A 95,055-nucleotide genomic window follows, 5' to 3' on the forward strand; every position below is an offset into this window, starting at 1 on the left:
AAAGACATTTTCTTATTTACTCTGGGTAGGGGTTTGGACAAGTACGGAGAAGGACTCTCAAAGCAGCAGGAGATACTAGGCCGACTGGCTGATATTGCTATAGGGGCGTTTGCCATGGAGAGTGCCTGGCTGAGAGCTGAAAAAGCAGCGGCTAAAGATGGAGAAGCTGGGGCCAAGCTCAAAACAATGATGGCCAAAACCTATATCTATGCTAATATCAGCAGGCTTAAGACTGCAGCCCAGGAGGTTCTGGCTGCCCTGGCAGAGGGTCAGGAGTTAGAGGGTCTGCTGGCTAAGCTGGATAAGCTGACGCGCTACACACCCGTAAACACCGTGGCCTTAAGGCAGGAGATTGCGGCTGCTGTGTCCGATGCCGGCAAGTATGTCGTATGACAAACCAGCCCCTTTCGGAGAGCTGTAATCCTAAAACCAGATGATAGAGCTGAAAATCTATAATCTCAACCCCCTTGGAATATGCGTACTTTGAAGGAAGTACGAGTTTCCAAGAGGGTTCTTTTTCTGCTATAATTTTCAATATCGAGGTGCCGAATCAGGAAAGTTCCTATCGCGTTATTTTCGAGCACAACTTCAGAAATAATAATGAACGAGGGGAAGGATTGAATCGCGTGGCAGACATCAAAGAAATCGAAGCAAATCCTTACTGGCAGAACCACGGTCAGCGCCTGGGGGAAGGGGAGCCGCCGGAGGTCATCATGGAAGTGCCCCCTACAGTGCTGCAAATATACGGAACTGCTCACGGCGGAGCCATTGCCGGGCTTATGGACTCAGCAATTGCGGTGGCTGTTAATTACGAGTTGCCGCCGGACAAAGGGGCAGCCACCATTGAATTAAAATTGAATTATCTGCGTCCGGTTAAAGGAGGAACGCTAAGGGCACAAGGCCAAGTCATCAGCCGCGGCAAAATGATTGTGGTCGGAGAAGGGCGGATATGGGACGGAGACGGGGAATTAGCGGCCATCGGTACGGCAACGTTCAGAGTGTTTGAGAGAAAGAAATAGAAAAAAGGCAAAAGCATCTCTCTTGTTTGGTAACAGGAGAGATGCTTTTAATTTTTGTTCGAAATTAAAAATAACCTACTCAAATTAGACTAAACATATTAATGCTAAATGCAAATAAATAAAACTAGAACATCCTAAACAAATCAAAACCCAAAATTATTGTGAAAAATTATATTTTTTTATTAAATCAGAATATGAAGGAATAACTGAAAATTTGTAGAATATAATTTAACATTAAAATTGGTTAGACCAGTCAATACCACAGAATATACCATGGACGCAATAAGTAATACCGAACTGGCTTTCCAAACTAGGCATCTCTTGCAACTCAATCATCAACATCAACAACATCAACATCATTCATCAACACTATCACCAAGACCGACGAACGTGCAAAATGACAAAGGGGGGCGTGCCCAGAAAAGAGTAAATTTTTGCTAAAAGATATCAGAAAAGTGGAAAATGGCAGAAGAGTGAATTAGGAAGAGATGCTGAAAAACCTAAAATCAGGAGGGGGAAGATCCATGAAGAAAAAAATTGCTTTAATTACTTCAGTCGTATTAAGTCTTTCTTTAGCACTGACGGGTTGTGGCAGCAGCACAGCCAATTCCGGAAAATCCGGCGGGGCCGGCGGGGACAAGATTAAAATCGGTGTTGCGATTCCGCTAACCGGTGCGATTGCGGAAACGGGCGGTACAATTAAAAAGGCCGTTGAGCTTGGCGCTGAACAAATCAACCAAAAAGGCGGAATCAACGGCAAGCAAGTTGAATTAGTTGAACTGGACGACAAAGCCGATCCCAAGGAAGCCGCCATTGTGGCCAATAAATTTGCTTCCGATTCTTCCATTATCGGAGTGGTCGGACACTATACCAGTTCCACCACGTTAGCGGGAGCACCAATCTATAACAAAGCAGGCCTCTCTCATATCGCCATCGGTTCAACTTCCCCGGCGGTCACCAATGCCGGACCTTTTACCTACCGGGATATCACTACGGACGCCTATGACGGTGAAATCGTAGCTAAATGGACAGTAGACGAAGGTGCCAAGAAAATCGCCATTCTTTATGAAAATGATGACTACGGTAAAGGGTTAGCCGATGTTTATAACAAAAAAGTCACTTCACTAGGCTCCCAAATTGTATTCCAAGAGCCTTATAACCTCGGGGAAACTAAAGACTTCAGCGCCATTCTGACCAAGCTGAAAGCCGCCGGTCCGGATACTATCTTTATTGCCGGACAATACAACGAAGCAGCCATGATTCTGAAGCAAGGCAAGAGACTGGGAATCAGCCTCCCGGTTTTCGGTTCCAATGGACTCTATTCTGATGCCCTGATTCAACTTGGTGGTCAAGAAGTAGAAGGATTGCGCGCGGTGGGTTCGTTCCACCGTTCGGCGGATTATCCGGAAGCCAAAGCGTTTATCGATGCTTACAAAGCAAAATGGGGTCAAGAGCCTGACACTTGGGCCGCTTATGCTTATGATGCGCTCAATATCCTGTTCGAAGCCGTGAAAAACGGCGGCGAAGACCGTAAAAAAGTCAATGACTACTTAACCACCCTTAAAGACTTCAAAGGTGCTACCGGTACTACGACATTTGATGCCAACGGAGACTGCCTGAAAGAACCTTTGAAACTTATCGTTAAAAACGGAAAATTCGAGATCTATAAAAAGTAGTTAGCGCCGGAGGGGAGGGGGTTTTTCCTCCTCCCCCAAATGCCATCCGAGGAAGGTGAGAAGATGTTTTGGCAACAGCTGGTTAACGGATTAACGGCCGGAAGCATGTATGCGCTAATTGCTCTGGGGTACACCATGGTTTACGGGATTTTGAAAATCATCAACTTTGCCCATGGTGACATCTTCATGGTCGGAGCGTTTCTAGGCTTAATCATTATCAAACAATTTCATCTGGGATTTGTCCCGGCATTTCTTTTATCCATGGTCATTGTGGCCATCATCGGGATCATCATCGAAAAAATCGCGTACCGTCCGCTGCGTAAATCCACGAAACTAGCCCCGCTCTTAAGTGCGTTGGGCGTGTCCATTTTCTTAGTAAATTTTGCCCAGCTAGTCTGGGGTACGGAAGTCCGCTCGTTTCCCCCCAGCCTGCAAATCGATACCTTTCAGGTGGGCAGTGTCACTTTAAGCAACATCCAGATTTATGCCCTGCTTATTTCCTTTGCGCTCATGCTTGCCCTTCATTTCTTCGTGCATAAAACCAAAATGGGAGTCGCCATGCGGGCCACTTCCCACAGCATCAACCATGCACGCCTGATGGGCATTAATGTCGATAATATTATCTCCCTTACCTTTGGTATCGGGTCTGCCCTGGCTGCAGCCGCCGGTATCTTAATCGGACTGTATTATGACGCAGTGTACCCGGTCATGGGGTATACCGCAGGGCTAAAAGCCTTCACTGCCGCCGTCCTGGGCGGAATCGGCAGCATTCCCGGCGCCATGCTCGGGGGGTTGCTTCTGGGGGTCGTTGAAAACCTCGGAGCGGCCTATATCTCCATGGGTTACCGTGATGCCATTGCCTTCGGCTTGTTGATCATCATCCTCTTGCTTAAGCCTACGGGACTCCTTGGAAAAAACATACAGCAGAAAGTGTAGGTGAAGGGCGTGAACTTCAAACCAAACCGTTTCCTGCCGAACCGTTTCCTAAACGGAAAGTTAAGCCTAATCGGCGCCTTGCTTCTCATCCTTATCCTGCCGCAGGTGGTCGCCAGTGAATACGTCATGCACGTCCTGATCACGGTTGGGCTCTATATTATCTTAAGCCTTAGCCTTAACCTCGTTTCCGGCTATACCGGCCAGCTCTCCATCGGGCATGCCGCTTTTTACGGCATCGGAGCCTATGTGGCGGCCCTCTTAATGCTCCGTCTCAACTTGTCCTATTGGGCTGTGTTGCCGCTTGCCGGCTTAGTAACCGCCGCCTTTGGTTTTATTCTCGGCCTGCCCACCCTCAGGCTCCAGGGAGATTACCTGGCAATCGTCACCTTGGGCTTTGGCGAAATCGTGCGGCTGGTATTCCTAAACTGGGACAAGGTCACCCGCGGCCCCATGGGTCTTCCGGGCATTCCTTCCCCTCAGATCGGAGATCTTGTCTTCATGAGCAAAGTCCCCTACTTCTACCTGGTCATGGGCATGATGCTCATCACCTTAGTCTTCATGATCAGAGTATCCGAATCGGAAATGGGCCTCAGCCTCATGGCGGTAAGCCATGACGAAGTCGCAGCCGAAGCCGTAGGCGTGAACACCCTCAAAGCTAAACTCCTGGCTTTCACCTTAAGCGCCTTTTTCGCAGGAATTGCCGGCAGCTTCTATGCCACCTACATCTCTTTCATCAGCCCGGATTCCTTTACCTTTATGGACTCCATCACCATCCTAGCCATGGTCGTCCTTGGAGGCCTCGCCAGCATCCCGGGCGTCGTCATCGGCGCTATTGTCCTGGGGGTCGCACCCGAAGTTCTAAGATTTATGGCCGATTACCGCATGCTTTTGTACGGAGCCCTCATGGTCGTCATGATGATCTTCAAACCGGACGGTTTCTGGGGCGCGAAAAAGCGCGTGTACAATGTCATCCGCAAAAACCTGGAACAAAAACAGCTCCTGCATAAGCGAGGTGAGAGCGTATGAGCGGGATGCACCTAATCGAAGTCAAAGAGGTATCCATCCATTTCGGAGGCATCGTCGCCATCGACAAACTCTCCATGCATGCAGATAAAGGGGAAATCCTCGCTATCATCGGACCGAACGGAGCCGGAAAAACCACGCTCTTTAACCTCTTATCCGGGGTGTACCAGCCGACCTATGGGGAAGTTGTGTTCAAAGGCCATTCCGTCAAAGGATTCAAGCCCCACACCTTAGTCGAAAAAGGAATCGCCCGCACCTTCCAAAATATCCGGCTTTTTCCCAATTTAACCGTCTTAGAAAACGTCATGGTCGGGCACCAGTGCCGCAGCCGGGAAGGACTTTTAGGAACCCTTATCCACAGCAAGAAAATCATGAAGCAACGGGTCAACATGATCGAACGCTGTGAAGAACTCCTGGAACTGGTTAAACTCAAGGATTCCATGGAAGAACTGGCTACCAGCCTTCCCTATGGGAAACAGCGCTTGTTGGAAATCGCCCGTGCCCTGGCCACCGAGTGCGAAGTCTTGCTTTTAGACGAACCGGCGGCTGGGATGAACAGCCACGAACGCACCGAGCTAATCGCGCTCATTCGCAAGATCAGCAAAGACTTGCACAAAACCATCATCTTAATTGAGCACGACCTTGAGTTGGTCATGGACATTTCCGACCGGATCATGGTCCTGGACTATGGCCGGAAAATTGCCGAAGGGCTGCCGCAAGAGATACAGAACAATCCCAAAGTCATTGAAGCCTATATCGGAAGCGATGAGGATGAATTAGAGGAGGGCGGCTATGCTGCAGTTGGAGAATATTAGCGTTCATTACGGCGTCATCCCTGCTCTTAAAGGTCTCAGCCTCGAAGTCAAAGAAGGAGAAATTGTGGCTTTAATCGGGGCTAACGGCGCCGGCAAAAGCACTACCTTAAAAACAATTTCCGGCCTGAAGCGTCCAACCAGCGGCAGCATCAAATTTAAGGGCCAGGATATCAGCCGGATGAACGCAGATGGGATTGTGCGTTTAGGCATCAGCCAAGTCCCGGAAGGCAGAGGGGTATTTCCCAATCTGACCGTGATTGAGAACCTCATGCTTGGAACCTATGTCCGCAAAGATAAACAAAACTTTGAAAAAGACTTAGAGAATGTCTATAATAAATTTCCGCGCCTAAAAGAACGCAAACACCAATATGGCGGAACTTTAAGCGGAGGAGAACAGCAAATGCTGGCCATAGGCCGGTCCCTGATGGCCGCGCCCAAACTCTTGCTTCTGGATGAGCCTTCCATGGGGCTTGCTCCTATAGTCGTGAAAGAAATCTTCCGTACGATTAAAGAAATTAACCGCACCAGCGGTACCACCATTCTCTTGGTGGAACAAAATGCGCGCATGGCCTTGGCCGCCGCTGACCGGGCCTATGTCTTAGAAACCGGGAAAATTGTGCTCGAAGGAACGTCTGCCAGCCTGCGGGCCAATCCCCAAGTGCAGGGAGCTTATCTCGGAGGCAAACGCGACAGGCATCCGGCGGGGACGGTAGAAACCAGCGCCTAGAGCAGATGTAAGAATGTAGTTGTTTGTAGGGGAGCACGTGAAGGAAGAAGTTGGTGTAACAGCAAGTAACATACGTTATACCTGTAAGGAAAGTGGAAAAGATCGGAGGTATAGAGCAACAAGTGACTAAGAAATATGATCTGATTATCGCTGGCGGCGGGATTATGGCCTCCAGCTTGGCCTACAATTTACGGAGAGATGGATATACCGGCAGCATTGCTGTTTTTGAAAAGGACCGGATGTATGAATTTTCTTCTACCCCACGCAGCTATGGCGGGGTGCGCCATACCTTCAGCATTGAAGGAAATATCCGGCTATCCCAACTGAGTGTTAAGCTGTATGAGCGGTTTGAACAGGATATGGCCATGGATGGGGAAGCGGCCGTCATTGATTTTAACCAGCACGGCTATCTGTATTTGGCTGATCAGGACGGGCTGGCCATGCTTAAGGAAAATATGAAATTGCAGCATAGCCTGGGGTGTGAGATTCAGCTCATGACTCCGGAAGAAGTCAAAGCGTTTGTGCCCGAGCTGGTTGTGGATGACCTGGCCGGAGGCATCTTCGATGTCAAAGGCGGAAACATCGACCCGAATACGGTGCTTCAATGGTATGTAAGACACGCCAAACGACTGGGAGTAGAGTATATCTATGAGAAGGTTCAAGCCATCCTGACCGACGGCCAGGCCATGACCGGGGTTAAATTAGAAAGCGGAGAAGAGTATCACGCTCCGATCGTGGTCAATGCTGCCGGAGCCTGGTCCGGAGAATTAAGCAAAACCGCCGGACTGGATATACCGGTGGTGCCGCTTAAGAAGCAGGTGTATTGTGTGGACTTGGCGGAACCGTTTGACCGGGATATTCCCTTTGTCTTTGATACCATCAAAGCCACTTATTTTCAATCAGAAGGGCAAAAAATTATTACCAGCTCACGGGAAGGATCCAACCTTTTCGACAGAGACGGTCAGCTTAGCTATCATTATAATTTCCACTTAGATAAATCATTTTTTACCAATGAAGTCTGGCCCTTGCTGGCGGAGCGTTCTCCCAAGTTTGAGCGCTTGAAGCTGGAACAGGGGTGGGCCGGCCTCTATGAATACAACTATATCGACCATAATGGGATTATTGGGGCCTACCCGGGAGTGAAAGGGTATTATGTGCTCACCGGATTTAGCGGGCATGGTTTCCAGCAAGCCCCGGCGGCGGGGAAAGGCTTGTCCGAACTGATTCGCTTGGGCCGGTACGAAACCCTTGATTTAACCCCGTTTTCAATTGAACGCTTTGCCAAAAATGAGCTGCTCCTGGAGAAAGAAGTTTATTAGAAGAAGATAAAGTTAGACGGATTACAAGGAATATAGGGTAATAACGAAGAAAGTATTTTTTGAGGAACACTTTTTTCAAGGGGTGAGCGCTAATGGATCTAACGCGTAAAAAACGCACCAAGCTTTACGAAGATGTGGTTGAACAAATCCGAAAGCTAATCATAGAAGGCACTTTAGCCCCTGGGGATCAACTGCTTCCGGAAAGGCAGCTTGCGGAAAAATTAGGAGTTAGCCGGTCTGCGGTGCGGGAAGCGTTAACATCCTTGGTATCCCTAGGGCTTCTGGAAATCATCCCTGGGAGCGGGGCCTATGTCAAAGAAGTCAAAATGGATGATTTAATTAATCCTTTAGCTTCAGTGATGCTTAAAGAAATTGACAATATTTTCGATTTGCTTGAAGCCCGGCTGGTTTTAGAAACCGGTGCTGCCCGCCTGGCCGCGGAACGGGCCGAGCGCACGGATCTCTATGAAATGCATGAGTTTTTAAGAGATATGGAAAATGACGTAAACGAAGGCCGGAACACGGATGAATCAGACAGTCTGTTCCATTTCAGCACTGTTCGTGCCAGCCATAACCCGGTGCTTTTAAATCTCATGACCGTGCTCATGGGCCTGATGAAGGAATACTATGGACCCAGCCGCAAGAAATTGGTGGAGCTCTGTGAAGACCGGGATATGTGGACGCGCCAGCATCGGGAAACTTATGAAGCCATTAAAGCCGGTGACCCTGAAACGGCGGCGGCAGCTGTCGCCCGCCATCTGGAGACAACCATTGAAAGATTAAAAAAGCTTCAGGGCATGGAGGAGTAAAGGAGGAGAAGGCTTGTGAACATGGGCAAAGAGTTGCTCTATTTGTCAAGGGAGGATGTTGCATCGCTTAATATCGGAATGGCCGAGACCATCCGCCTGTTGGAAGAGGCATTTCTGGAAAAAGCTAACGGAAAAGTAGACGCGCTGCACAAGACGGAGCTGCATCCCAAACGGGATGACGACTTTATCAATGCCATGCCGTGCAGCTTCCCTAACAAGGCTGCCGGAATCAAGTGGATCAGCGCTTATCCGGGCAACAAAGAGAAAGGCTTGCCCTACCTGTCCGGGCTGATTGTTCTGAATGACCCTCAGACCGGTATTCCAATAGCGATCATGGAGGCGGGAATCATAACCGCAATCCGAACGGGTGCGGTGACCGGGTTGTCTGCCAAGTATCTGGCCCGCAAGGATAGCCAGACTGTGGCCATTCTTGGGTGCGGGGTTCAGGCCCGGACGCAATTGGAGGCGGTGCTGGCCGTCTATCCGGGGATTCAACTGGTCAAAGCCTATGATGTGATTTCTGAGGCAGCAGCCCGATATGCCGCTGAAATGGGAGAGAAGTTTAAGGTTAGGGTAGAGACCACAGCTTCTCCGGAAGCCGCCGTCAGGGACAGCGATATTATCGTGACCGCCGGCCCCATCCTTTCCAACCCGAATCCGGTGATTGAAGGCTCCTGGTTAAAGGAAGGGTGTTTTGGGGCTCCCATAGATTATGATTCTTATTGGAAGAAGAGTGCTTTCGAAGCGGCCGCGAGAATTTATGTGGATGATGTGGCCCAATTTGACAGCCACCGCCCCTTGGGTTATTTCAGCGCCGTTCCGCCGGTTTACGGGGAGTTGGCCGATTTGGTGGCCGGCAAGATTTCCGCCCGCCTCAATGATACGGAACGCCTTATCGCCGTCAATTTAGGGCTGTCTCTGGAAGATATTGCCGCCGCGTCCCAGGTTTATGAGCAAGCCTTAAAGAAAGGTTTGGGCCGGGTTTTACCGGTGTAATCTCGTGTGAATGGAGATGTAACACTGAACTAACCCGCCCTAAGTCCCCCGCCCCTATAGGCGGCGGGTGCCAAAGGGCGGTTAAGTCCAGTATGGACTCGACTAACATTCAGTGGGGGTTGAATCCCCCTCTGAATGAAGTCTCGTTCAATCTGCTCCCTGCCTGGAGGTGGTTAAGTTGCAGCAGGGAAAAAGGGCGGGGGTTATGGCAATCATCATCTCCACCTTGGGCTTTTGTGTCTATCCGATCTTTGGCAAAGTCGTGTTTGCAGGCGGAGCCAGTGTTTTCACCGTCTTGTTTATTCGCTTCACCCTGGCGGCCGTCGTGTTCTGGAGCTTGACCTGGTGGAAAAGCGGCAGGCCCAGACTCGGCCTGAAAATTTGGCTCGTACTTCTGGGGATGGGCGGAATGGGATATGCGAGCATGGCAGCGCTTTTATTAGGGTCTGTTCATTATATTCCGGCTTCCATCGCTTCTCTCATTTTCTATACCTTTCCCCTGATGGTCACAGTGATTGCGATCGCCACCCGCCAGGAAATTGCTTCCGGATTAAAGCTCCTGGGGCTTGGCAGTTCCAGTTTGGGTTTAATTCTGGTGATCGGGCTGAACTTTGGCGGGGTCAATCTCATGGGTGCTTTGATTGCCTTCAGTTCAGCAGTGGTTCATGCTTTGAACGTGATGATCGGCAATCGGGTGCTTCGGGTCTCTGATCCTTTGCTCAGTACAGCCGGGATGACAACGGGGGCCGCTGTGAGTATGGGAATTGCGTCCTTGGCCACCGGGCTTACGTGGCAGCTTTCAGCAACCACCTGGCTGGGGATTGCCGGAATCACCTTCTTTTCTACGATTATTGCGATGTTTAGTTTTTATAAAGGGTTGCAGCTTGTAGGGGCTTCGACCGCTTCGATTTTAAGCATGCTGGAACCTGTAATGACCGGGATACTGGCGTATTTGTTTCTGGGAGAGCGCCTTACTCTTACCCAGCTGGTGGGAGGAGCTTTGGTTCTTTTAGGTAGTATGATCGTGGCCTGGGTGCCGGTTCCAGTGCCTGTATCTGAGAAACCTATACCGTAATAGTAAGAGGCAGAAAAAATCAAAAGGGCATAAAAATGTCCGGACTGGAGGGAATGGAAAGATGAATGTAGCAGAACTGAAGAATTCGCACAAAGTGCTGGGAACCTTCAACTATCAACTTGGAGTGCTGGAAAAGGGATACGCGAACCGCACCCTCTATGTCAATCTCTCGACCAAAACCTTTGCCGAAAAACCGGTGAGCGCGGAGATGAAACAAAAGTTTATCGGGGGCCGGGGCTTTGGCCTTAAACTCCTGTGGGACGCTATTAAGGATAATTCCAAGTGGGATGATCCTGAAAATGAACTCATCATCGCACCAGGGCCGATTGGCGGAATTACCCAGTACCCCGGTGCCGGCAAATCCTATGTCGTCGGACTCTCTCCCTTAACCCAGTCCGCCATGGACAGCAACGTCGGCGGCTATTTCGGCCCTTTCTTGAAATTCTCCGGCTGGGACGCCCTTGAAATCCAAGGGAAAGCCGAGCGGGATGTCATCGTCTATATCGAGGGTACCAAAGGAATCGTCACCATTGAAGAAGCTCCCTTAGAGGAATTAAACGCCGACATCTTGTCCGAACAATTAACGGAAATGTATGCCGAAAATGAAGCGGACAAAGTGAATATCTCGGTGGTCGCCGCTGGGGAAGCCGCGGATCACACCTTAATCGGGCTCTTAAACTTCTCCTTTTGGGATCCCCGCCGGAAAGCCATTCGCCTGAAGCAAGCCGGGCGCGGGGGCTTAGGCACCGTCTTTAGGGATAAAAAGATCAAAGCATTGGTCATCCGCAGTCCCAAAGTAAAAGGGGATTTGAACAACCCGGCCGACATCTCAACCCTGCACAAAGTCGGCCGGAAAATGCACAAAGAAATCATGGCCTTGGACAGTTCCCAGTGCGGCATGCGTACTGTCGGCACCACCCACATCGCCAAGATCATGAACGACTATGACCTGCTCCCGGTGCGCAATTACCGTTTTGGCTCCGACCCGGAAGCCAAAAATATCACGCATGAAGTGCTCTTAGCCAAATACTTTAACCTAAACGGGCATGACGAATGCTGGTATGGGTGCAGTCTCTCCTGTGCCAAAGTGATCAATTCCTTCAAACTCAAAACCGGACCCCACAAAGGGAAAGAAGTATTGGTTGACGGGCCGGAATATGAGACCATTTCCGCCGCCGGCAGTGTCATCGGAGTTTTTGATCCCGAGTACGTCATTGAAGCCAATTACTACTGCGATGCCTACGGCGTGGACACCATTTCCTTCGGCACCCTGACCGCCTTTGTCATGGAGTGCTATGAAAGCGGCGTCTTAAACAAAGAGATAACCGGTGGTTTAGAACTGAACTTCGGCAATGCCGAAGCTGCCCTGGAACTCTTACACCAGATGGCCAGGGGAGAAGGCTTCGGGACCATTGCCGGGCTCGGCATTCGCCGCATGAAACAGTACTTTGCCGAAAAATACGGGGCAGATCCCAAATTCCTGCAAGACATCGGCATGGAAGTCAAAGGCCTCGAATTCTCGGAATATGTCACCAAAGAGTCCTTGGCCCAGCAAGGGGGTTACGGGCTTACCAACAAAGGCCCGCAACACGATGAGGCCTGGCTCATCTTCATGGACATGGTCAACAACCAAATCCCCACCTTTGAAGACAAAGCCGAAGCACTTTTCTATTTTCCGATGCTTCGGACCTGGTTCAGCCTCAACGGCTTATGCAAACTTCCCTGGAATGACATCGTCCCGGCCGACAATCATCTCACCGCCGAACCTAATAAAGTGCCGGAACACGTACAAAACTATGTAGACATCTATAATGCGGTCACCGGCTCGAATATTAATGAAGACGGACTCATTGGGCAGTCGGAAATCGTGTATAACTTCCACCGGGTGTTCAACTTAAGGATGGGCTTTGGCACCCGGGAATACGATCAACTCCCTTACCGGGCAGTTGGGCCAGTCACCGTGGAAGAATACGAATCCCGGCAAGAGCGCTATGACGGGCAGCTGAAGAACATCTTAAATATTGATCCTGAGGGCAAAAGCACGGAAGAAAAAATGCGGCTTCTGCGGGAGTACAGGGAAGAGCAGTACCAGAAGCTCTGTGACGCAGTCTATAAGCGCAGAGGCTGGAATGAGAACGGCATTCCTACGGTAGATACCCTGAAACGCTTGGGGATAGATTTCCCGGATGTGGTGGAGCTGGTACAGAAGCACGCGTAAAGAACATTGTTGGGCCGGGAGGAAGATATGATTAAGGTCAATGGCAAGGAATATCCATTGGATAAAGAGTTAACCGTTCAAGAGCTTCTGGATCAGATGAGATTTACTTTTCCGTTAATGGCTGTTGCCATTAACGGAAAAGCTGTTTCCCGGGAAGAGTATGGAACAACGGTTGTGAGAGACGGGGACGATGTCAAGGCGATCCATCTTATCAGCGGAGGGTGAGATTCTCGGAAGATATGTGCATGTTTCCTAATTGGGGGACATGCATTTTTGTGTCTGCGGGATTAGGTTATTCTAGGATCTGAATTTAAATGCGTTTGGGTAATTATGTGGTATAATTAGGTATAAGAATTATCAGAAACGAAGTGTCTTATAAATGGGGATGGTTAAAGATGAAGCAAGAAAAATAATTGATAACCTGCCAGAACAGGCAACCTGGGATGATTTAATGTATCAATTCTATATAAAGAAAAAAATTGCGGCATCACTAACAGCAGCTGAAGATGGAAATCTCATTTCCCATGAAGAGGTAAAAAAGAGGTTAATGATGGAATGAGACCCCAATGAGAATTGGCTGTGTTAGAATGGGTTCTAAAGAGGTTTAGGGGTGGTGGTGTCCATTGAGAATCTATATGGACGTATGTTGTCTTAATAGGCCGTTTGACGATCAGACACAGGATAAAATCCGAATTGAAACAGACGCAATATTAGCCATCTTAAAAAGATGTATTACAGGTGAATGGAAATTAGTATCAAGTGAAGTGCTTGATATTGAGATAGAAAAAACGCCAGATTTATGGAAAAAGAGTAAGGTCTATGAACTTTATAAATTAGCATGCGAAAAGATAATCCTAAATGATAAAATAATTAGCGAGCGATGGAAATCCAAAAAGTTGGCATTAAACCGTTTGATAGTTTACATCTAGCGTCAGCAGAATTTTCAAACACAGACATATTCCTCACTACTGATAAAATTTTGCTACATTTAGCTCAACGTTTAGACTTGAAAGTGAAAACGGCAAATCCCTTAAATTGGTTTATGGAGGCAGATGAAAATGGATAAAGTAAATAGTGCTATTAGAGATTTAGGAACAATACGTCGAATGGGCATTGAGGCTTTAATTGAAAAACTTGGTCCGATAGGAATGGTAGAATTCATAAGACAATTTGACTCGGGCTACGGCGACTATACCAGAGAACGGCAAGAATGGCTAGATGGATTAGATATTGAGACAATTGTTAAGCAAGCAGAGGCAAAAAGAAACTAGTTTTACTTTACGAAGGGGAACATTTACATTCCACACACCCTTGGGAAGTCACATGATTCTGAGGGTGTTTTTGTTTTTGTGCCGGTAGCAAGATATACATACTTTCCTTGCTTGTCCTGGTTATCCGCGCTATTATGAGGATGTACCTGAAATGATAGGATGCAAAATTAGTGTAGTGAATATTATTGAATATTGCCGAAAGGATGATTAGGATATGAATCCCATCAGCTTGAAAGAAATTGCCGACAGGCTGGATTGTCTCATGGATGATTGGCGCTATTATTTGAACATAAAGACGGGCGAGATCGTCGAAATTCAAACGGAGTATTTAAGTATCGCTGAGGATTCAGAAGACGATGATGATTTTAGTGAGTATAAGGACTGGGAGCAGGATTCCATTCGCGATGCGGTCATGGTCTTAGAAAATTGGGACGACTTTGTTGAACTTCCTGATAAAAGAGAAGTTAATGAATATGAGATTATGGAGAACTTCTGTTACTCCCAGGAAGATGACAAACTAAGAAATAAATTGTGCAATGCCATCGCCGGCAGAGGAGCGTTCCGCCGATTCAAAGATTTAGTTGATCAGTTTGGCCTAGAGAATCAATGGTATGCTTATAAAGATGAGGCATTATGCGAAATTGCTCGTGACTGGTGTGAATTCAATAACATTCAGTATAAGTAATTGTTCGAGGTGAGAGCTTCGCTCTTTTTATACTAATGAATCTTTAGGGGGTACCACTCCGTGACAGAGGTGAAATCGCCCTATGTAAGCCTTTCAGACAGCGTTCGCTTTAGAAAGGAATATTTTGGAGGCATCCTTTTTGATACTCGGACAGGAACCATGCTGGATGTTGATAAGGGCGCCTATTTGTTGCTAGAATTGATCAAGACCATGGGCGTAGTAAACATTAACGATCTCGACCGGCTTTGGCTTGACGTGTATGCTAAGCACATCAACCAAAGAACGGTTGTCCGGATAATCGAAAAATTACTGGCGTTGCAAATCCTGGTCGTGATGCCGAACGGCCTTCTTCATCAAAATTTCAACGCTGGCTTTAGCCTTAAGGATCAGACCAAAATGATGTGGCCTACAACCCAGTTTCTCAGTGCACCGGAAACAGTGCATTGGGCAGTTACCTTTCAGTGCGATTTGGATTGTCCGGACTGCTACATACGACGACATCAAGCTGATTTTACGTCTGAACTTGATACCAAAGAGGCTTTCACCATCATCGACAGAATTGCTGACGCCGGAGTTTTTCAACTGGCCATAGGCGGAGGAGAACCCTTGCTGAGGGAGGATATTATTCCCCTTGTGGCCAGGGCTCATGAAAGGAAGCTGGTTGTTCATATAACAACAGGCAGGTATCAGCCTGAGCCCGGTGCCCTGAGAGAACTGGCACAATATATTCAGAACCTGCAGGTCGGAATTAAGCAGGATGAATTATTAAAGCATCCGGAGTATGAAAAGGAAAAGTTGCTCCATCTCATAGACATGACCGGTAACTTTGGTCTTGATCTTGGTGCCAATTTAATTTTTTCTAACTCTACTCTTGACGAATTTGAACACATCATTGAATCGTTAGCAAGTGCAGGATTTAAGAGGATAACCTTGCTGCGGTATAAACCGCCTGGGAATCTGAAACGGTGGGGGAAGGAAAAACCAGAGGGGTACACTCTTTTGGAATTTGAACGGAAGCTGTTAAAAACTGCAAATGATTATGCGGATATCCAATTTAGGTTGGACTGCGGGCTGGCTTTTCTGGAAAGAAATCTGCCTTCCGAAACAGCCCTGTCTCATGGGATCAGGGGATGCACTGCTGCAGATAGAATCTTGTCCATAGCTCCGGACGGCTCAATTTATCCCTGTTCTCAATTGGTTGGTCAAGATTTCTCAGGGGGCAATATATTGAATGATAACTTCCAAAGCGTTTGGCTGAACAGTGAGGTTTTGCATAGGTATCGGAGATTTCGAACTCAAAAGCGTTTCAAATCCGGCCAATGTGGGCAATGTACGGCCAAAACCCATTGCGGAGGGTGCAGGGTGTTTGCTGAAGATGCCCTGGGACCTGATCCGGGCTGCCCAGAACCAATCCTGGCACCTGGGAAGCAAAGAAAATATGATCAGTATGAGCTTTCTGACATCATTCTGGATATTCAGGAGAGCATCGGCTTTACGGACGGGGGATTTCCGTATGCCTCCTATGATCAAATTAAGGAATGGCTGGATGAAGAAAACGGCTATGGCTATCCTAAATGGCTGCTTAAAAAAAGTGATGCAAGGAGGGAACAATTTTGAAAATTATCAGCGTCAAGAAAGGTTTCACCTCAGACCATAGTTCCACTTCTTATGAATTTCTCGCAGTGGATAAAGCACTCGGCAAAAAGGAAAGGCAAGCGGTCGCTTCCTTATCCAGCCGAGCCAATCCGACTGCCAGAGAAGTAAGCTTTATTTATCATGCGGATGGCTATGATATTCCAGGCGGCTGGGAGGCGCTCATGGAGAAGTATTATGATGTGATGTACAGTGAGTCTTATGATTGGTGGACGCTGGCCATGGCCTTCAATTGTTCGCAAGAACAGGTATCTGAGTTAATGGATTATGAACTGGACGGAGGGGAAGATTGTGGGATAGAAGTACTTAAACGGGGTGGACGGGCAATTGTTGTGATTAATTGCCGCTTAGATGCTTCTTATTTTAATGGTCCGTATGCCGATTATGATGACTATGGTTATTACCAAGAGGATGATGAAGAGGATGAGGAAACCGGGGGTTCTTTCACATCAGACGATGGATTGCTTAACCTGTTAGTTCAACTAAGGGAACAATTAATGCAGGGTGATTACCGGTCTTTATATGCGGTGTGGGAAAAATACGGTTTTGTATTTGAAGACGATGAAGAAAACGAGGATATGCCACCTATTCCGCCTGAAAGGCCTCACGGAAAGAAAATCATAGAGCAATTCTCAAATCTGCTTGAAATAATTTAGGGAACATCTTTGGAGATGATCCAAGTTTCCATTCACCCGCCAAACTCAGCCATTCAAGTGGAAAATACTGACACTTAACCCTTGGGCGAGTACAATAATATGACAAGATACTTGCTTAATATTAAGGGGGGTGTGTACAGGGTGCCTTTGTTGGTTGAACTGGGTGAAGCTTTTGATGCTGTACACAACGGGATTCTGGCCATTGATGAACAGGAAAGGGTGATAATCTGCAACAAACCGGCGGAGCGGATGCTGGGTGTAGCGGCCGCTGAGGTCATGGGGCGCAATATACGGGAAGTGCTTCCGACTTCAGGCCTGCCTGCAATCCTGCAGAGCGGGAAAGCCGAGTTTGGACAAAAGAAACGCCTGGATAATGATTTGACCATTGTCACGAACCGCACTCCTATCATCCGCGATGGCCGAATTGTAGGTGCCATTGCGGTGTTTCAGGATGTATCCGAGCTGGAATCTTTGGCTTCGGAGCTGGGGCAAATAAAAGAGTTGAACCATGAGCTTGAAGCCATTCTAGAATCGTTTTATGACGGTATTGGCATTATTGCCGGGGACGGGACTCTGCTGCGGGTCAATACCAGTTACGAGCGCATCACCGGCTTGTCCAAGGATGACAACGGAGTCGGGCGGAATGTGCGGGAGCTTCAGGAAGACGGAACTGTCTCCCAGGCGGTGGCCTTGCTCGTAATCAATCAGAAAAAGACAGTAACGATCAAGCAGCGGATTAAAACCGGAAAGGAGATTCTCATTACCGGGAGTCCGGTATTCGATGAACAGGGAGAAGTGATCCGGGTGGTCTGCAACATCCGGGACATGACCGAGCTGAATCTGTTGAAAGAACAGGTCGACAACGCCCAAAAGCAGAACCAGCGTTATGCCAATGAGCTTCAGGAGTTACGGGCGCAGCTTTTGGATCACGAAGAATTTGTCTTCCGCAGCGCGGCCATGGACAAGGTCTTTAAGCTTATCGGCAGAGTGGCGGGGGTTAACTCTCACGTCCTCATTACCGGGGAATCGGGTGTGGGTAAAGAGAATGCGGCCAGGTTGATTCATAAGCTCAGTTCGCGGGTCCAGGGACCCTTTCTCCAGATAAACTGCGGTGCGATTCCGGAAAATCTCCTGGAATCAGAACTCTTCGGGTATGAAGACGGGGCTTTTACCGGTGCGCGCAGCGGCGGCAAAAAAGGAATCTTCGAGATGTGTGAGGGGGGCACCCTCCTTTTGGATGAGATCGGAGAGCTTCCGATGAATATGCAGGTCAAGCTATTGCGCGTGCTGCAGCAGCAGGAAGTGTTCCGCATCGGGGCTGCCAAACCGGTGAAGTTTAATGTACGGGTGATCGCAGCCACCAATCGCAATCTCGAAGAAATGATCGCTAAGCAAACGTTCCGCGCGGATCTGTTTTACCGCTTGAATGTCGTGCCGGTGAACATACCGCCATTGCGTGAACGTACGGAGGATATTGTTCCGTTGGCTTTGCACTTTTTGGAACGGTTCAACCAAAAATACAGCAGCAACAAACGCCTGGATTCCGAGATTCTCTTGGCATTCGAACGGCATAGCTGGCCCGGGAATGTACGGGAACTTGAGAATCTGATTGAGCGTCTGGTTGTTGTGAATGAAGAGAATATCCTGACTGCCAAGCACCTGCCTTTCCAAGTGAGCCAACCCCTGGATTCTTTGAGCATCCAGGTGAATGAGCCGATTTCCTTGGAACGGGCGATCGAAATGCTGGAACGGGAACTCTTGCGCAAAACGATGCAGTCCTATCCGACTACGAGACAGGCGGCCCGGATTCTGGGAGTTTCCCATCCGACGGTAATCCGCAAGATGCAGAAGTATAAGCTGGCCCAAACAGGAAGACAATCATCGTAGGTCGGTATTCGATGTTGGTACAAAACGATATATCTTGGTCAGTGCATGTACCTTATTTGCCCATTGGGTGCAAGGGCTTAGCCAACGCCACTACAGAAAATGGCATACAAACATAAGTGTGAATTTCGGAATTTTCCGGCAGCTGTTTCGGTTTAGTTTGGTAACTTTATGAACCTTATACCAAAAAATATCATCATGTATATGTTCAGAAAACCTGCTTGGGCTTTACGGCTTAAGCAGGTTTTTCGTCTTTACAGCCCGTAAAACATGCAGTTAAGTTTTGAGATTCCCGTATGCATCTTTTCTTGGTATTTAACTTGCAGAGCAAAGAGCATTACACGGAAAGCCCGGCAAGAAAGGAGCTGATTCTAACAGGAACTATAAATATGGATGGAAGATAGTGGTGTTAGCCTAGTCTAATGAAGACTGTGAAGTGGGGAGGGGACTTTTTGCAAAGCTTTAATTATTACGAACCGGCAACTGTCTGGGAGGCGATAGGGCTCCTGGAAAGCCTTAAGGGCAACGTATTCTCCTTAGCCGGCGGGACGGATTTAATGCGTACGCTCAAAAAAACAGGGTTCACTGACTATGGAGTCTTGAACCTTAAACGAATTCCGGAATTAGGTGGGATTGAGTTCGATGGCCAGGTGATGTCGGTGGGCGCCTTAACGACCGTGAGCACCTTGGCAGCACATCCGGAAGTGAACCGGCATTTCCCGGCCCTAGCGCAAGCGGCCCGGGCGTTAGGCACTCCCCAAATCCGGAATTTAGCGACCATCGGCGGAAATTTGGGGACAGCTTCTCCGGCATCGGATTTGGCACCGGCCCTCTTAGTGTACCAAGCCAGGTTAAATCTGCTGGGGCCGGATGGGGCACGGGTCATGGCAATCAATGAATTCTTCAAGGGACCGGGTCAGACCGGGCTTGCTCCCGGAGAAATAATCACTCGAATTGACTTAACCGTACCGGCAGCCGGAACCGTTGGGGCTTTTCTAAAACATGGAGTGCGTAAGAGTCATGAAATTGCATTGGTAAATACTGCGGTACTCCTGGTGCCGCTCAGAGCTTCTGCTGCTATCGCCGAAGCCAGGATTGCCCTTGGTGCGGTCGGGCCAACGGTGTTCAGGGCCACGCAGGCTGAGGAACAACTGGCAGGAGCGGAAGGGGGACCGGTGTCGTTCGAACGCGCAGCCAGGGCTGCCCAAGAGATGACTAGTCCAATCAGTGATGTCCGGGCCGGTAACGACTACCGTAAACATATGGCCGGGGTCTTGGTTAAACGGGCCTTGCTTCAGGCTTGGGGAGGGACGATATGAAAAGAGCAATTGAGCTGAAAGTGAATGGGGAAATGTATCCGGTATCTGTCTCCGCGGACAGGACGCTGCTCGATGTGATTCGGGAAGACTTGCTCCTAACCGGGACCAAAAAAGGGTGTGAAGCCGGGGAATGCGGTGCTTGCACGGTGCTTATGGACGGTAAGCCGGTGAATTCCTGTATGGTCTTAGTTATGGACGCTGTGGGACGGGAGATAGTGACGATTGAAGGTGTAGGAGGGCTGGAGGGGCTTCATCCGATTCAGGAAGCTCTGGTTGAGCATGGGGCCGTCCAGTGCGGGTACTGCACCCCGGGTATTGTGATGACGGCGAAAGCGCTGTTAGACAACCAACCAAATCCGACAGAGAGGGAAATAAGAGAGGCTTTGGCAGGGAACCTTTGCCGCTGCACAGGGTATGTCAAAATCGTGGAGGCTGTCCTGGCAGTGAGCCAGGCCTTGAGCCAAGGAAGGAGGGGGTGAGAGAATGGCTTATACAATAGTGGGACAGCGTGTCCCCCGAGTGGATGCCAGGGAGAAAGTCAGCGGAAGGGCTGTTTACACCGGAGATATGACCTTGCCCCATATGCTCGTGGGCAAAGTCTTGCGGAGCCCGTACGCGCACGCGCGGGTTGTCAGAATTGACACGGCAAAGGCACGGAGTCTTCCCGGGGTAAAAGCCGTTATTACTTTCGAGGATGTTCCGAAGATTTTTTGGAATAGTGCCGGATTTCCTCCGTCTCCCGGTGCCATCCTCATGGAAGACCAGTATATTCTGACAGACAAGGCTCGCTATGTCGGGGACGGAATTGCCGCAGTGGCCGCAGTCGATGAAAAGACCGCAGAGCAGGCGCTGGGAATGATTGAGGTTGAGTATGAGGTGCTGCCGGCGCTGATGAATGTGGAAGCAGCCATGGCTGATGAAGCACCTCTAATCCATGATGTTCCGAACAATATCATGGCCCATATGCCGATAGTAATCGGGGACGTGGATCAAGGCTTTGCCGAAGCGGATATGGTCTTTGAAGATAAGTATTATGTACCTAAAGTTTATCAAGTGAGCATGGAGCCGTGCGGTGTGGCGATGGCTGCTCCGGATATGGACGGGCGCATTACCATTTGGACGTCCACGCAAATGCCCCATTTGGTGCGCGGGATTACCGCCCATGCTTTGGGGCTGAGCACGAGCCAAGTGCGGATTATTAAGCCCCCGGTTGGAGGCGCTTTTGGCAGCCGCCTGGGGGTGGTCAATGAACCGATTGCGGCACTGCTCGCCATAAAGTCCGGCAAACCGGTGATGCTTAAATATTCACGGGAAGAGTCTTTTCTGGCGACCGAATCCAGGCACCCGCTTACCATGATTCTCAAAACCGGGGTTAAAAAGGACGGAACCTTTACCGCCCGCCAGATGACGGCTTATCTCGACGGCGGCGCTTATGCCACCCACACTCCTTCTTTTGCCGGGCCGGTGGCAGGCTGGTTCCTGGCGATGTACAAATCCCCGAATATAAAGATAGACAACTACTCGGTCTATACCAACAGTACTCAGTGCGGAGCGTTCCGCGGGTATGGCAATCCCCAGGTGGTCTTTGCAGTAGAGTCCCAGGTGGATGACATCGCGGCGGCGCTTGGCCTTGATCCGCTCACAATCCGGCTTAAGAACCATCCCTGCGCCGGGGAAGTGTGGATGTGGAGCAATTGGGTGATTGAAAGCTGCGGCCTGGACGAGGGCATTAAGCGCGGCGCGGAGGCCATCGGCTGGGGTGAGAAGAGAAAGAAACGGTTTGCGGAAGCCGGAGAAAATGCCGTGACCGGTACCGGTACGAAGAAGCGCGGAGTCGGCATGGCCTACATGATGCACGTGAGCGGGGCGCGGCCGATGCTGCACGAGACCTCGGCGGCAGTCGTTAAAATTAATGAAGACGGAAAGGCGAACCTGATTTATAGCAACTCAGACTGCGGCCAGGGGTCGGGAACCGCCCTTACTCAAGTCGCAGCCGAGGAATTAGGCCTGAACTATGAAGATGTATTCATTACCAAAACGGCGGATACGGATGTCGCAGGCTTTGATATCGGGAGCCATGCCAGCCGCCAGGCTTACTCCGGCGGCAACGCCGTGAAAAAAGCCGCAGCGGCTGCCAAAGAAAAGCTTTTGGCAATGGCGGCAGAAATATTGGAGGTCCCCGCAAGCGACCTGGAAGTGGCCCAAGGGATGGTTCGCGTGCGTACAGCCCCGGAGCAGGTAATTTCGGTGGCTGAAGTCTCGCATAAAGCGCATTTCGGAACCCACGGCCATCAGATTATCGGAGCCGTGAGCGAGGAGCCGCCCGGCAATCCTCCGGTGTATGCCGCCCAGTTCGCGGAAGTGGAAGTGGACACGGAGACCGGGGTGATTGAAGTGCTCAAAGTGGTTGCGGCCCACGATGTAGGGACAGCTATTAACCCGGCCGTGGTTGAGGGACAAATCGAAGGAGCCATCCAGCAGGGAATTGGTTATGCGCTCACGGAAGAATACCGCTACCAGCCGGAGACCGGTCAGCCGCTCAATCCTAACTTTACGGATTACAAGATTTTAACCGCCTTAGACATGCCTGAGGTGGAAACGATTTTAGTGGAAGCGTCGGCGGAGACCGGACCGTTCGGGGCCAAGAGTGTCGGGGAATCCGGGCTGGTCGCGACCGCCGCGGCCATTGCCAATGCGGTCTATGATGCGGTCGGAATCAGGATTAAGGAACTGCCGCTTTCTCCTGAGAAAGTGTTGGCCGCTTTAAGGGAGAAGGAAAACAGCGGGAACGAATGATAGGAAAACGGCCCAGGTTTTTTCGGGAGCTTGGGCCATTCCTTTTTAGCCCCAGCAACTTTCCTCGTTGGTACAGTAATGAACCTGAACTAAAAGCATGAGCACTTGATGTCTTCTCGGAGTCCTATTAGTATAACTTGTTATGACATCATTTTCTTTACGTCTGGTAATTTAATGTACCAAATGTTCTTTATGCTTGAAAATAAGCTTTCGCGAGCATGCCGGGGGCCGATGGTAAACTTTTGTACCAGACCGGCGGAAATTGAAACACCTTGGCTCCGGTTTGTTGACACTTGCACGTGAGCTTGATAGCTGTTGACTCGGTTTTTTCTGCTGTCCACAACTTAAGTTTAACCGTTCACGGTAAATTCTATTTTTTTTGAAAAGAGTGGAATTAATCTTGCAATAATCTTTCACAAGTTTCCAAAAGGATTTTGTTTTTAGGAGAAAAAGTGGAGGAGGTGTCGGTGCAAGTGCTGCAGTTTATTGTTCAGGGAAGAGGCGGTCAGGGGGCTCAGAAAGCCGGGGAAATCTTGGCCAATATCTTCTTTAGCGAAGGGAAGTACGTCCAGGCCTATGCCACTTATGGCGGGGCCAGGCGTGGTACACCTGTGAGTTCCTTTATCAGGGTGGACGACAAGCCGATCCGGCTGCGCTGCAACATTGAAAATCCTGATGTGATTTTGGTTTTTGATCCGAGCTTGCTTAATGAAACTCTCTTAAAAGGGGCAGGGGAAAAAACGTTAGTAGTCATTAATTCAACCCAGGCTCCGGAGGAGTTTGCCGCTCTCGGCAAGTTCAAGATCTTCACGATTGACGGTATGGCTATCGCCCAGGCCAACCGCCTGGGGAGAATTGTAAATTCAGCCTTGGTCGGGGCGGTAACAGGGCTGTTGGGACAGCCGGATATCGATTTGGTTGCGAAAGTTGTAGGGGAAACGAGCCCGGTTAAAGTAGAAGAAAATATCAACTCCTGTTTGGATGGGTACCGCATGGCACGGGAAGGGAGGGTGTTGAATGCCTGAAGTGATTAAAGAAGTACCACCAATTTGGACCACGGGCTGGACGGACATTCTCAACACCGGAACTTGGCGCAGTGCGGTTCCCGTTCATAAAAAGAGGCCTGCCCCTTGTCATAAGGCTTGTCCGGTTGAGGGGGAAATTCCGGTCTGGACCCAGCTTGTGAAAGCAGAAAAGTACCAGGAAGCCTGGCTGGCTCTTGCGGCCAATAATCCGTTTCCGGCAGTGACCGGCCGGGTGTGTCATCATCCGTGTGAAGGCTCCTGCAACAGAGGGGAATATGACGGGGCGGTTGCCATAAACGCCTTAGAACACTATGTGGGAGATCTGGCGCTGCAGGAAGGTTGGAGTCTTCCGAAACCTGAGAAAGAGCGGGAACAACGGGTTCTTGTGATCGGGGCCGGTCCGGCCGGACTTTCTTGTGCTTACCGGCTTAGACTGGAAGGGTACCAGGTGACGGTGTTTGAGGAGAAACCGGAGGCGGGGGGGGTCCTGCGCTACGGTATACCTCAGTACCGTCTGCCGAAAGCTGTCCTGGCCGGGGAAATAAAACGTCTGCAGGAGCTGGGAATAAGCATTGAAACCGGACGCCGCTTCGAAAGCTATGAACTGGAACAATATGAACAAGAGTATGATGCGGTATTCTTGGCAATCGGTGCCGGGAAAGCGAAGTCACTGCCTCAGTTCCCTTCAGATAAGCGGGTCTTAAATGGACTTGAATTCCTGGCCCGGGCCAACCAAAATGATACGATTGCTTTGGGGCAACAGGTTGTTGTGGTCGGCGGCGGCAGTGTGGCTATGGACGTAGCCCGCACCGCCCGGCGCCTAGGAAGCTATGTCACGGTTTTGGCTTTGGAAGACGGGGAGCATCTGCCGGCCCAAACCGATGAGGTCACTGGAGCCCTGGAAGAAGGGATAGCGATCACCGGGGGAGCAATGGTCCAGGAAGTGCAAAGCTCAGAGCGGGGACTGGGCCTTGCCTGCGTCAAGGTCAATTTAGATCCGGAAGCCCCTCCGGGGGTACTTAAGCCGGTAGTTGTTCCCGGTTCGGAGTTTTCCCTGATTGCCGATCAGGTGATTCTGGCCATTGGACAGGATCCGGAGACAGATGTCTGGAATCACTTGCTGCCGGTGAAACAGACGCTTTTCCAAATTAAACCCGATTTCTCCACGGACCGTCCCGGAGTTTTTGCCGGAGGAGATGATGCCAGTGCGGAGCGTTATGTCTCTTCTGCCATTGGTCAGGGGAAAATGGCGGCCCGGAGTATCGCCCGCTATTTGACAGGTGGGTCCGGGAGCGTGGATGAAGAAATAGTTTCCTTAGAAGAACCTGTCCCCTTTAAAGATATCAATACCTTTTATTTCCCTTCCCAGTCCCGGGACTATAAAGGAACGACCGCAGCTGAACAGCGGGTGCGTGATTTCAGCGAAGTCAAGACAGGTTTCAGTTCTGACCAAGCCTTGGCTCAGGCCGAACGCTGTTTTAGCTGCGGCAGCTGCATTGAATGTGACAACTGCTTCTATTTCTGCCCGGACATGGCCGTGGTTAAGGATGCAACCCTTGAAGAACATTACCGCATCTTGGATCAATACTGCAAAGGGTGCGGCAGCTGTGTGGAAGAGTGTCCCCGGGGTGCGGTTGTCTTAAAGGAGGAGAGCAGATGAGCGGAGAACGTATTCTTGTCAATGGCAACCATGCTGCCGCCTATGGAGTCAGACTGGCCAGACCCATGGTAGTGCCCGTTTATCCGATTACTCCCCAAACCCCGATCGTGGAGAAGATTTCCGAATTTCAGGCAGAAGGACAAATGGAAGTGGAGCTGGTAACCGCGGAATCTGAGCATTCCGCCATGTCAGCCTGTATCACCGCCTCCTTGACCGGCGTGCGGGTGTTTACCGCCACGGCTTCCCAGGGGCTGATGCTGATGCATGAGATGCTGCACTATGCTTCCGGAGCGCGCGCGCCCATTGTCATGGTCAATGTCAACCGCACCATCGGCTCTCCCTGGGGTTTCTGGCCGGACCAGACAGACAGTTTGGCCCAGCGCGACACCGGCTGGATCCAATATTACTGTGAAAGCGGCCAGGAATCTTTAGATACGATTCTCCAGGCCTTCCGGGTGGCGGAAAAAGTGCTGCTTCCGGCCATGGTCGTCCATGAAGCGTTCTATGTATCACATTCCCTGGAAGTGGTGGAAGTCCCGGCCCAGGAGCTGGCTGACCAATTCCTGCCGCCTTTTACCCCTCCCCATCGGCTCGATCCGGAGATCAAAGAATCGTGGGGGAATACCGTCAATCAGGATATGTTCTACCGCCACCGCAAAACCCTGGGAGAAGCGATGGACAACGCCCTGGCCGCAGCCAAGGAAGCGGATGCCGACTACCGGGCCTTGGTTGGACGGGGATACGGAATCATTGAAGAGTACCGCTGTGACAACCCTGAGATTATCATTGCCACCATGGGCAGCATGACTGGGACCGCCCGCGAGGCTGTGGATGAACTGCGCGCGGAAGGGCTGGCAGTAGGGCTTCTCAAGGTCAAATTATTCAGGCCGTTCCCCCTGAAGGACGTGCGTCGGGCCTTAACCGGGGTGCCTAAGGTTGTGGTGCTGGACCGCAACTTCGCTCCGGGGACAGGAGGGTTTTTGCATCAGGAGATGAAAGCGGCGCTTTATGGGATGAGTGACGGCCCGGAAGTTCACGGGTACTTGGCCGGGGTGGGCGGAACCAATATTCCCCCCGCCAAAATCAAGGACATGGTTCGGGAAGCCTTAGCCGAAAAAGCAGCCGCCGAACCGGTGTGGAAGGGGTGATAAAAAGTGGGGTATTACAACATTCAGGAAGAAAAAGTATTTAATTCCGGACATGCCGCCTGCCCAGGCTGCAGTGAGGCCCTGGCTATCCGCTATATAATCAATACCCTCGGCCCGGACAGTATCGGAGTGGTTCCCCCCTCATGTATCGCGATTATTTCCGGTCCCCAGCCACTAAGTTCCATGCGGATGCCGGTGTATCAAACAACCTTGGAAGCGAGCGCCGCTTCAGCCACCGGGATTTCCCGGGCTCTGAAAGCCAAAGGAAATGATCATACCAATGTGGTAGTCATTGCCGGAGACGGCGGCACCTATGACATCGGGTTTCAAAGCCTGTCTTCCGCAGCGGAGCGCAATGAGGATTTTATCTATGTCTGCTTGGACAATGAAGGGTATATGAATACAGGAGCCCAAAAAAGCTCCTCCACCCCTTATTTGGCATATACCACTTCCACTCCTTCCGGCAAGCCGACGCCCAAGAAAAACCTGGCGGAAATTATGGCAGCCCACCGCATCCCTTACGTCGCCACCGCCACCACCGGATATCCTGAGGATCTGGCTCGCAAGGTTGCCCGGGCTAAGGAGCTTAAAGGGACAGGACTGCGTTTTATTTTGGTCCTGACCCCTTGTCTGGACGGCTGGGGTGTCGCCGACCATGCGGGACCAAAGACCTCGAGACTGGCGGTGGAAACCGGAGTTTTCCCGCTTTATGAAGTGGAATACGGGGAGCGCTACACCCTTAACTTTGGCTCCAAGGGGACGCCGGTTCAGGCGTATCTGTCCCAGCAAAGCCGGTATAAACACCTCAGGCCGGAGCAAATCCAGGAAATTCAAAGCCAGGTGGATGCCAACTGGGAGCGGTTGAGGGAGAGATTTTCCGTTCCTTGATACGAATGGCGGGAGGAAGAGAGTGCTAAGTCACAGTATAAGGTTCTGGCATGAATCAAGCAGCCGCAACTTCCGAGTAATATAAGGTAATCCCTGTAGCCTAGTGAAAACCAAGCTAGGCTACAGGGTACCGGGAAATTAAATAAAGTGGGGCATAACGGATGAACACGATTAATAAAATCATTGACTGGATTATTAATTTTTTTGCCGGCATAGCTGCTGTAATTATCGGTGTACTGTTAATATTAATAACTTATGCCACGATTTCCAGGTTCTTTTTTAATGACCCTAAAGCTAAAATTATTGAATTCTCAGCATACAGCCTTATTTATATCACCTTTCTCGCGGCACCTTGGCTCTTAAGAAACAGAGGACACATTAATGTTGACCTGATACTGATGAAACTTCAAGGGAGACGGAAGACAGCGCTTTTGTTATTTAATGATGCTGTCGGTTTAATTCTTACCTCTGGATTATTTGTAATTAGTTACCAAGTGACACTTAGTAATTATATGGAAAAAATTAAAGTCATGGATTCAATGGGCACTCCTCAGTTTTTACTGATACTGGCTATTCCGCTTGGGTTTTTGTTCTTGGCAATTCAATTCCTTCGATTTATAAAACAAGACTTTTTCGCGCTCAGACAAAAGAAAGAAGGTATACATTAGTGGAATGGTACATGGTTCTCTTTTTAATCTTCGGTGGTCTAATTGTGATTATGTTTACCGGATTGCCTATTGCCTTTAGCTTCTTTCTTCTGTCATCCATCGTGATTTTTGGGCTAATGGGGGAATTCGGGTTAAGACAACTTATCCTGGGGATGTATGACAGCTTGAATAGTTTCCCGCTGACGGCCATACCCTTTTTTATGGTGATGGGGGAAGTGTTCTACCAGTCAGGAATTGTGACCAAAACTCTAGATTCACTTTCTAAGTTCGTTAGGAAAATTCCCGGACGTTTAAGCATTATTACCTTACTGGGTGGCGGTGTTTTTGCAGCACTAAGCGGTTCTGTAGTCGCTAACACCGCAATGTTCGGTTCCCTGATGCTCCCTGAAATGATGAAAAGGGGCTATTCTAAGCAGCTTACTGCCGGCTCTATTATGGCATCTGGTGCTTTGGCTATGGTTATTCCTCCCAGTGCTATTGCAGTCTTGCTTGGAGGAATTGCAGGGGTTTCTGTAGGCAAAATCTTAGTCGGATCTATTCTCCCTGGAGTTTTATTAGTAGTTTTTTATATCTCCTATGTTACAATAACCTGCCTAGTGAACCCTTCTCAGGCTCCGTCTTACGAAGTAGAGGTAGCCTCTCTCCGTGACATATTTAAGTCTGTCATCATTGATATTATCCCTTTAATTTTTGTTTTCTTATTAGTTATGGGGCTCATTTTTTTCGGTGTAGCAACCCCTACGGAAGCTGCCGCCTTAGGTGCACTCGGTTCTTTTGTGCTAACCCTGTTCTATGGAAGGTTCTCTCTGAAGCTCGTGTATAATTCCCTGCTTAATTCACTTAAAGTTACAGCGATGATTCTTATGATCATTGCGGGTTCGGCCGGGTTTAGTCAGATCCTTGCTCTAACCGGTACCAGCCGCGAGGCAGTTGCAGTCGTCCTCTCCCTGCAGGTTCCTCCGATGATAATTCTATTGCTGATGCTCGGGCTTGTTATTCTTCTTGGCTTCTTTATGGAACAAACGGCGATTATGATGATTACCTTACCTATGTTCATGCCGATTGTTCAAGCGTTGCATTTTGATCAAGTCTGGTTTGCGGTGCTTGTCCTTATTTGCCTTCAGATTGGTCAGCTGACTCCTCCTGTAGGACTTGCTCTTTTTACCATGAAAGGAGTAGCCCCCTCAGATGTCACTATGAGTGATATTTACAAAGGAGCTGTGCCTTATGTCTTTTTAGACATTGCCTTGTTGGTACTACTGATATTAATTCCCGGTTTCGTCACTCTTTTGCCCAATGTTTAATGAAATTACAATTTGAGCGAATTTAATAACAGACGTAGGTCAAGACGATATCTAAAAACAGGGTTCGAATTAATGATAAATGGGGGAATTATGATGCTTAAGAAAAAAAGAATGATTTCCATAATGATTACCGGCCTCTTACTATTCCTTGCGTTAACCGGGTGTGGAAGCGAAACTAAGGCACCGGCCGAGCAACAAGCAAAGCCTAAAACAATCACATTAAAGATTCACAGTGCGTGGGCAGAAAACAATGCCATGAATTTTCACCTAAAACCTTTTATTGAAAAGGCGGAGAAAAAATCGAACGGAACTCTGAAAATCGTGTGGGGCGGTGGTCCGGAGGCGATCCCGGCCTTCCAATTGGCTGAAGCGGTGAAAAACGGTATGGTTGATATTGCATGGACCGCTCATACCTATAATGTTTCTCATATTCCTGTCTTAGAAGGGGTTAAACTTGCGACCTATGATGCTGAAGGACTTCGTACCAGCGGAGGATTTGAGTTTATCGACAAGCTTTATCAGGAAAAATTAAACACTCATCTTTTAGGTAATTTCTTAAATGGGCTGACCTATAATCTTTACACGACTAAGAAAAAAATTGAATCCCTTGATGATTTTAAGGGGATGACCATCAGAACCACGCCCGCTTATCAAGCGTTTGTGGAAGGTCTGGGAGCAGCGGTTGTAAATACCGCACCGGGTGAAGTTTACCAAGCTTTAGAGCGTAACGTGGTTCAGGGATATGGTTGGCCGAGCGTTGGAATTGTTGACTTTGGCTGGCATGAGGTAACCGGTTATGTCATAGACCCTGCTTTTTATAGTGTTGACGGAGCGGCCCTTGTCAGTGACAAAGTGTGGAAAACTCTGAGCGAACAGCAAAAGACTGCGCTGACAGATGCAATGAAAGAAATTGAGAAAGAAGCCAAGGAATATTACAAAAACAAAATTTCAGAAGAACGTAAGACGATTGAAAAAGCAGGAGTTAAGACCACGGCTCTTTCCGGCGAACTTGCAGAGAAATACCTTAAAATCGCTTATGATAAAGGCTGGGAAAAAGTTGAAAAAAGCGCGCCTCAAGACGCAGCAAAACTTCGGGAGTTAATCACCAAGAAATAAATGATTTATGGTGATTACAAAAAATAAATCAATCATAAAAAAGGGAGGTTGAAAACATGAGCAAATTGGTTCTGAAAGAAGGGCGTTTGGTCATTCCCGGTGTGGGCATCGTGGAAGCGGATGTTCTGATGGAGGGCGGTAGGATTCAAGCGATCGGCCAAGGGTTAAACGGGGATGAGGAAGTCAATGCCGGCGGCAAGTATGTTTTGCCCGGACTGATTGACCCGCATATTCACCTGGGGATTTTCGGGGATTTGGCCGTGGAAATGGAAAAAGAGACCGCTTCAGCCTTGATGGGCGGAGTTACAACGGTCGGTGCTTTTATGGGCGGGCCCAATCCGTATTTATCTTATTTCAAAGATGTGATCAACCTGGCCGATGCCAAAGCAGCCACGGATGTCTTTTTTCACCTGGCGATTATGACTACGGAGCAACAGCAGGAAATCCCGGCTTATGCCGAAGAGTTCGGAATTACTTCCTATAAAATGTACATGTCCGGGATTCCCGGTTTGATTCCGGATGTGGACGACGGCTTCATGCTGCAAACGCTGGAGCGCGTGGCCGGAATGGGCGACAAGGCTTTGGCCTGTGTCCATGCGGAAAATCCCCATTTAATCAGAGTGGCCACGGAAGAAGTAAAAGCCCGCGGGGGCAATACTTTAGCCGACTGGGCGGATACCCATCCGAATGTGGCTGAGGAGGATGCGATCAGACGGGCCGCTTACCTTAATGATCTCGCGGGCAGCCGCCTGTATATCGTTCACGTCTCCACCAAAGAAGGAGCCGGGGCTTTGGCCGAATTGAAACCGAAGTATCCCAAGCTTTATGCTGAGACGACCTCTCCTTATCTTTCGATTGATAAATACAGCCCCCTAGGGTTGGTTGCCCATATGGTGCCGCCGTTCCGCGAGCCTGAAAGTGTCAATGCTCTGTGGCAGGGGGTTGAAAGTGGTTACATTGACACCGTGGGCACGGATAATGTGACCCTTACTCTCGATCTTAAGGGAGCGGAAAAGGGAATTTGGGGTGCGATGCCCGGGTATCCTGCAGTCGGTACCAGCCTGCCCGTTATGCTCCACTACGGGGTCAATGCCCGCGGCTTCAGCCTCCTGCGCTTGGTGGAAGTGATGAGCAAGAATCCGGCGCAAATCTTCGGCCTCTATCCGCGCAAAGGCACGATTGCCCCCGGCAGTGACGCCGATCTGGTCGTGGTTGATCTTGACTTGGTGAAAACCGTGCGTCATGAAGAGTTAGGCTCCCGGGCTGATTTCAGCCTTTACGGCGGCCAAGAGCTTAAAGGGTGGCCGGTGATGACGATCAAAGGGGGCAAAGTCGCTGTCAAAGACGGCAAGATTCAGCCTGCCGCCAGCGGCCGCTTCCTGAAGCGTGCTCTTTAGTCAGTTTGGTTTCTTAGGTGGGAGAGGCAGCAAGGTGTCTAGATTCAGTGCCTTCTGACTATTTGCCTGCCTCCTCCGCTAATAAAGAGACAGAAAATTGGGAATAGAAAGAACTCCAGAGAAATGGGCCGGTTCGGGTAGCCAGAGGAGTGGACAAATAAAAAGGAGGGATGATTTTTGGCTCAAGCACTATTTAAGCAAAAGGACTACTGGGTAAAAAGTGCCTGCAAAATGTGCATCCATAGCTGTGCGATCAGGGTGCACGTCCAGGACGGGGTTGTGGTCAAAATCGAGGGAGACCCTAATGATGTCAATAATCGGGGTAAGCTTTGCCCGAAGGGGCAGTCCGGAATTATGCGTCTCTATGACCCCAACCGGGTAAAAACTCCGCTTAAGCGGACCAACCCGGAAAAGGGACCCGGGGTTGACCCCAAGTGGCAGCCCATATCCTGGGATGAGGCCTTGGACATCGTAGCGACCCGCCTGAAAAAAATCCGGCAGGAGGATCCGCGTAAACTCTTAGTTTCAATCAACGACTTCCACCGCATTCACCTATGGGGCTGGGGCGCCATGTTTGGCTCCTTCAACTATTTTTCAACCGTTGGCCAGTATTGTGGTGCGGCCTATCATCCGGTCAACGGAACGTTGGACGGCTCCTTTGCCGCAGTCAATGACTACGCTTACTGCAACTATTGGATTCAGATCGGGGGCGGAGACGGTTTTTCCTCTCATCTCCATGTGGCAGGCTCAATCAAGCGCATGGCGGAAGCCCGGGTTGACCGGGGCATGAAGGTCGTGGTTGTGGAGCCAAGGATGTCTACCGGCGCTGCCAAAGCGGATGAATGGGTTCCGATTCTCCCGGGTACGGACAGGGCTTTTGTTCTGGGCATGGTTCATGTGCTCTTGCATGAATTAAATATTTATGACGCGGAATTCTTAAAGATCCATACGAATGGCCCGTATCTTATCGGCCCGGACGGGTATTTTGTGCGCGATCCGGAGTCCCAGAAACCTTTCGTCTGGGATGCGGTTGCCGGAGCGGCTAAAGTGTTTGATGATCCGAGCATTGAGGATTTTGCGCTCGAAGGAAATTATACCGTGAATGGGGTCAAGTGCAGGCCTTCGTTCCAGGTCATCAAGGATACCTTGAAAGACCATACTCCGGAGCGCATGTCCAAGATTTGCACAGTGCCTGCGGATACGATCCGCCGGATTGCTAAGGAGTTCGGGGAAGCGGCCCGCATCGGCAGTACCATCGTGATTGAAGGCAAGGAATATCCCTATCGTCCGGCAGCAGTCAACTACTACCGCGGAGCCATTGGACATGTGGACGGCGGGCTCGATTCAGCGGCTCTCAAACTGATCAATATCATTATAGGAAATATTGATGTTCCGGGCGGGCATATTGGTGTAGGTCTGGATCACCGTCTGCTGCTGGTTGAACCGGGCCCGGACGGCATGCTTCTGCCCCAGCCGCATATATTACATCCGCCTTATCCTTTTGCCGGTAAGCCTTACAGTTTCCAACTCATGGAGTGGTATCCCATTGGGATTGATCCGGGCCATCTCTCGGCAGACAACGTCCTAAACCCGGAAAAATGGGGTTTTGATTTCAAGCCGGAAGCGCTGATTATCGAACATTCCAACCCGATGTGGAACCTCTCGGCGACGGATAAGGTGATGGAAGTCTTCCGCCGGCTTGATTTTATTGTGGCCATTGACGTGGTCCTGAACGAATCAACGGAATGGGCTGACATCGTGCTCCCGGATCACACCTATTTGGAATCCCACCTCTTAGTGGACATTGAGCCCCCGGTGATCACCGGCCATGTCTACCGGCGTCCGGTCATTGAGCCGCTGTATGACAGCCGGGATGCGAGCGATATTTTGACAGATTTAGCGGAGCGGATTGGCTTCTTGCCGGAATGGAACGGCCTCATGAATATCAAGCTGTTCCTTACCGGGGAATACCAGCTTGAGCTGAATAAGAAGTATACCAACCTTGAGATGATGGACCGCATGGCCCGGAGCATTTACGGTCCGGATAAAGGGTTGGACTGGTTCCAGGAGAACGGGCACGCCACGCGCTACCAGAAGCCGGAGGAGATGTACCTGCCATGGAAAGGCCACCGGATTCCACTGTACTTTAACTTCTTCAAAGAAGTGGGCGATGACCTCAAGAAGAAGACAGAGGAAGCGGGCCTAGACTGGGATACTTCCAGTTATCTCCCGATTCCGGTCTGGCGTGATACTCATCCCTTGCACAATTTGCCGGGAGAGTATGATCTCTATGCTTTTGCCTTCAAAGAAACATTGCTCAATTTCTCGGAATCGACTACGATCCCTTGGATCAATGAAGCAATGAACAATATTCCCATCCACATGGGAGTCCTGATTAACACCAAAACCGCCAAGGCTAAGGGGATTAAGAACGGGGACCGCATCCGGGTTCAGTCTCCTTTCGGGGAAGTTATCGGCATGGCCAGCGTGATTGAAGAAATCCATCCTCAGGTCATTGGGATGTCGAACGGGATCAGCCGCTGGGCTAATCATCCGGTTGAGAAAAAGACCAACACCCACTTTAACCGTTTGCTGCCGGCCGATGTCAAATGGACGGATGGAATGACCGGGCACTTGGAAACTTCCACGAAAGTTAAGATTACTAAGATTTGAGAGGGGGGCTGAGCTAGATGCATTTAGGAATGGTGATTGATTTAAAGCGGTGTGTGGGTTGCCAGGCGTGTACCATTGCCTGCAAGTCGGAAAACGGAACTCCGCCGGGCGTGCTCTTTACCAAGGTGTTGGACCAGGTGGCTGGGGAATATCCCATTGTTAAGAAAAAATTCGTACCTGTGCTCTGCAACCACTGTCAGGACGCTCCTTGTGTGCGGGTCTGCCCGACCGGGGCGACGACCAAACGGGAAGACGGCTTGGTGTTGGTAGATCACGATAAATGTGTAGGCTGCCGTGCTTGTTATGTCGCCTGTCCGTATAAGAACCGGGTGTTCCTTAAGAAAGGAGCCCTGAAGACCGGGTATTTCGGTGGGAATCAGATGACCCCGTTTGAGAAAGCAAAATATCCCAAATGGCAGGAGGGTACGGTCGTTAAATGCACCTTCTGTGTGGAACGCGTGGATCAAGGCTTGGATCCTTCTTGTGTCCAGACTTGCCCGGCAGATGCCCGCATTTTCGGAGACTTGTCCGACCCCAACAGCAAGGTCAGCCGTTTGATCCGCCAGCGCGGGGGATACCAGCCCCAGCCGGAAAATAACACGGAACCTTCCGTGTATTACTTAGAGTAGGAGGTGAGCATATTGGCTAAAACGATGCCTTTGGTTGGAGAAGAATTTGTCGCCGGTTACCGTCTGCAGACGGAATGGGCGACTCTGATCGCGGCTGCGTTCTTTTTTGGCAAAATCGGGGCCGGACTGTTTCTAATGTCCTTATTCACCGATTCTTCCGTGGGGGCACTGGTAGGGCTCTTGATTGTGCTCATCGGGAAAGGCGGAGCCCACCTGCTCTATCTGGGGCGGCCGGAGCGCTTCTGGCGGGCTTTGACCAAGCCCGGAACTTCCTGGGTGGCCCGCGGGTTCTGGGCCATGATGGTGATGATGGTGTCCGGCGCCCTTTTCCTCCTGGCGGAACCTGGGAGCGGAGTCTGGTGGGCGGCCCAAATCATTGCCGGGGTCACGGCCTTTATCGTGGCCGTGTATGACGGGTTCTTGATGAACTCATCCCCTTCGATTCCACTTTGGAATACGGCCATGATGCCGGTGCTCTGTCTGTTTTACTCCCTGCTTGGAGGTACATCTTTAACCCTGTTTTTGGTTGATTTCGGCTTAACCACCGTGACCATTGAGGAAACCCTTTTAAGCAACCTCGAAATTATCCTCCTCGTGACCAATCTAATTGTGGTTATTCTCTACCTCTTGAGTATGACAAACGGAACCGCCGCCGCCAAGGAATCCCTGCGCCTGCTGCTCAAAGGTTCATTTGCTCCGGCATTTTATATCCTGGCTATCGGTGTCGGGCTTGTCTTTACCTTGTTTATGGCGTATTTCATCGGGGTGGCAGGGGGAGCGGGGGTTGTAGCCCTGATTACCTTGGCAGACCTGATCGGCCACTATTTTATCTTCTTTCTTTTCCTGAGAGCAGGGGTGTATGCGCCCGTACTTGGGAAGCTGACGCTTTAATGGGGAGTGACTGACTTAAAAAGATATTAGATATTCCCAAATAATAATGGCCAAGAGGGGGAGTCGGTCTTAATTTATTTTCTTCTCTTGGCTGTTATATGAGGGGATACGATAAAGTGGCGGCCCGGTCGCTTCTTCATGGTGGTTCTTTCTAACATTATTGGGATGCTGATGATCGCAGGGAATATTCTGGGACTGATTAATAGTTGCCTCACCGTTCTGGGAGTGATCACCACTTGCCTGGCTGTGGTCATGGTAGCGGATTACTTTATTGTCAAAAACCGCTCTGAGGAAACTGCCGCTGAAGCGGTTAACTGGGCGGGTGTAATCACTGTTGTTTTAGGTTCTTTTCTGGCGATGTCCTTGCAAAAGATTTTCCCGATTGCCTTCATAACCTCGACTGTAATTTCTCTCATTTTGTATCCGGTTCTGAGAAAATATGTTTTGAAACCGCAAAAAGGATATGTGGACAGCATCTTAAAGAGTGAGAAGATGTAAAATGAAGTGATACAGACGACAGAAAGTAAATCCGAGCTGTCTTTTGGACTGATCGCCAAGGGACAGCTTTTTTTATACGTTTCTTTTTCTAATAGGCTATTGGTTGGCATTAGTTACCTGCTGTAAATCTGAAGTAAATGAGAAGAAATACCTATAGCACATACCTCCTTCAATCCCTAGAATAAAGACAGATGTTAGAATAGTCAGAATATTAAAACGGAAGGCGGGATAGAGCTAGTGTAAAAATATCCAATGATTAATAAAAGAGAAAAGAGTCTGATTGAGGGGGATTTAAGGATGGGTAAACCGGATGACATGGATCTGTCAGTTGAATTCGCCGGAGTAAAGATGAGAGCACCTATAGGGGTTGCGGCTCAGGCCCCGTTTGCGCCGGCCTCCATATCAGGGAAAAAGTTGGCAGAGCTATTGCTAAAGCATGTGGAAGCAGGTGCGGGGTATGTGCACACGCCGTATACCAATGTCGAGCTTGATCACCCGAAAAACAGGCTGCCCACCGGGCGCTTTTTGAAAGCGCACACTCCGGGTTTTGGCCGGAGCGGGTTCTGGGTTGCGGCTGACAGCTACCGCATTGAGATGCGGTTGGACGAATCTTTAAAACTGGTTGATTCGCTTAAGAAGAGGCTGCCGTCTGATGTGCCGGTGATTGCAAACATCATGGGACCGGGTGCTGATCCGGGAGGATGGGCGGAGCTTGCCTGCAAGTTTGAAAATGCCGGGGCGGATATTATCGAGTTAGACGTGTCCTGTCCCTTGCCGGCTTCTGCCGCTGGCGCGGTAGAGTCTTTTTCTTCGGCTGAGCACATTCCGGAACACGCGGGCATGCTTTTGGGGGATAACCTGGCTTTGACCAGAGCGGTCACGGCGGAGGTTGTGAACAAAACCCGCCTTCCGGTTGGGGTTAAGCTGACACCGGAAACCGGATTTCCCCGTCTCGTCGGTTTCGCGGAGCAGCTGAAAGAAGTGGGGGCCAGATTCATCACCAGTGTCAATGCCCCGCTCTCCGTAGCCCCTCCGGACATTCACAACGGCGGCAAATCCCCTTATCCCGGGCTGGATGCCAACACGATTTCTCCGGCGGTGGGCCCCTGGACCCGGTATCTCTGTTACCGCAATATCGGCACGATCTCCATGTTTGTGCCCGGAATTGATCAGGCAGCGGTCGGCGGGCTGGTGGATGTCACTCATGTCATTGAAGCCATGATGCTCGGGGCCAAGATCTGCGAATTCTCATCCGGGACGTTGTGGAAAGGATGGGGTTTCATTTCGGATTCCCTCAATTATCTGCGCCAATATATGCTAAAGCAGGGTTACCGTTCCCTTGAGGAATTCCGGGGGCTGGGTGTTCAGTATATTAAACCGGCGGAAGAAATTGACTGGGGACTGGGAAGGTTAACAGCCGCGATCGATCCCGGCAAATGCAAAGGCTGTGAAATCTGTGCCAACAACCTGTGCTGGGCCATCACCATGAATGAAAATAACAAGGCTACCGTTTCCGAGCAGGACTGTGGCGCGTGTGCGTTGTGTGTCGCAATCTGTCCCAGCAATGCTGCGACTTTGGTTGAAGCCCAGACCCCGCAAAGGGAAGAGGAATTTTATGCCCGGTATTTGGGACAGTGATTCCTCCCAATCGTGGCACGAATTCAGCGTTTGAACGTGAAATTCTTGCCTGCCGGTACCCAGTCACTTTAAAATACGGTCATGGGGTGTAAATTATTTACAGAGGGCCAGCGGGTTGCTGGTGGTTCCCTGTAGCAGAAGGCTGCCGTCGGCAGTCTTTCGCTATCAGGGGGGGATGACGAAACGTTATCTGAGGATGAATACAGGCAGGATTCCTTGCAGAGTGAAGCGCTGACTATATCGGTAGACTGACGCAAACCATCTAAGATGAAAGTAGGAAGGAATCAGGGAATGAGTAACTGGGCCGCTACCTTAGAATTTATCTATACAAGGAAGCACTTGTTCCTAAACGAATTCGACCGTCAGGTAAAGAATCTTACACTGGCCCGGAGCAGTTCCGGCGCAGAAACGGAAGATTCGCCTCAGCTTAAGGATGTCTCGCCTCAGCCTAAAGAAGTCTCACAGCGCAAGCATGAATTTATCAACCTGTTGGATTACCTGATCGAGGGGAGGAACGGAGCCGGTTACTCTGCGTTTTCAAGTCAGGAATTACCGCCGGAACCCAGTGAGGTCAGGATCTGGCTAAGGATAATTTTAGCAGTCTTGCATGCGCATGGGTGGCATGAAAACTCCAAAGAACCAGAAAACATTAAGGAACACGAAAATATGGTTCAGCGTTTAATCGAAGCGGTTTACCTTTATGCCTGGAAACGCCAGGAGGAGATGTTGCAGAAGCGTTTTCAGCTTCAAGAGCAAAAACTCATGGCCGGAATCGTCGCGGCCCAGGAAAATGAACGCAAGCGGTTGGCGCGGGATATCCATGATGAGGTCATTCAGCTCCTGGCTAGCAGCATCGTGCGCTTGCAGATCGTTCAACATTCCGGAATAGGAAGCGAGGAGCAGAGTCAGAGCCTTAAAGACCTCTATTTCGAACTCCGCGAAATCGAGCATCTGATCCGGGAGGCAGTGCAAGCCTATCGCCTGGTCAGTGTGGATATGGATTCTTTTTGGCTGACCCAGGCCGGTTTTTTCCCCACCCTCAGGGCCTATTTGCGAAGTTATGAAAGTAAGACCGGGATCAAAACCAACCTCAAGATTGAAGGGGAGGAGAACGGATTAGAGCGGACGGTTGGGATCACTATTTTCAGAGTGATTCAAGAAGGGCTGCAAAATGTGCGCAAGCATTCTCGGGCTTCCGCGGCCACTGTGGAATTAGGGGTAAATGCACACGATATCATGCTCACCCTATCGGATAATGGCCAGGGTTTTGATCCCAATCAGGTTAAAGCCCAGGATTTTCGCACGGTATCCTGCCTTACCTATTTCGGGCTATTCAGCATGGAACAGCGGGTCAAGTTGCTGGGCGGGGTTTTTGCAATCCATTCAGAGCCGGGAGTGGGCACGGTAATTAAGGTGCAGGCTCCAAGCCAGGGTGCGACACTGCCCGAGTCTAAACAAGTAAAGAGGGGTTCGCCGTGGATCAAATCAAAGTATTAATTGCGGATGACCATACCCTTTTTTGCCAGGCCATGCAACGGCTGTTCGATACCGTGGGGACGTTCAGGGTTGTCGGTTATGCCCGCAACGGCGAGGAGGCCGTGCAGAAAGCACAGCAGTTGGCGCCCCATGTGGTCTTAATGGATATCCAAATGCCGGGGCTTGACGGGGTGGCGAGCACCCGGCAAATACGCCAGCTGGTGCCGGCTACACAGGTGATCATGCTGACGATGCACGATAATGCCAGGTTGCTGCGCGAGGCCTTAGAGGCAGGGGCAGCCGGATACGTGCTCAAAGATGCCGAGATTTCCCTGCTCTTGAATACGGTGCTCTCCGTGGTTCATCCCGGCACCGGCAGCGGAACGGAGAAATTGACGACCCGGGAGAAAGAAATTTTGTACTTAGTCGCTAGCGGGTTTACAAACCAGGAAATCGCAGCCAGATTGACGGTAAGCACCCATACCATTAAAAATCACTTATACCATATCTATTCCAAGCTCAATTGCGCCAACCGGGCCGAAGCCGTGCGCTGGGCAGCGGAGAGAAAGATACTGTTTGAAGGGGTATAGGAAAGATGAGAATAATAACCTATACCCTTTCTTTTTTTGTTTAAGTAGAATTGTTTTAGATAATTCAGAAAATTATAGACAACCAAGAATGAGAATGTAAGGGGGGTTACACATGGGGGTTAAGATTGGGATTGATGTAGGGGGAACATTTACCGATTTTCTCTTGTTCGACGGGGAAGGGAATACGGCGATTTTTAAATCCCCTACCACACCGGATGACCCGACGGAAGGAGTTTTTGCGGGGCTGGCCGAGATGGCTGCCGAGAAAGGGGTCACGATCGCAGAGTTCTTAAAGCAAGTCGAGGTCATTGTCCACGGAACCACGATCACAACCAATGCCGTGCTTACGGGCAACGGGGCCAAGACCGGTTTTATCACGACCAAAGGGTTCCGGGACATTCTGAACATGCGCAGGGGACTGAAAGAGGACCAGTATGAGACCAAATATGCTCCTCCTGCGCCCTTGGTGCTGCGGAGATTCATTCAGACAGTCGAAGAGAGAACGGATTGCGAAGGTCGGGAGCTCACCCCGCTCAACCGCCAGGATGTGCAAAAGGTGGTGGAGTTTTTCAAGCAAGAAAAGGTCGAAGCCTTGGGCGTGAGTTTTCTCTTTTCCTTCTTTAATCCGGAACATGAAAATAAAATCGGGGAGATTTTAGCAACAGAGCTTCCCAATGTCTATGTTTCCCTTTCGAGTGAGATCATCCCGCAAGTACGGGTTTACGAGCGCAACAGTACGGTTGCACTCAACGCTTTCGTCGGTCCCAAGCTCAAAAGTTATCTGAGTTCGCTCAAGGACCGGCTGGAGTCCAATGGCTTCCAAGGGGTGCTCTTAATCATGCAGTCGAACGGCGGCGTGATGTCCCCGGAAGTAGCCATCCGCTTTGCCGTGAACACCCTGCTTTCCGGGCCGGCCGGCGGACCGGCTGCGGGCATTTCTTACGCTAATCCCCATGAACTAAAGAATCTGATCACAGTCGATATGGGCGGGACCAGCTTTGACGCCAGTCTGATTATGGACCAGGCACCGGGGATTACGGTGGAGGCCAGTATTGCCAGGCACCGGGTGGCCTTGCCGGCGATAGACATTCATACCATCGGGGCTGGGGGTGGAAGCATCGCCTGGATTGATACCGGGGGCATCCTCCAGGTAGGCCCGCAGAGTGCCGGAGCCCAGCCCGGGCCGGTATGCTATGGCCGCGGGGGCACCAAACCCACGGTGACTGATGCGGACCTAATCTTAGGGTACCTGGAGCCGGGTTACTTCTTTGGCGGGAGAATGGGCCTGAATTATGAAGCGGCTTCCACGGCAATTGCCGTGGAGATTGCGGAGCCGCTCCAAATGGATGTGGTAGAAGCGGCCAATGGAATTTACCAGGTTGTTAATGCCAATATGGCGGCAGGTTTGGGAGTGGTGTCGGTCAGCCGAGGCTATGATCCCAGGGATTTTGCTCTGGTCGTGGCCGGCGGGGCGGGACCGATTCACGCCGGCATGATTGCGCGGGAGTTGGAAATTCCCCTGATCATTATCCCCAAGGTTTCGTCGGTATTTTGCGCAGCCGGCATGCTGATGTCCGATCTGCGTCATGACTATGTGCGAACCTATGCCAAACCTTTAGCCCATGCGGACTTAAAACGTCTGAATGAGATTTTGGCAGAGATGGAAGAAGAAGCGGTGTCAACGCTAAAACGGGAAGGGATAGCGGAGGCTCAGATCGTGCTCAAGTATTCTCTGGATCTCCGCTATGAAGGGCAGTTCAACGAAGTGGAGGTGCCGTTCTCGATCAATTCCGGGCGGGATAAGGTGGAAGAGATGCAACTGGCTGAAATTACCCAGGCCTTTGACCGACGCCATGATGCCCTCTATGGCTACGCTTTGCCGGGAGTGCCTTCAGAGATTATTAACCTGCGCTTAAGCGCCCTGGGGATTACGGACAAACCGGCATTCAAAAAGACTAAGTTCCTGGGAACTGATCCGTCACCGGCTTTCAAGAAATACCGCTCAGCCTATTTTGATACGGCTTTCCGGGAAGTTCCCGTTTACGACGGCCGCTTGTTAGGCCATGGCAACATGATCACGGGTCCGGCCATTATTGAAGAGACCACAACCACGATTGTGGTGCCGCCGGAATATGATTTGCTGTGTGACACGTACGACAACTATTTGATGCATCCGAAGGGGATGGCCTTATCTGGTATCTTGGAGAAGTTAAGGAGGGGTTAAAATGGCGGGAAAGATTGATCCGATTCTGGTTGCGGTTTTGGATAACCGTTTTAGTTCGATCTGTGTGGAAATCGGGCAAACCATGCTCCGGACATCACGGTCGCCGATTTTCAGTGAGGCGCGGGACTTCGTGTCGGCGATTTTCGACCGCCGCGGCCGTTTAATCGCCCAGAAGGATTACATTCCGGTGCTTAGCGGGGCCGCCCCCTTTGCTTTAAGGGCGATTGCGGATCATTTCAAAGGACGGATTTATGAAGGGGATGTCTATGTCCTGAATGATCCGTACCGGGGGAATAACCATCCACCTGATATTACGGTGGTGAAACCGGTGTTCTTCGAAGGGGAGCTGGCTTTTTGGAGCATGGCCAAAGGACACCATGTGGATGTCGGCGGCGGAGGTGTCGGGGGCTATAACCCCCTGGCCACCGATGCCTGGACCGATGCCCTGCGCATTCCGCCGGTGAAACTGTATGAGCGGGGAGTGAAACAGCAGGATATCTGGGATATGATCCTGATCAATGTCCACATCCCGTTTTTGGTGGAGGGGGATCTGCACTGCCAAGTGGGGGCAACGACCATTGGAGAACGAAGCCTTACCAGCATGGCCCGCAAATATGGGATGGATACACTGGAAGCGGTGATTGAGGAGATCTTTGACGCCTATGAGGCCAAGATGCGGGCGGAAATTCGCTCCATTCCCAACGGAACCTACTATGCGGAGCGCAAAATTGACCATGACGGCATCGACACGGATAAGCCGGTGACCGTGCGCCTGGCTCTGAGCGTGCATGACGAGGACGTAGTGTATGACTATAGCGCGACCGACCATCAGGTGAAAGGCTTCCTAAACAGCACCTATCCCAACACGGTTTCCAGCAGCTATATCTCCCTCTTTACCACGATCAAGAATAAGGTCAAAATCAATGAAGGTTCGATCCGACCGGTCACAGTCATCGCTCCGGAGGGCTCATTGTTGAATCCGCTTGAACCGGCTCCGACGACGGCCAGCACGGTGCCCACAGCTGAGACGATTGCTGAAGCCGGGTGGTATGCTTTGGCGCAGGCGGTTCCCAACCTGTGCCAGGCAGCCTGGAACCGTTGGGCTGCACCGGCCAGCGGCGGGGTCAATCCCCGCACCGAAAAGCCCTTTGGGGATATCCACTTTATGTCCAAAGGCGGAGGAGGCGCGACCGAAGGGATTGACGGCTGGGACCATCTCGGCACGGTTATTTGCCTGGGCGGTTTGCGGGCCCCTGATCCGGAACTCCATGAAATGGTAACTCCCTATTTGATTCTGAATTATGAACTGATGCCGGATAACGCGGGCGCAGGGCAATGGCGCGGCGGCAACGGACTCCATTACAAATGGCAGGTGCTGGGAGATAATGTGGCCTTCGCCATGTTCGGCAGCGGGGTTCGGGATGAAACGGCACCGTTTGGATTAGCAGGGGGTAAGGGCGCGCCTAAAACCGAACAATATCTTATTAAAGCGGACAGCACCCGGATTTGGCTTGATGTCAATACCTTTGTGTACCCGGAAAAAGGAGACTGTATTGAGATTTTCTCATCCGGAGGCGGAGGTTACGGGGATCCGTTCAAGCGCTCTACGGCGCTGGTTCTGGAGGATGTTCAAAATGAGCTTCTTTCCATCGAAGCAGCCAAGGCTCAATACGGGGTCGTGATCGATCCGGAGACCCTTACGGTTAACCAAACGGAGACGGATAAACTGCGGAGCAAAGGCGTTTAAGGGAGGAGCAAGACCCTTAGGTTTGGAGGGATGAACATGCTGATTATGGGTGAAATGATTTTGCGCAATGCCCGTTTGTTCCCGCGCAAAACCGCCTTTATTCAGGGAGAAAGAACCTTATCTTTTGGGGATTTCGCTCAGCGAGTGCAGAGTTTAATGCGCGCGCTGAGCGCGCTTGGGATCAGGCCGGGTGACCGGGTAGCCGTACTGGCGGCCAATTGCATTGAATATTTCGAGCTTTATGGTTTGGCTGATATGGGGGCGGCCATTTTAGTCCCCCTGAATTACCGACTGCAGGTCGGGGAGCTGGAGTATTTGCTGCAGGATTCCGGGAGTTCAATCCTGTTTTTCTCAAAACAGTACCGGGAAACGGCAGATGAACTAAAAAGCCGGGGTCAGTTGTTCCAATATGCCGTCTGCTTGGATGAGCAGCAGGAAGGATATTTGTATTACGAGGAATTAATACAGCAAGGTGAGTTCGAATTCATTCGATCCAATCCACCCAATCCACCCAATCCGCACATTGACTATAACAGAGGCCGGATTGAGTTTCCGGTGAAAGAAGATGACGCAGCCTATATCCTCTATACTAGCGGGACCACCGGCCTGCCTCGGGGAGCGGTATTGACTCACCGCGGGCAATATCAGACGGCCAACGCCCTGGCGTTGGAAATGTCGATTCACAAGGAAGATGTCACCCTAGACATGATGCCGCTGTATCATACAGGGGGTCATGCGGTAGCCTTGGCCCATTTTTACCGGGGGTGCACCAGTGTCATCATGACCGGCTTTAACCCGCGCGAAGCTTTGGAACTCGTAGCCAAACATGGTGTTACGACCATGCAGGTGGTTCCGGCGATGATCGTGGATATGTTGAACCAACCGGATTTGGATTCGTTTGACACTTCGAGTCTGCGCATGATCTTCTATGCCTCTTCCCCGATGCCGGAAGCACTCCTGCGCCGGTCCATGGAACGGTGGGGGCGCAAATTTTTCCAGGCCTACGGGCTGACTGAAAACGGCCCGGTGGCCACGGTCTTAACCCAGGCTGATCATGTAGTGGACGGCTCTGAGTCTGCCACCAGGAAACTCAAGTCCTGCGGCTTGCCTTCGGCCAATTGCGATACCCGGGTCTGGAAGGAAAAGGGCATCGATGTCAAGCCTGGAGAGATTGGGGAGATCGTAATCCGGAGCGAGCAAGTGATGAAAGGGTATTGGGGGCTGCCGGAACTTACGGCCCAAACCCTCAAAGACGGGTGGCTTTATACCGGAGACCTCGCCACCGTGGATGAAGAGGGGTATATCTACATCGTGGATCGCAAGAAAGACATGATCATTTCCGGAGGGGAAAATGTCTACCCGCGCGAAGTGGAAGAAATTATCTATCAGCATCCGGCGGTGTATGAATGTGCGGTGGTTGGAATTCCCAATGTCAAATGGGTGGAGTCTGTGCATGCCTTGGTGGTGCTGAAGAAGGACGCATCCTTAAGCGAACAGGAATTGATTGCTTATTGCAAGTCCCGGCTGGCTCCGTATAAAGCCCCCAAATCGGTGGAGTTTGTCAGCGAATTGCCCAAGAATCCAAGCGGGAAAATCTTAAAGAAAGAACTGCGTTCAAAATACTGGAGTCCGGCGAGTTAATAGGCCAACTGGAGAGATAGCACAGATGTAAAGAACAGGAATGAATGAGTGGAAAGGAGACGTGTGATGCCCAGACGCGTGGCGGTGGTCGCTGCCGGGACCAGCAGGAAATGGGGGATTTTCCCTGGGACCTACCGGGACTTAATCTCGGAGGCCGGCAAGGCCACTTTTGACAGCAACCCCAGGATTAAGCCCGCTGATATCGAGGGATTCATTCTGGCCAGTGTTTTTCCGGAACGGTCGGTGTTTCAGTCCCATGTGGCTACTTTAGCTGCCGAGACAGTAGGGGTTAAGCCATTAAAACTGTTTCAGAGAGTGGAAAACATGTGCGGCAGCGGCACGATCGCGATCCGAACCGCTTATATGGCCATTGCCAGCGGGCTGGCCGATGTCGTGATGGTTATCGGAGCGGAGAAGATGCATACGCCCCAGCCGGTGGAAACCTATCTGAGCATGCTGGGCGGGGTGGACCGGGAATATGAAGGCTCTCTGGGTGTGACCGCTCCGGCTCAGTTCGCCTTGGCGGCCCAAAGCCATATGCAAAAGTATGGCACCACACAGGAGCAGATGTCCCTGGTATCAGTCAAAAATCACACTCACGCGGCCAACAATCCTTATGCCCACTTCCCGAAAGCGTGTACGCTGGAGGAAGTATTGAATGCCAGGCCGGTCACTACCCCATTTACCATCCTGGACTGCTCCCCGATTACGGACGGAGCGGCCGGAATGATTCTGATGAGCGAGGACAAAGCCTGGGAATACACAGACAAACCGGTATTCATTCTCGGAACCGGCCAAGCGGCCTCCGGATTTAATTATGCCAATGTCCCCTCAGACCTGGGGGATTGGACCATGCTCCAAAAAGCAGCCCAAGATGCGTACAGGATGGCGGGGGTAACGGCAGAGGACATCGATGTGGCAGAGGTTCATGACTGCTTTAGTATTTCTGAGATCATCATTACGGAAGAATTAGGGTTTGCCGCCAAAGGGGAAGGCGGGAGTTTTATCGCGGACGGCCGTTCGGATTACGGTGGGGATGTCGTGATCAACCCGCGGGGCGGGCTTCTGGGGTGCGGGCATCCTTTGGGAGCCACCGGTGTGGCTCAGGGCGTTGAACTGTTTCGGCAGCTGCGCGGGGAAGCCGGAGTTCGGCAGGTAGAGGATGCCCGGATGGGGCTCGGGCATAATTTGAGCGGGGTGAGCGAACACCATGTATTGATCTACGGAAGGGGGGATCTGTGATGGTGGAAAAGCTCACTTGGGATTATGTCTATGGCTGTGATCCTGTGCCCCAGCAGACTTCGGAATTTAACAAGCTCCACGAGTATTATGAAGCTTTGAATGAGGGCCGCTTAATGACGACCAAATGCGACGCCTGCGGGCAGGTTTTATGGCCGCCGCGCACCGTCTGTCCGGAGTGCATGTCCGGCCGGCTGTCCTGGACCCAATTGCCGGATGAAGGGGAGATTATCGTGTTCACGGTCCAGGAATCGGGAGCCTTTCCCGGATTTACCCTCCCTTTAATCTTTGCTTATCTGCAGTTTGGTCCCGTGCGTTTTATTGGGAAAATCATTGGCGCTGAGCCGGAGGAGCTTGCCCCCGGGAAAAAAGTACGTTTACAGCCGGAAAAGCAGGAGGATGGGCGCATCTTGCCGGCATTTAGGCTGATTTGAAACATTCAGGCAAGCTGCCTTGGAATAGGGATTTAAGACTAAATGAAAGGAGTAATAAGAATGTCGTACCGGACAAGAGGGTTAACCTTCGATCAGTTTAGTGTCGGAGATGAGTTTCATACAGCTTCGCGTACCGTAACGGAAGCCGATGTGGTGAACTTTGCCGGGATTTCCGGGGATTATAATCCGCTGCATACCAACGAGGAATGGGCAAAGGAAAACACTCCATTTGAGACCAGAATCGCCCACGGGGTGTTAATCCAGTCGATCGCGACCGGTCTCGCCAATCAATTGGGGATTTTTGAAGGGACGACCATCGCCGTTATGGAAATGACTTCCCGCTTTGTAGGAGTGGTGCGCTTTGGCGACACGATCCATGTTGTGTTAAGGGTTGCGGACAAAAAAGAAAGCAAAAAGCCTGACCGGGGAGTTGCCAATGTCTATATTGAAGTTTTGAACCAGCGAGATGAGCCGGTGCTTCAGGGAAACTGGATTGTAATGCTGAAGCGTTCAATTTGATGGATGGTTATTCCTATGCATTGAATTTAGATAAGCTTTGCTAGATGAAAGGGGAGAAGGGTTATGCGGTTTCAGGAAAGAGTTGTCTTTATTACCGGGGCCGGAGGCGGTATTGGTGCCGCCACGGCAAAGAGGTTTGCGAGCGAGGGGGCAAAGGTGGTTCTTAACGACGTGGTCAGTTCGAACGCGGCCCGGACTTTAGATGAAATCAAAGAGGAAGGCGGACAGGGGCTGCTCGTTGAAGGGAGCGTGGTCTCGAAAAGCGAAGTTCAGTCCATGGTTGAGCAAATCCTTGCGCATTTCGGCCAGGTCGATGTCTTGATCAATAACGCCGGCATCATCCGGGATGCCCTAGCGAAGAAAATGAGTGAACAACAGTGGGATGATGTCATAGATGTCAACCTGAAAGGAACCTTTCTGTGCGCACAGGCGGTTTTTGCCCCTATGAGCGAGAAACGGTACGGGAAGATCATCAACACCGCTTCCATCGGCGCCTTAGGCAATCCCGGCCAGGCTAACTACAGCGCTTCCAAAGCCGGAGTGATCGGACTGACGTATACCTTGGCCCTTGAGTATGCGCGCTCCAATATTAATGTCAATGCGGTTGCTCCCGGGGCTACCCAGACCCCGATGACCGCCGGTATGCCGCCGGAGGCGCTTGAAAAGGTTATTGCGAGCATTCCGCTAAGGAGAATGGCCGGGCCGGAGGAACTCGCCGCAGTCCATGCTTTTCTGGCAAGCGAGGAAGCTTCCTATATCACCGGGCAGGTAATATTTGTTGATGGCGGGATCACCGTAGGTATCTAGCTCCAACTTGTCAATGGCCATACTTTCACATGAAAGGGGAGAAATATGATGGACTTTTCCTTAAGCGAAGAGCAGTTGATGCTGCGCGATACCGTGCGCCGGTTTGTGGAGAAAGAAATCAGGCCCAATGTCGAGGAACTCGACCAAAAAGAAGAATACCCACATGAAATTATGAAAAAAATTTTTGCCCAAGGTTTTACCAACCTCAATATTCCGGAGGAGTACGGCGGACCGGGAGTTGATCCCCTGACAGCCCTTATCATTACGGAAGAGATTGCCCGGGGCTGTGCGGCGGTGGCTACATCTTCTTCCTGCAATTCGCTCGCAACGTATCCGATCCTGACCGGTGGCAATGAGGAGCAAAAACAGAGATTCTTGCGTCCTTTGGCCGAGGAAGGCAAATATGCGTCCTTCTGCCTGACCGAGCCGGGGGCGGGTTCGGATGTTGCCGGTTTAGCCACCGTGGCCCGCAAGCAAGGGGATAAGTACATTCTCAATGGCCGCAAGCAATTTATTACCAGTGCCAATGTGGCCCAATATCTGACAGTCTTTTGCCGCACCGGGGAGGAAAAAGGGCATAAGTCCATCAGCGCTTTAGTGGTAGACCGGGAATCACCCGGGGTCAGCATCGGCCGGCAGGAGAAGAAAATGGGTTTGCGCGCATCCACCACCTGTGAAGTGATCTTTGAAGAGGTGGAAGTTCCGGCAGCCAATCTCTTGGGGAGCGAGGGCTTAGGGTTTAAGCTGTCGATGGAGACCTTGGACAAAGCCCGGCCCACCACCGGAGCCATGGCTTTGGGTATGGCTCAGGCGGCGCTGGAAGCGGCGGTGTACTATGCCAAGGAAAGAGTGCAATTTGGCAAGCCCATTGCCCAGCAGCAGGCAGTCCAGATGATCCTGGCCGATATGGCGATGAAAGTGGAAACGGCGCGTCTGCTGGTTTATAAAGCCGGGTATCTCATGGCCAAGGGGCTGCCGTTTACCAAGGAATCGGCCATGAGCAAGTGTTACGCTGCCGATATTGCCATGGAGGTTACGACCGATGCCGTTCAAATCTTCGGCGGCTACGGCTATACGCGTGATTACCCGGTCGAAAAGTACATGCGCGATGCCAAGATCATGCAAATCTATGAAGGGACGAACCAAATCCAGCGGGTCGTGATTGCCAAAGAACTGGTACATTCCTGAACCGGACGTACGTGCATCATTTCCAGAGGGAGAGGGCGGCGCCCGGTACATTTTTGTACCGGGCGCCGCCCTCCTAGAGCCACCCAGTATTCTATTGGTTTTTGGAGTCAACCGGTACGCAGAAGTACCACGACCTTAAGAAGGCGGGATAACATCCTATATCCAATCCAGAGCTAGTCATGGTTTTTCTTGTTTCCAACGCCGAAAAACAGCCGTCTATCAGTATTTTTCTGCCATTCGCCGGAAAAGTGGAAATGGTGGTGCTGATTTTGCATGCTAGACTGAATTGTACAAATAGTCTATAATTATTTTTGGGAGGAATTGAGATGACACTTAGTTCAGAAGATGCCTACAAACGCCTGGAAAAAGACTGGCGCTCCATGATTTTTATCGCGCACGACTTTTTTCACCGCTGGCGTCAGGTCGTGGAAGAAAAATACGGCAAAGAGGAAGCGGAAGGTCTGATTCTTCGCTTTTGGGAATTAGTCGGCCAGGGTACCGGCGAGAGCTACCTGAAGCGGGGCCGGGATACGGAAAACCTGGAGCAGGTGGTTAAAGCCATGCTGAGGGCCAGCGAGGTCATGGGTGAACAGGCGCGCATGGAGGCCGACGGAGATGATTACCTGCTCATCCACGATGCCTGTCCCTGGATTGATTCCTTTGAGAATTACGGGGCTCCCGGAGAATGCCAGGCCGGGTGTGACCATTGGTTTGGCACGGCGGTAAAAGTTGTGTCTCCGAATCTGAATGTCGTGACGGAGAGCTGCCTGGCGGCTGGAGATAATGCCTGTGTCAGACGTTTCCTCAGGGAAACGTGATTATATCCAACATGGAAAAGCTTATTGCCGGGATGTGATACATCCCGGCAATAAGTTTATGGTACAAAATTTTTAGATGTGAACAAAAATAGTCAATAGAAGACCGCGTAAGATTAAGAACGTTCAAAGAGTAGACACAGCATGTGATTAACTCATATCTTAAAAGGATTATTTATCTCGAGTGTAATTTCTCTTAATTTCTATCCATATTTTTTCGGCTAATTCATCGTAATCTTCTTTAATTGGGTAGGATTTTTCTCCTTTTTCTATATATTCTGTTAGTTCGGTCCACACAGAACTAAATATAGTATGAATTCGTTTTTCAATAATACTCCAAACTTTTTGTTTTATAAGTAGTTTGTTTCTGCTGTATTTTAGTCCTGATTCCATTAATAAATTCTTATGCTCTTCAATTCGTTGATGAAGGTCAGATAGGCCTCTGTTTTCAAGAACGCTTGTCAATACTACGGGCGGCTTCCATGAAGAATCCTTATATTGTAAGTTAAGCATCATTTCTACATCATTTTTCATTTGTTCTGCATTTCTAAGGTCGGATTTATTAATTACAAAAATATCTGCGATTTCCATAATTCCAGCTTTTATTGCCTGAATTCCATCCCCGGAATTGGGATTTAAGATAACAACTACTGTATTAGCTAAATTCATTACATCAATTTCGGATTGTCCCACTCCAACTGTTTCTAAAATAAGTCGTCTAAACCCTCCAAATTCCAAGATTTTTATAACATCACCTGTTGATGCCGCTATCCCTCCTAAATGTCCCCTTGTTCCCATGCTTCGGATGAAGACATTTTTATCATCCGCGTGGCTTTGCATTCGTATACGATCTCCCAAAATAGCTCCTCCAGTATAAGGGCTGCTTGGGTCTACTGCTAATATTCCAATACTTTCATTATCTTTTCGATACAGATGGGTTAAAGCTTCTACTAATGAACTTTTACCAGCACCCGGAGGACCAGTAATTCCAAGAATATAACTTTCTCCCGTATGAGGAATAATGTTATGCATTATATATTCCCGCTCATGACCGTTTTCTACTAAAGAAATAATTTTAGCTAGGGCACGACGATTATGTTGGGAAAGTTGTTTTAATAACTCATCAATCGAATCTTTATCCATATCCCTCACATCCTTTAAGACATTTTAATTCAAACACAAGATTATTTTAATATGTCAAATAAATTATAACTTTACAATGAATATCAGCCGAAGAGATAAAATTAGTCTGTAAATGGTTATTAAACGTGAAGCTGATTTAAGATTATCTTTTTATTTGTTATAGTCAACCGTTCAGATAACTATTATGACTACTTGAAAGATTGTTTGGGCATTTTCACAAAATGAGGACAGTATTTTGTGAGAGTATATATATACAGATGTAGTAGTTGTAGATAAGATGGTTATGGGGCTGAAAATTTAGAAAATTTAGCAAACTTTTTTTCGAGTAAACTAAGTTAGCCATAAATGTTTGGGGGGTGAAGTGAGGTATTCTACTTTAATTATTTTCCCTGGATTTTAGGAAAGAGGTGGAAAATTTGAGAAGATTTATTTATTCTTTATTAGTATTTATGCTCATCATTTCCATGATTGGTTGTGGAAGTACTACTAGTTCTAGTAGTAATAACGGGGATGGAAAGAAAAATACTAGTGATGTGAGTAAAGAAAAAATTAAATTAACCTATGCTTTTTTTGCACCGGCAAACACTTTTCCAGCGGTCCAGATGACTAAATGGAAAGAAGAGCTGGAAAAGCGAACCAATGGAAAAGTAGAAGTTCAGCTGTTTCCGGGTGGGTCTTTACTGAATGCTAACAATATGTACGAAGGTGTGGGCAAAAAGGTAGCCGATATAGGTTTATCCGTAACAACCTATGAACCGGGGCGCTACCCTTTGTTAGATATATCAGACTTGCCATCAGGATATCCCAATGCTAAAGTAGCCAGTCAAGTTGTAAATGACCTGATCAAGGAGTATCCGCCGGAAGCACTCAAAGATTATAAAATTATTACGTCTTTCGCAACTGAACCGGCCTTTATTCAAAGCAAAGCCCAAATCTCGAATTTGGAAGAACTTAAAGGAAAGCAGTTGCGTATTGCTGGAGCATTAACTCCAATTATGAAGGCGTTGGGTGCTGCACCTGTCGGTATGTCCCAAGCGGAAGCACCGGAAGCCCTGCAAACCGGTATTATCGTGGGGAACGTATCTTCCCGTGAAGTGCTAAAAGATTTCAAACTTGCGGAGATTGAGAAATATGTGACCGATTATCCGCTAACCTTAAATACCTTTGTAGCTGTAATGAACAAGGATGTATGGAACTCACTTCCGCCTGATGTTCAAAAAGTAATTGATGAGCTAAACAGTGAAATGGCTGTCTTTGCAGGAGATTATCTCGATAATCATGTTAAAGAAGCTATGGAATGGAGTAAAAAGGAGCAGGGATTAAAAGTAGTAACATTGGATCCTGAAGAAAAGAAGAAATGGGACATCCTTATCCAACCTCTACAGGATCAGGCAGTAAAAGCAGCCGCAGATAAAGGTTTGCCAGCTGAAAACTACAAGAAAAAGCTTTATGAATTAATTGCCAAATACAGCAAGTAAGAATTAAAGAGGGCACTTTCCTTTCCTTCGGATTGTAGAAGTGCCCTCTTTAATAAAATACTTGGAATAAGACGGCAGGGCGAATGGGGGGGAGCACTTGTTAGGGAGCAGAGATGATTTGCAAGTTCAAAGTGTTGACGGGGTACACCATAGGCAACGTGGAAGTATGATTTTTAGCCAATTAATTAAGGTTACGGACAAATCAGTAGCCATGTTTAATCATATTTTGGCTTGGTTGGCCGGGTTAGCTTTGCTTCTTATGCTAATTGTAGTTGTTGGTAATGCGATCGTTCGGGTCTTTTATCTCCCGTTTCCTGGAACGACAGAATTAGTTGGATGGTTAGCTGCGATTACGACTTCCTTCGCGTTGGGTTATACCCAGATGAATAAAGGGAATGTAGCGCTGGATATGGTCACCACTAAGTTGCCCCTGCGTATACAGAAATTCTTAGAAGGTATTTTCGCACTATCTACTGCACTGTTTTTCGGTATGTCCGGATGGAAGATTGTGAGTTACGGTTTTACCTTAAAAGACAGTGGTTATCTCTCGGAAACCCTTCGCTTGGCATATTACCCATTATTATTTGTCATTTCTTTAGGCTTTTTAGGGTTAACCTTAACGTTACTTTTGGAAGTTATCAAATTAGTGGAGGAGGGCGTTAAAGGTGGATCCTAGTATCATTGCCTTGATTGGTATTGTGGTTATGCTTCTGTTAATGTTTCTTAAGATGCCAATCAGTTTTACGATGTTCGTGGTAGGTTTCACCGGAGTTCTTATCTTTGCCTCACCGGGGGCAGCCTTCAATCTGTTGCAGGCAGAACTGTGGAATCAGTTTTCCAGCTATTCTTTGAGTATAATCCCCCTGTACATTCTAATGGGTGAAATTATTTTCCGCTCAGGTATAACGGAAAAGCTATTTGTCGCGGCCTACAAATGGTTCGGCCATTTGAGAGGTGGTATGGCAGGTACTACAGTGTTAGCCAGTTCTGGATTTGCCGCAATCTGCGGTTCTAACTCGGCTACGGCGGCAACGATGTCTACCATTGCTTTACCAGAACTTAAGAAATACAAATACGATCAGGCATTAAGTACCGGTTCTGTTGCTGCAGGAGGCACACTCGGGATAATCATTCCTCCCAGCACTGTCTTGATAGTTATTGCAATTCAGACTCAACAATCTGTCCGTCAGTTGTTTGCTGCCACTATTATTCCTGGTGTAATGTTAATGCTGCTCTTTCTTGCCACCATTTCCTATTTGTGTATGCGTAATCCCGAATTGGGTCCGGCTGGACCAAAAACTCCGTTTAAGGAAAAGGTACTTTCGCTAAAGGGAGTAATTCCGGTTTTCTTACTCTTTTTCTTTGTCGTCGGTGGGCTCTTTAAGGGATGGTTTACCCCCACTGAGTCAGGAGCCTTTGGTTCCCTGGGAGCAATTATTTTAGCGTTGAGCATGCGCAAACTGACTTGGGAAAACCTTCGTTTGTCCATTGCCAGTACGTTGCGTTCCTCAGCTATGGTTATTCTGTTAATAGTTGCTGCCATGGTTTTTGGGCGTTTTTTGACTTTAACCCGTCTTCCGTTTGCTGTAGCTGAATGGGTGGTAAAACTTCCGATTCCGCCGTCTGCTGTCTTAATCATCATTTTCCTGATCTTTGTTATCGGTGGCTCATTGATGGATGCCCTGGGATTTCTAATTATTGCCATTCCTATTTTCTATCCAACCGTGATGGCCTTGGGATATGATCCTATTTGGTTCGCCATTGTTCTTAACATTGTTACAAGCATGGGTGCAATTACCCCGCCGGTAGGTGTCAATGTCTTTGTAGTACAAGGGTTGTCCGGGGGAGTTGCAATGTCCACGGTATTTCGGGGAGCTATGTATTTCCTTGCTCCATACGTTTTGTTAATCGCTCTTTTAATCGTACTTCCCCAGATTGTTTTATTTGTTGTTAAGTAGAAGGCGCAGTGCCAGAGAATTAAGTAGAACAGGGGGGAATTAAGTGGAAATTGCTGTAATAGGCGGAGGCAATGGCAGTTACGCCGCAGCAGCTGATTTATCCGAACAGGGCCACCAGGTTCGAATGTGGCGCAGAAATGCAAAAGATTTCGCTTCAATTCTTGATACACGACGGCTGATATTAAAAGACTTTAATGGGATACGAGAGGTTGAGCTCTCGCTTGTCAGTACCGATCTTGGCCAGGTTGTTAAGGGTGCGAAGTTAGTGATAATTCCTTTGCCTGCGACCGCTCAGACTTCCGTGGCATTAACTTTAGCCCCGTATCTTGAAGATGGACAAATCATCTATTTAACTCCCGGAACGTTCGGAAGCTATCTGATGGCCAAAAGTTTAAGACAAGCCGGGTGTAGGGCAGATGTAATTTTCGCGGAGTCAGGGACACTTCCCTATCTCGCCCGCAAACATGGATCAGGCACGGTAGTAGTTTCAGGCAGGACGACACGTCTTCCGACGGGGGTTTATCCAAGCAACAAATCCGAGCTTGCTTTTTCGATTCTGAAACGGGTTTTTCCTGCAGTTGTTCCACTGCAAGATGCCTTGGACGGCGCGCTAATGAATGCAGGACCTATTATTCATCCCCCGCTTATTCTAATGAATGCAGGGCCAATTGAGCACTTCGAGAAATGGGACATTCACAACGAAGGAACTCAACCGGCCATTCGCCGAGTTCATGACGCTTTAGACGCAGAGAGAATTGCAGTCCGGGAACAACTTGGTTATGCTGCTCCTCACTTTCCACTATCAGATCATTATAGTTTGGAAGGCGATGAGTGGATGTATGGACGTGCTGCGCATGAAAAATTAGTGGACAGTGCGGATTGGCACGAACATTTGGACTTAAGAACTCATCGTTATATGTTGGAGGATATTGCTTGCGGTTTAGCACTGTTGGTATCCATTGGCGAATGGGTAGGAGTACCAGTTCCTGTTGCTCGTGGGTTATTGGCAGTTGCCTCCGCGGTGATCGGGGAAGACTTGCGTTTAACCGGCCGAACTCTGGAAAACCTGGGTCTTGCAACACTCACTCAATCTCAAATGAAATTATTATTAGAACGAGGATTGGGGAATGTGTTATGAAAATAGCCGAACCAATTATTGCTGTCGTAGGTGCCGGACGCATGGGAACAGGAATTGCCCAAGTTTTCGCATATTCCGGTTATAAAGTTGAACTGATTGATATTAAGGAACGACCCGCTACTAAGATGGATAAAGCACTTAAGTCGGCAGCAAACGAAATTGCCGCTAATCTTAGCTTTTTGAGTTCATTAAATGTACTTCAGGAGTCATCGATCAATGGGATCTTAGGAAGAATTGGCTATCACTATGCTGCACAAACCGAAGAAGTGTTAGCCAAGGCTGATGTTGTATTCGAAGCAGTACCCGAGGTACTCGACTTAAAACGCAAAGTATTTTACCGTATTTCTTCAATAGTAAATCCCAAAACACTCATTGCATCCACCACGTCATCTTTCTCTGCAAATGTATTGGCTGAATATGTGGAGAATCCGGAAAGGTTTCTGAATACTCATTGGCTTAATCCAGCATATCTGATTCCGATAGTAGAGGTTAGCTCTGGTGAACGAACAAGTGGTTTGGTGCTTGAGGAAATGGTAAAGTTGCTTGAGATGGCAGGCAAAATTCCTGTCAAGTGTTCCGCCTCCCCTGGGTTTATCGTACCAAGAATTCAGGCACTAGCCATGAATGAAGCAGCACGTTTAATCGAAGAGGGAGTGGGAATGCCGGAAGATATTGACAAAGCGACCCGTTTGGGTTTTGGCTTGCGGTTTGCCGTTCTTGGAATGTTGGAATTTATCGATTGGGGTGGCGGGGATATTCTATACTATGCCAGCAATTCTTTGAAGGACGCTTTGAAGGATGAACGCTTTGCACCGCCAGCCATTATTAAGAAGAATATGGAAGACGGCAATACCGGACTTAAGACGGGTCAAGGCTTTTATAATTTTAACGATATAAATGTACAAGAATACAAAAAAGAAACGCTAACCAAGTTTGTAAATATCCTGCGTTATTTAGACATCCTTGTCCCACCTGCACTTTAGGAAATGGCGCATAGCCATTCTGACAGTCAACCTTATAGAGTGGGTTGGGTAGAGAAGCGTAAACTTAAATCATGTTGTCAGTAGCGAATGCTCTGATGTTTATTAGAGCTTAAGAAAGGTAGGGATGATGTTATGGCGGTTGAGTTAGCACATTTTTACGGTAATGATCTGGCTGATATGCAATTGAGCAAACTAAAGAAAACAGTAGCATATGTTTATGCTATGTCTCCTTTTTATCGAGCAAAACTGGATACAGCAGGGGTGAAGCCGGAGGATATTAGAACTTTAGCGGATATTGCCAGGCTGCCATTTACCACAAAAGAAGAGTTGCGGGACAACTATCCGGATAAGTTAATGATAGCCCCCGAACGTGATGTGGTTAGGCTTCATGCCTCCTCGGGTACTACCGGTAAAAAGACTGTCAGTTTTTACACTAAAAAAGATATTAACGATTGGGCTCAAATGATGGCACGATGTTTTCAAATGGCAGGGATAGGACCGAGGGACCGAGTGCATAATACAACCGGTTATGGATTATGGACAGCTGGTGTAGGCTTTCAACTGGGGATTGAGGCTTTAGGGGCAATGGCTGTGCCGATAGGTCCTGCACCAATGGACCAGCAAATTGAGTTAATGGTCGATTTCGGTACAACTGTACTTGCCAGTACTTCTTCTTATGCTTTGCTTCTAGCGGAAGAGATTCAACGGCGTAATCTGAGAGACCAAATCAAGTTGCGCGTTGCATTAATTGGTTCTGAGCGCTGGAGCGATAAAATGAGAGAACAAATAAATACACTTTTAGATATTGAATCTTTTGACATTATCGGAATGACTGAAGTCTATGGACCGGGCATCGGATTAGATTGTCATTACCATCAAGGAATTCACTATTGGGCTGATCATGTATTCTTTGAAATCATTGACCCGGTGACACAACAACCGTGTCAACCGGGGGAACAGGGCGAATTGGTTATAACTACATTAAGCAAAGAAGCCATGCCGGTCATTCGCTATCGTACAAGAGATATTACAAGGATGCTGCCGGATCCCTGTAAGTGTAATTCACCCTTTCCACGCATTGACAGAATTTTAGGGCGTACCGATGATATGATTAAATTTAGAGGTGTGAATATCTTCCCCGGTCAGGTCGATGATGTGTTGAACAAGGTTAACGGAGTGAGCTGTGAGTACCAAATCGTTATGGAACGGCAACAGGGAAAAGATATTATGACCGTACGGGTAGAAGCGGAAGAAGGGTTGAATCCTGCTGAGTTCGAAAAGCTGGGAGCGAAAATAAAACAGCTCTATAAAAACCGTATTGGTGTAACTCCTACGGTAGAAATAGTAAATTATAAGGAATTACCGCGTAGCGAAAAGAAAGCAAAACGGGTCATTGATCGGAGAGAGCAAGATTAGATCGAGGATCATTATAATAAACTAAAGGCAGTTTATCTAGTCATTTGGACCGCATTTCGGTCCATTTTCTTTATGAGTTTTTTCTATTTACCCTTAAATTAAGCCGAAAACATGCAATTTATGACATTCCGCCTCAATTTCAATAATATTTATTGGATTAATGTTATGCTTAATTATTGAGAAAGACTTCCTAAAATAAATACGGGATCAGTAATAAACAAATTTACTGTAACTCTAGGTAGGAGGGACGTTCCTCATGCAAGATTATGATCAGAAAGAAAATTCTATTTCATCGGATTATTATCTGGAAGTCCTAGGGGATATTGCGGGGATAATAAACCATACTACAGATTTTCAAGATATCATTGCCAAGATCATAGAAAAGGTAGACCAATTCATGGGTTGTGAAAGCGGTGGCATCTTGTTATATGATGAGCATAAGCATGAACTAGTTTTGCAAGAGCCATCTTTTGGTCAAAAAGGTACCGGTATAGAATCTTATCGTCTTCCTGTAATGACTGATAAGGAGTATAGAGTCGGAACAGCGGTCGAAGTATTTTTAAGTCGTACACCTTATATATGTAATAATCCGTCTGAGGATAAAAATGCTAGGCAAGATATAATTGCACGTTTAGGAATTCATAATTTTGCTACAATCCCCTTAACTATAAAAGACAAAGGACTAGGGGTTCTACACGCTATAAATAAACGTAGTGGCGATTTTACTCAGGAAGACGTGTTATTTCTAAATACTTTAGGCGCGTCTATTGCTATGATCTTGGAAATGACTCGTCAACAGAATAGTCTAAAACGTTTAGTCCAGATTCAATCTGCTTTAACAGAGCAGGTTGTACAAGGTCAGGGATTGAATGAAATTGTTAATACCTTAAGCAAGGTCTTACACCTGACGGTATTGTTGGAGGACCGATTTTTTCAACCTTTATATTTTGCCAAACCTTTAGCAGGGTCTGAAAATGATGAGGATTTTATTATGCCTGCTCTGTCTCAGGATTTCTGGATGACAGGATCTGGACGAAGTTATTACAAGGAAATGATACATAAAAAGAAACCGATTACACTACCCGCTTTGCCTGATCAGAGTATACTACATCCGCGTTTGGTTGCCCCGATAGTGGTAGAGGAGGAAATATTCGGTTATCTTTCAGTTGGCCATGTTCGCGACGGATTAGAAGGTTTTGAAATAGCTGCTGTTACCCATGCAGCAACAATTTGTTCTGTTGAATTTCTCAAACAATTAATTGCCTTAAAAGCAGAAAACAGCGTGAAAGGAGATTTAATTAGGGATCTATTAACTGATCGCCTGCAGCTTAGTATCATTCTGGAAAGGGCTTCGATTATGGGATACGATTTGAGCCAATCCTGTCAGGTAATAGGAGTAAGTTTAGGAGAAAACCCTGCTAATGTACCGCTTAGGAAGCTGTATGAAGTTGTTTGCGGGTTTGTCCATGCCCAAGATCCTCATATTATGGTACTTTCGTTAGAGGGCGAAGTGCTAATTTTAGCCTATACTAAAGAAACGACAAACAGGCAATTTCTTCCTCCCTTGTCCTTGGCCGGTGCGGTGCTCCATAACGCCGAAGAACTGTTGGGGACAAAAGTATATATTGGCATTGGCCAGGTTGCCGATGAACCTGCTAAGATTAAACAATCATATCAAGAGGCATTATCGGCTTTGCGAGCCCTACCTCAATTTTCTGACAAAAAAAGCATTTTGTGTTTCGAGGAGATGGGTATTTTCCGCCTTCTTTCCAAGGCCCGGGAACAAAATGAACTAGTGGATTTCGCTCAAAAGCTTCTTAAACCTCTTATTAATTATGATCTTGAGAACAATACCTTTTTAATTCCATCGCTTAAGGCCTATTTCGATGCTAATTGCAGTGTTCAGAAAACTGCACAAAAGGCATATTTACACCCCAATACTTTACTTTACCGCCTAAAAAGAATTCAAGAGATAACAGGTTTTGACTTAAATGATACGGAAGATAGGCTGAATTTACAAATAGCTTTAAGAATTCTGCAGTTTTATTCCGATTAAAAGATGCAATAACTGAAAACGGATTAAAAAATTAAAACTAAGAGTATTGCTGGGTTTTATATAAAAGTCAACCGTTAACCGTTGCATTGGTGGATTCTGTACAAGTGAAGCATGGATTTTCGTTGATTAATACATATACAACCATAAGAATCATAATTAGAATATAAACAGAAAATTAAGAAAAAGCGAGAGGGGTTTGGTTATGTCGCGTCAACAGTTGGTAATTTCTCTACCTGAAGCGGCAGCCATGATAAAGGATGGGAACTCGGTTGGAATTGGTGGGTTCGTCACAACAAATAAACCTATGGCTTTGCTCCGAGAAATTATGCGCTTACGCACGCGAAATCTGACGATCATTGCTCCGCCTTCCAGCATGGAGGTTGATATGCTGTTGGGGCTCGGGATGGTTGAAAAACTGATCACTCCATATCTGGGAGCTGAAGCAATCGCACCGCTTGGTCCATTTCATAGTGGTTGGGCGGGAAAAAAGTTTTCTATCGAAGAGATGGAATTGGGTACTTTGGTGGCAGGATTACGCGCCCATGCTATGGCCGTACCGTTTATACCTACTCGAGGAGTTGTCGGAACCTCCATACCAAGCCTGAATCCTACTTTGCGCTATGTTGAAGACCCTTTTGGAGGTCCGCCGTTAATTGCTGTACCGCCGATTGAAATGGACGTAGTTTTAATTCACGCCAGCCAAGCCGATTGTTATGGCAACGTACAACATCTGGGAGCGACATTTATCGATCAGCTTATGGCTCAGGCCGGTAAGAAAGTAATTGTTCAAGTTGAAAGAATCGTCTCTTCGGAAGAGATCCGACGTCAGCCGGAAAATACAACCTTAACGAGTGAATATGTTGATGCTGTAGTTCTTACGCCCTATGGCGCTCACCCAATGGCTTCCCAAAATCATTATCGTGTAGATGCCGAATTTATTAAGGAATATGTTCGAGTGGCTAAGGCCTGCGTTAAAGGTCAGCCTGAGTTATTCGAGGAATTCGTGACTAAATATCTTGACAATCCTCATGGGCATGCAGCTTACCTAGAGACGGTTGGGTTGGAGAGATTATTTAGCTTGGGAGAGGGGGCCTAAATGTTTGTGAAAACAAAGGCTACAGCAAAGGAAACGGCAGCTGTGTTTATAGCCCGTCAAATCAATAACGGGGATTATATTTCCCTAGGTACCAACTTGCCTGTTCCGGCTGCAGGAGTATTGTTAGCTCAGATGACTCATGCTCCTGATGCCAAAATCAATGTGTTAAGCTATTTTGTAAATTTAGCAGGTATTGAGAGCTTCCCAGATTTAGGCCAGATTGCGAACCCCAGTGTGGCACGGTGGGCTGACGGGATTATGTCCGTTGAACAATTGATTTATGGTATTAGGCGCATGGATCTATGCTTTACCGGCGGCCTTCAAATTGATCAACATGGCAATACAAATTTAATTGGTATTGGTGATGACTATAACAACTTAAAATTTCGTGGCCCAGGTAGTGTGGGAACATCAACTATAATGGCTAATTGCCATAAATTTTTTATCTATGTTCATGATCATTCACCGCGAACCTTAGTTCCCAAGTGTGATTTTATTTCTGCATATGGATGGGGAAACGGAGGAGCTGATAGCAGGAGCAAGTTAGGGCTCCCGGGTGAAGGGCCGAAATACGTGATATCTCCGAAAGCGATTATGGATTTTGACGATGTCAATAAGAATATGCGCCTAAAACATCTTTTGCCGGGGATGGAATTAACGGATGTAATCCAGAGCACAGGCTTTGACCTAATTATTCCTGAACATTTAGAAGAATTTGAACCGCCTAGTGAAATCGAGCTTCAGATTTTACGTGAGAGGGTTGATCTAAAAGGTTATTTGCGCGAAAACAAAGAGTAAATAAGTATTTCAATAAAACTAGAATACTTTTTCCGTGAGAAAGGAGTAGTTTTGTATGGGGGATGCACCTGAAGAATTAAAAGATGCCTTACATCATTGGTACTTAAAAAATGGCATAGACCATTACCCGATCAGAGCAGTCAGCAGCGGAATTACGATTAAACCTTTATACACACCGTTGGAACAAACAGAAACAGAATATGTTAAAAAAATTGGTTTACCTGGGGAGTACCCATATACCAGAGGGGTTTATCCTTTAATGTACCGCAGCAAGGTTTGGACCATGCGCCAATATTCGGGTTACGCCACAGCTAAAGAAAGCAATGAGCGGAACAAATATCTATATCAGCAGGGGGTAACCGGTTTAAGTGTAGCCTTCGATTTGCCGACGCAAATGGGCTACGATTCAGACAATACGGAGGTTGAAGACGAGGTTGGCAGGGTTGGCGTAGCCATCGACTCCCTAGCGGACATGGAATTATTATTTAAAGATATTCCACTCGACCAAATCAGCACTTCGTTTACGATTAATGCCATAACCCCGATCATTTTAGCGATGTATATTGCAGTGGGTGAGAAACAAGGTGTGCCAAGAGCCAAACTTACCGGGACGGTACAGAATGACATCCTGAAAGAATATTTTTCCCGCGGTGCCTTTATTTTTCCACCCCGTCCGGCTTTACGCATGATTGCCGACACATTCGTCTTTTGTAACAAGGAAGTGCCCAAGTTTGTTCCTGTCAGTGTTTGTGGTTATCACATCAGGGAAACAGGGGCAGATGCAGTTCAGGAGATAGCTTATGCTTTCCTGAATGCGATGGCATATATTGATGAGGCTTTGGCTAAAGGTCTAAAGATTGATGATTTTGCTTCTCGGATTAGTTTTAATTTTGCCGCTCATATGAATTTGTTTGAAGAAGTCGCTAAATTCAGGGCTGCCAGGCGCATCTGGGCGAAACTGATTCGAGAGCATTACGAGGCTAAGGACCCGAAATCATGGAAAATGTTGTTCTTTGCAGGTACTGGTGGCAGTACTTATACTGCTCAACAACCAGAAAATAATATTGTGCGTGGTACGATAGAAACCCTAGCTATCGTTTTAGGAGGAGGGCAGGCCTTAACTGTAAATACCAAGGATGAAGGGCATGCTATCCCGTCAGAGAAGGCAACGTTAACGGCTTTGCGTACACAACAGATCATAGCGGATGAGTCCGGTGTAACCGATACAGTCGATCCCTTGGGTGGTTCTTATTACATCGAGGAATTGACTGATGAAATGGAAGAAAAGATTGTGGCAGCGATGGAAGAAATTCAGTCGTTCGGAGGAATCGTCAAGGCTATTGAAGAGGGTATGATTCAGAGGAAAATCTTGCATAGGGCCGTAGAGGAAGCAAAAAGCATTGAAAAAGGACAAAAAGTAGTTGTTGGGGTTAACAAATATGTGATTCAGGAAGAAACACCTGAGGGACTGCACAGTTGGAATCATGAGCAAGTTGAGGAGCAAAAGGAGTATTTGCGCCAGGTTAAAGCTCAGCGAAACCCTGAAAATGTGGCTAAGTCCCTGGAACAATTACGTTTGACTGCACAAAGCGGAGACAACATCATGCCTGCAACCTTGGAGGCGGTTAAAAACTATTGTACCGTAGGAGAAATGTGCAGTGTTCTGCGGGAAGTTTTTGGCGAATTCCAAGAACCGACGCAAGTTTTTTAGGGAGGGCTAAAGATGCTTGAAGGGAAAAAAACACTTCGGGTACTTATTGCTAAACCCGGCCTTGACGGACATGACCGGGGAGCAAAGGTTATGGCTAAGGCTTTAATGGATGCAGGTATGGAGGTGATTTATACTGGGCTGCATCAGAGTGTGGAAACCATTGTCACTGCTGCCAGTGATGAAGATGTGGACATTTTAGGGCTTAGTATCTTATCAGGAGCTCATGTCGGTTATACCCGCAAAATCATTGCCGGCTTGAAGGAAGCAGGTGCGCAAGATATTAAAGTTTTAGTTGGCGGTAATATTCCGAAACAAGATATACCCCTTTTAATAGAAATGGGAGTTGAAAGAGTGTTTTCAGGTAGTTCACCCCAAGAAGTAATCGACTTTATTAATAAAGCCTATCGACTTTAGGGCGTCCGCTAAAAAGAGGCTGCCAAAAGTTCTTGGACGGCAATACCATTTATAAAATTAATGGGGGAAATTTACATGAGAATTGGAATTGATGTTGGGGGTACTTTTACGGATTTAGTTTTGGTTGATGATACAAATGGAAGGACGTTATACGCTAAGGCATCTACTACGCCAGGAGCCTTATGGGAAGGCGTTATGGAAGGCTTGGAGAAGATTTTAAGCCTTGCCAAGGTCAGTATGGAGCAGGTGGATTATATCGTTCACGGGACAACCATTGGAACCAATGCAATCATAGAGCACAAGGGGGCCAAAACAGGGTTAATTACAACCAAGGGTTTCGCGGATGTGTTGGAAATCGGACGAATACAGCGGCCCAATAATGGCTTATATGACTTTTGGGTCGATAATCCTCTCCCTTTAGTTCCTCGTTATCTTCGCTTGGAAGTAGAGGAAAGAATTGACGCCCAGGGTCAAATTTACAGGCCTCTCATCGAAGAGGATGCGGTTAAGGCAATCTTAGCTCTAAAAAATGAGGGTGTTGAGGCTATTGCTGTTTCGACCTTATTCTCCTTTTTGAATCCTGTACATGAGCAACGTATCGGCGCCTTGTGTAATGAACTGTTTCCGGAAGCTTATGTATCGCTATCCTCAGAAATTGCACCTGAATTCCGCGAGTTTGAGCGCACCTCGACTACTGTGATGAACGCCTATCTGCAGCCGATTATGAATCGCTATATCTCCACACTTCGCAGCAAACTTCAAGAAAAGTACGGCGAGGTTGATTTGCGCATTATGCAGGCAAGCGGAGGCACGGTGACGGCAGATGCGGCTGAAAAACTCGCTATCGCAACCGTTAATTCCGGTCCTGCCGGCGGGGCCATTGCAGGAGCTTTTATCGGCAATCTGACGGAAACACAGAAGATTATAAATGTTGATATGGGCGGAACAAGCTTTGATATTAGTTTAATTGACAATGGCGTACCTAAAATAAGCTCTGAGACTAAATTTGAGGGCTACCCGGTGAAGATTCCCATTATTGCTATTGATGCCATAGGCGCGGGCGGCGGAAGTATTGCTTGGCTGGATCGCGGCGGGGTAATTAATGTTGGGCCTCATAGCGCCGGAGCGAATCCCGGGCCGGCTTGTTACGGACGGGGAGGGCTTAAGCCGACGGTAACTGACGCCAACCTTGTTTTAGGCCGCTTGAACCCGGATTATTTCCTGGGCGGGGAAATCAAATTGGATACGGCCAAGGCGCTACAAGCGATTGAGGAACATTTGGCGGTTCCGCTGGGACTAAGTGTTGAACAGGCGGCCGCTGGACTGATTAAGATTGTTAATGCCAATATGGCCAAGGGTATTGGCGTTAATTCCGTAGAGAAGGGCTATGATGTGCGGGAGTTTGCCCTGGTCGCTTATGGAGGAGCAGGGGCTTTGCATGTTGTGGAATTGGCTCAAGGTCTGGGGATTAAGAAGGTCATTATTCCGGAACTGGCCGGGAATCTTTCGGCATTTGGCTTGCTCGTTGCTGATGCCCGCCATGATTATGTCAGGACAGTTGCCAAAGAACTGTCAGATGTTGACTATTCCGTGTTAAATGACTTTTATCGGGAGATGGAAGGTAAAGGAATTAAACAGTTGACTGACGAGGGCTTTAGCAAAGAATATCAAGAGCTGTCTTGGTCAATGGATCTCCGCTACCAAGGACAATCATACGAACTCAATGTTCCGGTTGAGCGAAGGGAAAATATCGGGACCGAAGATCTCCAAGCCGCAGCTCAAAGCTTCCATGAACTGCATAAACGGTTATATGCGTTCAGTGATCCTGCAGAGAAAGTGCAGCTTATGAACCTAAGGGTTGCGGCTCTAGGGAAAACACCCCCTATTCAGATGAAGGGATCTAATGATGAGGCTGCTACTCTGGAAGGGGCGCTTAAAGGAGAGAGGCCGGTTTACTTTGCTCAAAGCGGTTTTGTAAGCGCCAAAGTCTATGAAAGAAGCCGTCTGCCACAAGGGAGCATAATGTATGGTCCTGCTGTGATAGAGGAAAAGATTTCGGCAACCGTGTTGCCGCCAAACAACATGTTAAAGGTAGACCAGTGGCAGAATCTCGTCATTACTGTCGGGGAGGGGATATAATGGGCCAAGTTATTGATCAGGTGACCATGCAAGTGGTGCGTTATGCATTGGAGCAAATTGCTGATGAAATGGGTTATACCTTGGTTCGGACATCACGTTCAACGATCATTAAAGAGGTAATGGACATAACCTGTGCCATATTTGATAACCAGGGACGCACAATAGCGCAAGCCCATCATGCTCCAATGTTGTTGACCGGTTTTGAGATAACCATGGCAGAATTAATAAAACGCTTTCCGCCAGGCACTTTGCAGGAAGGGGATGTAGTTATTTCCAACGACCCTTATCTGGGCGGTCAGCATATCATGGATATTCAAACAATGGCTCCGGTTTTTTATGAAGGGAATTTAGTCGGCTATGTTGGTGCTATTGCCCATCAGGCTGATATGGGGGGAGCAGCTCCAGGCGGGGTAGCCGGCGGATTGACCGAGATTTATCAGGAAGGGTTGCGCCTACCCATGGTCAAGCTTTATAAGAATTTCCAGGAAAACAGCGAGGTCTTTGACATTATAGCCAATAATATCAGGGTGCCAGATAAGACGTTGGGAGATATAAGGGCTCAAGCTGCGTGTAATTTTGTAGGAGTCCGCAGACTGCAGGAAGTATTCGCAAAATTCGGACTGGAAGTCATCCAACAAGCTACCAACATGCTTCTTGATTATTCAGAAAAGCGGATGAGGGAAAGCATTCGCAGCCTGCCTGACGGAACCTATTTCGGTGAGGATTTTCTTGATGATGATGGGATTACCGATGATGCAATCCCGATTCGGGTGACTGTTTCCAAGCATGATGATGTGATTGACGTCAGCTTTGAAGGTACCAGCAGGCAGGTTCAAGGGAATATCAATTGTCCTTTTGCCACCTCAACGGCAGCTGTCTATTACACCATCATTGGCGTAATTGATCCCCATATCCCGCCAAATTCCGGTTGCTACCGTCCGGTCAACATTACTGCCGAACTTGGAACCTTAGTAAACCCGGTTTTGCCGGCAGGTGTAGCTGCCCGGACCAACACTTCGCAGAAGATTTTAGAGGCAATGCTTAAGGCTTTGTCTATTGCAGTTCCGGATAGGGTGATGGCAGGCAGCCACGCTCAAATGTCTACCTTTGCCTTCAGCGGCAATGATCCCCGTCATGGCGGGCGGCGGTTTGTGTATACCGAGGTCCAAGGCGGCGGGGCAGGAGCGCGGCCTGGTAAGGATGCCCGCGAAGCTCAGGACTCCCATTTGGCTCGTTTCATGAATAGCCCGATTGAAGCTGTGGAGCTGGAGTATCCAGTATTGGCGGAAAGATATGAATTGATTAACGATAGTGGCGGAGCAGGAAAATACAGAGGCAGTATGGGTCTGCGCAAGGATGTGCGCATGCTGGTGGACAACGTTTCTTTTGCCCGTTACGGCGACCGGCAGAAATTCGCTCCGCATGGTTTGTTTGGGGGATTGCCGGGAAGCAAAGGAATTTTCTTTTTGAACCCTGATACACCTGAGGAGACCCACTTGAAGTCAAAAGCCTTCAGCAAGCTCAAGCTTAACGATGTTGTGAGTGCAAGACTGCCTGGCGGCGGCGGTTATGGGAATCCGAAGGAACGAGATCCCGAATTGATTAAACAAGATGTACTAAATGGCAAGGTTAGTTTGGCAATGGCCAAAGAAATATATGGATGGCAGCCTGAGAACTAAGTGCGGGAGTGGGTAATGATGGCAAATATCATTGACGGATTAGTCTGGGATAGTGATGCAGGGGCAATGACGTATAACGGAGTGCGTTATCTCTTAATCAGGCCGGAAACTCTGTCAAACTGGCAAGAAGCTGTTGAACAGCACACTGACAAGGCCGGGGAGATGATTTTTAGCGGCGGCTTAGCCGGCGGAAGGCTGTCGGGCCGGGGGTTTGCGGAAAAAATGGGATTAACGGCCCGGCAAATGGTTGATTTTATGCTGGAAATGGGTTCCCAGATAGGTTGGGGCCGTTTCGTCCTGGAGGATCTCAGTGAAGACAAGCTGGTAATGAAAGTTTATAACTCCCCCTTTGCGGTGGCCCATAGCCCAACTGCGCAAGGTGTTTGCCATCTAATCCGCGGAGTTTTTGCCGGTGTGGCTGAAGCTGTTTTTGACAGCAATGTAACAGCTATTGAAGAAGAATGTTTGGCTAAAGGGGATGAGTACTGCCGTTTTATTTTCCGAAAAACAGCAGTGTAGGAGGCATAGATATGACTGGAACGTTAAAATATGAAACACCTCATTCATTGGCCGAATTGTGGCCTTTACTGGTTAGCGACAGGGAGCTCACTGGTTTTTTGGCCGGAGGGACAGACTTGATTGTGAAATATAAACGGAAGCAACTTAATTTAACCAGATTCATTGATTTGAAAAATATTGAGAGCTTAAAAGGAATCTGGCTAGATGAAAACAAGAATCTTCACATTGGATCTTTGACCACTCTCACAGAACTCCATACCCATCCGCTTATTCAAAAACATGCTCCGCTTCTTGCTGCCGCAGCCCGAAAAATGGCTTCAGTACAAATACGCAACCGGGCTACTATCGGGGGGAATCTTTGCAACGCTGCTCCTTCAGCTGACTTAGCACCGCCCTTATTGGTATTGGACGCTGTGGTTAAATTGGAGTCGGATCAGGGTGCGCGAGAACTATCGATCAAGAGCCTTTTTACCGGACCGGGGCAGACTGCTTTGAAAATTGGAGAAGTAATGACTGAAGTGATGGTGCCTGTTTCCGAACCTAGTGATAAGGTGACTTACCTAAAGCAGGGGTTGCGTCAGGCAATGGATATCGCGATGGCAGGTGTGGCTGTAAAGCTGAACATGTCAGGGAATTTGTGTCAGGAGGCGGCTATAGCCCTAGGGGCGGTAGCACCGACCCCGATTCGGGTAAAGGCGGCTGAAGAGTGGCTGCGGGGGCAGAGGATTAATGAACAAAGTATTGCCAAAGCCGCTGAATTAGCCAAGATTGCAGCGAATCCTATCTCGGATGTGAGAACTACCGCTGATTATAGATCCGAGCTGGTTTCGGCTCTGGTAACCAAAGCAATACAAGAGTGTATGACACAGGTTTAAGAGGGGAGTGAAAAGAGTTGGCGCTAATTAGTTTTATGATTAATGGTCAACCCTGGAAGGGGCAAGTGGAAGCACATGAAACACTACTCGATCTCATCCGTGATAAATTGGGACTGACAGGCACCAAAAAAGGCTGCGATAGTGGGGAGTGCGGAGCTTGCACGGTTATTCTAAACGGCCTCAGTGTTAATTCTTGTATTGTTCCGGCCTTAGAAGTTGAGGGGAAAGAGGTCCTAACGATCGAGGGGTTGTCACGAGGCGAGGTACTGCATCCGATTCAGGAGGCTTTTATTAGTGAGGGCGCGGTTCAGTGCGGTTTTTGTACACCGGGAATGATTATGTCTACCAAGGCGTTGTTGGACAGCAATCCGCACCCCTCGAAACAGGAGATTCGTCAGGCCTTAGCGGGTAATCTTTGCAGGTGCACAGGGTATGGAAGGATAGTAGCCGCCGTAGAAAAAGCGGCAAAGATGGGTGGTGACGACCTTGCCGGAAATGATAGTCGGGAAATCAGCGACAAAGTATGACGCGTTTGCCAAAGTGATTGGGGAAGCCCAATATATTCAGGATTTAACCCAGCCAAGAATGTTATGGGGGAAAATTTTGCGCAGTTCATTGCCCCATGCCAGAATACTTAATATTGATACTTCGAAAGCCGAGAAATTGTTGGGAGTAAAAGCGGTTTTAACAGCTAAAGATCTGCCCGGTCGTCGGATTGGTTTTGGCAACGATAATGAGGTGTTGAAAAGGAACAAGGTACGCTGTGTCGGCGACGAAATTGCCGCCGTGGCAGCAGTTGATGAAGCGACAGCCATTGAGGCTATGTCCCTCATAAAAGTTGAATTCGAGCCTTTGACAGCAGTGTTTGATCCGGAGTTGGCTATGGCTGAAAACTGCAATGTTTTGGTACATGAGAGCAGAGGCAGCAATCTGTCACTGGAGTATCATTTTGAAACCGATGAAGCGGCATTAGCCGCCTCGTTAGATCAGGCAGCTGTCGTTTTAGAAGATCGGTTTACTTTGCCTTTTGTGACCTCTTCGGCTATGGCTACCCATGGTTGTATGGCTTTGTACAGAAATGGCGAACTAACCATATGGACACCGACACAGGTCCCTTTCTTGTACCAACATGAATTGATGATGGCAACAGGTATACCAGGCAACAGAATTCGAGTTATTCAGCCAACGATTGGCGGTGGTTTTGGGGCTAAACTTGATATGTATCCTTATGAGGCTGCCTGTGTCCATTTATCTATGGTAACGGGGCTGCCGGTAAAAATAGTATTCACCAGAGAGGAAGAATTTCAAGCGTCCCGTCCACGTCAGCCGATGATTATTGACCTGGTAACTGCGGCCGACCGCGATGGACATTTGCTGGCCCGGAAAGCCAAGGTTATCTGTGACAACGGTGCTTATAATTCCTGGGGTTCCACGACGCCATTTGTTGGCATGCAAACTATATCTTCCTTATACCGGGTACCTAACGTGCGTTATGATGCCCAGATTGTTTACACGAATAATCCCTATAGCGGTGCAATGAGGGGTTACGGAAATCCTCAGCATACCTTTGCAGTTGAGAGCCACATGGATATGTTGGCCGCAAAATTAGGGATGGATCCATTAACTGTTCGCCTTATTAACGCGAACCAAAGCGGGGACGTTACACCTCAAAAAATGAAAATTACGAGTTGTGCTTTTAGTGAAACCCTAAGAGAAGCCGGCAAAGAGTTAGGGTCATTACCATCCGAACCGGGAAAATTACGTGGTAAAGGGATAGCAGGTTTGCTTCATGTGGGTGGTGGTGCCAGGGTTTACCGCTCGGATGGCTGCGGTGCCGTGGTCAAACTTGATGATATGGGTAGAGCTGTTTTGTTAACAGGGGCAACGGACATGGGGCAGGGTTCCGATACCATTTTGACTCAGATCGTGGCTGAAGTGCTCGGACTTGAGATAAAGGATGTAAAGGTTATTAATAACGATACGAATTTGACCCCCTGGGATGTGGGTTCCCATGCCAGCCGTACAACCTTTATTGCGGGCAATGCCGCCAAAATTGCTGCTGAAAAGGTTCGAAGTCAGCTAATAACTGCCGCTGCACAAATCTTAAACGCTAATCCTGATCAATTGTTACTAAGAAATAAACGCATCATGGTAGAAGATGCACCCGAACGTTTTGTAGATATAGGCAAAATAGTTCGTTCCCTGCATTTTAAACAGGATGGCAAGTTATTAGTTGGTGAAGCTTTTTATGATCCCCCGACTGAAATGCAGGACAACCAATTCCTTGGAAATGTTTCGGCGGCTTACGCCTTTGGTGCCCATGGGGTAGAAGTTGAAGTGGACAGAGCGACAGGAGTTGTCAAAGTGCTAAAAGTTGCAGCTGCCCATGACGTCGGTAAAGCAATTAATCCCCTAGCTATCCAAGGTCAGATTGAAGGTGGGTGTGCCATGGGCCTTGGATATGCACTATCGGAAGAAATGAAACTCCGGGAAGGACGGGTGATTAACGCAAATTTCCTTGACTATCGTCTCTTGACCGCCGTGGATATTCCTGAAATAGAGGGAATTATCGTAGAGAGCGACGAGCAGGAAGGTCCGTTTGGCGCCAAGGGTATCGGCGAAGCTTGCTGTATCCCGACCGGTGCAGCCGTGGCCAATGCTGTCTATGCAGCAACAGGGGTAAGGATTAAGGAACTGCCGATCACACCGGCTAAGGTGTTAGAAGGTTTGAATAAAATGAGGAGTACTTTTGATACCTAAGAGAGTGAGGCATGAGAGGGGGAAAGTTATGACTAGACGTGTAGCAGCAGTGGCGGCCGGGACCAGCAAGAAATGGGGAGTATATCCGGGAACTTATCGAGATCTCATTTCCGAGGCCGGTAAAGCCACTTTTGACAGTAATCCAGAGATTCATCCTAGGGATATTCAAGGATTTATCTTAGCAAGTGTTTTCCCGGAACGTTCCATTTTTCAATCCCATGTGGCTACACTGGCGGCAGAAACCGTGGGAGTAACCCCCACAAAAATTTTTCAGCGGGTAGAAAATATGTGTGGTAGTGGTACGATTGCTATCCGTACTGCCTATATGGCCATTGCCAGTGGTCTTTGCGATGTCGTGATGGTAGTCGGTGCTGAAAAAATGCATACACCTCAGCCCGTGGAAACCTACATGAATATGTTAGCCGGCGTCGACCGTGAGTATGAAGGAGCGCTTGGAGTAACTGCACCTGTGCAGTTTGCTCTGGCTGCTCAAGCCCATATGCTGAAATATGGTACAACTCATGAGCAATTAGCCCAGGTTTCAGTGAAAAATCATGCCCACGCGGTAAACAATCCCTATGCCCATTTTCCCAAGTCCTGTACCCTTGAAGAAGTGTTAAGCTCCAAACCGGTAACGACACCTTTTAATATCCTTGAATGTTCACCTATATCAGACGGTTCTGCCGGAATGATTCTTATGAGCGAGGAAAAGGCTCGGGAATATACGGATAAACCCGTATTTATCTTGGGAACAGGCCAAGCAGCCTCTGGTTTTAATTATGCCAACGTACCCTCAGACCTGTCTGATTGGACCATGTTGAAACAAGCGGCTCAGGATGCCTATAAGATGGCAGGGATTGGTCCTAATGACATTGATGTAGCGGAAGTTCATGATTGTTTTAGTATCTCTGAAATCATCATCATGGAGGAACTGGGTTTTTCAGAGAAGGGAAAAGGCGGAGAATTTGTCCTTCAAGGGCGTTCAGACTATGGGGGTGATGTGGTCATCAATCCTCGTGGCGGCCTCTTAGGCTGCGGCCATCCTCTTGGTGCTACCGGAGTGGCGCAAGGAGTAGAAATATTCCGCCAATTACGCGGTGAGGCCGGTTTAAGACAGGTAGAGGGAGCCGAAATTGGTTTAGGGCATAATCTGAGCGGAGTCAGTGAGCATCATGTACTTATATACGGAAGAGGTGATCTCTAATGGCGGAAAGATTAATTTGGGATTATGTCTATGCCTATGATCCGGTACCACAGCAGACACCGGAATTTAATAAGCTTCATAAGTATTATGAAAATCTGCACCTGGAACGGTTGACAACAACAAAATGTACGAAATGTGAGAAGATTTCCTGGCCGCCGCGGTCGGTATGCCCCGAGTGTATGTCAGATGAAATGTCCTGGGTTGATTTGCCGGAAGAAGGAAGCATTATCGTGGTTACCGTTCAGGAATCCGGCGCCTTTCCGGGTTTTCAAGCCCCGTTAATCTTCGCTATGCTTCAGTTTGGTGACATTCGGTTTATAGGTAAACTGATCGATGTTGAATTATCCCAATTGGCACCTGGCAAGAAGGTTCGCTTAAAGGTGGAAACACAGTACGACGGTCGAGTGCTGCCGGCATTTACTCTAACTGGCAATTAAACACTTGGCTATACACAGGTCTTAATCCGAAATGAGGTCTTCATCTGAATCCGAAGATTCTCCAAGGGTAAACCCGGTTACTATTCGAAACGACTAAAGAAGGAGAGAAAAGCATGACCTATAAAGTTAGAGGATTAACGTATGACCAGATGAACGTAGGGGATGAGTTCTACACAGTTTCCCGAACCATTACCGAAGCGGATGTTGTAAATTTTGCCGGACTTTCCGGGGATTATAATCCATTACATACCGATGAAGAGTGGGCTAGAAAAAATACTCCTTTTGAAACAAGAATAGCGCATGGAGTATTGATTCAATCCATCGCAACAGGATTAGCCAATCAATTGGGGATCTTTGAAGGGACGACCATTGCAGTCATTGAAATGACTTCACGTTTCGTAGGGGCAGTTAAATTTGGCGATACCATTCACACGGTTTTAAAAATAGCAGAAAAGAAAGAGAGCAAAAAGGCTGACCGGGGAATTGTTACTGTCGCCATAGAAGTGCGCAATCAAAAAGATGAAGCGGTTTTACAAGGTAACTGGTTAGTAATGTTAAAACGGGATTAAGAATAAGGAGGAGAAAACTATGCGTTTTAAAGATCGGGTGGCTTTTGTTACAGGGGCTGGTGGAGGAATTGGTGCAGCAACCGCCAAGCGTTTTGCCAGTGAAGGTGCTAAGGTAGTCTTAAACGATGTAGCTGTAGAGAACGCAGCTAAAATCCTCAAAGAGATTGAAGCGTCTGGAGGACAAGGTTTATTAGTTGAAGGCAGTGTAACATCTAAAATTGAAGTTGAAGCGATGGTAGATAAAATCATATCTACTTACGGGCAAATCGATATCTTAATAAACAATGCAGGAATAACCAGGGACGCACTTGCTAAAAAGATGTCAGAAGAGCAATGGGATCAAGTTATCGATGTTAACTTAAAAGGAACGTTTCTCTGCGCTCAGGCAGTTTTTGGTCCTATGAGCGAAAAGAAATACGGCAAAATCGTCAGTACGGCCTCCATCGGAGCCTTGGGTAACCCCGGTCAAGCAAATTATGCAGCATCTAAAGCGGGGGTTATGGGATTGACTTATACGCTCGCTCTTGAGTATTCCCGTTATAACATTAATGTGAATGCAGTTTCCCCTGGAGCAACAAAAACCCCCATGACCGCTAATATGCCCCCGGAAGCTTTGGAAAAAATCATCAGTACCATTCCGTTAAAACGTATGGCGATGCCTGAGGATATTGCGAATGTTCATGCTTTTCTTGCCAGTGAAGAAGCTTCATATATCACCGGTCAAGTTATTTTTGTTGATGGTGGAATATCGGTTGGAATATAAAAGGAAAGGTCAAGTGTACTTTCCACAGAAGAATGATTTTCCTAAGATCTAAATTTATTATTCAAGGAGGCGGAGTTAATGGATTTTTCATTGAATGAAGAACAAGTCATGTTTAGAGATACAGTCCGAAAATTTGTGGAGAAAGAAGTTAAGCCTTTTGTTGAAGAATTGGATGCAAAAGAGGAATATCCTTACGAAATAATGAAGAAAATCTACGAGCAGGGATTTACCAATCTAAATATACCGGAAGAATATGGTGGTTCAGGAATTGATCCGCTGACGGCTTTAATTATCACGGAAGAAATTGCCCGGGGATGTGCGGCGGTAGCAACCAGTTCATCCTGTAATTCATTAGCGACTTATCCCATTCTGATCGGAGGCAATGAAGAACAGAAACAGCGATTTTTACGTCCAATAGCTGAAGAGGGTAAATATGCTTCTTTCTGTTTAACGGAACCTGGAGCGGGCTCAGATGTGGCAAGCCTTTCAACCGTAGCCCGCAAAGACGGGAATAAATATATTATCAATGGACGTAAGCAATTTATCACCAGTGCGAATGTCGCTAACTTTCTTACGGTTTTTTGTCAAACCGGTACAAATTCAAAAGGCCATAATACAATGAGTGCAATAGTAGTTGAGCGCAATACACCAGGGGTTACGATAGGACGCCATGAAAAGAAAATGGGTTTGCGCGCTTCAATTACTTGTGAAGTAATCTTCGAAGATGTTGAAGTACCGGTTGAAAACCTGTTGGGAGATGAAGGTTCAGGTTTTAAGCTTTCTATGGAAACCTTGAATAAAGCACGGCCAACCACAGGAGCGATGGCTTTAGGAGTAGCGCAGGCAGCTTTGGAAGCATCCGTAAATTACGCCAAAGAACGTGTTCAATTTGGCAAACCCATAGGACAGCAACAGGCTGTACAGATGATGTTGGCTGATATGGCGATGAAAGTGGAAACAGCGCGCCTCCTCGTATATAAAGCAGGCTATTTAATGGCTAAAGGTTTACCTTATACGAAAGAATCAGCCATGAGTAAATGCTACGCTGCCGATATTGCGATGGAAGTAACCACAGATGCAGTTCAGATCTTTGGCGGCTATGGCTATACAAGAGATTACCCGGTAGAAAAGTATATGCGTGATGCCAAAATAATGCAGATTTATGAAGGTACAAACCAAATTCAGAGGGTTGTCATTGCTAAAGATTTGTTGCGTTAATTAAATGTAGGAATCTAAAAAGAAAACTGGAGTGATTTGTGTCACCCAGCTTTCTTTTTAGTACTTTAGAATGAATATCATCTCGGAAACGCTCAGTGAATCAAAGTTTCATGATCGTTGGGGGTAAAGACATGCAAGAAAATAGGGAATTATTAAAAGGACTCACCGTGATCAGTCTGGAGCAGGCCTTATCAATGCCCTATTGTACTTACAGACTGGCCTTAAAAGGTGCGAGTGTGACCCGGATCGAAGCTTTACAAGGGGATCCAAACCGTTACGTAGGTTTCCCGCTAGGCGATGAGCAAGCAATGAACTCGCAATTCCTTTGCGTTAATGCCGGAAAGCAATCGGTGTCACTTAACTTGGCCGATGAACGAGGACAAAAGCTTCTTAGGGAAATAGTTGAAAAAATGTCGGTTGACATTTTTTGCACCAACCAGCTTCCCAAAAATTACTCAAAACTAGGCATTTCTTACGAAATATTATCTTCAATCAAGCCGGATATCATTTGGGTTGGTTTATCCGGATTTGGGCCTGAAAAGTCTGAACCAGCCTATGATCCAATAATTCAGGCTATGGCAGGGATTATGGATGTGACGGGTGAGCCTGATCGAGACCCATTAATGACGGGTGTGCCAATTGCTGATCTCGAAGCCGGAAATCAGGCATATTCCGCTATTATGGAGGCCTTGTATAAGAGAGCAATAACCGGTAAAGGAAGCAGAATTGATATTTCTATGTTTCAGTGTGCGGCAGCGTTACTTTCTACAAAGATAACTAATTTTGAGTTCGGTGAGCCTGCAGGCAGAAACGGAAACCGGCACCGGCTTTTTGCTCCGGTCAACACGTATCCTACCGAGGATGGTTATGTAATTATTGCTGCTGGAAATGACCGTCAGTGGGCCTTATTTGTTGCTAATCATGAATTTGCCGAATTGAACAAACAAGAATATTCAACGAATAAGGGCCGAATTGAGGACATTGAAAGACTGGAAATGATTTTAAGAAGCATAACCAGTTCCATGAAGACTGAACAGGTAATAAAGATTTGTAAAGATAGCGGCATCCCTGTGGCTAAAGTGGCTACCTTAAATGAAATAATGGCTGATCCTGACATGAGAAAGAGTATGAGTCGGGCAAAAGACCCTGTCTCCGGGTATGAAATAACTCTTCCGATTGATCCGGTTGCTCAGCCTTCAGGGAAAGGAATGGTTCATTTTCCTCCAAGATTAGGCGAACACAACGAAGAGGTAATGATGAAGTTCTTAGGTTATTCCGCAGAGGAAATTAAAGAGTTGAGGGAAACGAATGTTATCAGTTAATCATTGAAATTTCAAGATTCAGAAATTTGAGGTTTTGAAAATGAAACAAGAATTATTGATGGGAAACCAAGCGATAGCCTTGGGTGCCATACACGCGGGAGTTGGTGTTGTTACCGGATATCCCGGAACACCGTCTACTGAAATCTTGGAGACCGTGGCGAAACGCAATCCGGGTAATATTTACGTAGAATGGTCGGTAAATGAAAAATCGGCTATGGAAGTAGCCGCAGGCGCTACCTACGCAGGAATAAGAACAATGGTCACCATGAAACAGGTAGGTTTAAATGTGGCTTCAGATCCTATCATGAGCCTTGCCTATATTGGAGTCAAAGGCGGTATGGTGGTTGTGGTTGCCGATGATCCGGGACCTATTTCGTCTCAGACAGAACAAGATACCAGACAATTTGGGATTTTTTCTAAAATTCCGGTGTTTGATCCATCTTCCCCCGAAGAGGCATATCGGATGATTGAAGATGCCTTTGACTATTCAGAAAAATACAATACCCCTGTGTTGTTTCGCCCGACTACAAGAGTGTGCCATGCGAATGCATCCATAACTGTAAATGACTCCCGCCGTGTAATCAAGGCTGAAGGCTTTATCAAAGATTCTAAATGGGTGATTTTCCCTCGTTTATCGTATGAGAGCCATATGAAAATAGAAAAACGCAATCCTGTCATTGCAGAGGATTTTTTTTCTTATTCCTATAATAAGGTTACCGGACATGGCAAAAAGGGAATTGCCACTGGTGGTGTCAGCTATGCCTATACAAAGGAAGCACTTTCCTCTCTAAATGGAACAGGTAAGCTCATGAAGGTTGCCACTCCTTATCCTTTCCCAGAAAAGCTAGCTTTGGAGTTCCTCAAGGATTTAGATGAAGTCCTAGTTATCGAAGAACTTTCTCCTTATCTTGAAAAAGAGCTGATTTATCTATGCGGAAAGTATCAGCTTCCTGTAAAAATAAAAGGCAAATTAACGGAAGATATGCCATGGGCGGGTGAAAACACAGTAAAATCTGTAACGGAAGCAGTCCGCAACTTTTTAAGTCTTCCTTATTCCCAATCAGAAACTAAAGAAATTTCAATAACTCTTCCCGACCGCGATCCTGTCTTGTGTGCAGGATGTCCTCATCGTGCTTCCTTCTATGCGGTGAAAAGAGCTATGAAGGGCAGAAAGGCTGTGTTTTCAGGAGACATAGGATGTTACACTCTAGGCAATGCCAAACCTCTTGAGATGGTGGATACTTGTCTTTGCATGGGTGCCGGGGTGACAATCGCCCAGGGTATCCACAGAGTGGAGCCTGATGGTGTAAACTTTGCATTTATCGGAGACTCAACCTTTTTCCATACAGGTATTTCCGGAGTGATCAACGCCGTAACGAATGAGACGGACATTGTGTTAGCGGTTCTTGATAATTCAACAACCGCCATGACAGGTAACCAGCCCAATCCAGGCACCGGGCAAACCATGATGGGCAGTATTTCACAGAAAATTAGTATTTACAATATTCTTTCTGCTATTGGAGTCAAACATATTGAAAGGATAAATCCCTTTGATTTAGCAAAGGCGCAAAAAGCTGTTACAAAGATGGCAGATATTAAGGGCGTTTCAGCAATTATATTTGAAGCTCCATGTATACAAATTGTAAAACCTGCTCCCGCTTACAAGGTATATACGGAGAAATGTACAAACTGTGAACACTGTATCAAAGAACTAGGCTGCCCGGCCATTGTTATAGAGAACGAACAAGTAACCATTGATTCCACGTTGTGTAATGGTTGCTCCATTTGTTCCCAAGTTTGTCCATTTGGTGCGATCGGGGGTCCAGAACAATGAAAAACTGTATTTTAGTGGGTGTGGGAGGTCAGGGTACTATTCTGGCTTCAAAATTGATAGCCCAGGCGGCCATGGATAAAGGCAAACAGGCACTAACAACAGAAACCATCGGTATGGCGCAACGTGGAGGAAGTGTAGTAAGTCATATACGCATAGGTAGCGAAATTTATTCTCCTTTAATTCCTCTCCAAGCTGCTGATTTGGTCATTGGATTTGAACCTGCCGAAGCTGTGAGAGCCCTTCCATATTTGAAAAAAGACAGTATGGTTATTGTCAGTAAAAGAGCCATCATACCGGTCACCTCAGCTTTTTCCGGCTCAAATTATAACGGGATGGAAATGATGTCTTATTTGAAAGATCACGTTGAGAATCTAATAGTAGTTGACACCGATACGATCTGCCGCTTATGTGGCAGCAACAAGGTAGTCAATTTGTCCCTTTTGGGTGTTGCAGCAGCGGGCGGCGTTCTTGACATTTCATTAAACGATCTTGAAAATACCATTCGCAAGGTACTTCCCGAACATTATATTGAGATGAATATCAAAGCACTCCATTTAGGCGCAAAATCCATTACTGAACAAACTTGGGCGACGCATTAAACTTCATGTGGACTTTGGATAAATTATTTTGCTGGGAAAGCGGTTAAAATTTCGTTTAGTTTATGCCGAACGCGGGATTAGACTGTAGACTGAATTGTACAAATAGTCTATAATTATTTTTGGGGAGGGAACGAGATGTCTCTTAATTCCGAAGATGCCTACAAACGCCTGGAAAAAGACTGGCGCTCCATGATTTTTATTGCCCACGATTTCTTTCACCGCTGGCGCCAGGTTGTGGAAGAAAAATACGGCAAAGAGGAAGCGGAAGGCCTGATTCTTCGCTTTTGGGAATTAGTCGGCCAAGGCACCGGAGAGAGCTACCTGAAGCGGGGCCGGGATACGGAAAACCTGGAGCAGGTGGTTAAAGCCATGCTGAGGGCAAGCGAGGTCATGGGGGAACAGGCGCGCATGGAGGCTGACGGGAATGATTACCTGCTCATCCACGATGCCTGTCCCTGGATTGATTCCTTTAAGTCTTATGGAGCTCCGGGAGAATGCCAGGCCGGGTGTGACCATTGGTTTGGCACGGCGGTAAAAGTTGTGTCTCCGAATCTGAATGTCGTGACGGAGAGCTGCCTGGCGGCCGGAGACAGCGCTTGCGTCAGACGCTATTCGAAACGGAGTTGAGGAAGAATGATGCCCGAACCTTCCTTATCCCTAAAACAAGTCTTAGCACTTTTTGAACATATTCACAGTGGTATTATCGTAGTCGATGCTGCCGGGAAGGTTATCGTGTGCAATGCGGCTGCCCGCAAAATTCTAGAAGCCGGCCCGGAAGTGGTCGGGACACCTATTGACCGTTTAGTGCCGGAAACCAAATTGTTTCAGATCATTCACAGCGGGCGCGGGGAATATGGCCAACAATTCTCTTATAAAGGCAAGACTTATGTGGTGAACCGGACCCCGGTTTTTGCCGATGGGGAATGGGGACAGGAAGTCGTTGGGGCGATTACGGTTTTTCAGGATGTCACTGAGCTTGAAGAAATTTCCTCCAAGCTGGAATCATATCAGAAGGTCAACAAGGAACTGGAAGGAATTATTGCATCTTCTTACGATGGGATTATTATCACCGACGGTGAAGGAAATGTCCTTAAGATCAATCAGGCGCTGCTAAGGGTTACCGATTTGACCCGGGAACATTTCTTGGGCCAGAAAATCGATTCCCTCTATGAAAAAGAGATTTTCTCCTATGAGGCGGTAGCCGCAAGGGCCAGGATCGGGAAAAAATTAGTCACAGGGATTCAGAAAATCAAGACCGGGAAAAAGGTGATCGTGAGTGCTACCCCGGTGTTTGACGATGACGGGAATGTGATCCGGGTCGTAACCAATGTGCGCGACCTGTCTGATCTGGCCAAGCTGGAGCAAGAGCTGGATGAGTCGCGTCAACTCAGCGATCAGCTGCGCTCCCAGTTTAATAAACTATTGGAAGAAGAATTGCGTTCGCACGGTTTGATTACGCAAAATCCGGAAATGTTCAGGCTGCTTGACTTAATCCGCCGCGTGGCTGCCAGTGATGTCACCGTCCTGGTTCAGGGAGAATCCGGCGTGGGCAAGGAAGTGTTTGCGAAACTGATTCATCTCTGGAGCCAGAGAAAAGGAGCTTTTATTAAAGTAAATTGCAGTGCGCTTCCGGGGCATTTGCTGGAGTCTGAGCTTTTTGGGTACAGCAAAGGGGCGTTTACCGGGGCCAACAGTGAAGGGAAACCGGGATTATTTGAATTGGCCCAGGATGGTACCCTCTTTCTGGATGAGATTGAGGATTTGCCCTTGGAATTACAGGGCAAGTTTTTGCGGGTGCTCCAGGACCGCGAGTTTATGAGGCTGGGCGGGACCAAGTATATTCACGTTAATGTGCGCTTAATCGTGGTCAGCAATAAAGACCTGAGCACGATGGTAAACGAGCGCCTCTTCCGGGAGGATCTGTTTTACCGCCTTAACGTGGTGCCCCTGACCATCCCGCCTTTACGCCAAAGATCAGAAGATATTCCCTTGCTGATTGATTTTTTCGTCGAGAAATTTAATCATAAATACGGTACCCGGAAAACGGTTGCTCCTGAATTAGTCCGAAGCTTTACGGAATATCACTGGCCCGGAAACATACGCGAACTGGCCAATACGTTGGAAAGGCTGGTTTTGCTGACCAAGGATGAGCGTTTGAGTCCTCCCTCATCTACGGCATCATTTGTCCGTTTCTCAACACTTCCTGATGAATCACCCGTCTCACGCTATAAATCATCCGTTTCCCGGTCCCAACCTCTGCCTCTGCCGGAGCTGCCTAAACTGAAGGACGCTGTGGCTCAGATGGAAATTCAATTGCTGTCCCAGGCTTTGAAAAAGTATAAAGACTCGCACCGCATCGGCCAAGCCTTGGGCATTTCCCATACAGCAGTGCTGAAAAAGCTCAAAAAATACAGCCTGCAACTTGGAAACGATTCGTTCCATTCGGAAATTTAGGTATCCAAAATTCGCGGCATCCGGTAACCAAAGTTTCCAGTGTGAGAATAGTCAAAGGCAAGCAATAACAAACAAGAACAAACCGCCGTTGATGGTGCACCTGAAATCATGAAGTCTCTTTCCGGTAAAGGATAAAAACAAACCGTTCAGCGGTGTTAAGATACCCTTAATCCATTAATAGAAACTAATAAGAATTTATATGAATAAGATGTGTGATTGCGTTAAAACAGTGCCTTAAGCAGGCACTGTTTTTGCAATTTACAGAAGATTAGGAATGTATAATATATTACTGCAATACCGAAAAAGGAGGAGATTTGATGTTGGAAGGATTTACCCCGTGGCCCCAGGAGTTGGTTCGGTACTATAAGGAGAAAGGGTACTGGGAGGATTTAACCATTGCGGATGTGGTGGATGCCAGCATCGCCGAGTATGGGGACAAAGAAGTTCTGGTGTATGGAGATTTGCGCCTCACCTATAAAGAGTTGGGGCAGAAGGTTGACCGCTTGGCTCTTCATTTCCTGGAGATTGGGCTCAAGCCGCAGGATCGGGTGGTGCTCCAGCTCCCCAATTCTCCGGAATTTATCTACACCTTCCTGGCCTTGGTGAAAATCGGCGTGATTCCGGTAATGGCTTTGGCGCCGCACCGCCAGGCGGAAATCCGGCATTTCCTGAAAAGCTCTGGAGCCGTAGGGTATTTTATTGCCGGAGAATACCGCAAGTTTAATTACCTGGCCATGGCGGAAGAGATGAAAGCGGAGACCGAAAGCTTAAAGTACATCTTTGTGGCCGGGGAAAAAAGTGAGACACAAACAGGAGCGGCACAAACAGAGGCGGCAAAATTGGGAGCCGTAAAACCAGAAGCCGCAAAATCCGGGACAATGACGGATGGGATCATCTATCTGAATGACTTACTGGCTCAGGCTATTGAAGCAAGGTATGAGCCGGGCTACCTGTCTCAGTTCAGACCTGACCCAATGGAGGTTGCGCTCATGCTTTTGTCCGGGGGGACGACGGCGCTCTCCAAGCTAATTCCGCGCACCCATAATGATTATGTGTACAACTTTAAGCAAAGCGGGCGGGTGGCCGGCATGAGCGAGCAAACGGTATTGCTGGCCGTGCTGCCGCTGGGCCACAATTATTCCCTGGGTTCTCCCGGACTGCTGGCTGCTTTGGCCAATGGCGGCAAAGTGGTGATTGCGCCGGATATGGATGCCGATAATGTCTTTTCATTAGTAGAAAAAGAAAAGGTGACCATCATTCCGGCGGCCGTTCCCTTGATTGCGCGCTGGGTCAATTCCCCGGTGCCGGAGCTGTATAATCTTGAATCCCTGCAAGTCGTGCAAAACGGCGGAGCAAGGTTGGCCCCGGAACTAAGAAGAAGGCTAATCGAGAAATTCGATTGTATCCCGCAAGAGGTGTTTGGGACGGCGGAAGGACTCCTGAATCTTACACGCCTGGATGATGAGGAGGATCTCTTGCTCAACAGCTCCGGTGCGCCCATCTGTCCGGATGATGAGATTAAGGTCGTGGACCATGACGGCCAGGAAGTGCCGGATGGGGAAAGCGGAGAGCTTATTTGCCGGGGGCCGTATACCATTCGCGGTTACTACAATCTCCCGGAAACGAATAAGAAGTCGTTCACCGCCGACGGATTCTACCGCATGGGAGACATTGTCCGCAAACAAGGGCGCTATATTTTTACCGAAGGGCGCAAAAATGACCTCATCAACCGGGGCGGGGAAAAAATCAGCTGTGATGAAGTGGAAGGCTTAATCCTGCGCCATCCGAAAGTGCATAATGTCGCTTTGATTGCCATGCCGGATGAAGTGTTCGGAGAAAGAGCCTGTGCCTATGTGATGCCGAAGGCGGGAGAAAAAATTACCTTCCAGGAACTGATTGAATTCTTAAAAGGACAAAATATCGCCAAGTTTAAGCTGCCGGAAAGATTGGAAATCGTACAGGAATTTCCGTTGAGCCCAGCCGGGAAAATCCTGAGAAGGGTCTTGCGGGAAGATATTACGGCTAAGTTGGAACAGGAATCTAAGATGACGGGCTGAGATGCGGGCTTCGAAGCTTCAAGATCGAACCTAAAGATTGAGCCTGAAGATAGAGATAATTTGTTGGAAAAAGGTATGAGGGGACGTAAATATTCAGCCAAGAAGATTGGAGGGGAACTTATGTCCCAAAGCATTAAAGCTACTCAATGGTTTGATAACCAAAAGTTTAACCGTTTTCATGCATTGCTCTTGCTCATTACTGCGTCCGCACTCATTTTCGACGGGTATGATTCTCAGGTCATCGCTTATATTATGCCTAAGGTGCTTGGAGAATGGAAACTAAGTCCGGTAGTCGCCGGATCACTGGCATCCTATGGTTTCATGGGGCTAATGATTGGGGCGGCCGGGTTTGGCATGATCTCCGACCGGATCGGACGTAAAAAAAGTTTGATGCTGTCCATTGGAATTTTCTCTTTGTTCAGCGGCTTAACTTTCTTTGCCCCCAATTTCAAAGTCTTCGTTGCGCTGCGTTTTATGGCCGGTTTAGGCATGGGGGGAGCCATGCCGATCGCGATCACGTTGGTGTCAGAGTTCGCCCCGGCAAAAATCCGGGCCAAAGCCGTCACCGGCATGTTTGGAGGATTTACTCTGGGATGGGCAGTCGCCGGACTGCTGGCCATGCTGATTATCCCATCTTTTGGCTGGAGACCCTTGCTCCTGATCGGGTTGGTTCCCGTTCTCTTAATCCCGGTCATCGGCTTGTATCTGCCGGAATCTGTCCGTTTTCTCAGCCATAAAGGGCGCTACCGGGAAGCAATTGCCAACATGCGGAAGATTGAGAGAATGGCTGGGGCCACCCCGCACAACTGGCAGGAACAGGATTTTATGGACAATGCCCCGGCAGCGGGTACAGCCGGCAAAGCCGGGAAAGGGTCCCAAGCAGTGGGTGTAGTGTCAAAACGAGGCGGTTTAAGAGTCCTGTTTGGCCCCGGGCTCAGATGGATGACGGTTTTAGTGTGGTTAACTTACTTCTTTAATTTGCTGGTAATCTATGGCCTGTCCAGCTGGCTTCCTTCCTTATTAGTTAAATCAGGTTTCTCTTTAGTAAAGAGCTACAGCTATGGCATGCTCCAGTCCCTGGGAGCCACGGCCGGCGGTTTCCTCCTGGGCTGGGTGATGGACAAATTTGGCCGCAAAGCGGGTTTGAGCTTGTTCTACTTCCTGGGAGGGCTGGCCTTATGGGTATTTGCCTTCGCCAGCTCGAACTTGGTCCTCTTGCTGGCAGGTACGGCGACCGGAGTATTTATTATCGGCACTCAGATTGCGCAGCACGTGATCACCGGGGAAATCTATCCGACGCAAGTCCGGTCAAGCGGGGTTGGCTGGGCCTTAACGATTGGTCGCCTCGGGTCGATTATCGGACCGCTCCTGGGAGGCATGATTCAAATGGGCAATTTCAGCTTTGGCCAGTACTTCTTAATTTTCTCAATCCCTGCCTTTCTCTGTGCAGTCTTAGTTTTGCTGTATAAGATCAATGTTAAGGGAGAAGGTTTGGAGATGATTAATGAGAAGCTAGCTCTAGCCGGTGATGCTCCGGCCGTTTCTCAGACGGCGGTTGAGACATCGCGCTAGTTCTTGACTTTGCCATTAGGAGAGTGAGCCCGCAGGTGTAAGCGCCTGCGGGCTTGATTTTTCACAGCATTAAATATGCATTATTGCATAATGTGTTAACATGTTAACATTTATTGCCCATAAAGAAGGATTTATCATAGGACTTTAGAATAAATATATCTATGGTTTATGCAATAATGCACAATGACCAAGAAAGTTCGACAAAGTACTTAATCTCCGTGAACAACCGTTCAAAAGAAAATATCTACATTTAAAGGAGAAAATACGACCGCTCGCCAGTAATATGCTGAATCTTTCAACGAAACCTTGTAAACTAAACAACAGAGAGTGAACGATAAAATGCAATAGAGCAAAGTTTATGCGAAAATGCATAGCAAGCTTGAGCGTAATAATGCTCGGAAAGGAAGTGAATTTAAATGACGGATTGGGGCTTGGCCGTTCAAATTTTTATTAACGGTGTGGTTGTAGTTATGCTGGTCATGGGGATACTGCAAGTTTCGGTAACGCTAACATCTAAAGTGATTAAGGCCATTGAGGGCAAGGAAAAAGAAACGGCCACTAAGGTCTAATGAGATGAGTTGTTAAAGCGTGAGGGAGGAGTCAACTAGATATGTTCAAAGTATTTGAAGATCTCATCGTAAACAGCGGTTTTGTCCACCTGACTTGGGGCAATCTGGTCATGTGGGTGATTGCTTTTGTACTTATGTATCTGGCGATTAAGAAACAGTATGAACCGTTATTGCTGCTGCCGATTTCTTTTGGAATTCTCGTGGTTAATTTGCCCTTAACCTTTTTGATGGAACCCAATACCGGACTTATCTGGCGTTTTTACCACTATGGCGTTGAATGGGAAATTATCCCCCCCCTCATCTTCCTGGGCTTGGGAGCCATGACGGATTTCGGTCCCGTGATTGCGAACCCGAAGACTTTGCTCTTAGGAGGTGGTGCCCAGGTAGGTGTTTACGTGACATTCTTTGTGGCGTTAGTGTTTGGCTTTAATATGAATGAGGCTGCCTCAATCGCTATTATCGGCGGTGCGGACGGCCCCACCACGATTTATCTTGCATCACATCTGGCGCCTTATCTCTTAGGCCCAGTGGCAGTGGCGGCATACTCTTACATGGCTATGGTGCCGATTGTGCAGCCTCCGATCATGAAGCTTTTGACCACGGAAGCTGAGCGCAAGATTGTGATGAAGAAGCTGCGTCCGGTGAGCAAAATGGAAAAGATCGTTTTCCCGGTTGTTACTGCCGTTCTTATTATGATGATCGTACCGTCCTCTGCGGCCTTAATGGCCATGTTCATGCTCGGGAATTTGTTCAAGGAATCCGGAGTGGTTGAACGCTTGACTAAAGCTTCTCAGAACGAGCTTATGAACATTGTCACGATTTTCTTAGGAATCTCGGTTGGGGCGACCATGACGGCTGAAGTATTCTTGCAATCGCAGGTTATTTTCATTTTCATCTTAGGCTTAATTGCGTTCTCTGTCAGCACAGCTTCCGGAGTCCTGTTGGCTAAACTGATGAATCTCTTCCTTAAAGAAAAGATCAATCCTCTAATCGGGGCCGCCGGAGTTTCCGCCGTCCCGATGGCTGCCCGAGTGGCCCACAAAGTGGCGGCAGAAGCCAACCGCCAGAACTACCTGATTATGCATGCCATGGGGCCGAATGTTGCCGGTGTTATCGGAACCTTGATTGCTGCTTCAGTTATGCTTACCTTCCTGGGAAAATAACTTGCAATGAACCATACCCAATAGGGTATACTTGGGTTTGTGAGAGGAGGTGATGACATGGCCAGTGTTAACGCTCCAATGGAGGGGAAAGTTTTCAAAATCAATGTAAATGTCGGAGACAAAGTGCAAATGGATGACGAGATTATCGTTCTCGAAGCCATGAAAATGGAGACCCCAATATATGCTTCTGATAGCGGCACCGTGAAAGAAATCAAGGTGAAAGAAGGGGACTCTGTCAGCGAAGACCAGGTTCTGTTGGTTATTGAATAATTGTTTAAGCCCCCGCGTGAACTACATAGCCCGTGGGGGCACCTTTTAACACTGAACTAACCCGCCCTAAGTCCCCCGTCTCTATAGGCGGCGGGTGCCAAAGGGCGGTTAAGTCCAGTATGGACTCGACTAACATTCAGTGGGGGTTGAATCCCCCTCTGAATGAAGTCTCGTTCAACCTTGCTTTTCCCTAAAGAGTTTATGACTTTGCATAAGAGCGCTTTCCAATTAGGAGAGGAGTGTCAATAAAATGGCAAGAAAACAAACCCCGTTACGCCCGTACTTTGAGACCATGCCGGAAATCGGCAAAGCTTTAAGTGAGGCTGAAATCAGACGCAGTGAAGATAACGTTAAGTTGATAAAAGAGCAAGAGGATATCGTGGCTCAAGCGGTTGAACAGGTCAAAAACGCCGGAGTGCCTGCCGAAACCATTCGCCAGAAAGGGCAAATGACCGTTTATGACCGGATTGAGTACTTGGTAGAACCCGGGACTTGGCTGCCGCTCCATACCCTTTATAATCCGGTTGACAACGAGGAAGGATGTACCGGAGTTGTGGACGGACTGGGCAAAATCGAAGGAAAATGGGCGGTCATCATCGGCTTTGATAATAAAGTAATGGCCGGTGCTTGGATTGCCGGCCAGGCTGAAAACATTCTGAAGGTTACGGATATTGCTAAGAGATTGAACGTACCGCTCGTTTGGCTGACTAACTGCAGCGGGGTTAAGTTGATGGAGCAAGAGGAAGTGTACGCCGGCCGCCGCGGCAGCGGCACCACCTTCTTCCGCCATGCTGAACTCAATAAGCTGGGGGTTCCGATTCTTAACGCCATATACGGCACAAACCCGGCCGGCGGAGGCTACCAGGGAATCAGCCCGACCATTCTTCTGGCCCATAAAGATGCCAACATCGCTGTCGGTGGAGCCGGAATCGTGGGCGGCATGAATCCTAAAGGATACTTTGACGCGGAAGCTGCCCAGCAGTTGATTGACGCGACCAAAGGTTTCAAAGCCAAAGCACCGGGGCGGGTTGAGACCCACTTTGATGAGACCGCTTATTTCAGGGAAGTTCATGATACGGAAGAAGGGGTTCTGGACGGAATTAAAGAGTACATGCGGACTCTGCCTGCCTATGATCCCAAGTTCTTCCGGGTTGCGGAGCCCGCAGCGCCCAAATATGCGCCGGAAGAAATTGACCGCATTGTCGCAGCCAACCAAAAGCGCCCCTATGACGTGATGCAGGTCGTGGCGCGTTTGGTCGATAACAGTGAGTTCATGGAGTACCGCCCGGACTATGGGCCGGAAGTGTTCACCGGGGTGGCTAAGATTGACGGTTTCCCGGTGGGGATTATCGGCAACCGCCAGGGAATTTTCCCGAAATATCCGGAGTATGCGGAAGGCGCTTATGCCGGAGTTGGGGGTAAGCATTACCGTCAAGGTTTAATTAAGCAAAATGAATTCGTCACCTTCTGCGGCCGGGATAACCTTCCGATTATCTGGCTTCAAGACACGACCGGTATCGATGTCGGGGATTTGGCGGAGAAGGCCGAACTCCTGGCTCTCGGACAAAGCCTGATTTACTCTATTGAAAAAACCGATCTTTCCATGATGTGCGTGGTCTTGAGAAAAGGTTCAGCCGCAGCCCACTATATCATGGGCGGCCCCCAAGCGAATGAAAACAATGCCTTTACCCTGGGCACACCGCTCACGGAAATCTACGTCATGCACGGAGAGACCGCAGCCGCCGCTTCCTATGCCCGCCGCCTCGTGAAAGAGCAGGAAGCCGGACGGGATCTGGAGCCCGTGATTGAAAAGATGAACCAAATGGTCAAAGACTATGAAGAAAAGTCTAGGCCGGTGTATTGCGCCAAACGTGGCTTTGTGGATGAGATCGTATCCCTGCCTGATTTGCGCAATTATGTGGTCGCCTTCACTGCAGCCAACTACCAGAATCCGAAATCAATTACCCCGGTTCATCAAATGATTCTGCCCCGCATCATTAGAGGATAATTAAGACTCATAAAGAAAAAATTATGAAGCAGAGAGTGTTAATTGCCCCCAAAGTGGCGCATGAGCTTAAATAGAATACTGGAGGAGATGCCGAATGGGAAGGCAAGCTTGTTTGAAGTCTAACTTCAAAGGCACCACAGAGAAGGTTATAACCCAAGTTGCCAAGAATCATTTACTCTATGAGAAAGAGGGTTATCTGGCTAAAATCACCCTCAACCGCCCGGAAGCCTTGAATGCCTTTTCCGTCCCGATGATCAGGGGGTGGGCCAAAGCGCTGCAGGATGCTCAAGATGACCCTGCCATCCGGGTCATTGTGGTAACCGCCAGGGGCAAAGCTTTTTGCGCCGGCGGGGATACCAAAACCATGTTAAGCGGCAAGGGCTTTATGGCCGATGACGAGCAGGGGGATGCCTGGGGCAGCCTGGCGCTGGACCGTAAACGAGCCTTAACCGAATATATTCATAAAATTGCCCTAACGCTTGAAAATATGGATAAGCCCGTAGTGTGCGGGATCAACGGAGTCGCGGTGGGGGCAGGTTTGGATATGGCCTTGATGTGCGATATCCGGATTGCCGCTGAGAGTGCCAAAATTTCCAGCGGTTATGTCAAGGCAGGTCTGGTGCCGGGTGACGGCGGTGCCTACTACATGCCGCGCATTGTCGGGGTGGCCAAGACCCTGGAGCTGATGTGGACCGGTGATTTTATTACGGCGGCGGAAGCCGAAAGATTAGGTTTAGTCAATAAAGTTGTCCCGGATGAAGATTTACAGCGGGCAACCTTGGAGACAGCGCTTAAAATTGCCGAATCCCCTCCGGTTTCTGTCCAGATGATTAAGAGAGCCGTGTACTCGGCCCAGCGTACCCAGGATTTGCATACAGCCCTTGACCTTATTTCATCCCACATGGCTATTGTTACGGAAATGGCTGATCATAAGGAAGCCTTAACGGCGATGCAGGAGAAACGCAAACCAAATTTCCGCGGAAACTAACTAGTTGAACGAGACTTCATTCAGAGGGGGATTCAACCCCCGCTGAATGTTAGTCGAGTTCAGTGTTAAACTTCTCAATTCTTGCTTGAGTGTTTATGCGCGTTGCAGGTAAAACGCTGCAGCGCGCATTGTTTCCCTATGCAGGGCTAAGAATACGGAGTGCCAATTTTCGGTTGATTAAGGGAGGATTCACGTGCACTTAAAGGTTGGCCAAGTTATGACACGTCTAACCATCTGTTTGTATACGCACAATACGATTGAAGATGCGCTGGCGTTAATGAAAGAAAAGAAAGTGCCCGGATTGCCTCTTTTGACTGAACAGGGGCATATACAAGGGATGGTGAGCAAGGAGCAAATCCTGGAGAAAGGTTTGGAAGGGATAGCTCCTGAGGCCAAAGCGGTGAATTACCTTACCACCCGCTTTATCCCGGTGAAGGAAGAGACGTTGGTGGAGGAAGTTTGGGATTTACCGTTTGAACTCTATCCAGTGTTAAACAGCCAGGATGAGATCACCGGGGTGATATCCAAATATCAGTTGGGTTTGGCCTTATTTCAGCATTCCGAGCTTAGACGCCAGGAGCTCGAAGCCGTTTTTGATTCAGCTCATAACGGGATTTTAGCGATCAATAAACAGGGAATCATTACCTCCTTAAACCCTGCTGCCGAGAAACCTACCCGTTCCACCCGGGCCGAAGCCGTGGGTAAGTTCCTTACAGATGTCATTATTCCCACGGGGTTATTAGAAGTGGTTCGCAGCGGAGTACCCGCTTTCGGGGTTAAATTTCAGGTGGGCCGGCGCCAGTATATTACCAATCGGACGCCCATTATTAAAAACGGAGAAGTCATCGGTGCAGTAGGAGTTTTCCAGGATGTTTCAGAGATTGAAAAGACTCTGCAGGAATTGCGGAGTGTGCGCCACTTAAACGATCAGCTAAAAACCATTGTCGATTCCTCTTATGACGGGATTATTATCTGCGATGATCAAGGGGAGATTTTGCGCTGCAATCCTGCGGTGGAACGGATTTTAGGCTTATCTGCTCCGGAATTGGTAGGCAAGCATTTCCGCGAGCTCGTGGACCGGGGGCTTTTTGCCAATAATATCATTCAAATGGTGAAAAAAGAGTCTGGCCCGGCAAATATTCTGGAAAGGCCCTATGCTGATCACTCCTTGCTGATTACGGGCAACCCGGTCATGGACGAAGAAGGGGAAATCAGCAAAATTGTCATCAATATCCGGGATATGAGTGAACTTCTGATTCTTAGGGAAGCTTTAGAAGAAAGCAAGCAGCTTTCTCAGAAATATCAATCTGAAATCGTGGAACTGAAAAATAACATTGATCCGGAGTTTAATCTGATTGTGCGCTCCCCGGCTATGGAACAGGTATTGGAACTGGCCCAGCGTGTAAGCAAAGTCGATTCTCCGGTGGTCCTTATCGGGGAAAACGGGGTAGGGAAAGAAGAAATCGCCCGTTTTGTGCACCAGCACAGTGAACGCAAAGGCTCCCCTTTCCTCAAATTAAACTGCGGGTCTGTTCCGGAAGAATTGCTGGCGCAGGAATTGTTTGGAGGAAAAAGCCGCTCCGGCAGGAAAAGCGGTCTGTTAGAGCGCGGCCACCTGGGGACTCTTTTCTTGGAAGAGATTGAACAGATGCCCCTCAGCTTGCAATCAAGGCTGCTCAGGGTTATGCAGGATAAGGAGTTAGTGCCGGATGAGGGGCAGCAAGCGCTTCCGGCGGATGTAAGGATTATCGCCAGCACCGGTCAGCCCCTGAAAGAATTAGTAGATAAAGGAACTTTCCGGGAAGACCTATTTTTCCGGCTCAACGTGGTTCCGATCAAAATCCCGGCCCTCAGGGAGCGCAGAGAAGATATTATTCCGCTCATTCATTTCTTCCTGAAACAAAACAATAAACGCTATAGCCTGGAAAAAGAGCTGGCATCAGATAGTGTTGAACTCATGCTCAATTACAGTTGGCCGGGAAATGTTAGGGAAATGGCCAATATTATTGAACGCTTGGTTGTAACGGCAGAAGGTAAAGTAATTAAAGCGAAGGAAGTCAACTTCGTTCTCTATGAGAGGGAACAAGATCCTGAACGCATGGTTTCAGTGGCAGGAGTCATTCCATTAAAAGACGCAATTGACGAAGTTGAACATCAGCTGGTTTCCTTAGCCATGGAGAAATACGGCACCACGGTCAAAGCGGCCGAGGCCTTGGGTGTCAACCAATCGACGGTTGTACGCAAATTAAAAAAACTAAAGGAAACTTAGTGCGAGGAAACCTAATTTTAATTTATAAAGGAAAATGAACGGATTTCTGACGCGGTGGGTTGAAACCAACTGTATCTCAGATTTCCGTTTATTATTTTTACAATCCTCAGAATCAACCGTTCATACGCGTTTTTGCGCACTCTGGACTTCGAAATGAACGGTTAGAACAATTCCAAATGATAATGTCTGAATCTTTTGTTATTATTATCTAAAAGGATTTTTGTGTTAAAGTAGTACTAAGACAAGTTCTGCTTTAAGAATGATAATGTATTAGGTATGACGAAACGTTTTTCAAATGCACCTGCCGTTTGGAGATGTTTTACACAAAGATAATGAAGTGGAGGAGAGAAGGGAAATGAAAACCTTAATGACCGGCAACGAGGCCATTGCCCGCGGTGCCTATGAGTACGGCGTGCGCGTCGCCGCCGCCTACCCCGGCACCCCCAGCACGGAAATCCTCGAAAACCTTGCCAAATATCCGGAGATTTACAGCCAGTGGTCTCC

83 protein-coding genes (1 of these 83 cut by a window edge) are annotated in these 95,055 nt (G+C 48.2%); 82 read left to right on the forward strand and 1 reads right to left on the reverse strand.

Annotated features, from left to right (window positions below; all coding sequences use genetic code 11):
* The 47 genes from J0X21_RS01125 to J0X21_RS01355 form a co-directional block, all read left to right on the forward strand.
* Positions 1-393: the end of an acyl-CoA dehydrogenase family protein gene (locus J0X21_RS01125; RefSeq protein WP_206809014.1), read on the forward strand. It extends 1,362 nt beyond the left edge of the window; 393 of the gene's 1,755 nt are visible here — the last part of the coding sequence; the start codon falls outside the window, past its left edge; the stop codon is at positions 391-393.
* A 233-nt stretch (positions 394-626) separates the two neighbouring features.
* Complete coding sequence (locus J0X21_RS01130) at positions 627-1,019, forward strand: PaaI family thioesterase (RefSeq protein WP_206809022.1); 393 nt, start codon at positions 627-629, stop codon at positions 1,017-1,019.
* A gap of 524 nt (positions 1,020-1,543) precedes the next feature.
* A complete protein-coding gene (locus J0X21_RS01135) occupies positions 1,544-2,695 on the forward strand; it encodes an ABC transporter substrate-binding protein (RefSeq protein ID WP_206809024.1) in 1,152 nt (383 codons plus the stop codon).
* Between the two features lie 63 nt (positions 2,696-2,758).
* A complete protein-coding gene (locus J0X21_RS01140; RefSeq protein WP_206809033.1) occupies positions 2,759-3,631 on the forward strand; it encodes a branched-chain amino acid ABC transporter permease in 873 nt (290 codons plus the stop codon).
* A 9-nt stretch (positions 3,632-3,640) separates the two neighbouring features.
* On the forward strand, positions 3,641-4,657 hold the full coding sequence (locus J0X21_RS01145) for a branched-chain amino acid ABC transporter permease (RefSeq protein ID WP_328811979.1): 1,017 nt from the start codon (positions 3,641-3,643) through the stop codon (positions 4,655-4,657).
* Entirely contained in the window at positions 4,654-5,469 is an 816-nt protein-coding gene (locus J0X21_RS01150; RefSeq protein WP_236005990.1) for an ABC transporter ATP-binding protein, read from the forward strand. The genes J0X21_RS01145 and J0X21_RS01150 overlap by 4 nt, the downstream gene beginning before the upstream one ends.
* Entirely contained in the window at positions 5,447-6,196 is a 750-nt protein-coding gene (locus J0X21_RS01155; RefSeq protein ID WP_206809035.1) for an ABC transporter ATP-binding protein, read from the forward strand. Before J0X21_RS01150 ends, J0X21_RS01155 begins: the two co-directional genes overlap by 23 nt.
* A 92-nt stretch (positions 6,197-6,288) precedes the next feature.
* Positions 6,289-7,515: an NAD(P)/FAD-dependent oxidoreductase gene (locus J0X21_RS01160; RefSeq protein ID WP_206809037.1), complete on the forward strand. Its 1,227-nt coding sequence runs from the start codon at positions 6,289-6,291 to the stop codon at positions 7,513-7,515.
* A 92-nt stretch (positions 7,516-7,607) separates the two neighbouring features.
* The gene (locus tag J0X21_RS01165; RefSeq protein ID WP_206809039.1) at positions 7,608-8,324 is read left to right on the forward strand and encodes a FadR/GntR family transcriptional regulator; all 717 of its coding nucleotides are present in this window, start codon (positions 7,608-7,610) and stop codon (positions 8,322-8,324) included.
* A 21-nt stretch (positions 8,325-8,345) separates the two neighbouring features.
* On the forward strand, positions 8,346-9,320 hold the full coding sequence (locus tag J0X21_RS01170) for an ornithine cyclodeaminase family protein (RefSeq protein ID WP_236006015.1): 975 nt from the start codon (positions 8,346-8,348) through the stop codon (positions 9,318-9,320).
* Between the two features lie 178 nt (positions 9,321-9,498).
* Positions 9,499-10,395, forward strand: coding sequence for an EamA family transporter (locus tag J0X21_RS01175; protein ID WP_236005991.1), 897 nt, complete (start codon positions 9,499-9,501; stop codon positions 10,393-10,395).
* 61 nt (positions 10,396-10,456) lie between these two features.
* Positions 10,457-12,613, forward strand: coding sequence for an aldehyde ferredoxin oxidoreductase family protein (locus tag J0X21_RS01180; RefSeq protein WP_206809044.1), 2,157 nt, complete (start codon positions 10,457-10,459; stop codon positions 12,611-12,613).
* Between the two features lie 27 nt (positions 12,614-12,640).
* Positions 12,641-12,838: a sulfur carrier protein ThiS gene (gene thiS / locus J0X21_RS01185; protein WP_206809046.1), complete on the forward strand. Its 198-nt coding sequence runs from the start codon at positions 12,641-12,643 to the stop codon at positions 12,836-12,838.
* Positions 12,839-12,992: 154 nt separating this feature from the next.
* A complete protein-coding gene (locus J0X21_RS01190; RefSeq protein ID WP_206809048.1) occupies positions 12,993-13,172 on the forward strand; it encodes a hypothetical protein in 180 nt (59 codons plus the stop codon).
* A 64-nt stretch (positions 13,173-13,236) separates the two neighbouring features.
* Positions 13,237-13,542, forward strand: a complete 306-nt coding sequence (locus J0X21_RS01195; RefSeq protein ID WP_206809050.1) for a hypothetical protein — start codon at positions 13,237-13,239, stop codon at positions 13,540-13,542.
* A gap of 129 nt (positions 13,543-13,671) precedes the next feature.
* The gene (locus J0X21_RS01200; RefSeq protein WP_206809051.1) at positions 13,672-13,884 is read left to right on the forward strand and encodes a hypothetical protein; all 213 of its coding nucleotides are present in this window, start codon (positions 13,672-13,674) and stop codon (positions 13,882-13,884) included.
* Between the two features lie 214 nt (positions 13,885-14,098).
* Positions 14,099-14,569 (forward strand): UPF0158 family protein, encoded by a 471-nt coding sequence (locus tag J0X21_RS01205; RefSeq protein ID WP_206809052.1) that lies wholly within the window; start codon positions 14,099-14,101, stop codon positions 14,567-14,569.
* A 60-nt stretch (positions 14,570-14,629) separates the two neighbouring features.
* Positions 14,630-16,186 (forward strand): radical SAM/SPASM domain-containing protein, encoded by a 1,557-nt coding sequence (locus J0X21_RS01210; RefSeq protein WP_206809054.1) that lies wholly within the window; start codon positions 14,630-14,632, stop codon positions 16,184-16,186.
* Entirely contained in the window at positions 16,183-16,878 is a 696-nt protein-coding gene (locus tag J0X21_RS01215; protein WP_206809056.1) for a hypothetical protein, read from the forward strand. The genes J0X21_RS01210 and J0X21_RS01215 overlap by 4 nt, the downstream gene beginning before the upstream one ends.
* Before the next feature lie 141 nt (positions 16,879-17,019).
* Entirely contained in the window at positions 17,020-18,765 is a 1,746-nt protein-coding gene (locus J0X21_RS01220; RefSeq protein WP_206809072.1) for a sigma 54-interacting transcriptional regulator, read from the forward strand.
* 449 nt (positions 18,766-19,214) lie between these two features.
* Positions 19,215-20,081 carry an FAD binding domain-containing protein gene (locus J0X21_RS01225; protein ID WP_206809074.1) on the forward strand — a complete coding sequence of 289 codons (867 nt, stop codon included), beginning with the start codon at positions 19,215-19,217 and terminating at the stop codon, positions 20,079-20,081.
* On the forward strand, positions 20,078-20,560 hold the full coding sequence (locus tag J0X21_RS01230) for a (2Fe-2S)-binding protein (protein WP_206809077.1): 483 nt from the start codon (positions 20,078-20,080) through the stop codon (positions 20,558-20,560). The genes J0X21_RS01225 and J0X21_RS01230 overlap by 4 nt, the downstream gene beginning before the upstream one ends.
* A gap of 4 nt (positions 20,561-20,564) precedes the next feature.
* Entirely contained in the window at positions 20,565-22,877 is a 2,313-nt protein-coding gene (locus J0X21_RS01235) for a xanthine dehydrogenase family protein molybdopterin-binding subunit (RefSeq protein WP_206809086.1), read from the forward strand.
* A gap of 473 nt (positions 22,878-23,350) precedes the next feature.
* A complete protein-coding gene (locus J0X21_RS01240; protein WP_206809094.1) occupies positions 23,351-23,902 on the forward strand; it encodes a 2-oxoacid:acceptor oxidoreductase family protein in 552 nt (183 codons plus the stop codon).
* Positions 23,895-25,562: an NAD(P)-binding protein gene (locus J0X21_RS01245; RefSeq protein WP_206809101.1), complete on the forward strand. Its 1,668-nt coding sequence runs from the start codon at positions 23,895-23,897 to the stop codon at positions 25,560-25,562. Before J0X21_RS01240 ends, J0X21_RS01245 begins: the two co-directional genes overlap by 8 nt.
* A complete protein-coding gene (locus tag J0X21_RS01250; protein ID WP_206809103.1) occupies positions 25,559-26,710 on the forward strand; it encodes a transketolase C-terminal domain-containing protein in 1,152 nt (383 codons plus the stop codon). The genes J0X21_RS01245 and J0X21_RS01250 overlap by 4 nt, the downstream gene beginning before the upstream one ends.
* A gap of 6 nt (positions 26,711-26,716) precedes the next feature.
* On the forward strand, positions 26,717-27,598 hold the full coding sequence (locus J0X21_RS01255; RefSeq protein ID WP_206809105.1) for a thiamine pyrophosphate-dependent enzyme: 882 nt from the start codon (positions 26,717-26,719) through the stop codon (positions 27,596-27,598).
* A 161-nt stretch (positions 27,599-27,759) separates the two neighbouring features.
* Positions 27,760-28,266, forward strand: coding sequence for a TRAP transporter small permease (locus J0X21_RS01260; RefSeq protein WP_206809112.1), 507 nt, complete (start codon positions 27,760-27,762; stop codon positions 28,264-28,266).
* Positions 28,266-29,570 (forward strand): TRAP transporter large permease, encoded by a 1,305-nt coding sequence (locus J0X21_RS01265; protein ID WP_206809114.1) that lies wholly within the window; start codon positions 28,266-28,268, stop codon positions 29,568-29,570. The genes J0X21_RS01260 and J0X21_RS01265 overlap by 1 nt, the downstream gene beginning before the upstream one ends.
* Before the next feature lie 93 nt (positions 29,571-29,663).
* Positions 29,664-30,686, forward strand: a complete 1,023-nt coding sequence (dctP, locus tag J0X21_RS01270; protein ID WP_206809117.1) for a TRAP transporter substrate-binding protein DctP — start codon at positions 29,664-29,666, stop codon at positions 30,684-30,686.
* A gap of 56 nt (positions 30,687-30,742) precedes the next feature.
* Positions 30,743-32,083 carry a dihydroorotase gene (locus J0X21_RS01275; protein WP_206809125.1) on the forward strand — a complete coding sequence of 447 codons (1,341 nt, stop codon included), beginning with the start codon at positions 30,743-30,745 and terminating at the stop codon, positions 32,081-32,083.
* A gap of 177 nt (positions 32,084-32,260) precedes the next feature.
* Positions 32,261-34,756: a molybdopterin-dependent oxidoreductase gene (locus J0X21_RS01280; RefSeq protein WP_206809127.1), complete on the forward strand. Its 2,496-nt coding sequence runs from the start codon at positions 32,261-32,263 to the stop codon at positions 34,754-34,756.
* Positions 34,757-34,773: 17 nt separating this feature from the next.
* Positions 34,774-35,385 carry a 4Fe-4S dicluster domain-containing protein gene (locus J0X21_RS01285; RefSeq protein WP_206809129.1) on the forward strand — a complete coding sequence of 204 codons (612 nt, stop codon included), beginning with the start codon at positions 34,774-34,776 and terminating at the stop codon, positions 35,383-35,385.
* Between the two features lie 12 nt (positions 35,386-35,397).
* Positions 35,398-36,276 carry an NrfD/PsrC family molybdoenzyme membrane anchor subunit gene (gene nrfD / locus J0X21_RS01290; RefSeq protein ID WP_206809139.1) on the forward strand — a complete coding sequence of 293 codons (879 nt, stop codon included), beginning with the start codon at positions 35,398-35,400 and terminating at the stop codon, positions 36,274-36,276.
* A 138-nt stretch (positions 36,277-36,414) separates the two neighbouring features.
* A complete protein-coding gene (locus J0X21_RS01295) occupies positions 36,415-36,774 on the forward strand; it encodes a hypothetical protein (RefSeq protein ID WP_206809141.1) in 360 nt (119 codons plus the stop codon).
* 297 nt (positions 36,775-37,071) lie between these two features.
* Positions 37,072-38,412 (forward strand): hypothetical protein, encoded by a 1,341-nt coding sequence (locus tag J0X21_RS01300; protein WP_206809143.1) that lies wholly within the window; start codon positions 37,072-37,074, stop codon positions 38,410-38,412.
* 291 nt (positions 38,413-38,703) lie between these two features.
* Entirely contained in the window at positions 38,704-39,909 is a 1,206-nt protein-coding gene (locus tag J0X21_RS01305; protein ID WP_206809145.1) for a sensor histidine kinase, read from the forward strand.
* Positions 39,888-40,478, forward strand: coding sequence for a response regulator transcription factor (locus J0X21_RS01310; RefSeq protein WP_206809154.1), 591 nt, complete (start codon positions 39,888-39,890; stop codon positions 40,476-40,478). The genes J0X21_RS01305 and J0X21_RS01310 overlap by 22 nt, the downstream gene beginning before the upstream one ends.
* A 112-nt stretch (positions 40,479-40,590) precedes the next feature.
* Positions 40,591-42,702, forward strand: coding sequence for a hydantoinase/oxoprolinase family protein (locus tag J0X21_RS01315; protein ID WP_206809156.1), 2,112 nt, complete (start codon positions 40,591-40,593; stop codon positions 42,700-42,702).
* 1 nt (position 42,703) lies between these two features.
* Positions 42,704-44,449, forward strand: a complete 1,746-nt coding sequence (locus J0X21_RS01320; protein ID WP_206809157.1) for a hydantoinase B/oxoprolinase family protein — start codon at positions 42,704-42,706, stop codon at positions 44,447-44,449.
* 36 nt (positions 44,450-44,485) lie between these two features.
* Positions 44,486-46,090, forward strand: a complete 1,605-nt coding sequence (locus J0X21_RS01325; RefSeq protein ID WP_206809159.1) for a class I adenylate-forming enzyme family protein — start codon at positions 44,486-44,488, stop codon at positions 46,088-46,090.
* 66 nt (positions 46,091-46,156) lie between these two features.
* Positions 46,157-47,332: a thiolase family protein gene (locus tag J0X21_RS01330; protein WP_206809161.1), complete on the forward strand. Its 1,176-nt coding sequence runs from the start codon at positions 46,157-46,159 to the stop codon at positions 47,330-47,332.
* Positions 47,332-47,763: a Zn-ribbon domain-containing OB-fold protein gene (locus J0X21_RS01335; RefSeq protein WP_206809163.1), complete on the forward strand. Its 432-nt coding sequence runs from the start codon at positions 47,332-47,334 to the stop codon at positions 47,761-47,763. The genes J0X21_RS01330 and J0X21_RS01335 overlap by 1 nt, the downstream gene beginning before the upstream one ends.
* Positions 47,764-47,823: 60 nt before the next feature.
* Entirely contained in the window at positions 47,824-48,282 is a 459-nt protein-coding gene (locus J0X21_RS01340; protein WP_206809165.1) for a MaoC/PaaZ C-terminal domain-containing protein, read from the forward strand.
* A 63-nt stretch (positions 48,283-48,345) separates the two neighbouring features.
* Positions 48,346-49,089, forward strand: coding sequence for a 3-oxoacyl-ACP reductase FabG (gene fabG, locus J0X21_RS01345; protein ID WP_206809167.1), 744 nt, complete (start codon positions 48,346-48,348; stop codon positions 49,087-49,089).
* A 48-nt stretch (positions 49,090-49,137) separates the two neighbouring features.
* Positions 49,138-50,277 (forward strand): acyl-CoA dehydrogenase family protein, encoded by a 1,140-nt coding sequence (locus J0X21_RS01350; RefSeq protein ID WP_206809175.1) that lies wholly within the window; start codon positions 49,138-49,140, stop codon positions 50,275-50,277.
* A 326-nt stretch (positions 50,278-50,603) separates the two neighbouring features.
* Positions 50,604-51,095, forward strand: coding sequence for an L-2-amino-thiazoline-4-carboxylic acid hydrolase (locus J0X21_RS01355; RefSeq protein WP_206809185.1), 492 nt, complete (start codon positions 50,604-50,606; stop codon positions 51,093-51,095).
* A 168-nt stretch (positions 51,096-51,263) separates the two neighbouring features.
* On the opposite strand, the gene meaB is transcribed toward J0X21_RS01355, so the two are convergent.
* Positions 51,264-52,235, reverse strand: a complete 972-nt coding sequence (gene meaB, locus J0X21_RS01360) for a methylmalonyl Co-A mutase-associated GTPase MeaB (protein ID WP_206809194.1) — start codon at positions 52,233-52,235, stop codon at positions 51,264-51,266.
* 416 nt (positions 52,236-52,651) lie between these two features.
* Between meaB and J0X21_RS01365 the strand changes: the two genes are divergently transcribed.
* From J0X21_RS01365 to J0X21_RS01535, 35 genes are all read left to right on the forward strand, one after another.
* Entirely contained in the window at positions 52,652-53,713 is a 1,062-nt protein-coding gene (locus tag J0X21_RS01365; RefSeq protein WP_236005992.1) for a TRAP transporter substrate-binding protein, read from the forward strand.
* Positions 53,714-53,810: 97 nt separating this feature from the next.
* On the forward strand, positions 53,811-54,389 hold the full coding sequence (locus tag J0X21_RS01370; protein WP_206809196.1) for a TRAP transporter small permease: 579 nt from the start codon (positions 53,811-53,813) through the stop codon (positions 54,387-54,389).
* The gene (locus J0X21_RS01375; protein ID WP_328812004.1) at positions 54,379-55,671 is read left to right on the forward strand and encodes a TRAP transporter large permease; all 1,293 of its coding nucleotides are present in this window, start codon (positions 54,379-54,381) and stop codon (positions 55,669-55,671) included. Before J0X21_RS01370 ends, J0X21_RS01375 begins: the two co-directional genes overlap by 11 nt.
* Positions 55,672-55,714: 43 nt before the next feature.
* The gene (locus J0X21_RS15565) at positions 55,715-56,809 is read left to right on the forward strand and encodes an NAD/NADP-dependent octopine/nopaline dehydrogenase family protein (protein ID WP_206809206.1); all 1,095 of its coding nucleotides are present in this window, start codon (positions 55,715-55,717) and stop codon (positions 56,807-56,809) included.
* A complete protein-coding gene (locus J0X21_RS01385) occupies positions 56,806-57,792 on the forward strand; it encodes a 3-hydroxybutyryl-CoA dehydrogenase (protein WP_206809208.1) in 987 nt (328 codons plus the stop codon). Before J0X21_RS15565 ends, J0X21_RS01385 begins: the two co-directional genes overlap by 4 nt.
* A 132-nt stretch (positions 57,793-57,924) precedes the next feature.
* Positions 57,925-59,208 carry a phenylacetate--CoA ligase family protein gene (locus tag J0X21_RS01390; RefSeq protein WP_206809216.1) on the forward strand — a complete coding sequence of 428 codons (1,284 nt, stop codon included), beginning with the start codon at positions 57,925-57,927 and terminating at the stop codon, positions 59,206-59,208.
* A gap of 256 nt (positions 59,209-59,464) precedes the next feature.
* Positions 59,465-61,264 (forward strand): helix-turn-helix domain-containing protein, encoded by a 1,800-nt coding sequence (locus tag J0X21_RS01395; protein ID WP_206809218.1) that lies wholly within the window; start codon positions 59,465-59,467, stop codon positions 61,262-61,264.
* Between the two features lie 202 nt (positions 61,265-61,466).
* Positions 61,467-62,360, forward strand: a complete 894-nt coding sequence (locus J0X21_RS01400) for a CoA transferase subunit A (protein WP_206809219.1) — start codon at positions 61,467-61,469, stop codon at positions 62,358-62,360.
* Positions 62,361-63,158: a CoA-transferase gene (locus tag J0X21_RS01405; protein WP_206809222.1), complete on the forward strand. Its 798-nt coding sequence runs from the start codon at positions 62,361-62,363 to the stop codon at positions 63,156-63,158. It begins immediately after the preceding gene.
* Between the two features lie 55 nt (positions 63,159-63,213).
* Entirely contained in the window at positions 63,214-64,869 is a 1,656-nt protein-coding gene (locus tag J0X21_RS01410) for an acyl-CoA mutase large subunit family protein (RefSeq protein WP_206809224.1), read from the forward strand.
* A 12-nt stretch (positions 64,870-64,881) separates the two neighbouring features.
* Positions 64,882-65,283: a cobalamin B12-binding domain-containing protein gene (locus J0X21_RS01415; protein ID WP_206809226.1), complete on the forward strand. Its 402-nt coding sequence runs from the start codon at positions 64,882-64,884 to the stop codon at positions 65,281-65,283.
* Positions 65,284-65,358: 75 nt separating this feature from the next.
* Entirely contained in the window at positions 65,359-67,422 is a 2,064-nt protein-coding gene (locus J0X21_RS01420) for a hydantoinase/oxoprolinase family protein (protein WP_206809228.1), read from the forward strand.
* Positions 67,422-69,101 carry a hydantoinase B/oxoprolinase family protein gene (locus tag J0X21_RS01425; RefSeq protein ID WP_206809230.1) on the forward strand — a complete coding sequence of 560 codons (1,680 nt, stop codon included), beginning with the start codon at positions 67,422-67,424 and terminating at the stop codon, positions 69,099-69,101. Before J0X21_RS01420 ends, J0X21_RS01425 begins: the two co-directional genes overlap by 1 nt.
* A gap of 18 nt (positions 69,102-69,119) precedes the next feature.
* Positions 69,120-69,620 (forward strand): V4R domain-containing protein, encoded by a 501-nt coding sequence (locus J0X21_RS01430; protein ID WP_206809232.1) that lies wholly within the window; start codon positions 69,120-69,122, stop codon positions 69,618-69,620.
* Positions 69,621-69,631: 11 nt separating this feature from the next.
* Positions 69,632-70,495, forward strand: a complete 864-nt coding sequence (locus J0X21_RS01435) for an FAD binding domain-containing protein (RefSeq protein WP_206809234.1) — start codon at positions 69,632-69,634, stop codon at positions 70,493-70,495.
* 17 nt (positions 70,496-70,512) lie between these two features.
* Positions 70,513-71,022, forward strand: a complete 510-nt coding sequence (locus J0X21_RS01440) for a (2Fe-2S)-binding protein (protein ID WP_407947617.1) — start codon at positions 70,513-70,515, stop codon at positions 71,020-71,022.
* Entirely contained in the window at positions 70,991-73,255 is a 2,265-nt protein-coding gene (locus J0X21_RS01445) for a xanthine dehydrogenase family protein molybdopterin-binding subunit (protein ID WP_236006024.1), read from the forward strand. Before J0X21_RS01440 ends, J0X21_RS01445 begins: the two co-directional genes overlap by 32 nt.
* A 28-nt stretch (positions 73,256-73,283) precedes the next feature.
* A complete protein-coding gene (locus J0X21_RS01450) occupies positions 73,284-74,459 on the forward strand; it encodes a thiolase family protein (protein WP_206809239.1) in 1,176 nt (391 codons plus the stop codon).
* The gene (locus J0X21_RS01455) at positions 74,459-74,896 is read left to right on the forward strand and encodes a Zn-ribbon domain-containing OB-fold protein (RefSeq protein WP_206809241.1); all 438 of its coding nucleotides are present in this window, start codon (positions 74,459-74,461) and stop codon (positions 74,894-74,896) included. The genes J0X21_RS01450 and J0X21_RS01455 overlap by 1 nt, the downstream gene beginning before the upstream one ends.
* 113 nt (positions 74,897-75,009) lie before the next feature.
* Complete coding sequence (locus J0X21_RS01460) at positions 75,010-75,465, forward strand: MaoC/PaaZ C-terminal domain-containing protein (protein WP_206809244.1); 456 nt, start codon at positions 75,010-75,012, stop codon at positions 75,463-75,465.
* A gap of 19 nt (positions 75,466-75,484) precedes the next feature.
* Positions 75,485-76,228, forward strand: a complete 744-nt coding sequence (gene fabG, locus J0X21_RS01465; protein ID WP_206809246.1) for a 3-oxoacyl-ACP reductase FabG — start codon at positions 75,485-75,487, stop codon at positions 76,226-76,228.
* 78 nt (positions 76,229-76,306) lie between these two features.
* The gene (locus J0X21_RS01470) at positions 76,307-77,446 is read left to right on the forward strand and encodes an acyl-CoA dehydrogenase family protein (protein ID WP_206809255.1); all 1,140 of its coding nucleotides are present in this window, start codon (positions 76,307-76,309) and stop codon (positions 77,444-77,446) included.
* 131 nt (positions 77,447-77,577) lie between these two features.
* Entirely contained in the window at positions 77,578-78,768 is a 1,191-nt protein-coding gene (locus J0X21_RS01475) for a CaiB/BaiF CoA transferase family protein (RefSeq protein ID WP_206809257.1), read from the forward strand.
* A gap of 40 nt (positions 78,769-78,808) precedes the next feature.
* Positions 78,809-80,602 carry an indolepyruvate ferredoxin oxidoreductase subunit alpha gene (gene iorA / locus J0X21_RS01480; protein ID WP_206809266.1) on the forward strand — a complete coding sequence of 598 codons (1,794 nt, stop codon included), beginning with the start codon at positions 78,809-78,811 and terminating at the stop codon, positions 80,600-80,602.
* Positions 80,599-81,201, forward strand: a complete 603-nt coding sequence (locus tag J0X21_RS01485; RefSeq protein ID WP_206809289.1) for an indolepyruvate oxidoreductase subunit beta — start codon at positions 80,599-80,601, stop codon at positions 81,199-81,201. The genes iorA and J0X21_RS01485 overlap by 4 nt, the downstream gene beginning before the upstream one ends.
* Before the next feature lie 135 nt (positions 81,202-81,336).
* Positions 81,337-81,828 carry an L-2-amino-thiazoline-4-carboxylic acid hydrolase gene (locus J0X21_RS01490; RefSeq protein WP_206809298.1) on the forward strand — a complete coding sequence of 164 codons (492 nt, stop codon included), beginning with the start codon at positions 81,337-81,339 and terminating at the stop codon, positions 81,826-81,828.
* Between the two features lie 6 nt (positions 81,829-81,834).
* Positions 81,835-83,655 (forward strand): sigma 54-interacting transcriptional regulator, encoded by a 1,821-nt coding sequence (locus J0X21_RS01495; RefSeq protein WP_206809306.1) that lies wholly within the window; start codon positions 81,835-81,837, stop codon positions 83,653-83,655.
* Between the two features lie 317 nt (positions 83,656-83,972).
* A complete protein-coding gene (locus tag J0X21_RS01500) occupies positions 83,973-85,712 on the forward strand; it encodes a (2,3-dihydroxybenzoyl)adenylate synthase (protein WP_206809317.1) in 1,740 nt (579 codons plus the stop codon).
* 120 nt (positions 85,713-85,832) lie between these two features.
* Positions 85,833-87,284, forward strand: coding sequence for an MFS transporter (locus J0X21_RS01505; RefSeq protein ID WP_206809318.1), 1,452 nt, complete (start codon positions 85,833-85,835; stop codon positions 87,282-87,284).
* A gap of 416 nt (positions 87,285-87,700) precedes the next feature.
* Positions 87,701-87,853: a hypothetical protein gene (locus J0X21_RS01510; RefSeq protein WP_206809320.1), complete on the forward strand. Its 153-nt coding sequence runs from the start codon at positions 87,701-87,703 to the stop codon at positions 87,851-87,853.
* Positions 87,854-87,894: 41 nt separating this feature from the next.
* Positions 87,895-89,016, forward strand: coding sequence for a sodium ion-translocating decarboxylase subunit beta (locus J0X21_RS01515; RefSeq protein WP_206809322.1), 1,122 nt, complete (start codon positions 87,895-87,897; stop codon positions 89,014-89,016).
* A 57-nt stretch (positions 89,017-89,073) separates the two neighbouring features.
* Positions 89,074-89,286 (forward strand): biotin/lipoyl-containing protein, encoded by a 213-nt coding sequence (locus J0X21_RS01520; protein ID WP_206809324.1) that lies wholly within the window; start codon positions 89,074-89,076, stop codon positions 89,284-89,286.
* A 250-nt stretch (positions 89,287-89,536) separates the two neighbouring features.
* Entirely contained in the window at positions 89,537-91,294 is a 1,758-nt protein-coding gene (locus J0X21_RS01525) for an acyl-CoA carboxylase subunit beta (RefSeq protein WP_206809334.1), read from the forward strand.
* Between the two features lie 94 nt (positions 91,295-91,388).
* A complete protein-coding gene (locus J0X21_RS01530) occupies positions 91,389-92,282 on the forward strand; it encodes an enoyl-CoA hydratase/isomerase family protein (RefSeq protein WP_206809341.1) in 894 nt (297 codons plus the stop codon).
* A 193-nt stretch (positions 92,283-92,475) separates the two neighbouring features.
* Positions 92,476-94,551 (forward strand): sigma 54-interacting transcriptional regulator, encoded by a 2,076-nt coding sequence (locus J0X21_RS01535; RefSeq protein WP_328812016.1) that lies wholly within the window; start codon positions 92,476-92,478, stop codon positions 94,549-94,551.
* Positions 94,552-95,055 lie beyond the last annotated feature (504 nt).

It is taken from the genome of Paradesulfitobacterium ferrireducens (genome assembly GCF_017310645.1).
Lineage (GTDB): Bacteria > Bacillota > Desulfitobacteriia > Desulfitobacteriales > Desulfitobacteriaceae > Paradesulfitobacterium > Paradesulfitobacterium ferrireducens.

Bases quoted from the DNA above. Each gene is read 5' to 3' on its own strand.
- J0X21_RS01135 (WP_206809024.1), top strand. From the start codon at position 1,544: ATGAAGAAAAAAATTGCTTTAATTACTTCAGTCGTATTAAGTCTTTCT.
- J0X21_RS01140 (WP_206809033.1), top strand. From the start codon at position 2,759: ATGTTTTGGCAACAGCTGGTTAACGGATTAACGGCCGGAAGCATGTAT.
- J0X21_RS01150 (WP_236005990.1), top strand. From the start codon at position 4,654: ATGAGCGGGATGCACCTAATCGAAGTCAAAGAGGTATCCATCCATTTC.
- J0X21_RS01155 (WP_206809035.1), top strand. From the start codon at position 5,447: ATGCTGCAGTTGGAGAATATTAGCGTTCATTACGGCGTCATCCCTGCT.
- J0X21_RS01165 (WP_206809039.1), top strand. From the start codon at position 7,608: ATGGATCTAACGCGTAAAAAACGCACCAAGCTTTACGAAGATGTGGTT.
- J0X21_RS01170 (WP_236006015.1), top strand. From the start codon at position 8,346: ATGGGCAAAGAGTTGCTCTATTTGTCAAGGGAGGATGTTGCATCGCTT.
- J0X21_RS01180 (WP_206809044.1), top strand. From the start codon at position 10,457: ATGAATGTAGCAGAACTGAAGAATTCGCACAAAGTGCTGGGAACCTTC.
- thiS (WP_206809046.1), top strand. From the start codon at position 12,641: ATGATTAAGGTCAATGGCAAGGAATATCCATTGGATAAAGAGTTAACC.
- J0X21_RS01190 (WP_206809048.1), top strand. From the start codon at position 12,993: ATGGGGATGGTTAAAGATGAAGCAAGAAAAATAATTGATAACCTGCCA.
- J0X21_RS01200 (WP_206809051.1), top strand. From the start codon at position 13,672: ATGGATAAAGTAAATAGTGCTATTAGAGATTTAGGAACAATACGTCGA.
- J0X21_RS01205 (WP_206809052.1), top strand. From the start codon at position 14,099: ATGAATCCCATCAGCTTGAAAGAAATTGCCGACAGGCTGGATTGTCTC.
- J0X21_RS01230 (WP_206809077.1), top strand. From the start codon at position 20,078: ATGAAAAGAGCAATTGAGCTGAAAGTGAATGGGGAAATGTATCCGGTA.
- J0X21_RS01235 (WP_206809086.1), top strand. From the start codon at position 20,565: ATGGCTTATACAATAGTGGGACAGCGTGTCCCCCGAGTGGATGCCAGG.
- J0X21_RS01245 (WP_206809101.1), top strand. From the start codon at position 23,895: ATGCCTGAAGTGATTAAAGAAGTACCACCAATTTGGACCACGGGCTGG.
- J0X21_RS01250 (WP_206809103.1), top strand. From the start codon at position 25,559: ATGAGCGGAGAACGTATTCTTGTCAATGGCAACCATGCTGCCGCCTAT.
- J0X21_RS01260 (WP_206809112.1), top strand. From the start codon at position 27,760: ATGAACACGATTAATAAAATCATTGACTGGATTATTAATTTTTTTGCC.
- dctP (WP_206809117.1), top strand. From the start codon at position 29,664: ATGCTTAAGAAAAAAAGAATGATTTCCATAATGATTACCGGCCTCTTA.
- J0X21_RS01275 (WP_206809125.1), top strand. From the start codon at position 30,743: ATGAGCAAATTGGTTCTGAAAGAAGGGCGTTTGGTCATTCCCGGTGTG.
- J0X21_RS01285 (WP_206809129.1), top strand. From the start codon at position 34,774: ATGCATTTAGGAATGGTGATTGATTTAAAGCGGTGTGTGGGTTGCCAG.
- J0X21_RS01295 (WP_206809141.1), top strand. From the start codon at position 36,415: ATGGTGGTTCTTTCTAACATTATTGGGATGCTGATGATCGCAGGGAAT.
- J0X21_RS01300 (WP_206809143.1), top strand. From the start codon at position 37,072: ATGGGTAAACCGGATGACATGGATCTGTCAGTTGAATTCGCCGGAGTA.
- J0X21_RS01305 (WP_206809145.1), top strand. From the start codon at position 38,704: ATGAGTAACTGGGCCGCTACCTTAGAATTTATCTATACAAGGAAGCAC.
- J0X21_RS01315 (WP_206809156.1), top strand. From the start codon at position 40,591: ATGGGGGTTAAGATTGGGATTGATGTAGGGGGAACATTTACCGATTTT.
- J0X21_RS01320 (WP_206809157.1), top strand. From the start codon at position 42,704: ATGGCGGGAAAGATTGATCCGATTCTGGTTGCGGTTTTGGATAACCGT.
- J0X21_RS01325 (WP_206809159.1), top strand. From the start codon at position 44,486: ATGCTGATTATGGGTGAAATGATTTTGCGCAATGCCCGTTTGTTCCCG.
- J0X21_RS01330 (WP_206809161.1), top strand. From the start codon at position 46,157: ATGCCCAGACGCGTGGCGGTGGTCGCTGCCGGGACCAGCAGGAAATGG.
- J0X21_RS01335 (WP_206809163.1), top strand. From the start codon at position 47,332: ATGGTGGAAAAGCTCACTTGGGATTATGTCTATGGCTGTGATCCTGTG.
- J0X21_RS01340 (WP_206809165.1), top strand. From the start codon at position 47,824: ATGTCGTACCGGACAAGAGGGTTAACCTTCGATCAGTTTAGTGTCGGA.
- fabG (WP_206809167.1), top strand. From the start codon at position 48,346: ATGCGGTTTCAGGAAAGAGTTGTCTTTATTACCGGGGCCGGAGGCGGT.
- J0X21_RS01350 (WP_206809175.1), top strand. From the start codon at position 49,138: ATGGACTTTTCCTTAAGCGAAGAGCAGTTGATGCTGCGCGATACCGTG.
- J0X21_RS01355 (WP_206809185.1), top strand. From the start codon at position 50,604: ATGACACTTAGTTCAGAAGATGCCTACAAACGCCTGGAAAAAGACTGG.
- meaB (WP_206809194.1), bottom strand. From the start codon at position 52,235: ATGGATAAAGATTCGATTGATGAGTTATTAAAACAACTTTCCCAACAT.
- J0X21_RS01385 (WP_206809208.1), top strand. From the start codon at position 56,806: ATGAAAATAGCCGAACCAATTATTGCTGTCGTAGGTGCCGGACGCATG.
- J0X21_RS01390 (WP_206809216.1), top strand. From the start codon at position 57,925: ATGGCGGTTGAGTTAGCACATTTTTACGGTAATGATCTGGCTGATATG.
- J0X21_RS01395 (WP_206809218.1), top strand. From the start codon at position 59,465: ATGCAAGATTATGATCAGAAAGAAAATTCTATTTCATCGGATTATTAT.
- J0X21_RS01400 (WP_206809219.1), top strand. From the start codon at position 61,467: ATGTCGCGTCAACAGTTGGTAATTTCTCTACCTGAAGCGGCAGCCATG.
- J0X21_RS01405 (WP_206809222.1), top strand. From the start codon at position 62,361: ATGTTTGTGAAAACAAAGGCTACAGCAAAGGAAACGGCAGCTGTGTTT.
- J0X21_RS01410 (WP_206809224.1), top strand. From the start codon at position 63,214: ATGGGGGATGCACCTGAAGAATTAAAAGATGCCTTACATCATTGGTAC.
- J0X21_RS01415 (WP_206809226.1), top strand. From the start codon at position 64,882: ATGCTTGAAGGGAAAAAAACACTTCGGGTACTTATTGCTAAACCCGGC.
- J0X21_RS01420 (WP_206809228.1), top strand. From the start codon at position 65,359: ATGAGAATTGGAATTGATGTTGGGGGTACTTTTACGGATTTAGTTTTG.
- J0X21_RS01425 (WP_206809230.1), top strand. From the start codon at position 67,422: ATGGGCCAAGTTATTGATCAGGTGACCATGCAAGTGGTGCGTTATGCA.
- J0X21_RS01430 (WP_206809232.1), top strand. From the start codon at position 69,120: ATGGCAAATATCATTGACGGATTAGTCTGGGATAGTGATGCAGGGGCA.
- J0X21_RS01435 (WP_206809234.1), top strand. From the start codon at position 69,632: ATGACTGGAACGTTAAAATATGAAACACCTCATTCATTGGCCGAATTG.
- J0X21_RS01445 (WP_236006024.1), top strand. From the start codon at position 70,991: ATGATAGTCGGGAAATCAGCGACAAAGTATGACGCGTTTGCCAAAGTG.
- J0X21_RS01450 (WP_206809239.1), top strand. From the start codon at position 73,284: ATGACTAGACGTGTAGCAGCAGTGGCGGCCGGGACCAGCAAGAAATGG.
- J0X21_RS01455 (WP_206809241.1), top strand. From the start codon at position 74,459: ATGGCGGAAAGATTAATTTGGGATTATGTCTATGCCTATGATCCGGTA.
- J0X21_RS01460 (WP_206809244.1), top strand. From the start codon at position 75,010: ATGACCTATAAAGTTAGAGGATTAACGTATGACCAGATGAACGTAGGG.
- fabG (WP_206809246.1), top strand. From the start codon at position 75,485: ATGCGTTTTAAAGATCGGGTGGCTTTTGTTACAGGGGCTGGTGGAGGA.
- J0X21_RS01470 (WP_206809255.1), top strand. From the start codon at position 76,307: ATGGATTTTTCATTGAATGAAGAACAAGTCATGTTTAGAGATACAGTC.
- J0X21_RS01475 (WP_206809257.1), top strand. From the start codon at position 77,578: ATGCAAGAAAATAGGGAATTATTAAAAGGACTCACCGTGATCAGTCTG.
- iorA (WP_206809266.1), top strand. From the start codon at position 78,809: ATGAAACAAGAATTATTGATGGGAAACCAAGCGATAGCCTTGGGTGCC.
- J0X21_RS01485 (WP_206809289.1), top strand. From the start codon at position 80,599: ATGAAAAACTGTATTTTAGTGGGTGTGGGAGGTCAGGGTACTATTCTG.
- J0X21_RS01490 (WP_206809298.1), top strand. From the start codon at position 81,337: ATGTCTCTTAATTCCGAAGATGCCTACAAACGCCTGGAAAAAGACTGG.
- J0X21_RS01495 (WP_206809306.1), top strand. From the start codon at position 81,835: ATGATGCCCGAACCTTCCTTATCCCTAAAACAAGTCTTAGCACTTTTT.
- J0X21_RS01500 (WP_206809317.1), top strand. From the start codon at position 83,973: ATGTTGGAAGGATTTACCCCGTGGCCCCAGGAGTTGGTTCGGTACTAT.
- J0X21_RS01505 (WP_206809318.1), top strand. From the start codon at position 85,833: ATGTCCCAAAGCATTAAAGCTACTCAATGGTTTGATAACCAAAAGTTT.
- J0X21_RS01510 (WP_206809320.1), top strand. From the start codon at position 87,701: ATGACGGATTGGGGCTTGGCCGTTCAAATTTTTATTAACGGTGTGGTT.
- J0X21_RS01515 (WP_206809322.1), top strand. From the start codon at position 87,895: ATGTTCAAAGTATTTGAAGATCTCATCGTAAACAGCGGTTTTGTCCAC.
- J0X21_RS01520 (WP_206809324.1), top strand. From the start codon at position 89,074: ATGGCCAGTGTTAACGCTCCAATGGAGGGGAAAGTTTTCAAAATCAAT.
- J0X21_RS01525 (WP_206809334.1), top strand. From the start codon at position 89,537: ATGGCAAGAAAACAAACCCCGTTACGCCCGTACTTTGAGACCATGCCG.
- J0X21_RS01530 (WP_206809341.1), top strand. From the start codon at position 91,389: ATGGGAAGGCAAGCTTGTTTGAAGTCTAACTTCAAAGGCACCACAGAG.